At 66.3% G+C, this 115343-nt stretch carries 99 protein-coding genes, 4 tRNA genes and 1 pseudogene (1 of these 104 running past the window's edge); 71 read left to right on the forward strand and 33 right to left on the reverse strand.

The features are described 5' to 3' along the window. Window positions 1–278: 278 nt before the first annotated feature. Together AC5P66_RS06865 and AC5P66_RS06870 are read right to left on the reverse strand one after the other, a co-directional pair. Window positions 279–824 (reverse strand): WG repeat-containing protein, encoded by a 546-nt coding sequence (locus AC5P66_RS06865; RefSeq protein ID WP_495216147.1) that lies wholly within the window; start codon window positions 822–824, stop codon window positions 279–281. Next, on the reverse strand, window positions 821–2527 hold the full coding sequence (locus AC5P66_RS06870; RefSeq protein WP_099496204.1) for an alkaline phosphatase: 1707 nt from the start codon (window positions 2525–2527) through the stop codon (window positions 821–823). The genes AC5P66_RS06865 and AC5P66_RS06870 overlap by 4 nt, the downstream gene beginning before the upstream one ends. Before the next feature lie 154 nt (window positions 2528–2681). Here AC5P66_RS06870 and AC5P66_RS06875 point away from each other — a divergent pair, with 154 nt between their 5' ends. Then, the gene (locus AC5P66_RS06875; RefSeq protein ID WP_049417108.1) at window positions 2682–4016 is read left to right on the forward strand and encodes a dicarboxylate/amino acid:cation symporter; all 1335 of its coding nucleotides are present in this window, start codon (window positions 2682–2684) and stop codon (window positions 4014–4016) included. 227 nt (window positions 4017–4243) lie between these two features. On the opposite strand, the gene AC5P66_RS06880 is transcribed toward AC5P66_RS06875, so the two are convergent. After that, entirely contained in the window at window positions 4244–5017 is a 774-nt protein-coding gene (locus tag AC5P66_RS06880; RefSeq protein ID WP_053090844.1) for a C40 family peptidase, read from the reverse strand. Window positions 5018–5148: 131 nt separating this feature from the next. Continuing rightward, window positions 5149–5688 carry a C40 family peptidase gene (locus AC5P66_RS06885; protein WP_005418044.1) on the reverse strand — a complete coding sequence of 180 codons (540 nt, stop codon included), beginning with the start codon at window positions 5686–5688 and terminating at the stop codon, window positions 5149–5151. A 111-nt stretch (window positions 5689–5799) separates the two neighbouring features. Between AC5P66_RS06885 and AC5P66_RS06890 the strand changes: the two genes are divergently transcribed. The 7 genes and pseudogenes from AC5P66_RS06890 (at window position 5800) to AC5P66_RS06920 (ending at window position 11352) form a co-directional block, all read left to right on the forward strand. Then, window positions 5800–6282 carry an FKBP-type peptidyl-prolyl cis-trans isomerase gene (locus AC5P66_RS06890; protein WP_005418041.1) on the forward strand — a complete coding sequence of 161 codons (483 nt, stop codon included), beginning with the start codon at window positions 5800–5802 and terminating at the stop codon, window positions 6280–6282. Between the two features lie 99 nt (window positions 6283–6381). Next, complete coding sequence (locus tag AC5P66_RS06895) at window positions 6382–7626, forward strand: DUF418 domain-containing protein (protein ID WP_099496205.1); 1245 nt, start codon at window positions 6382–6384, stop codon at window positions 7624–7626. A gap of 29 nt (window positions 7627–7655) precedes the next feature. Next, window positions 7656–7814 (forward strand): annotated as a pseudogene (locus AC5P66_RS06900) (amino acid dehydrogenase); the annotation flags it as partial. Continuing rightward, window positions 7811–9169, forward strand: coding sequence for a glutathione-disulfide reductase (gene gorA / locus AC5P66_RS06905; protein WP_099496206.1), 1359 nt, complete (start codon window positions 7811–7813; stop codon window positions 9167–9169). The pseudogene AC5P66_RS06900 and the gene gorA, both read left to right, overlap by 4 nt. A gap of 159 nt (window positions 9170–9328) precedes the next feature. Continuing rightward, a complete protein-coding gene (locus tag AC5P66_RS06910; protein ID WP_049417111.1) occupies window positions 9329–10249 on the forward strand; it encodes a DMT family transporter in 921 nt (306 codons plus the stop codon). Beyond that, complete coding sequence (locus AC5P66_RS06915) at window positions 10156–10584, forward strand: MGMT family protein (protein WP_414485251.1); 429 nt, start codon at window positions 10156–10158, stop codon at window positions 10582–10584. Before AC5P66_RS06910 ends, AC5P66_RS06915 begins: the two co-directional genes overlap by 94 nt. 93 nt (window positions 10585–10677) lie before the next feature. Then, window positions 10678–11352 (forward strand): rhomboid family intramembrane serine protease, encoded by a 675-nt coding sequence (locus tag AC5P66_RS06920; RefSeq protein ID WP_005410509.1) that lies wholly within the window; start codon window positions 10678–10680, stop codon window positions 11350–11352. 105 nt (window positions 11353–11457) lie between these two features. On the opposite strand, the gene AC5P66_RS06925 is transcribed toward AC5P66_RS06920, so the two are convergent. Further along, entirely contained in the window at window positions 11458–13041 is a 1584-nt protein-coding gene (locus AC5P66_RS06925) for a phytoene desaturase family protein (RefSeq protein WP_099496213.1), read from the reverse strand. Window positions 13042–13117: 76 nt separating this feature from the next. After that, entirely contained in the window at window positions 13118–13612 is a 495-nt protein-coding gene (locus AC5P66_RS06930) for a VOC family protein (RefSeq protein ID WP_099496207.1), read from the reverse strand. 842 nt (window positions 13613–14454) lie between these two features. Here AC5P66_RS06930 and AC5P66_RS06935 point away from each other — a divergent pair. Continuing rightward, a complete protein-coding gene (locus AC5P66_RS06935) occupies window positions 14455–17484 on the forward strand; it encodes a TonB-dependent receptor (protein ID WP_495216148.1) in 3030 nt (1009 codons plus the stop codon). Between the two features lie 131 nt (window positions 17485–17615). On the opposite strand, the gene AC5P66_RS06940 is transcribed toward AC5P66_RS06935, so the two are convergent. After that, on the reverse strand, window positions 17616–19625 hold the full coding sequence (locus AC5P66_RS06940) for a M13 family metallopeptidase (protein WP_049417116.1): 2010 nt from the start codon (window positions 19623–19625) through the stop codon (window positions 17616–17618). A gap of 216 nt (window positions 19626–19841) precedes the next feature. Next, the gene (locus tag AC5P66_RS06945; RefSeq protein WP_099496214.1) at window positions 19842–21944 is read right to left on the reverse strand and encodes a M13 family metallopeptidase; all 2103 of its coding nucleotides are present in this window, start codon (window positions 21942–21944) and stop codon (window positions 19842–19844) included. 560 nt (window positions 21945–22504) lie between these two features. Between AC5P66_RS06945 and AC5P66_RS06950 the strand changes: the two genes are divergently transcribed. Further along, window positions 22505–25621: a TonB-dependent receptor domain-containing protein gene (locus AC5P66_RS06950; protein WP_099496209.1), complete on the forward strand. Its 3117-nt coding sequence runs from the start codon at window positions 22505–22507 to the stop codon at window positions 25619–25621. A 117-nt stretch (window positions 25622–25738) separates the two neighbouring features. Here AC5P66_RS06950 and AC5P66_RS06955 read toward each other — a convergent pair whose 3' ends face one another. Beyond that, complete coding sequence (locus AC5P66_RS06955; protein WP_049459580.1) at window positions 25739–28546, reverse strand: TonB-dependent receptor domain-containing protein; 2808 nt, start codon at window positions 28544–28546, stop codon at window positions 25739–25741. A 416-nt stretch (window positions 28547–28962) separates the two neighbouring features. Next, window positions 28963–31752 (reverse strand): TonB-dependent receptor plug domain-containing protein, encoded by a 2790-nt coding sequence (locus AC5P66_RS06960; RefSeq protein WP_049436234.1) that lies wholly within the window; start codon window positions 31750–31752, stop codon window positions 28963–28965. A gap of 214 nt (window positions 31753–31966) precedes the next feature. Here AC5P66_RS06960 and apbC point away from each other — a divergent pair, with 214 nt between their 5' ends. Continuing rightward, window positions 31967–32821, forward strand: a complete 855-nt coding sequence (apbC, locus tag AC5P66_RS06965; RefSeq protein WP_049414747.1) for an iron-sulfur cluster carrier protein ApbC — start codon at window positions 31967–31969, stop codon at window positions 32819–32821. Window positions 32822–32901: 80 nt separating this feature from the next. Beyond that, on the forward strand, window positions 32902–33474 hold the full coding sequence (gene dcd, locus AC5P66_RS06970; RefSeq protein WP_005418012.1) for a dCTP deaminase: 573 nt from the start codon (window positions 32902–32904) through the stop codon (window positions 33472–33474). A gap of 106 nt (window positions 33475–33580) precedes the next feature. On the opposite strand, the gene AC5P66_RS06975 is transcribed toward dcd, so the two are convergent. Genes AC5P66_RS06975 through AC5P66_RS06985 form a run of 3 tightly spaced genes read right to left on the reverse strand, consistent with a single transcriptional unit; the run spans window position 33581 to window position 34854 of the window. Further along, window positions 33581–33748, reverse strand: a complete 168-nt coding sequence (locus AC5P66_RS06975) for a LiaI-LiaF-like domain-containing protein (protein WP_005418011.1) — start codon at window positions 33746–33748, stop codon at window positions 33581–33583. A 15-nt stretch (window positions 33749–33763) separates the two neighbouring features. Then, complete coding sequence (locus AC5P66_RS06980) at window positions 33764–34186, reverse strand: HIT domain-containing protein (RefSeq protein WP_049414742.1); 423 nt, start codon at window positions 34184–34186, stop codon at window positions 33764–33766. After that, entirely contained in the window at window positions 34183–34854 is a 672-nt protein-coding gene (locus tag AC5P66_RS06985) for a dienelactone hydrolase family protein (protein WP_049414745.1), read from the reverse strand. Before AC5P66_RS06985 ends, AC5P66_RS06980 begins: the two co-directional genes overlap by 4 nt. A 206-nt stretch (window positions 34855–35060) precedes the next feature. Here AC5P66_RS06985 and rimO point away from each other — a divergent pair, with 206 nt between their 5' ends. Both rimO and AC5P66_RS06995 read left to right on the forward strand, forming a co-directional pair. Further along, window positions 35061–36422: a 30S ribosomal protein S12 methylthiotransferase RimO gene (gene rimO / locus AC5P66_RS06990; protein WP_049414740.1), complete on the forward strand. Its 1362-nt coding sequence runs from the start codon at window positions 35061–35063 to the stop codon at window positions 36420–36422. After that, entirely contained in the window at window positions 36419–37243 is an 825-nt protein-coding gene (locus tag AC5P66_RS06995; protein WP_262222758.1) for a DUF3025 domain-containing protein, read from the forward strand. The genes rimO and AC5P66_RS06995 overlap by 4 nt, the downstream gene beginning before the upstream one ends. A gap of 86 nt (window positions 37244–37329) precedes the next feature. On the opposite strand, the gene greB is transcribed toward AC5P66_RS06995, so the two are convergent. Together greB and AC5P66_RS07005 are read right to left on the reverse strand one after the other, a co-directional pair. Further along, window positions 37330–37836, reverse strand: a complete 507-nt coding sequence (greB, locus tag AC5P66_RS07000) for a transcription elongation factor GreB (protein ID WP_005418006.1) — start codon at window positions 37834–37836, stop codon at window positions 37330–37332. 126 nt (window positions 37837–37962) lie between these two features. After that, on the reverse strand, window positions 37963–39468 hold the full coding sequence (locus tag AC5P66_RS07005) for a helicase HerA-like domain-containing protein (protein WP_099485963.1): 1506 nt from the start codon (window positions 39466–39468) through the stop codon (window positions 37963–37965). 122 nt (window positions 39469–39590) lie between these two features. Here AC5P66_RS07005 and AC5P66_RS07010 point away from each other — a divergent pair, with 122 nt between their 5' ends. Both AC5P66_RS07010 and AC5P66_RS07015 read left to right on the forward strand, forming a co-directional pair. Then, entirely contained in the window at window positions 39591–41201 is a 1611-nt protein-coding gene (locus AC5P66_RS07010) for a transglycosylase SLT domain-containing protein (RefSeq protein WP_049414734.1), read from the forward strand. Between the two features lie 23 nt (window positions 41202–41224). After that, the gene (locus tag AC5P66_RS07015) at window positions 41225–41572 is read left to right on the forward strand and encodes a ribonuclease E inhibitor RraB (RefSeq protein ID WP_049414732.1); all 348 of its coding nucleotides are present in this window, start codon (window positions 41225–41227) and stop codon (window positions 41570–41572) included. Between the two features lie 109 nt (window positions 41573–41681). Here AC5P66_RS07015 and asd read toward each other — a convergent pair whose 3' ends face one another. Next, window positions 41682–42524: an archaetidylserine decarboxylase gene (gene asd / locus AC5P66_RS07020; protein WP_134709029.1), complete on the reverse strand. Its 843-nt coding sequence runs from the start codon at window positions 42522–42524 to the stop codon at window positions 41682–41684. Beyond that, the gene (locus AC5P66_RS07025) at window positions 42521–43171 is read right to left on the reverse strand and encodes an SCO family protein (protein WP_049440828.1); all 651 of its coding nucleotides are present in this window, start codon (window positions 43169–43171) and stop codon (window positions 42521–42523) included. The genes asd and AC5P66_RS07025 overlap by 4 nt, the downstream gene beginning before the upstream one ends. 122 nt (window positions 43172–43293) lie before the next feature. On the opposite strand from AC5P66_RS07025, the gene prmB reads away from it, so the two are divergent. The 13 genes from prmB to AC5P66_RS07090 all read left to right on the forward strand — a co-directional run bounded on the left by prmB (window position 43294) and on the right by AC5P66_RS07090 (window position 61691). After that, window positions 43294–44223: a 50S ribosomal protein L3 N(5)-glutamine methyltransferase gene (gene prmB, locus AC5P66_RS07030; RefSeq protein ID WP_049414727.1), complete on the forward strand. Its 930-nt coding sequence runs from the start codon at window positions 43294–43296 to the stop codon at window positions 44221–44223. Continuing rightward, on the forward strand, window positions 44220–45323 hold the full coding sequence (gene aroC / locus AC5P66_RS07035; protein WP_262222756.1) for a chorismate synthase: 1104 nt from the start codon (window positions 44220–44222) through the stop codon (window positions 45321–45323). Before prmB ends, aroC begins: the two co-directional genes overlap by 4 nt. Next, the gene (locus tag AC5P66_RS07040; RefSeq protein ID WP_111096889.1) at window positions 45316–46353 is read left to right on the forward strand and encodes a 2-hydroxyacid dehydrogenase; all 1038 of its coding nucleotides are present in this window, start codon (window positions 45316–45318) and stop codon (window positions 46351–46353) included. Before aroC ends, AC5P66_RS07040 begins: the two co-directional genes overlap by 8 nt. A gap of 89 nt (window positions 46354–46442) precedes the next feature. Next, window positions 46443–47471 carry an aspartate-semialdehyde dehydrogenase gene (locus AC5P66_RS07045; RefSeq protein ID WP_049414722.1) on the forward strand — a complete coding sequence of 343 codons (1029 nt, stop codon included), beginning with the start codon at window positions 46443–46445 and terminating at the stop codon, window positions 47469–47471. Window positions 47472–47619: 148 nt separating this feature from the next. Further along, window positions 47620–49653, forward strand: coding sequence for a FimV/HubP family polar landmark protein (locus AC5P66_RS07050; protein ID WP_111096890.1), 2034 nt, complete (start codon window positions 47620–47622; stop codon window positions 49651–49653). Between the two features lie 26 nt (window positions 49654–49679). Continuing rightward, window positions 49680–50042 carry a VOC family protein gene (locus tag AC5P66_RS07055; protein ID WP_049414720.1) on the forward strand — a complete coding sequence of 121 codons (363 nt, stop codon included), beginning with the start codon at window positions 49680–49682 and terminating at the stop codon, window positions 50040–50042. A gap of 33 nt (window positions 50043–50075) precedes the next feature. Beyond that, window positions 50076–50846 (forward strand): tRNA pseudouridine(38-40) synthase TruA, encoded by a 771-nt coding sequence (truA, locus tag AC5P66_RS07060; RefSeq protein ID WP_049414719.1) that lies wholly within the window; start codon window positions 50076–50078, stop codon window positions 50844–50846. Next, window positions 50843–51499, forward strand: coding sequence for a phosphoribosylanthranilate isomerase (locus AC5P66_RS07065; RefSeq protein ID WP_049414718.1), 657 nt, complete (start codon window positions 50843–50845; stop codon window positions 51497–51499). The genes truA and AC5P66_RS07065 overlap by 4 nt, the downstream gene beginning before the upstream one ends. 168 nt (window positions 51500–51667) lie before the next feature. After that, a complete protein-coding gene (locus AC5P66_RS07070) occupies window positions 51668–52342 on the forward strand; it encodes a DUF1449 family protein (protein ID WP_049414716.1) in 675 nt (224 codons plus the stop codon). After that, complete coding sequence (locus AC5P66_RS07075; protein ID WP_049440817.1) at window positions 52342–54360, forward strand: flotillin family protein; 2019 nt, start codon at window positions 52342–52344, stop codon at window positions 54358–54360. Before AC5P66_RS07070 ends, AC5P66_RS07075 begins: the two co-directional genes overlap by 1 nt. An 85-nt stretch (window positions 54361–54445) precedes the next feature. Then, entirely contained in the window at window positions 54446–59833 is a 5388-nt protein-coding gene (locus tag AC5P66_RS07080; RefSeq protein ID WP_111096891.1) for a DNA repair ATPase, read from the forward strand. 8 nt (window positions 59834–59841) lie between these two features. Beyond that, window positions 59842–60537: a hypothetical protein gene (locus AC5P66_RS07085; RefSeq protein ID WP_239666985.1), complete on the forward strand. Its 696-nt coding sequence runs from the start codon at window positions 59842–59844 to the stop codon at window positions 60535–60537. A gap of 44 nt (window positions 60538–60581) precedes the next feature. Next, complete coding sequence (locus AC5P66_RS07090; protein WP_111096892.1) at window positions 60582–61691, forward strand: toxic anion resistance protein; 1110 nt, start codon at window positions 60582–60584, stop codon at window positions 61689–61691. Window positions 61692–61762: 71 nt separating this feature from the next. Here AC5P66_RS07090 and AC5P66_RS07095 read toward each other — a convergent pair whose 3' ends face one another. Further along, window positions 61763–62650, reverse strand: a complete 888-nt coding sequence (locus AC5P66_RS07095) for a LysR family transcriptional regulator (protein ID WP_049438793.1) — start codon at window positions 62648–62650, stop codon at window positions 61763–61765. 98 nt (window positions 62651–62748) lie between these two features. On the opposite strand from AC5P66_RS07095, the gene trpB reads away from it, so the two are divergent. The 5 genes from trpB to glmM all read left to right on the forward strand — a co-directional run bounded on the left by trpB (window position 62749) and on the right by glmM (window position 67960). Further along, complete coding sequence (trpB, locus tag AC5P66_RS07100) at window positions 62749–63966, forward strand: tryptophan synthase subunit beta (RefSeq protein ID WP_049414706.1); 1218 nt, start codon at window positions 62749–62751, stop codon at window positions 63964–63966. Next, entirely contained in the window at window positions 63963–64652 is a 690-nt protein-coding gene (locus AC5P66_RS07105; protein WP_049438795.1) for a hypothetical protein, read from the forward strand. Before trpB ends, AC5P66_RS07105 begins: the two co-directional genes overlap by 4 nt. Before the next feature lies 1 nt (window position 64653). After that, window positions 64654–65463, forward strand: a complete 810-nt coding sequence (gene trpA, locus AC5P66_RS07110; RefSeq protein ID WP_099485943.1) for a tryptophan synthase subunit alpha — start codon at window positions 64654–64656, stop codon at window positions 65461–65463. Window positions 65464–65723: 260 nt separating this feature from the next. Continuing rightward, a complete protein-coding gene (accD, locus tag AC5P66_RS07115) occupies window positions 65724–66599 on the forward strand; it encodes an acetyl-CoA carboxylase, carboxyltransferase subunit beta (RefSeq protein WP_005417947.1) in 876 nt (291 codons plus the stop codon). Continuing rightward, a complete protein-coding gene (gene glmM / locus AC5P66_RS07120; protein WP_049414697.1) occupies window positions 66599–67960 on the forward strand; it encodes a phosphoglucosamine mutase in 1362 nt (453 codons plus the stop codon). The genes accD and glmM overlap by 1 nt, the downstream gene beginning before the upstream one ends. 80 nt (window positions 67961–68040) lie before the next feature. Here glmM and AC5P66_RS07125 read toward each other — a convergent pair whose 3' ends face one another. The 3 genes from AC5P66_RS07125 to AC5P66_RS07135 are packed head-to-tail and all read right to left on the reverse strand — an operon-like array spanning window position 68041 to window position 71933. After that, window positions 68041–68898, reverse strand: a complete 858-nt coding sequence (locus AC5P66_RS07125) for a polysaccharide deacetylase family protein (protein ID WP_111096894.1) — start codon at window positions 68896–68898, stop codon at window positions 68041–68043. After that, window positions 68891–70036, reverse strand: a complete 1146-nt coding sequence (locus tag AC5P66_RS07130) for a glycosyltransferase family 4 protein (RefSeq protein WP_049414700.1) — start codon at window positions 70034–70036, stop codon at window positions 68891–68893. The genes AC5P66_RS07125 and AC5P66_RS07130 overlap by 8 nt, the downstream gene beginning before the upstream one ends. Window positions 70037–70055: 19 nt before the next feature. Continuing rightward, a complete protein-coding gene (locus tag AC5P66_RS07135; protein ID WP_262222746.1) occupies window positions 70056–71933 on the reverse strand; it encodes a DUF3413 domain-containing protein in 1878 nt (625 codons plus the stop codon). A gap of 149 nt (window positions 71934–72082) precedes the next feature. On the opposite strand from AC5P66_RS07135, the gene AC5P66_RS07140 reads away from it, so the two are divergent. The 28 genes from AC5P66_RS07140 (at window position 72083) to AC5P66_RS07275 (ending at window position 101255) form a co-directional block, all read left to right on the forward strand. Further along, complete coding sequence (locus tag AC5P66_RS07140; protein ID WP_049414703.1) at window positions 72083–73060, forward strand: isopenicillin N synthase family dioxygenase; 978 nt, start codon at window positions 72083–72085, stop codon at window positions 73058–73060. 525 nt (window positions 73061–73585) lie between these two features. After that, window positions 73586–74341: a triose-phosphate isomerase gene (gene tpiA, locus AC5P66_RS07145; RefSeq protein WP_049415228.1), complete on the forward strand. Its 756-nt coding sequence runs from the start codon at window positions 73586–73588 to the stop codon at window positions 74339–74341. A 31-nt stretch (window positions 74342–74372) separates the two neighbouring features. Continuing rightward, entirely contained in the window at window positions 74373–74810 is a 438-nt protein-coding gene (gene secG / locus AC5P66_RS07150; RefSeq protein WP_049415231.1) for a preprotein translocase subunit SecG, read from the forward strand. A 51-nt stretch (window positions 74811–74861) separates the two neighbouring features. After that, window positions 74862–74946: transfer RNA gene (locus AC5P66_RS07155), tRNA-Leu, on the forward strand. A 111-nt stretch (window positions 74947–75057) separates the two neighbouring features. Then, window positions 75058–75414 (forward strand): NADH-quinone oxidoreductase subunit A, encoded by a 357-nt coding sequence (locus AC5P66_RS07160; protein ID WP_005417937.1) that lies wholly within the window; start codon window positions 75058–75060, stop codon window positions 75412–75414. Beyond that, on the forward strand, window positions 75405–75959 hold the full coding sequence (locus AC5P66_RS07165) for a NuoB/complex I 20 kDa subunit family protein (RefSeq protein ID WP_005417936.1): 555 nt from the start codon (window positions 75405–75407) through the stop codon (window positions 75957–75959). The genes AC5P66_RS07160 and AC5P66_RS07165 overlap by 10 nt, the downstream gene beginning before the upstream one ends. Window positions 75960–75992: 33 nt before the next feature. Beyond that, window positions 75993–76742, forward strand: coding sequence for an NADH-quinone oxidoreductase subunit C (locus AC5P66_RS07170; protein ID WP_005410462.1), 750 nt, complete (start codon window positions 75993–75995; stop codon window positions 76740–76742). Continuing rightward, the gene (locus tag AC5P66_RS07175) at window positions 76739–78046 is read left to right on the forward strand and encodes an NADH-quinone oxidoreductase subunit D (RefSeq protein ID WP_005417935.1); all 1308 of its coding nucleotides are present in this window, start codon (window positions 76739–76741) and stop codon (window positions 78044–78046) included. The genes AC5P66_RS07170 and AC5P66_RS07175 overlap by 4 nt, the downstream gene beginning before the upstream one ends. Before the next feature lie 97 nt (window positions 78047–78143). Further along, window positions 78144–78671, forward strand: a complete 528-nt coding sequence (nuoE, locus tag AC5P66_RS07180; RefSeq protein ID WP_005410460.1) for an NADH-quinone oxidoreductase subunit NuoE — start codon at window positions 78144–78146, stop codon at window positions 78669–78671. Window positions 78672–78675: 4 nt separating this feature from the next. Next, entirely contained in the window at window positions 78676–80016 is a 1341-nt protein-coding gene (nuoF, locus tag AC5P66_RS07185; RefSeq protein ID WP_005417934.1) for an NADH-quinone oxidoreductase subunit NuoF, read from the forward strand. Then, the gene (nuoG, locus tag AC5P66_RS07190) at window positions 80013–82247 is read left to right on the forward strand and encodes an NADH-quinone oxidoreductase subunit NuoG (protein WP_262222742.1); all 2235 of its coding nucleotides are present in this window, start codon (window positions 80013–80015) and stop codon (window positions 82245–82247) included. Before nuoF ends, nuoG begins: the two co-directional genes overlap by 4 nt. Beyond that, the gene (gene nuoH, locus AC5P66_RS07195) at window positions 82244–83338 is read left to right on the forward strand and encodes an NADH-quinone oxidoreductase subunit NuoH (RefSeq protein ID WP_049415235.1); all 1095 of its coding nucleotides are present in this window, start codon (window positions 82244–82246) and stop codon (window positions 83336–83338) included. Before nuoG ends, nuoH begins: the two co-directional genes overlap by 4 nt. Window positions 83339–83341: 3 nt before the next feature. Beyond that, complete coding sequence (nuoI, locus tag AC5P66_RS07200) at window positions 83342–83830, forward strand: NADH-quinone oxidoreductase subunit NuoI (protein WP_005417924.1); 489 nt, start codon at window positions 83342–83344, stop codon at window positions 83828–83830. A 9-nt stretch (window positions 83831–83839) separates the two neighbouring features. Continuing rightward, window positions 83840–84496 carry an NADH-quinone oxidoreductase subunit J gene (locus tag AC5P66_RS07205; RefSeq protein ID WP_005417923.1) on the forward strand — a complete coding sequence of 219 codons (657 nt, stop codon included), beginning with the start codon at window positions 83840–83842 and terminating at the stop codon, window positions 84494–84496. Beyond that, window positions 84493–84798, forward strand: a complete 306-nt coding sequence (gene nuoK / locus AC5P66_RS07210) for an NADH-quinone oxidoreductase subunit NuoK (RefSeq protein WP_005417921.1) — start codon at window positions 84493–84495, stop codon at window positions 84796–84798. Before AC5P66_RS07205 ends, nuoK begins: the two co-directional genes overlap by 4 nt. Window positions 84799–84805: 7 nt before the next feature. Continuing rightward, entirely contained in the window at window positions 84806–86971 is a 2166-nt protein-coding gene (gene nuoL / locus AC5P66_RS07215) for an NADH-quinone oxidoreductase subunit L (protein ID WP_049415240.1), read from the forward strand. A gap of 23 nt (window positions 86972–86994) precedes the next feature. Next, complete coding sequence (locus AC5P66_RS07220) at window positions 86995–88503, forward strand: NADH-quinone oxidoreductase subunit M (RefSeq protein WP_005410452.1); 1509 nt, start codon at window positions 86995–86997, stop codon at window positions 88501–88503. Window positions 88504–88518: 15 nt separating this feature from the next. Next, the gene (gene nuoN / locus AC5P66_RS07225) at window positions 88519–89979 is read left to right on the forward strand and encodes an NADH-quinone oxidoreductase subunit NuoN (protein ID WP_099495803.1); all 1461 of its coding nucleotides are present in this window, start codon (window positions 88519–88521) and stop codon (window positions 89977–89979) included. A gap of 127 nt (window positions 89980–90106) precedes the next feature. Then, window positions 90107–90183: transfer RNA gene (locus AC5P66_RS07230), tRNA-Met, on the forward strand. A gap of 82 nt (window positions 90184–90265) precedes the next feature. Then, window positions 90266–90342, forward strand: a tRNA-Met gene (locus AC5P66_RS07235). A gap of 368 nt (window positions 90343–90710) precedes the next feature. Then, window positions 90711–91301 (forward strand): ribosome maturation factor RimP, encoded by a 591-nt coding sequence (rimP, locus tag AC5P66_RS07240; RefSeq protein WP_262222739.1) that lies wholly within the window; start codon window positions 90711–90713, stop codon window positions 91299–91301. Window positions 91302–91305: 4 nt separating this feature from the next. Further along, the gene (nusA, locus tag AC5P66_RS07245) at window positions 91306–92817 is read left to right on the forward strand and encodes a transcription termination factor NusA (RefSeq protein ID WP_005417911.1); all 1512 of its coding nucleotides are present in this window, start codon (window positions 91306–91308) and stop codon (window positions 92815–92817) included. 92 nt (window positions 92818–92909) lie between these two features. Next, the gene (infB, locus tag AC5P66_RS07250) at window positions 92910–95558 is read left to right on the forward strand and encodes a translation initiation factor IF-2 (RefSeq protein WP_099596726.1); all 2649 of its coding nucleotides are present in this window, start codon (window positions 92910–92912) and stop codon (window positions 95556–95558) included. Window positions 95559–95690: 132 nt separating this feature from the next. Continuing rightward, window positions 95691–96074, forward strand: a complete 384-nt coding sequence (rbfA, locus tag AC5P66_RS07255) for a 30S ribosome-binding factor RbfA (RefSeq protein WP_005417890.1) — start codon at window positions 95691–95693, stop codon at window positions 96072–96074. 107 nt (window positions 96075–96181) lie between these two features. Next, entirely contained in the window at window positions 96182–97090 is a 909-nt protein-coding gene (truB, locus tag AC5P66_RS07260) for a tRNA pseudouridine(55) synthase TruB (RefSeq protein WP_262222736.1), read from the forward strand. Between the two features lie 173 nt (window positions 97091–97263). Next, window positions 97264–97524, forward strand: a complete 261-nt coding sequence (gene rpsO, locus AC5P66_RS07265) for a 30S ribosomal protein S15 (protein WP_005417886.1) — start codon at window positions 97264–97266, stop codon at window positions 97522–97524. Between the two features lie 151 nt (window positions 97525–97675). Further along, the gene (pnp, locus tag AC5P66_RS07270; RefSeq protein WP_049413671.1) at window positions 97676–99784 is read left to right on the forward strand and encodes a polyribonucleotide nucleotidyltransferase; all 2109 of its coding nucleotides are present in this window, start codon (window positions 97676–97678) and stop codon (window positions 99782–99784) included. Window positions 99785–100064: 280 nt separating this feature from the next. Next, window positions 100065–101255: a glycoside hydrolase family 18 protein gene (locus AC5P66_RS07275; RefSeq protein ID WP_495216149.1), complete on the forward strand. Its 1191-nt coding sequence runs from the start codon at window positions 100065–100067 to the stop codon at window positions 101253–101255. A 36-nt stretch (window positions 101256–101291) separates the two neighbouring features. Here the strand turns inward: AC5P66_RS07275 and AC5P66_RS07280 are convergent, their stop codons facing one another. Genes AC5P66_RS07280 through AC5P66_RS07290 form a run of 3 tightly spaced genes read right to left on the reverse strand, consistent with a single transcriptional unit; the run spans window position 101292 to window position 103421 of the window. After that, complete coding sequence (locus AC5P66_RS07280; RefSeq protein WP_111096535.1) at window positions 101292–102851, reverse strand: PepSY-associated TM helix domain-containing protein; 1560 nt, start codon at window positions 102849–102851, stop codon at window positions 101292–101294. Window positions 102852–102861: 10 nt separating this feature from the next. Then, the gene (locus AC5P66_RS07285) at window positions 102862–103125 is read right to left on the reverse strand and encodes a hypothetical protein (RefSeq protein WP_049413666.1); all 264 of its coding nucleotides are present in this window, start codon (window positions 103123–103125) and stop codon (window positions 102862–102864) included. Continuing rightward, window positions 103125–103421 (reverse strand): hypothetical protein, encoded by a 297-nt coding sequence (locus AC5P66_RS07290; RefSeq protein ID WP_005410439.1) that lies wholly within the window; start codon window positions 103419–103421, stop codon window positions 103125–103127. The genes AC5P66_RS07285 and AC5P66_RS07290 overlap by 1 nt, the downstream gene beginning before the upstream one ends. 428 nt (window positions 103422–103849) lie before the next feature. Between AC5P66_RS07290 and thrS the strand changes: the two genes are divergently transcribed. The 9 genes from thrS (at window position 103850) to AC5P66_RS07335 (ending at window position 111658) form a co-directional block, all read left to right on the forward strand. Further along, on the forward strand, window positions 103850–105751 hold the full coding sequence (thrS, locus tag AC5P66_RS07295; RefSeq protein WP_049413664.1) for a threonine--tRNA ligase: 1902 nt from the start codon (window positions 103850–103852) through the stop codon (window positions 105749–105751). 48 nt (window positions 105752–105799) lie between these two features. Then, window positions 105800–106342, forward strand: coding sequence for a translation initiation factor IF-3 (infC, locus tag AC5P66_RS07300; protein WP_080104334.1), 543 nt, complete (start codon window positions 105800–105802; stop codon window positions 106340–106342). 265 nt (window positions 106343–106607) lie between these two features. Further along, window positions 106608–106805 (forward strand): 50S ribosomal protein L35, encoded by a 198-nt coding sequence (gene rpmI, locus AC5P66_RS07305; protein WP_005410436.1) that lies wholly within the window; start codon window positions 106608–106610, stop codon window positions 106803–106805. Between the two features lie 11 nt (window positions 106806–106816). Further along, window positions 106817–107176 (forward strand): 50S ribosomal protein L20, encoded by a 360-nt coding sequence (rplT, locus tag AC5P66_RS07310; RefSeq protein ID WP_005410435.1) that lies wholly within the window; start codon window positions 106817–106819, stop codon window positions 107174–107176. Between the two features lie 193 nt (window positions 107177–107369). Then, window positions 107370–108365, forward strand: coding sequence for a phenylalanine--tRNA ligase subunit alpha (locus AC5P66_RS07315; protein WP_005417865.1), 996 nt, complete (start codon window positions 107370–107372; stop codon window positions 108363–108365). Window positions 108366–108452: 87 nt separating this feature from the next. Continuing rightward, on the forward strand, window positions 108453–110849 hold the full coding sequence (pheT, locus tag AC5P66_RS07320) for a phenylalanine--tRNA ligase subunit beta (protein WP_447906188.1): 2397 nt from the start codon (window positions 108453–108455) through the stop codon (window positions 110847–110849). 27 nt (window positions 110850–110876) lie between these two features. Continuing rightward, the gene (locus AC5P66_RS07325) at window positions 110877–111176 is read left to right on the forward strand and encodes an integration host factor subunit alpha (RefSeq protein WP_005410432.1); all 300 of its coding nucleotides are present in this window, start codon (window positions 110877–110879) and stop codon (window positions 111174–111176) included. Continuing rightward, on the forward strand, window positions 111157–111513 hold the full coding sequence (locus AC5P66_RS07330; RefSeq protein WP_005410431.1) for a MerR family transcriptional regulator: 357 nt from the start codon (window positions 111157–111159) through the stop codon (window positions 111511–111513). Before AC5P66_RS07325 ends, AC5P66_RS07330 begins: the two co-directional genes overlap by 20 nt. A gap of 68 nt (window positions 111514–111581) precedes the next feature. Then, window positions 111582–111658 (forward strand) — tRNA-Pro (locus AC5P66_RS07335). Window positions 111659–111740: 82 nt separating this feature from the next. Here the strand turns inward: AC5P66_RS07335 and AC5P66_RS07340 are convergent. The 9 genes from AC5P66_RS07340 to AC5P66_RS07380 all read right to left on the reverse strand — a co-directional run. Further along, window positions 111741–112838, reverse strand: a complete 1098-nt coding sequence (locus AC5P66_RS07340) for a tyrosine-type recombinase/integrase (RefSeq protein ID WP_495216150.1) — start codon at window positions 112836–112838, stop codon at window positions 111741–111743. A 6-nt stretch (window positions 112839–112844) separates the two neighbouring features. Continuing rightward, complete coding sequence (locus tag AC5P66_RS07345) at window positions 112845–113045, reverse strand: helix-turn-helix domain-containing protein (RefSeq protein WP_111172936.1); 201 nt, start codon at window positions 113043–113045, stop codon at window positions 112845–112847. 55 nt (window positions 113046–113100) lie between these two features. Next, a complete protein-coding gene (locus tag AC5P66_RS07350; RefSeq protein WP_495216151.1) occupies window positions 113101–113349 on the reverse strand; it encodes a hypothetical protein in 249 nt (82 codons plus the stop codon). Beyond that, on the reverse strand, window positions 113346–113834 hold the full coding sequence (locus AC5P66_RS07355) for a hypothetical protein (protein ID WP_495216152.1): 489 nt from the start codon (window positions 113832–113834) through the stop codon (window positions 113346–113348). The genes AC5P66_RS07350 and AC5P66_RS07355 overlap by 4 nt, the downstream gene beginning before the upstream one ends. Next, window positions 113827–113979 carry a hypothetical protein gene (locus AC5P66_RS07360; RefSeq protein ID WP_495216153.1) on the reverse strand — a complete coding sequence of 51 codons (153 nt, stop codon included), beginning with the start codon at window positions 113977–113979 and terminating at the stop codon, window positions 113827–113829. Before AC5P66_RS07360 ends, AC5P66_RS07355 begins: the two co-directional genes overlap by 8 nt. Beyond that, window positions 113972–114802: a hypothetical protein gene (locus AC5P66_RS07365; RefSeq protein WP_495216154.1), complete on the reverse strand. Its 831-nt coding sequence runs from the start codon at window positions 114800–114802 to the stop codon at window positions 113972–113974. The genes AC5P66_RS07360 and AC5P66_RS07365 overlap by 8 nt, the downstream gene beginning before the upstream one ends. Beyond that, window positions 114799–115008, reverse strand: coding sequence for a hypothetical protein (locus AC5P66_RS07370; protein ID WP_058982056.1), 210 nt, complete (start codon window positions 115006–115008; stop codon window positions 114799–114801). The genes AC5P66_RS07365 and AC5P66_RS07370 overlap by 4 nt, the downstream gene beginning before the upstream one ends. An 87-nt stretch (window positions 115009–115095) precedes the next feature. Further along, the gene (locus tag AC5P66_RS07375) at window positions 115096–115338 is read right to left on the reverse strand and encodes a hypothetical protein (protein ID WP_180832848.1); all 243 of its coding nucleotides are present in this window, start codon (window positions 115336–115338) and stop codon (window positions 115096–115098) included. Next, window positions 115338–115343 carry the end of a hypothetical protein gene (locus tag AC5P66_RS07380; protein ID WP_495216155.1) on the reverse strand. The gene runs 120 nt beyond the window's last position, so only the last 6 of its 126 coding nucleotides appear in the window; its start codon lies off the right edge, out of view — the gene reads right to left on this strand; it ends in the stop codon at window positions 115338–115340. The genes AC5P66_RS07375 and AC5P66_RS07380 overlap by 1 nt, the downstream gene beginning before the upstream one ends.

Consider the following 115343-nt stretch of genomic DNA (forward strand, 5'->3'; position numbering starts at 1 on the left):
CACGGCTTGGTGCTTGAACTCATCGGTGTAGCTACGACGGGTGATACGGGACATAAGGGGCCTCCAAGTGCGATCAAAGTATCGCTTCTTGGCGTCCGCTGACGGGGGGCCAGATCAGTGAGCCGCATGGATGCGGCGACCAAGCCCCCAGGGACGGGTTTACGGCGTCCCCGCAAACCCACAGTGCCCCGCCATCCCACGGAATGCACGCTGTTGCTGTTGCTTTGGCTGTTGCTCTGGCGTGTAGCAGGGTGCAGGGCGCAGCCCTGCCGAAAAACCTACTTCACCCGGCGGCCCGCGCGGTCGATGCGGAACCACTCTCCGCCTTCCATCGGCGTGTGGCCATCGGCGTCCGGCGTGCCGCGGCGGCAGCCGTTGCAGACCTCGGCCACGCCATCCTGGAACGGCCAGGCGAAATCGAAGGTGCCCGGTACCACCTGGCGGAATTCCAGATCGAAGTAGCCCACGCGATTGCCGACGCGGCCGCGCAGCAGGCCTTCCTGCGGCGTTTCCGGGCCATTGTCCCAGGTCAGCACCGGCAGGCTCCGGCCCGTGCGGTCGACGTAATGGAAGCCCTGGTCGGCATACACCACGGCGAGGCCGTGGTCATCAAAGTTCAGTTCTTTCAGCGTGCCCGGCTGGATCTTCGGCCGGTGATCGACCACCTCGCAGTTGGGCAGCGGCCACAATCCGTGTTCGTCGGTCAGCAGCTTGCATGCCGGTGCCTGTGCCAGCGCGCTGGCACTGGCCAGCACGCCGAGCAGGGCCAGCGACCGCGCGAAGCGGCCGCTGGCAGCGGCAGGGCGGGCCTGCCGCACGATCACTTGGCCTCGGCCTTGCGTTCGAACGCCGTCGGTGCCGGCAGCTGCACCGGCACGCCCTTGTCATCGCAGGTACCGGCCTGGCACAGGCGCTCGCGCAGGGCCGGAGTGGCCTGCACGATCATGTGGTAGATCGCATTCTGTTCCAGCGTGCCGCGGATCGCCTTGCTGCCCGGGCCACGTGCCCAGATGCCGACGTCCTCGCCGCCGTGCGACTCGGACTTCATCGGCACCAGCGCCTCCTGCATGTAGTCCGGATGCTCGGTGTCGACCTCGCGCAGGTTCGGGCGGCCGTTGGCCGGTTCGAAGCTGCTCGGGTTGTGCGGGTAGCGCTTCGGGCCGGCCGGCTGCTGGTTGCTGCTGCCGGTATGGCCCGGGCCATTGGCGTAGCTCAGCGTGGTGTACGGCTGGCCGGTGCCATCCAGTGCGTAGTCCAGCTTGCCGGCGCCATCTTCGCCGCCCTTGTCCTTCACCTTGCCCAGGATCGGGTTGCCGCGCGCCGGGTAGCCGACGAAGTTCAGCGTGTGCGAGTGGTCGGCGGTAACGATGATCAGGGTGTCGTCGGCCGAGGTCAGCTCGTTGGCCACGCGCACCGCGTCGGACAGCGCCACGGTCTCGGTCAGTGCACGGTAGGCGTTGCCGCTGTGATTGGCGTGGTCGATGCGCGCCCCTTCGATCATCAGCACGTAGCCTTCCGGGTGCTTCGACAGATTCCTGATCGCTGCCGCCGTCAGTTCAGCCAGGCTCGGCTCGCCGCCCGGATCCTGCGGGCGCTCGTATTCGTAGCGCATGTGGTCCGGCTCGAACAGGCCGAGGATGGCCGGTGCATTGGCAGCGGCGGCCAGCTGCCTGCTGTTCCACACGTAGGCGCCCTGCGGGTGCGCCTGCTGCCATTCCTGCACCAGGCTGCGACCATCCAGGCGCTGGCCGACCTTGTCGTCGTATTCCGGATCGCGCTCTTCGACGGTGGTGAATTCACCGCGACCGCCACCCAGGGCGACCAGCGGGCCCCGGCCGTAGCGCGAGGTCGACAGCAGCTGCTGGGCGATGTCCTTGCAGCCCGCGGCCTTGGCCGCCTCGGTCAGGTCGGTGTCGTTTTCCCAGTTGCGCTCGGGCGAGTGCGCATAGGTGGCAGCAGGGGTGGCATGGGTCAGGCGCGCGGTGGACACCACACCGGTAGCCAGGCCGGCGCTGTCGGCCAGCTGCAGCCAGGTCAGCAGGCCCTTGGACAGGCTGTCGGCGCAGTCGGTGCGGCTGCCGGCGCTGACACCGATCGCGCCCATGTGGGTCTTCACGCCGGTCGTGATGGCGGTCATGGTGCCGGCCGAATCCGGGGTCTGCGAATCGGTGTTGTAGGTCTTGCTGAACGCCGTGGCCGGGAAGCGTTCCCACGACAGCAGGTTCTCTTCGCCGGAGCCGCCCTTGCGCTGGCCCTCGTAGATGCGCGAGGCGGCCACGGTGGTCAGGCTCATGCCGTCACCGAGGAACAGGATGACGTTCTTGGCCTTGCCGGACATCGCACCGTTGGCCGCAGCCTGGGCGGCGCCGCTGCGGTACCACCACTGCGGGGTTTCGCCGGCCGGGTGGGCGACCGGGTCGACGGCGATCTTCAGGCCGGCCGGGGTGGAGGCAGGGGAGGTGCTGGCGCAGGCGCCGAGCAGCAGGGTGGTGGCGCAGGCGGCCAACAGGGAGACAGAACGGCGCATGGACGCAGGGATCTCACAAACTGTAACGGGACATTCATTATGCCCGCCCTCGCAAGGCACGCCGATGACACACTGATTTGCCGGCCGGGCGGTCGTTCTGCGGGCTGCCTTGGGCTATCGTGCCAGCATCCCTTCCTTCCCCTCTGGATTGCCTATGAAGCTGGTCTCTGCCTGGCTGCGGATTCCATTCTGGCAGCGCGTGGTCGGTGGCTTCGTGCTCGGTGCGCTGGCCGGCTGGGCGCTCGGCCCCGCCGCGGAAACGTGGTTCGGCCCGCTCGGCGAGCTGTACGTCACCCTGATCAAGATGATCGCCGTGCCACTGGTGTTCTTCGCGGTCATCAACGCGATCTCGTCGCTGCACGGGCAGAAGTCGGTGGCCGCGCTCAGTGGCCGTACCTTCCTATGGTTCGTGATCACCGCTGCATTGGCGGTGTGCGTCGGGCTGGGCGTGGGCACCGTGCTGCAGCCCGGCGCGGGTGGCCTGCAGCTGACGATGGCCAGCAACTACGTGCCGCGTGAAGTGCCCAGCGTGGTGCAGGTGCTGCTGGACGTGGTGCCGGCCAATGTCTTCTATGCGCTGTCCGGCATCGGCACCAAGGTCAACGCGGCCGGTGAGACCGTGCTGGCCGCGGGCCGCGGCTCGATCCTGCCGGTGATCTTCTTCGCCGGCCTGGTGGGCTTTGCCATCGTCAAGCTGGGCGAGAAGGTGACCGAGGCGCGCAAGCTGGTCGGCCAGATGAGCGACATCATGATCCAGGTGACCCGCTTCGTGCTGGAAGTCACCCCGATCGGCACCTTCGGCCTGATCGCAGGCCTGGTCGGCAGCTATGGGTTCGAGAAGCTGCTGCCGCTGGGCCATTTCGTGCTGGCGTTGTACGTGGCCTGTGCGCTGCACATCGTGGTGGTCTACAGCGCGCTGCTGCTGGCGCACGGCCTGAACCCGCTGAAGTTCTTCCGGGGCGCGGCACCGGGCATGCAGGTTGCGTTCGTCAGCTCGTCCAGCTTCGCTGCGATGCCGGTGGCGCTGCGTTCGATCACCCACAACCTGGGTGTGAACAAGGACTACGGTTCGTTCGCGGTGCCGCTGGGCGCGAGCATCAAGATGGACGGCTGCGGCGCGATCTATCCGGCGCTGTGCGCGGTGTTCATCGCGCAGTACAGCGGTGTGCCGCTGACCCCGGAGCAGTACGTGGTGGTGCTGATCGCTTCGGTGCTGGGCAGCTTCGGTACCGCCGGCGTGCCGGGTACTGCGGTGATCATGGCCACGGTGGTGCTGAGCGCGGCGAACCTGCCGCTGGAGACCATCGGTTACCTGTATGCCATCGACCGCATCCTGGACATGATGCGCACGATGACGAATGTGACGGGCCAGATGCTGGTGCCGGTGCTCGTGGCCAAGGAAACCGGGCTGCTCGACCAGGCGGTGTATGACAATCCGTCCAGCAATGTGGGCGTGGACGATCCTGACCCGACTCCGCCACGCGGCTGAGGTTGCTTGGAGATGAAAGGCCCGCCTGACCGGCGGGCCTTTTGCTTGGGAGAGGTGGCTTGCGCGGTACCGACCGAGGCGGGCACCTGGTAGATCCACGCCATGCGTGGATGGAGAGTGCCGACCAAGGTCGGCAGCTACCCACCCATAACGGGCCCAACAAAAAAAGCCGCTGCAGGGCAGCGGCTTTTTCGTGTCAGGCGGCGCGGTAGCGCCAACTGGTCGGATCAGAGGTCGACCCGGCGGGCCTGCATGAACTTGTTGCCCCAGTAGCCACTGAGCAGGGTGTCCACGCGCACGTCCTTGCCTGAGCTCGGTGCGTGCAGGAAGCGGCCGTCGCCGACATAGATGCCGACGTGGTCAACACGGCCCTTGCGACCGAAGAACACCAGGTCACCGGCGGCCAGTGCGGTGCGGTCGTTGATCAGTTCGGCGTTGTCATCGTGGGCCATCTCGCGCGAGACGCGCGGCAGCTCGATGCCCAGGGCCGAACGGAACACATAACCGACCAGGCCGCTGCAGTCGAAACCGCTGTCCGGGTTGCTGCCACCCCAACGATACGGGGTGCCCAGCAGGGTCATCGCGCGCCGCAGCAGCGACTGCACCTTGCCGTTGTCGGCGGCGGTACCGACAACGCTGCCATTGGTGGCGCTGCTGGTGTCGTAGTTGGCGAGCAGGCGGCTGAGGTCGCCGGCCACCACGGCCGAGCGGTCCATCAGCGGAATGGTGTCGTTGGCGGCCAGGTGCGGCAGCAGGGCGGCCAGCGTGGCACTGGCGGCGGCATCGACTCGGCTGCGCTGCGGAGCGGCAGCCTCGGCCTTGGCGGCCGGTCGGGCGGTGTTCTCGGCCATCGGGGCCGGGGGTACATCGGAACGGTTCGGAGCAGTCTGCGACCAGGCCGGAAGGCTGGTCAGGCACAGTGCCAGGCCAAGCAACAACGGGCGGGCACTGCGTGAAGATACGGAAGTCTGGCCTTCGCTTTTCAGGTCGTCAGTCGTCACGCGTCGGTCACAGGAAAAAAACGATGGGGCATCATGCCCTGTAAAAGCGCCGATAAGTTAAAAATTCCGTTAGTAAAACGTTATATCGACAGTGATTTCCGTCACAGTTTTGAACATATCGCCTGTTCATTTTAGCGAAGGACGCGTTTCGCCCCTGTGTAGTGGTCTTTCCAGTAGGGACCGCTGAGCGAGTCGAGGCGTACCGTCCCGCCGGTACTCGGCGCGTGCACGAAGCGCCCCTCACCTACATAGATGCCGACATGGGTGACGCTGCCGCGGCTGCCGAAGAACACCAGATCGCCGGTGGCCAGGCGCTGCGGATCGATCTTCGGGCCCTGTACCGCGGCCAGGTCGCGCGAGGTGCGCGGCAGTCGCAGGTCCAGCATCTCGCGATAGACATAGGCGACCAGGCCGCTGCAGTCGAAGCCCGAATCCGGGGTGTTGCCGCCATAGCGGTAGGGCGTGCCGACCAGGCTGATGGCCCGCATCAGCACCGAGTTGGCGGCCTCGGGGTTGTCCGGCACGGTCTTCGGCCAGTTCGCCGTCGGCGGGGGCGGCGCCGGGCGGGTGGCCTTGCCACCTCCACAGGCCGTCATCAACACGGGCAGGGCCAGCAGCAGGGCCGGGGCGAGAAACCGGCGCGGGCCGGACGAAACTGGCGTGATGTGCATGATCTCCGGATAATGCGCCACCTTGGATTGGCCGTCATGATGGCGGCGTCCCCGCCGGGCGACAACCCGCCCCAACCCGCCTGCCTCCGGCAGATCCAGACAGAGTTGCGCATGAAGATCGAAAAAGACCGCGTTGTCCGCTTCCACTACACCGTTTCCGAAGTCGGCCAGGAGCCGATTGAGTCGTCCAAGGACCGCGGCGAGCCGCTGGCGATCCTGATCGGCCACGGCAACATCATCCCGGGCCTGGAAAACGCCATGATGGACAAGGAAGCCGGCGCGACCTTCAACGTCGACGTCAAGGCGGCTGATGCCTACGGCGAGCGTCGTGAAGGCCTGTCCCAGCGCGTGCCGAAGAAGCACTTCGGCAACACCAAGCTGGCCCCGGGCCAGCAGGTCGTGCTGCAGACCAACTTCGGCCCGCGTGCGGTGACCGTGCAGAAGGTCGGCATGAGCGTCGTCGACGTCGACCTGAACCACCCGATGGCCGGCAAGGACCTGCACTTCGACGTCGAGATCGTCGACGTGCGCGAAGCCGGCAAGGAAGAGATCGACCACGGCCACGTCCACGGCGACGGTGGTCACCAGCACTGATCGCAGCGCGATCGTGATGGATGCAGCGGCCCGCTTCGGCGGGCCGTTGCGTTTCTGGAACACGGCGCGGCCATCCATGGCGTGCGGGCCGGCGGCATAATGGCGGACCTGCCTGACGGACGCCCCGTGAACGCCGCTTCTCCTTCCCTGCAGCCGGTGGCTTCCGGCGAACGCATCGCCGTGCTGGACGTGCTGCGCGGTGCCGCGCTGCTGGGCATCCTGCTGATGAACATCGAGGCCTTCAGCGGACCGCTGGATCTGGCCTTCACCGGCATCGACGTGCGTTGGCAGGGCATCGACTACTGGGCCGATGCCTTTGTGTACGTGTTCGTGCAGGGCAAGTTCTTCACCCTGTTCTCGCTGCTGTTCGGCGCCGGCTTCGCGGTGATGGCGCAGCGCGCTGAGGCCGCCGGGCGCGACTTCACCCCGTTCTACCTGCGCCGCAGCGCTGGCTTGCTGCTGATCGGCCTGTGCCACGCGCTGCTGGTCTGGTCCGGCGACATCCTCGTGATGTACGCGTTGGTCTCGTTGCCGTTGCTGGCCTGCCGCGAGGCCCCGCGCAGCTGGCTGCCGTGGATGGGCGTGATCGTCTATCTGGGCGGCGTTGCGCTGATGCTGCTGGTCGGCGCGATGGTGTCGATGGCTTCGGCCGAAGAGGTGCGGGGCATGCTTGCCGAGGCGCAGCAGAGCATCGATCTGCAGCGGCAGGTGTACGGGCAGGGCAGCTGGGCGCAGGCCACTGTGCAGCGCCTGAGCGAGTTCGGCACTTCGATGGGCGCGCTGCTGATCACCGGCCCGGAAGTGCTGGGCATGTTCCTGATCGGCAGCTGGTTCGCCGGCAGCGGCGCGTTGGCGACGCCGGAGCGCTTTCCGCGGCTGTACGCGGTGCTGCGTTGGGGGGCACTGCCGCTGGGCCTTGTGGTCACACTGCTGGGTGTTGCCTGGAAACCCTACCTTGCACCCGGCGCCTACAACCTGCCGGTGACGGCGGCGATGGCGCTGGTGACGATCGGTGGCCTGCCGATGTGCCTGGGTTACCTCGCGTGGATCGTGCATTGGCGTGCGCGGTTGGCCTGGCTGGCACCGGTCGGGCGCATGGCGCTGACCCACTATCTTGGCCAGTCGCTGCTGTGTACCTGGACCTTCTACCACTATGGCCTGGGCAGGTTCGAGACGATGCCGCGCAGCGTGCAGCTGTTGTTCGCGCTGCTGCTGTTTGCCGCGCAGGTGGTCTTCTCGCACCTGTGGCTGCGCCATTTCCGCTTCGGCCCGATCGAGTGGGTGTGGCGTGCGATGACCTATCGGCAGTGGCCATCGATGCGGCGCAGGACGGAGCAGGGGTGAGCGATGGGCGCGCATGCGCTGTGCTGACCGGCCGCGCGCCCGCGCATCCTCACGTCTGGCTTGCAGCGGGGCGTGGCATGCTCGGCATCAGCATGAGCGCCGGCACCGGCCAGCTGATCGCCGATCTCGTCTGCGGCCGCACGCCAGCGATCGATCCTGCCCCTTACCGACCCGAGCGATTCCGATGAGCACTGCACCTTATGATTACGACCTGATCGTCCTTGGCGGCGGCTCCGCCGGCCTGGCCGGTGCCATCCGCGCAGCGCAGCATGGCAAGCGCGTGGCGATGCTGGAACCCGGCGAACTGGGCGGTACCTGTGTCAATGTTGGCTGCGTGCCGAAGAAGGCGATGTGGCTGGCAGCCGACCTGCACGAGCGCATCGGCCTGGCCAATGCGATGGGCTTCGATGTCGAGGCACGCCCGGCGCTGTCGTGGAAGGAGCTGGTGATCCATCGCCAGGCCTACATCACCAACATCCACACCAGCTACCACAAGCGCCTTGATGAAACCGGCGTGGTGCGCATCCCTGCGCGCGGCCGTCTGCTCGATGCGCATACCGTGGCCTGCAGTGACGGCGTGCATTACAGCGCCGAGCACATCCTGATCGCCACCGGTGCGCATCCGCTGCGTCCGGATATTCCCGGCGCGGAACTGGGCCTGGTTTCCGATGACTTCTTCGATCTGCGTGCGGCACCGGCCGAGGTGGCGATCATTGGTGGTGGCTACATAGCGGTGGAACTGGCCGGGTTGCTGCAGGCACTGGGCAGCAAGGTAAGCCTGCTGGTGCGGGGCAAGCGGTTGCTGGAGCGCTTCGACTACGAGTTGACCGACCAGCTGGCCGAGAACCTGAAGCAGCAGGGCGTGCGGATCCATTTCGGCTACCGGCTGCGCGAACTGCAGCGCGACGGTGAGCGTGTGCGTGCGTTCGGCCATGACGGCCCACTCGACAGTGTGTTCGATGCGGTGTTCTTCGCTGCCGGCCGCCGGGGCAACAGCCGGGGCCTGGGCCTGGAAGCGCTCGGCATCGGCATCGGAGAGCACGAGCAGGTGCAGGTGGACGAATGGCAGACCACCTCTGTGCCGAGCGTGCACGCGGTCGGTGACATCGCCGGAAAGGTTGGCCTGACCCCGGTCGCGGTGGCCGCTTCACGGCGGCTGATGGACCGCCTGTTTGGTGGTCGTCCGCAATCGAAGATGGATTACGAGAACGTGGCCAGCGTGGTGTTCTCGCACCCGCCGCTGGGTGCAGTGGGCATGAGCGAAGAGGAAGCGCGCGCGCGTTTCGACCAGGTGAGCGTTTACCACAGCCGTTTCCGCCCGATGCTGCAGGCGCTGGCCAACGGCACCCAGCGCAGCCTGTTCAAGATGGTGTGCGCGGGCCCGGAGGAGCGCGTGGTGGGTATCCACCTGCTGGGCGAAGCGGCCGACGAGATCCTGCAGGGCTTTGCCGTGGCAGTGAAGATGGGCGCGACCAAGGCCCAGTTCGACGATACCGTGGCGATCCACCCGACCTCGGCTGAGGAAGTGGTGCTGATGCGCTGACGTGCCCGTTGTAGCGCCGAGCCCACGCTCGGCTGCTTTTCGCCCCGGCTTGGCGGAGTCGAGCGCGGGCTCGACGCTACAGGACAGCAGGCGCCCCCATGCGACAATGGGCGCCCCCACGCCTTACCGGGCCGCTCTGCGCGGCCCGCCGTCGTCCTGATGTCCACTCCCGCTTCCCGCATCGCTACGGCTTCCCCCCGCATCGCGCTGGGGGGGATCGGCCTGGCTGCGATCGGCGCCATTGCTGCTTCCGGCAAGGCCATCATCGTCAAGCTCGGCCTGCGCCATGGCGTGGATGCCACCACGCTGCTCGCCCTGCGCATGCTGATGGCGCTGCCCTTGTTCGCGTTGATGGCCTTGTGGGCCGCGCGCCGGGCCACGCCGCTGTCCTGGGCCGACCGTGCCCGCGTGCTGTGGCTGGGCTTCACCGGCTATTACCTGTCCAGCCTGCTCGATTTCCAGGGCCTGCAGTACATCAGCGTGACGCTGGAACGGCTGATCCTGTACTTGAACCCGACCCTGGTGCTGCTGATCAACGTGCTGCTGGCGCGGCAGCGGCCGGGACGCTGGCAGATCGGCGCGCTGGTGCTGAGCTATCTGGGCGTGCTGCTGGCGTTCGGCCACGATCTGCAGCGCGAGGGCGGCCAGATCATCGTCGGCAGCCTGCTGGTGCTCGGCAGTGCGCTCAGCTACGCGCTGTACCTGTTCGGCAGTGGGCAGGTGGTGGCGCGCATCGGCGCGGTGCGGCTGACCGCCTATGCCAGCTGCGTGGCGGGCGTGCTGGTGCTGCTGCATTTCGCGGTGACCCATCCGCTGCCACTGCTGTGGCAGGCACCGGCACCGGTACAGTGGTTGTCGCTGGTCAACGCCACCGTGTGCACGGTGCTGCCGGTGCTGGCGATCATGTTGGCGGTGCAGCGCGTGGGTTCGTCGCTGGCCGCGCAGGTCGGTATGCTGGGCCCTGTTTCCACCATCGTGATGAGCCTATGGCTGCTCGACGAACCGATGGGGCCGGCACAGATCGCCGGCACCGTGCTGGTGCTGATCGGCGTTCTGCTGGTGACCCGCCTGCGGCGCTGACGCCGGAGCAGGCGCGTGCGCGCATCCTGGCGGTGATCCGCGCGATCCCGGCGGGGCAGGTGATGGGGTACGGGCAGGTGGCGATGCGCGCGGGCCTGCCCGGGCGTGCACGCCTGACCGCGCGCATCCTGGGCCAGAACGACGACCCGGAGCTGCCCTGGCACCGCGTGCTGCGCTCGGATGGGCGCATCGCCATGGAAGAAGGGTCGGCGGGCTGGCGCGAGCAGTCGCAGCGGCTGCGTGCCGAGGGCGTGGTGGTTGAGAACGGCCGGGTGCGGATGCCCACGACCGATCCGGCGGTAGCGCTGGATGCTGCCGTGTGGGGGCCGGGCTGAGCGCTCCTGGCGACTGAACAGGCCGGACCTGCGGGTCGCCAACAAGGCGCGGTGCTGCGGCTATGATGGAGGTCGTTCCATGCCGGTGCTCCCATGTTCCCGCGACTGCCAACCGTCACCAAGGCCCTGCTGATCGCCAACGCGATCCTGTTCCTGCTGCAGCAGCCGTTCCTGCTCGGCATGCAGACCTTCGAACCGTTCATGCTGCAACCGCTGCAGCAGGGCTTCGATGCGTTCTCGCCGGGCGGCAACTTCCAGCCGTGGCAGCTGCTGACCTATGGCTTCCTGCATGGCAGCTTCGGCCACCTGTTCTTCAACATGCTGGCGGTCTTCATGTTCGGTGCGCCACTGGAGCAGACCTGGGGCGAGAAGCGCTTCCTGCTGTATTACCTGGTCTGCGTTGCCGGTGCCGGTGTCTGCCAGCTGCTGGTGGGTACGCTGCTGGAGAACCCGGCCACGGTGCTGGGTGCCTCCGGCGGCGTGTTCGGCCTGCTGCTGGCCTACGGCATGCTGTTCCCGAACCAGCGGGTGATGCTGCTGTTCCCACCGATCCCGATGAAGGCGCGTACCTTCGTGATCCTGTTCGGCGTGGGCGAACTGGTGCTGGGCATGACCGGCTGGCAGCCGGGCGTGGCCCACTTCGCGCACCTGGGCGGCATGTTGTTCGGCTGGTTGCTGATCCGCTACTGGCGCGGGCAGCCGCCGTTCAACAAGCGCCGCCCGCCGGGCCCACCGAAGCGCCCGAACCATCTGCGCAGCGTGAAGTGAGACGCGATGCGCCTCGCTTCACGCGGGGCAGGAGCCAACCTTGGTTGGCACACCTTGGCCAGGATCATTTGACGCGGTAGGTGCCGACCGTTGGTCGGCATGCCTCTACAGATCCTGCAACACCACCTGCGCCGCATTGTGACCTGGCGCGCCGGTCACGCCACCCCCGGGATGTGTTCCCGACCCACACAGATACAGGCCGGGCAGGGCACCACGATAGCCAGCCTGGCCAACCATCGGCCGTGCCGAGAACAACTGGTTGGCACTGAGCGCTCCGTGGAAGATATCGCCGCCGATCAGGCCGAAGGTGCGCTCCAGATCCAGCGGTGACAGCACCTGGCGGCCCAGTACGCTGCCAGCGAAACCCGGCGCATATCGTTCAACGGTGGCGATCATCAGATCGGCCACCGTTTCACGATGATCATCCCAGTGACGCCCACCGGGCAGCACCGGCGCCACGTGCTGGCAGAACAGGCTGGCGACGTGCTTCCCCGGCGGCGCCAGCGAATCGTCCAGCGTGCTGGGAATGAGCATTTCCACGATCGGTTCGCGTGACCAGCCATTGCGACGCGCATCCAGCCAGGCACGGTCCATGTAATCCAGGCTTGGGGCCATGATGATGCCGGCGCTGAGGTGATCGCCGGGACCGGGCAGGGCGCGGAAGTCCGGCAGCTGCGACAGCGCGACATTCATCCGGAACGTGCCGGAACCGCAGCGCCAGTTCGCCATGCGTTCTCGCGTTGCGTCCGGTACCTGCTCCGGTGCCAGCATCTGCTCGTACAGCAGCTTTGGATTGACGTTGGCGATCATCGCGCGTGCGCGCAGGATTTCGCCATTGGCCAGCACCACGCCCACGACACGACCCTGCTCGATCAGCAGGCGTTGCACACCGGCATCCACGCGCAGCTCAGCCCCGGCCTCCCGCGCGGCAGTGGCGATGGCCTGGCTGATCGCGCCCATGCCGCCGATCGCATGGCCCCACGCACCTTTCATGCCATTGCACTGGCCGAATACGTGGTGCAGCAGCACGTAGGCACTGCCCGGTGTATACGGGCTTGCGTAGTTGCCGACGATGCCATCGAAGCCGAACAGCGCCTTGATCGGCTCGCTTTCGAACCAGCGGTCCAGGTACTCGGCCGCCGACAGCGTAAAAAGGTCCAGCAGCTCCTGCCGCAGCGAGGCATCCAGCGTGGCCAGTTCACGACCGAGGCGGCCCATCTGCCACAGGGCGGGCAGCGCACGCCAACCGCCTGCTGCACCCAGGTCCGGCGGCGCGCGCAGGGCCCAGGCGCGCAGCACATCAGCGAAGATCTCCAGGCGCGCTTCGTATTCGGGTAGCCGCTGTGCATCCCGTTCGGAAAACTTCGCGACCTCGGCCTGGGTGTGGCCCGGTGCCGACAGCAGGTAACGGCCATCCTGCAGCGGCAGGAAGTTGTTGGCCGGGCGATTGATGATGCGCAGCCCATGCGCGTGCAGCTGCAGGTCGTCGATCACCTTCGGCTGCAGCAATGACACCGTGTATGACGCCACCGAGTTGCGGAACCCGGGGTGGAATTCCTCGGTGACCGCAGCACCGCCCAGAACGCCACGACGTTCCAGCACCAGCACCTTCTTGCCAGCGCGCGCGAGATAGGCCGCGCAGACCAGGCCGTTGTGGCCGCCACCGATGATGATCGCATCCCAGGACATCAACACCTCGGAAAAAGGGGACGGAGGGAATTAAGTCGCAAGTCGCATGGGGTCCTCGGCAATGGGGAATAACGACTTAATCCCCTCCGTCCCCTTTTTTGATTGCCGCTTCGATGGTGGCAATGTCGATCTTCTTCATCGGCATCATCGCGTTGAAGGCGCGCTTGGCCAGTGCCTTGTCCTGGCTGGTCACCGCTTCGATCAGCAGGCGTGGGCTGATCTGCCAGGAAACGCCCCATCGGTCCTTGCACCAACCGCACTGGCTCTCCTGTCCGCCGTTGCTGACGATGGCGTCCCACAAGCGGTCAGTCTCGGCCTGGTCCTCGGTCTGGATCTGGAAGGAGAAGGCTTCGCTGTGCTTGAACGCGGTGCCGCCGTTGAGGCCGACGCAGGGGATGCCGCAGACCGTGAATTCGACCGTCAGTACGTTGCCTTCCTTGCCGTCGGGGTAGTCGCCGGGTGCGTGATGGACTGCAGTCACAGCGCTGTCGGGCAGGAGGCTGGCATAGAAGGTGGCGGCCTCGAGCGCTTCCTTGTCGTACCACACGCAGATGGTGTTCTTGTGGGCCATGGTCGGGCTCCGCAGCGGACGAAGGCGCAGCGATAGCACGCCTGGTGTTAATGCGGCATCGTGCTGCAGCGCAGGGGAAAGCAGTTCCCGGCATTGGCACCACGAAGGACGAAGCGTGCAGCTCCTGATCCTAAATGGATCGGGGTGCTTGGTGGGCGGCTGATCCACCTGCTGACGGACCTGCCGGAGCTGGAGCTGTTGGTGGCCTGTCGTACTCTGGCGCCGGCGCTGCAGGCCGAGCGGCCCGACCCTGCAGACCAAGGGCCGTGGTGGTGATGACGCGCCGGTGGTCAAGCGTTTCGGCGCGGTCTCGGTCGGCCTTGCGCCGGTGGCGGGTGGGGCGCCGGCAGTTGATGCCACGACGCTGGCCGCTGCGGGGGCATTCCGCTGCCACGCGCACTGCTGCCTGGCGACATCAGCTTCGAGTACGACGTGGACGGGCAGTTCGTGTTCGATGTAGAAAATCGGCGCGCCGCTGGTCAGGTGCATCGTGCATTACCGGGGCACGCTGCAGCCTGCGTGACGGGTGACGCAGGCGAACATGTCTGCGCCGGGTGTGTCGGAATCGGAACGACATGCTGTCGCTTTGGGCGCTGCATGTTGTGCGTCAGCACTGTGGCGTGACGTATGTTGTCTGTCGTGGCGTGCTTCGTGCCTCCGTACCTGTCGTTGCTTGATCCACTGAATATCCAGGCTTTTCAAGTGCATGGATTGAACCCTGGGCTGCGCCGAGGCTTGCATCGTGGCGTCTTCCACCCGATTCATCGCCGGTTGCAGCACTGCCTTGCGCGGCAGACCCGTGCCTATAACTCCCCGGCAGTTCCATCAACGGAGAGGGATTCATGGCAGTTGCATCCATACATCGCGTGCTCAAGCGCAGCGCACTTTCGGCAATATTGTTTTCCATCGTTGGCAGCGTTGCCGCGCAGAGCACGACCGGCACGCTGTACGGCAATGCTAGCGGCTCCGAAGGCGCGACCGTCGTTGCGCAGAGCGACAGTGGCCTCAAGCGCACGGCCATCATCGACGCCCAGGGGCGCTACAGCTTCGGTGCGTTGCCGGTGGGGCGCTACAGCATCAGCCTGCAGCGCGACGGGCGCATCATCGAACAACGCGATGATGTGCGGCTGCGCGTGGGCAGCGGTACCGAAGTGAGCTTCGCCGCACAAGGCCCGGCGACCACGCTTGATGCGGTCAATGTCACGGTCGCCCACATGCCGAAGATCGATGTGACCCACACCGTCTCTAAGTCGGTCATCACCTCCGAGCAGCTGGACGTGTTGCCGCTGGGGCGAAGCGCTGAATCCATCGCGCTGCTGGCGCCGGGCGTGGTCGCTGGAAGTGGCTCCTTCAGCAATGGCTCGCGCTCGGTGCTGTCGTTCGGCGGCGCCAGCGTCACCGAGAATGCTTACTACCTCAACGGCTTCAACGTCACCAACCCGCTCAACTATCTGGGCGGCATCAGCCTGCCGTACGGCTCCATCGACCAGCAGGAAACTTTCACCGGCGGCTACGGCGCGGCGTATGGCCGTTCCACCGGCGGTGTCATCAATCAGGTAGGCAAGCGTGGCACCAACGCGTGGCGGTTCGGTGCGCAGGTCACCTGGTCGCCGGCCGGGCTGGCCGAGTCTCCGGCATCGGTGAACTACCCGGACATGACCCTTCCGGAAGGATATGCCTTCGAGAATCCGTCCAAGCCGGGCACGCTGTACCGCTACCGGCGCGGTGACAAGGCAACCACGACGACCTACAGCGGTTACGTCAGTGGCCCGTTGATCGAAGACAGGCTGTTCATCCACCTTGCTGCCGAATCGAACCGTCGCGAGGGCGTTGCAACAGCCAACGAGGCCGCCGCGCAGCAGGTGCGCAACCACTACCGCGTTGACACGCCGAAGTTCTACGGCAAAATCGATTGGAACATCAACGACAGCAATACGCTGGAGTACACCCGCTTCCAGGACACAGATCGTACTGCTGGCTACTACCGGGAGTTTGACTACAAGACGCTGTCCGAGCGGGATCGCACCGGTACGTTCCCCAACCTGGTCAAGTCCAGTACCGACGTCGATATCTTCAAGTACACCGGTTACCTCAACGATGCATTGACCTTCAGTGCCGTGTGGGGGCGCGCGCGTACCAGCAACCTCGAATTCAATCCGCTGGGCTCGGGCACCCCCTATATCAGTGGTGCCGGCAACCAGGATCCCTCGTTGAACGGCGGCACGCCGATCCGCAACGACCAGCCCGATCTCTACAGCAAGGCACCTGATGCGGGCAGCACGACCCACGGGCTGCGCATGGACCTGCAATACCGCATCGGCAACCACGAGTTGATTGCTGGCGTCGACAACATGACCTACCGGGCCAACAACGAAGGGCAGTCCATGACGGGCCCCGGTCATGCCTGGATCTATTCGCGTGGCAATCCGGGCGCATCGCCCAGCCCGGGCTTCGGCATCGCCCCGCCGGGGGGCGAGGGCTATTTCGTGCAGAAGTACATTTTCTCCACTACCACCAGCATGTCGGTGAAGCAGCGGGCCTACTACCTGGAAGACCGCTGGCAGCTGACACCCGATTGGCTGCTGACGCTTGGCCTTCGCAACGACCGCTTCACCAACTTCAACAGCGACGGCCGCGCCTACGTGGAGAGCGGCGACCAGTGGGCGCCACGCCTGGGCGCCAGCTGGGATGTATTCGGCGATGCTTCGTTGAAGCTGTTTGCCAACCTGGGCCGCTACTACCTGGCGCTGCCCAACAGCGTGGCTATCCGCGGCGCCTCCGCATCGACCTACACGCGCGAATACTTCGCCTATACCGGCATCGACGCCAACGGCAACCCGACCGGCCTCACATCACTGGGGCCGGGTCCGGTGTCGGCCAATGGCGAGTACGGGCAGGCGCCCGATCCGCTGGCCGTCGCGCCGACCGACCTGAAGTCGCAGTACCAGGACGAGCTGATCCTGGGCTTCGAGAAAACTTTGGGCAGCCGTTGGAACAGCGGTGCCAAGGTCACCTACCGCAAGCTGCAGTCGGCCATTGACGATACCTGCGATTCAGACCGCTTCGTCGACAGACTTGCGGGCATGGGTCTGGATGCCGACACCTTCGATCTGCCCGGCTGCGTGATCTTCAATCCGGGTGCCACCAACACCTTCCAGCTGCGGCACCGTGATGGCTCCGGCTACACACCGGTCAGCATGAGTTCGAAAGACTGGGGCTACGACGGCAAGAAGGCGAAGCGCCAGTACGTGGCACTGGATCTGTTCATCGAACGTCCGATGTCCGACGGCTGGTCCGGCCGCCTGGACTATACCTGGTCGCGTAGCTTCGGCAACACCGAAGGGCAGGTGAGATCGGATATCGGCCAGAGCGATGTGTCCAAGACCCAAGACTGGGATGCGGCGGCGTTGATGGAGTACGCCGGCGGCTACCTCGCCAATGATCGCCGGCACCAGTTCAAGGCGTTCGGTGCCTACCAGATCGATGACGAATGGACAGCCTCTGCCACGGTTCGGGTGATGTCAGGCATGCCGAAAAGCTGTCTGGGCTACTACGGCAGTGATCAGACCGATCCACTCAATGGCTACGGCTCGGCCTACCACTACTGCAATGGCAAGCCTTCGCGTCCCGGCGACGCGGGCCGGCAGCCGTGGACGGCGCAGCTGGACATGGGCGTGATGTATCGCCCCGGGTTTGCTGACAACCGGCTTGGATTGGGACTGAACATCTTCAACGTGCTCAACCAGCGGCGCCAGCTGCAGTCCACTGCCAAGTACCAGACCGGGCCGGACACGGTCTCCAACATCTACGGTATGGGCAGCTACTTCACACCACCGCGGACAGTGCGACTGAGCGCCTCATACGACTTCTGACCTGCGCGAACAGCGGTTCTCTCTCTCCGCAAAGGTTGGTTTGGCCCCGATCCGTCAGGGCCTTTTCTCTCCGTTTCCGCAAAAGAAAGGGCGCCGGAGGCGCCCTTTCATCAATAACAAACCATCAGACCTCAGCGCCAGACCTTGATCTGGTCGGCTTCGCTGCGCTGCATCGGCTGCCCGGCCTTGCAACTGAAGGTGGCACCGAACGCCGGCAGGTTGGCCAGCGTGCCGTTGCTGCGCCACAGGCCCGGTGCGCGGATGTCGGCGGTCAGGCGGCGCGCGGCCTCGTTCGGCGACAGCTGCTGTGCCCACAGCGTCGACCAGGCGCGGAAGAAGCCCTGCTGCTGTGCCTGCTTGGCCTTGGGCTCCTGCGCGGCATACGCCGCCCATGCCAGCTCCAGGCCGGCGATGTCGGCCAGGTTTTCTTCCTGGGTGAGCGTGCCGTTGACCTTGGCACCCTTTACGCCCGGGAAGTCGTAGGCGCTGTACTGCGCGGCCACGCGATTGCCGAGCAGGGTCCAGGCGGTCTTGTCGGCCGGGGTCCACCAGCTGCGCAGCTCGCCCTTGGCATCGACCAGCGCGCCCTTGGCATCGATCGCACGGGTCAGCTCATGGCCGACCAGGCCACCGAAGCTGCCGAATTTGTCGGCGGTGTCGGCCTTGGCGTTGAACACCGGGCCCTGCAGGATCGCGGCGGTGACGATCAGGCGGTTCTGCGCCAGGTCGTAGGCCAGCGACGGCTGCTGCGGCAGCACGTCCCAGCGGCGGTCGGCATTGCCCTTGCCGATGCGCTTCATTTCCTCGCGGTGGCGCCAGGTCGAAGCAATCAGCATGTTGCCACCAAACGAGCCGCGCCCCATCGGCTGCACGCTGTAGTCCAGGTCGCGCAGTGGCGTGCCGATCTCGATCTTCAGCGCAGCCAGCTTGGCTTGCGCTTCAGCCTTGGCTTCGGCGCTCATCCAGCTGTTGTTCTTGACCGCTTCGATCTGTACTTCGCGCAGCTTGTCGACGATCCACGCCGCCTGGCGACGATCTTCGGCCGACAGGTAGCGCGCGGCATATTCGCGGCCGACCATCGGGCCGGCGGCCACGTTGATCGCATCGAGCACGCTTTCCCAGCGCTGCGGTGGCAGGGTTTCGCCGCGCAGCACGCGGCCGCGGAATTCGAACTCGGCGTCGCGGTAGGCCTTGGACAGGTACGGCGCCATCGAATCGCCCACGCGCCAGCGCAGGTAGGCTTTCCACTGGTCCGGCTTGAGCTTGGTGACCATGCCATCGAGCTGCTTGAACAGGCCCGGATCGGCCAGCGACACCAGGTCGTCATCCACGCCCTGTGCCTTCAGGAACGCGTCCAGCTGCAGGTTGCGGTAGCGGCTGTTGAGCTCCTTGGTGGAGATCGGCGCGTAGTTGTTGAACGGGTTGTTGATGCCGGCCAGCGACTGCGCGTTGCGCGCCAGCTCGGTCTCCAGTGCGATCACCGCCTGCGATTCGGCATCCAGCTTGGCCGCCGGGGTGCCGGTCAGCGCCAGGATCTGCTTGACGTAGTTGCGGTAGCGGCCCATCAGCGCCACGGTATCGGCGTCGGTGCGGGTATAGAACGCCGGATCCGGCAGGCCCATGCCGCCCTGCATGAAGTAACCGATGTGGCGGTCCAGTGCCTTCAGGTCGACGTCAGGGCCGAAGTTGAAGGCGACCGGGATGCCCACCTGGTGCAGCGCGGCGATCGAGGCCGGCACATCCTTGGCCTTCTTGATGGCGTTGATGCGGGTCAGCAGCGGGGCGATTGGATTGGAACCGTCCGCTTCCACGGCGGCTTCGTCAAGGCCGCTGGCCCAGAAGTCACCCAGCAGCTTCTGCACGTTGCCCTGCGGCGACTTCATCGCGGCGTCGAGCAGGTCGCGCTGCTGCTGGCGGCTGCGGTCGACCAGCTGGCCGAGCGCGGTAGTGGCACCGGTCTGCGGCACCGGGTTGGCCTTCAGCCAGCCTGCATTGGTGGCGTCGTAGAAGTCGCTGCACTGGGCGCTGACGGCCGGGGCGCGTGCGGCCTTCTTCTTGGCGGCGGCAAACGCATCGTGGGTCGGGACCAGAGTCGCCAGGCTGATGCCCAGGGCGATAGCAAGCGGACGGAAGTTGGGCATGTGGAACGAATCCGTGATGGATTGAGGGCGCGCGCACTATAGCAAGCCGGGCATGGGCGCGGCATGCACGCATCACGGTGGCTCCGCCAAGCCGTGCGCCGACCAAGGTCGGCGTCTACCAACGGCGTGGGCCATGCGTGGATGACGGGCGCTGTGAAAAACAAAGGCCCGGGAATTCCCGGGCCCTTGCAGGTACGCCGCAACGTCAGCCGCGACTTACCAGATCACCACCTGCTGCTCGCCGGTGCGGGCCATCGGCGAACCGGCCTTGCACTGGAACGCGGCGGCGAAGGTCGGCAGGTTCGACGGCGCACCCATGGCGCGGAACTGCGCCGGGGCGTGCGGGTCGGTGGCCAGGCGGACCTTGGCGTTTTCCGGGGTGTACTTGGTACGCCACACCGTGGCCCAGTTGAAGAAGAAGCGCTGGTCGCGGGTGAAGCCATCGACCTTCGCATCTTCCTTGCCGGCGGTGGCCTTCTGCAGCGCGTCGTAGGCGGTGGCCAGGCCACCCAGGTCGGCGATGTTCTCGCCCAGGGTCAGGTGGCCGTTCACCGCCTGGCCGTCGACCTTGTACTGGTCGAACTGCTTGACCAGCTTGCCGGTGAGGCCTTCGAAGTTCTTCTTGTCGGCCGGGGTCCACCAGTCTTCCATGTTGCCGGTCGGCCCGAAGCGTGCACCCTGGTCGTCGTAACCGTGGGTCATTTCATGGCCGATCACCGCACCGATGCCGCCGTAGTTCAGCGCGTCGTCGGCCTTCGGATCGAAGAACGGCGGCTGCAGGATGGCGGCCGGGAACACGATCTCGTTCTGCAGCGGGTTGTAGTAGGCGTTGACGGTCTGCGGGGTCATGCCCCACTCGGTCTTGTCCACCGGCTTGCCGATCTTGGACAGGTTGAACTTGTAGTTGAACTCGTTGGCCGCGCGCACGTTGCCCAGGAAGCTGTCGCGCTGGGTCTGCAGGCCCGACCAGTCGCGCCACTTGTCCGGGTAACCGATCTTCGGGGTGAAGGTCTCCCACTTGGCGATGGCCTTGGCCTTGGTTTCCTCGCTCATCCAGCTCAGGCCCTGGATGCGGTCTTTCAGCGCGGCGGCCAGGTTCTTCACCAGTTCTTCCATCTTCGCCTTGGCTTCCGGCGAGAAGGCGACCTTCACGTACAGCTGGCCGAAGGCTTCACCGGCATCGTTCTCGATGGTGCCCAGCACGCGCTTCCAGCGCGGCTTCTGTTCCTTCTGGCCGTTGAGGGTCTTGCCGTAGAACTCGTAGTTCTCCTGCACGAAGGCGTCAGCCAGGTACGGCGAGGCGCTGTCCACGGTGTGGAAGCGCAGGTAGGCGCGCCACACCGACGGGTCGGTATCGCCCAGCGCCTTGCTCACTTCTTCATGGAAGGCCGGCATGGCCAGCGAGAACTTCTCCGGCGCGGCCACGCCCTGCGACTTGAAGAACTCGGTCCAGCTGAAGTTCGGAGTCAGCTTGTCGGCGTCGGCCAGGGTGACCGGGTTGTAGTACAGCTCGACGTTGCGCGACAGCTCGACGCGCGACTTGGAGGCCTTGGCCAGGCGGGTTTCGAACTTGACCACGTCTTCGGCCTGCTTGGCCGCGTCGGCCGCGGCGACGCCGGACAGCTCCAGCACCTTGGCGACGTGCGCCTGGTAGGCCTTCAGCTTGTCGGCGTTCTTGGCATCGGTGTAATAGGTGGTATCCGGCAGGCCCAGGCCGCCCTGGCTGGCGTAGGCCATGTTCATGGCCGAGTTCTTGAAGTCGGCTTCGGCACCGAAGCCGAACAGGACGTTGTCACCCTTGGCGGCGCTGCTGCGCAGGTAGTTGGCGATCGCCGCCTTGTCCTGCAGGCCGTCGATGGCCGCCAGGTCGGGCTTCAGCGGCTCGATGCCCTGCGCGTTGATCTTGGCTTCGTCCATGCCGGTGGCCCACAGGTCGCCGACGATCTTCTCGATGTGGTTCGGATTCTTGACCTGCGCAACCTGTTCGGCCAGCTGGTGCTGCACGGCCACCGAACGCTCGTCGAGGATGGTGAACGCGCCCCAGCTGGTGCGGTCGCCCGGGATTTCGTTGGCGGCCAGCCACTTGCTGTTGACGTAGTCGCCGAAGGCGGTGCAGGCGTCCTTGGTGGTGTCCAGGTCGCTCGGCTGGAAGGCGTTGTAGGCGGGCAGCTTGCTGTCGTCCAGCTTATAGGTCGTGGCTTCGGCGGTGGCCGGGGCGGAGGCGGCGGCATCCTTGGCCGGGGTTTCAGTCTTGCCGCAGCCAACCAGCGCGGCCGAAACGGCCAGGGTCAGCAGCACGATCTTGGGAGTACGGGTCACTTGAATGGCCTCCAGGCCGAGTGAGTCAGGGAGTGGCCGCAGGTGCGACCGTGGGCCGAACGATACGCCGCCGGCCAGACCTGCAAGGGTGTCGAAGGTCATGTCCCTGCGCAAGGGGCGTGCACGCGCCAGGAGGCGTTGCAGGAAGGCACATCAGGCGTCGCCGCAGCGCGGAGCGAAGGCCGCCCGTGTGCTGTCCAGCGGGTGAATTGATGATGAACGCGTACTCGCGTTTGTACGCAGGCAGGTGTTGCGCGCCTGGCGGGACACGACGTGTCCAGGCCGCTGTCCACAAGCGCCATGGCCGCGACAGGCGGGGCGTGATGTCGGCGCAAGTCTTTGATTGGAAGCGATTATTTTAATCAGCGCCCGCGCAGATTCACATGCTCATGCTTCATTTCCCTACGTGTCATATCAAATTGAACTTTTGCTGAATGTTGCCGTTTCGTGTCGTTATGTGTATGAATTCCGTTATCGGCACGTGAACAGTTGCTGACTACATTTCCTCTGCTTTGCCGATGCAGAGCTTTTTGTGCCCTCACTTTTTCAGAGAGAGAGACATGCAGAAGACTCGCCCACTACCCCGTAATCCGTTGAGCCTCGCGCTCTCCTCGGCCATTCTGCTTGCCGTCGCCCTGCCTGCCTTCGCGCAGGAGGGAGAAACTGCAAAGGAAACCGCTGAGAGCGCGAAGAAGGCTTCCAATGAAGCCGCGGCCACCCAGCTGGACCGCATCACGGTAACGGGCTCGCACATCTACCGTGCCGGCTATGACACCCTGGAACCAGCCGCTGTGGTGTCCCGCCAGGATATCGATGCGTACGGACACACCAACCTGATCGATGCGTTGACCAAGATTCCCGGTGTGTCCGCCGGCGTGTCCTCACGCGGTGACCAGGCCGGCTTCGGCGCGGGCGTGAACTTCGCCAGTCGCTTCGGCCTGGGCAGCAACCGCCTGCTGACCCTGGTCAACGGTCGCCGCTTCGTGACCTCGGCCCCGCCAACCGTGTTCGGCGCCGGCGGCGGCTCGGGCATCCAGGTCGACATGAACGCGATTCCGACCGTGATGGTCGAGCGCGTGGAAAGCCTGAGCATCGGTGGTGCGCCCACGTATGGTTCCGACGCCATCTCAGGCGTGAACAACATCATCCTGCGTGACAAGTTCGAGGGCGCCGAGGTCGAGCTGGGTTTTGGCAGGACCACCAAGAACGACAACGACCGCTACTCCTGGTCTGCCATCTTCGGCAGCGGTTTCGCCGACGGACGTGGCCACTTCACCATTGCTGCCGAACTGGACAACAGCGAAGGCGTGAACGCGCTCCAGCGCGACTTCTACCGCAACGGCTACAGCCTGCAGACCAATCCGACGGCAGCCAACGTGGCGCGCTTCCAGCCGTGGCGCACGCCGGGCAACGACGGTCGCATCGACCCCAGCATCCCGTTCAACACCGGGCCGGCCGACGGCATCGCCGACCAGGTCTGGATCCGCAACCGGCGTATCTCCAGCATGACCTTCGGTGGCCTGATCATGCCGTCGGACATCCAGGTGCGGCGCAGCTACCAGCGCAATGCCACGGGTGAACTGAACGGCTTTGGCCCGAACAACAAGCTCTGGCACTTCAACGACAAGGGCGATCTGGTTGCCTACGATCCGGGCATCTCCTATCCCAGCGGCAACGCGTCCGGTGGCGATGGCCTCAACCTCAACGAGACCGTCCCACTGATCGCCGACCTCGAACGCCGTACGGTCTATTCGACCGGCAGCTTCGACTTCAACGACAACGTGCGTGGCTTCTTCGAACTGTCGCACTACAGCGCCACCGCGCGCGAGACACTGGACCAGAACGTCTACAACGCTGCCGGCTTCGGCGCCGCAAACCCCGATGGCAGTGGCGACCAGAGCGGCGCGATGCTGTTCAGTGCGAACAATCCGTTCCTCAGCGCGGAGTCCCGTCGCATCCTGGCCGAGAATGGCATCACCTCGTTCCGCCTGTCGCGCTCTTCGCGTGACCTGAGCATGAACAACGCCAGTACCGATACGCGCCTGAGCCGTATCGTGCTCGGCCTGGACGGCTTCTTCGATATCGGCGAGCGCCGCTTCAACTGGGAAACCAGTCTGACCCACGGTCGAGGCGACTTCGACTACAAGGGCACCGGCCTGATCCAGCAGAACTTCATCAATGCACTCAACGTGAAGCGCGATGCCAGCGGCAACATCGTCTGTGATGCATCCGCCCGCGGCACCACTGCGGATCCCAACTGCCGTCCGCTGAATCTGTTTGGCGAGAACCAGGCATCGCCTGAAGCACTGGCCTATGTATCGACGCCGACCCTGGCCAAGGCGCGGACGCGCCAGACCGTGTTCAACGCGTCGGTGACCGGTGGCCTGTTCGACCTGCCGGGCGGCGAGTTCTCCTTCGCCGCAGGCGTGGAACATCGGCGCGAAGAAGGCTCGTTCACCCCGAGCGAGTACCAGCGGCTGGGGCAGGGCCGTTCGGTGCCGATCCAGGGCGCCAAGGGCGACTATCACACCAATGAAATCTTCGCCGAGTTCCTGGCACCGCTGTTCAACCCCGACTGGGATCTGCCTGGCCTGCATCGCCTGGACGTGACCCTGAAGGGCCGCCGCGTGGTCAACTCGGTGGCTGGTGGCTTCAACGCGTACACCTATGGCATCCAGTACGAGCCGTTCGCGGGAATCCAGCTGCGTGGCAGCAAGACCCAGTCGCTGCGTGCCCCGTCGATTGCCGAGCTCTATACCTCGCTGCAGCCGGCGTACTACAACATCCCGGAAGTCTGCTCGGTGTCGGCCATCAACGGCGGCACCAATCCCGCGATTCGCCGCCGCAACTGCGAGGCCTTCTTCCAGGCCTACCCGGGTGCGGACCCGGCGACCTTCCAGGCGTCGCCGACCAACACCCTCGGCTCGGTCAACGGCTATACCGGCCTGAAGAACGAGAAGGCCAAATCCTGGACAGCGGGCATCGTGTTCGCACCGGACTGGGCGAAGGGCCTGCGCGTCGCCGCCGACTGGTATGACATCAAGATCACCGATGTGATCACCAGCCTGAGCCCGACCGACATCATCACTGGCTGCTTCGACAACCCGGATTTCAATGCGTCCAACGTGCCCAACGCCAACCGCTTCTGCAGCCTGGTCACGCGCAATCCGTTGACGGGTGCGGCCACCGATATCCGCACCGAATACGGCAATGGCCCGGTGCTGATGTTCCGCGGCTGGACGGCCGAGGTGGACTACAACTGGGACATGGGCCGGTTCGGCCAGGTGGCACTGGGCTTCTACGGCTACATGCCGAAGAACCGTGGCCAGGCCGCCAATGCGGATGTGCCGTTCGTGGAGCGCGTGGGTACGTTCGAAGAGCCCAAGCGCCAGTTCCGCTGGACGGCGCAGCATGCCATCGGCAAGTGGAGCTATGGCGTGACGTCCAACTACACGAGCGGCTCGCAGTTCAGCCTGACCGCAACCCCGGAAAGCCGGCAGTACTTCAAGCGCGACAGCTGGACGACCTGGGATGCCAATGTCAGCTACCACCTGACCGACAATGCGCGCCTGAACCTGTCGGTGCTGAACCTGTCCGACGACATCGGCCCGTTCCCGTACGTACTGGACGCGCTGGGTCGCCGCTACATGGCCAGCCTCCGCTACAGCTTCCGCTGAGCGGCGGGCCGGACGAGGGCAGGCCCTGTTCCACCAGGGCCTGTTCTTCCATCCGCTCAGGCCGGACACGAAAAAGCCCCGCCATGGCGGGGCTTTTCCGTTGCTGCGGTTGCGGGATTACTTCACGCCGAACGCGTACTTGGCCTGCACGTAGATCGCGCGCCCGTAGGCGTTGTACAGGTAGTTGTTGTACGGCTGGCCGCTGGTGCCGGCGAAGCTGTAGCGCTGGTTGTCCGGCATCTTGTTGAACACGTTGTTGACCATCAGCGACAGGGTCAGGTTCTCCATCGCGCGGTAGTTCACGCTCAGGTTGTAGGTCGTGTAGGAACCCCACTTGCCTGCCTTGTAGCCGGAGCTGTGGACGTAGTCATAGCCGTTGCCCACGTAAGCCATGTAATTCGGCGTCTTGCCGATGTAGTTGGCATACAGGGTGGTGGTCCAGTTGTCCTTGGCCCAGCCGATCGAACCGTCCGCGCGTACCTTGGCGTACGAGTCATACACCCACATCGCATACGGGTCGTGCAGCAGGTCCAGGAACTCGTCACCCGGCTGCGGCTGCAGCTTGCGCTTGAGCATGTCGGTGTAGTTGGCCGAGAACTGCAGCGAACCGAAGCGGCCGATGTCCTGCACGTACTTGAAGCTGGCGGTCAGTGCTTCCAGGTTCTGGCGGGCGACATTCATCTTCGGCGTGTAGATCTCGTCGAGCACGCCCGATGCATCACGGGTGATCCAGTCATCGACGTTCTGGCAGCTGGCCGAAGTGTTGTTGGACTGGCCGTTGCGGCAGTAGTACTCGGCCAGCAGCAGCTGGTCGGAGCTGAGCGTATCGACCTCGTTCTTGATCTTCCAGTTGTAGTAGTCGACCGACAGCGACAGGTTGTTGATCGGTGCCCACACGACGCCTGCATTCCAGACGTCGGCGGTGATCGGCTCCAGGTCGGGGTTGCCCGAGCGGGTGCCGAACACCGAGACGCTGTCGTACGGGCAGCCGGTGGTGTTGGCCGGGTCGTAGCCCAGCTGGCCGCAGCGGTAGTAGTCGGTGGAGCCGTTGGCGTAGTAACCGCTGCGACCCTGGAAGGCATCGGACAGGGTCGGTGCGCGGAACGCCGTGCCGTACTTGCCACGGAACAACAGGCTTTCGATCGGGCGGAACTCGATGCCGACGCTGTAGGTGGCCTTGTCCACGGTGTTGCTGCCGATCTTGAAGGCGTCATAGCGGCCGGAGCCGGTGACGGTCAGCGTTTCCAGCAGCGGCATGCGCAGTTCGGTGGTCACCGCGTAGTTGCTGCGATGGCCGGCACCGGATACGGCAGTGGTCCCCCACACGCTGCCGTCCATCAGGCCCGGGTCGGGCGTGTAATCCCAGCCTTCACTGCCGCCTTCCAGAACCACGGCGAAGCCGGCATCGCCACCCGGCAGCTTGAACAGCGAGCCATTGGTGACCTGGGCGCGGGCCAGGTTCTGCCAGGTGCGGCTTTCGCTGTAGCTGTAGCCGGTGAAGCTCTGGAAGTCACCGGCGGGCAGCGGTGCGTAGAACGCTTCCCAGTTCGGGCTGTAGATGTTGTAGCCGGTGCTGGTGGTACCCAGCACCGGGCCCAGCACGCGCTGCTCGAAGTAGTCGTTGATCGGGTCGTTCCAGCGCACGAAATTGCGCTCGGTCAGCTTGTACTCGCCACGGGTGAAGCTGAGGCTGTAGTCCCAGTTGCCTGCGGTGCCGCGGCCGCCGAGGGTGACCTGGTAGGCCTTGTTGCGGTCGGTGTTCATGATGTCGCGGTAACCGCCGCCGCCGATGTCCTCCGGCGCGAACACGCGCTGCAGGTTCATGTACTGGCCGCTGGCCTGGTCGTAGAAGCGGCCCCAGCCCGAGGAGGTGCCCCACCAGGTGTAACCGGAACCGGTGGCGTACTTGACCTCCTCCAGGCTGTACAGCGCGTCGCCGAACAGCTGGAAATTGTCGTTCACGTCGAAGGTGGCCGAGCTGTAGATCTGCCCGCTTTCCTTGCCGTTCTTGATGGTCTTGTAACCGGTGCCGTAGACCGAGCCGCAGGCCTGGCCGGTCGGGCGGGTACCGAGCACGGTGGTGCCGTCGAACTGGCCCGCCACGTTGGCGCACCGGTTCGGGTCCATCATCGCGTAGCGGTTGTTGGCGGCCGGCAGCAGCACCAGGAAATCGTTGGAGACGTACTGCGGGCTGTAACCGTCGGGGTTGTTGACCTTGGTCAGGTCGCGCTGGTAACCCCAGATCGGGCTGGTCTTCTCATACTGCACGTTGACCAGTGCATTGAAGCGGTCATCCTTGGAGTTGAAACCGCGTGCGCCGCTGAAGCGGAAGCTGTTGCCGCCACCTTCGCTGTAGGCACCGCCGCGCACGTTGAGCACGCCGCCATCCATGCGCTCCTTGAGGATGATGTTGACCACGCCGGCGATCGCGTCCGAGCCGTACAGCGACGACTGGCCACCCGGCAGGATCTCGATGCGCTCGACGATGTCGATCGGGATGCCGCTGATGTTGTTGAAGGTATCGCCGCCGTTGTACAGCGCCGGATACGAGAGCATCGGGCGGCCGTTGATCAGGTACTTGGTATAGCCCGGGCTGAGGCCGAACATGCCCGCCGCTTCGGCGCCCTGGGTGAAGGATGCGGAGGTCTGGCCACCCTGCAGGCCGCCCGTGGACAGCGAGGACTGCTGCAGGACATCGGCGACGCTGGTGAAACCGCGGGTCTGGATATCCTCGGCGGTGACGGTCAGGACGGGCGTGTGGTTCTCGATCTCGGTCTGCGGAATCAGCGACCCGGTGACGGTCACACGATCAAGCTGGGTCGGCGCATTGCCGTCCTGGGCCAGGGCGGTGCCGGAGGCCAGGAGGGTGCCGAGCAGGGCGAGGGTCAGAGGGTGGCGCGAGAGCGTGGAACGTTGGCGAGACATGGTGGATCCCCGTAGTGAGCAATGTCTTGGCGGCGCATTCCCTGCGCATTAACAATTCGTTCAGTGTGACTCCATTCAGGTCGACCGTAACACGTCGTTAACGCTGCCAACACGGGCCTGTCACATCAAGGTGCCGTTGGGAGATGAAAAAACGCTTCAGAATCAATGAATAAGGCGATTTGTTTTGGCATGTTTCAAAAGATGGCGACGTGCAAGGGAGCATGTCAGCATGACCGATATGCCTTGTAGATCAATGCGTTGTCCCGGATCAGCGTTCCCGGTAACCCGGACGTTTGTGCGTTGTGGATCACACTTTCTGCTATAGGCCGGACAGGGGCGGGGCGCAGTGGTGCCCAAAAAAAAGGCCCCGCCGAAGCGGGGCCTGGTCCAGACACGGCGTCCGGAATACGACGGGATCAGAAGTCGTACTTGACCTGGGCCGAGATCTGACGGCCGTAGACGCTGTAGAAGCCGTCGTTGAACGGGGTCGATTCGTTGCCCGGGTAGTTGTAGCGCTGGCCTTCCGGCAGCTTGTTGAACACGTTGTTGACCATCAGCGACAGGGTCAGATCGTCCTGTGCCTGGTAGTTCAGGCTCATGTTGTACGTGGTGTACGAGCCCCACTTGCCGGCCTTGGCGCCGGAGGCGTGGACGTAGTCATAGCTGCGGCCGGTGTAGGCCAGGTAGTTCGGGGTGCTGCCGACGTAGTTGGCGTACACGGTGGTGGTGAACTTGGAGATGGCCCAGCCCACCGACACGTCGCCGCGTACCTTGGCGAAGTTGTCGTAGTACCACATGTTGTACGGATCGCTCAGCAGGTCCAGCTTCTGCGCACCCGGCAGGGCCACCACTTCACGCTTCAGCATGTTGGTGTAGTTGCCGGAGAACATCAGCGAGCCGAAGCGGCCCAGGTCCTGCTGGTACTTGGCACCGACGGTCACCGCTTCCAGGTTCTGGCTGGCCACGTTGAGCTTCGGAGTGTAAACGCGGGTCAGGTTGCCACCGGCGTCGCGGGTCACCCAGTCGGTCACGTTCTGGCAGCTGGCCGAGGTGTTGTTCGGCAGGCCGTTGTGGCACTGGTACTCGGCCAGCAGCAGCTGGTCGGTGCTCAGGGTCTTGACCTCGTTCTTGATCTTCCAGTTGTAGTAGTCGACCGACAGCGAGAAGTTGCTCACCGGGGCCCACACCACGCCTGCGCTCCACACGTCGGCGGTGATCGGCTTCAGGTCCGGGTTGCCGGACTTTTCGCTGTACACCGAGGTGGTCTTGTAGAACGAGCAGGCTTCGTCACGCAGCGCGTAACCCATCTGGCTGCAGCGGTAGTAGTCGTTCTGGCCGGAGGCGAACGAGCCGCTCATGCCCTGGAAGGCATCGGACAGGGTCGGCGCGCGGAACGCGGTGCCGTACTTGCCGCGCAGCAGCAGGCTTTCCACCGGACGGTATTCCAGGCCGATGCTGTAGGTGGCCTTGTCGACGGTCTTGTCGGCGATCTTGAAGGCGTCATAGCGGCCCGAGGCGCTGACGGTCAGCGACTCGAACACCGGCATGCGCAGTTCGCTGGTCACCGCGTAGTTGCTGCGGTGGCCGGCACCGGCCACGGCGCTGGCGCCCCACGCGTTGCCATCGACGAAGGCCTGGTCGGGCGAGTAGTCCCAGCCCTCGCTGCCACCTTCCAGCACGACGGCTAGGCCGGCGTCGCCGCCCGGCAGGGAGAACAGCGAGCCGTTGGTCACCTGCACGCGACCCAGGTTCTGCCAGGTCTTGCTGCGGTGGGTGCCATAGCCGGTGAAGCTGGCGAACTGGTCCGGCGTGATCGGCGAGTAGAAGGCGGTGTAGTTCGGGTTGTAGATGCCGAAGCCATCAGCAGTGGTGCCCAGGCGCGGGCCCAGCACGGTGTCGCCGAAGAAGCCTTCGATCTTGTCCTTCCAGCGCGCGAAGCGGTTCTGGTCCAGGCGGTATTCGCCGCGGGTGAAGCTGGCGCTGTAGTCCCAGTCGCCGACCATGCCCTTGCCGCCCAGGGTGACCTGGTAGGAACGGCTCTCATCGGAGTTCAGGATGTTGTTGTAGTGGCCCGGGCCGATTTCTTCCGGCGCGAAGGCGCGCTGCAGGTTCACGACCTTGCCCAGGCCCTGGTCGTAGAAGCCGCCCATCACCGACTTGGTACCCCACCACAGGGCGCTGGAGCCGGAGGTGAACTCGGTCTTTTCCTTGCTGTACAGCACGTCGGCGAACAGCTGGAAGTTGTCGTTCACGTCGAAGGTCATCGACGAGTAGAACTGGCCGCTGTTCTTGCCGTTCTTCAGGGTCTTGTAGCCGGCGCTGTACACCGAGCCGCAGGATTCGCCCGATGCACGCTTGCCGACGGTGGTGGTGCCGTCGTACAGGCCTGCCACGTTGGCGCAGCGGGTCGGGTCCATCATGTACAGCTTGTTGTCGGCGTTGCCGATGACGGCAAAGTCGTTCGACGGCAGCTGCGCGGTGTAACCGACCGGGTTGTTCTGCTTGGTGATGTCACGCTGGTAGCCCCAGATCGGGCTGCCGTTCTCGATCTGCACGTTGACCAGCGCGTGGAAGCGGTCGTCGAACGCGTTGAAGCCCTTGGCGGCGCTGAAGCGGATGTTGCTGCCACCACCTTCGGTGTAGGTACCGCCACGGATCGACATCGTGCCGCCGTCCATGCGTTCCTTCAGGATGATGTTGACCACGCCGGCGATCGCGTCCGAGCCGTACAGCGACGACTGGCCGCCCGGCAGGACTTCGATGCGCTCGACGATGTCGATCGGAATGCCGCTGATGTTGTTGAACGACTCGCTGCCGTTGTACAGCGCCGGATACGAGAGCATCGGGCGGCCGTTGATCAGGTACTTGGTGTAGCCCGGATTCAGGCCGAACATGCCGGCGGCTTCGGCGCCCTGGGTGAACGCACCCGAGGTCTGGCCACCCTGCAGGCCGCCGGTGGTCAGCGATGACTGCTGCAGCACTTCAGCAACACTGCTGAAGCCGCGGGTCTGGATGTCTTCGGCGGTGATGGACATCACCGGGGTCTGGGTTTCGACCTGGGTCTGCGGGATCAGCGAACCGGTGACGGTGATCTTGTCCAGGTTGGTCGCCTTGTCCTGGGCCATTGCCGGGGCGGCGGCCATCAGAGCGGAAATCAGGGCGACGGCGAGCGTGTTGCGACGTGCGGTATTGCTGACGTGTTTCATGTAGTTCCAATGGAGAGCAAAAAACAAAAACGGCACTGCGCATGCGCCATCGCGCGGGCCGGAACAGCGGGCTCCGCAGCTCAAAACAGTGCTGATCGAACGTAACATGAACTTAACAATCTGTGCACGAATCCGTCGCAATCCTGAATTTCAGTCAGGTTACGTCCAGCTTGTATGATGTTGGGTTATCCCCCTGACTCCGCCGGTGCTCGTTGTGAACAGTTCTCCCCGCCGTCCCCATGCCAGCCAGGTCCAGAAGGGACTTGCGCCGCATGCCCGCATCCGCAATGTCATCGCGGTCGGTTCGGGCAAGGGCGGCGTCGGCAAGTCCACCACCTCGGTGAACCTGGCCGTGGCGCTGCAACAGCTCGGTGCGCGGGTGGGCGTGCTCGACGCCGACATCTACGGCCCCAGCGTGCCGGCCATGCTGGGGCTGTCCGGCCGCCCGGAAAGCCCGGACAACAAGAGCATCGAGCCTCTGCGTGCGTTCGGCGTGGACACCATGTCGATCGGCTACCTGATCGAAGAAGACACCCCGATGATCTGGCGCGGCCCGATGGCCACCTCGGCGATGACCCAGCTGTTCAACGATACCCTGTGGGACGACCTGGATTTCCTGCTGATCGACCTGCCGCCGGGCACGGGTGACATCCAGCTGACCCTGACCCAGAAGATTCCGCTGGCCGGTGCGGTGATCGTCACCACGCCGCAGGACATCGCCACGCTGGATGCGAAGAAGGCGCTGAAGATGTTCGAGAAGGTCGAGGTGCCGGTGCTGGGCATCGTCGAGAACATGGCGGTGCACACGTGCAGCAGCTGCGGGCACATCGAGCACCTGTTCGGCGAGGGCGGCGGCGAGCGCATGGCCGCGCAGTACGGCGTGCCGCTGCTGGGGTCGCTGCCGCTGCAGATCGGCATCCGCGAGCAGGGCGATGCGGGCACGCCGATCACCGTGGCCCAGCCGGATTCGGCACCGGCCCAGGCCTACCGCCATGCCGCGCAGCGCCTGATCGAGGAAGTCGGCAAGCGCCCGCGGGCCTCGATCCCGATCCTGTCCTCGCTGCTGTAAGTGCAGGTGCAGGGGCCGCCGGGGCAGGCCGGCCCCCTGCTAGAATCCTCGCGCCCCCTCGTATCCCCTCAGGACAAAGCATGAGCATCAAGAGTGACCGTTGGATCCGCCGCATGTCCGAGCAGCACGGCATGATCGAGCCGTTCGAGGCCGGGCAGGTCAAGCAGGCCAACGGCCAGCGCATCGTCAGCTACGGCACGTCCAGCTATGGTTATGACGTGCGCTGCTCGCGCGAGTTCAAGGTGTTCACCAACATCAACTCGACGATCGTCGATCCCAAGCACTTCGATCCGGGCAGCTTCGTGGATATCGTCGGCGATGAGTGCATCATCCCGCCGAACAGTTTCGCGCTGGCGCGTACCGTGGAGTACTTCCGCATTCCGCGCGATACCCTGGTGGTGTGCCTGGGCAAGAGCACCTACGCGCGCTGCGGCATCATCGTCAACGTGACGCCGCTGGAGCCGGAATGGGAAGGCCACGTCACCCTGGAATTCAGCAACACCACGCCGCTGCCGGCGCGCATCTACGCCAACGAAGGCGTGGCGCAGATGCTGTTCTTCCAGGCGGCTGCCGATGACATCTGCGAGACGTCGTACCGCGACCGTGGCGGCAAGTACCAGGGCCAGACCGGCGTGACCCTGCCGCGGACCTGAAGATCGCAGGCGATTTGTGGAGCCGAGCCATGCTCGGCTTCAATGCCGGGCCGCCGGGCATGGCTCGGCTCTACATGAAGTAAGGCGGCGCAATGCGCCGCCTTCCTTATTTGCCGCGACCGAACAGCATCGCGATGCCGACACCCACCAGGGCCACCGGCCACCAGGTCAGCAGCAGCTTGGACAGGTTCAGGTGCGTCCAGCCGAGATTGCTGGCGAGCATGAACAGGCCGATCAGGATCAGCAGGACGGCGGCAACGAGGTTGAATCGCATCGGGTCGGCGGAGGCTCAGGACAGGGCCGGATATCCTAGCCGTTCCTTCCAGTAGGCGACATGCTGGTCCAGCGCCGCCGGCTCGTAGCGGTGCGCCGGGCCGCTGCCCCAGACCGGGCCCGGCCAGGCCGGATCACCGTCATGGCGGCCGATCACATGGAAGTGCAGCTGGCGCACGATATTGCCCAGCGCCCCGATGTTGATCTTTTCCACTCCGTCGGAGCCCTTCAGGGCCTTGCAGGCGCGGTTGAGCTCGGTGCGCAGCTTGTCCTGCTGCTCGCCGTCCAGCTCGATCCACTCGGTGACCCCGGCCAGGCGCGGTACCAGCACCAGCCAGGGGAATCGTTCGTCGTTCATCAGCCGCACTTGCGACAACGGTCCTTCCGCCACCAGCACGCTATCGGTGGCCAGGCGTGAATCGAGTTCGAATTCGCTCATCCAAGATGCTCCGAGAAGAAGTCCAGGGTGCGTTGCAGCGCCAGGGCGGCGCTGTCTGGATCATACGCATGTCCGACCTCCCGGTTGAAGGCATGATCGGCCGGATAGACGTAGGTGGCCATCTGCGGCAGCTTCTCGCGGTGGGCCTGCACTGCTTCCGGCGGGATGCTGCGGTCCTGGGCGCCGAAGTGGAAGATCACCGGCGCCTTGGGTGTCTCATCAAGGAACTGGACGTTGCGTGCGCCGTAGTAGCTGACCGACGGCAGCCCCAGGCGCACTGCGGACAGCATCGCCACCGTACCGCCCCAGCAGTAGCCGACGGTGCCGACCTTGCCGTAGGGGGCCAGCCGGGTGGCCGCGGCGCGGACCACTTCCAGCGCCCGCTCCATGCCCAGCGCGCCGACCCGTTCCAGGCCCTGCTTCACGCCTTCGGCGTCGTAGGGCAGCGCGTCCGGATCGGCGTCGGGGCCATCGAGCAGGTCAAAGAACGAGGGCGCCAGCACCGCATAACCTTCCGCCGCGAAGCGCTCGGCCACGCTGCGGATATGCGGATTGGCGCCGAAGATTTCCTGCACCACCACCAGGCCGCCGCGCGCGGTGCCTTCCGGCAGGGCCTGCCACGCCCGTACCGGGCCGTGATGCGTATCCAGGGTGATCCATTCGGCCATCGTCATCTACTCTCGTTGCAGGGGACAGGGCTGCATTGTCGTTGCTGCGCGGGTTAGCGCGGTGTCAGTGGCTGTGCGCGATCGGGCGGCTGGCCGTTCAGAGCGACGCCGCCAACCCCGGTATACTGGCGCCCTTTCAGGCCCCGGCCCCCAGGAACCCCTGCCATGCCGGCAGGGGCCCAGGCCCCCAGAGTCCCGCGATTTCCATGTCCCAGCTGAACCCCAAAGTCGGCTTCGTCAGCCTTGGCTGCCCGAAGGCCCTCGTCGATTCCGAGCGCATCCTCACCCAGCTCCGCTCGGAAGGCTACGACATCGTCCCGTCCTACGATTCGGCCGACGTGGTGGTGGTCAACACCTGTGGCTTCATCGATTCGGCGGTGACCGAGTCGCTGGACGCGATCGGCGAGGCGATGAACCAGAACGGCAAGGTCATCGTCACCGGCTGCCTGGGCAAGCGCCCGGAGCAGATCCGCGAGGCGTACCCCAACGTGCTGGCGGTGTCCGGCCCGCAGGATTACCAGAGCGTGATGGAAGCGGTGCATGAAGCACTGCCGCCCAAGCACGATCCGTTCGTGGACCTGGTGCCCGACTACGGTATCAAGCTGACTCCGCGGCACTACGCGTACCTGAAGATTTCCGAGGGCTGCAACCACAAATGCAGCTTCTGCATCATTCCGTCGATGCGCGGCAAGCTGGTTTCGCGCCCGGTCGACGAGGTGCTGCGTGAAGCCGAGCGCCTGGTGCGTGGCGGCGTGCGCGAGCTGCTGGTGGTTTCGCAGGACACCTCGGCCTACGGCGTGGACGTGAAGTACGCCGAAAGGATGTGGCGCGACAAGGCCTACCAGACCCGTTTGAAGGCGCTGTGCGAAGGCCTGTCGGAGCTGGATGCATGGGTGCGCATGCACTACGTCTACCCGTATCCGCACGTGGACGAAGTGGTGCCGCTGATGGCCGAGAACCGCATCCTGCCGTACCTGGACATCCCGTTCCAGCATGCCAGCCCGCGCATCCTGCGCCTGATGAAGCGCCCCGGCGCGGTGGAGAAGACCCTGGAGCGCGTGCAGAACTGGCGCCGTATCGCGCCGGACATCACTGTGCGTTCGACCTTCATCGTCGGCTTCCCGGGCGAGACCGAAGCCGAGTTCGAGGAACTGCTGTCGTTCCTCGACGAGGCGCAGCTGGATCGCGTCGGTGCGTTCGCCTACTCGCCGGTCGAGGGTGCCACCGCCAACGAGTTGCCTGACGCCGTGCCGGAAGAGGTGAAGCAGGAGCGTCTGGCCCGCTTCATGGAGAAGCAGGCGCAGATTTCCGCCGCACGCCTGGAAGCCAAGATCGGCACCGTGCAGCAGTGCCTGGTCGACGCCATCGAAGGCGATATCGCCGTGGCCCGCTCCAAGGCCGATGCCCCGGAGATCGACGGCCTGGTGCACATCCAGAATGCCGACCAGGTGCCGCTGCGCGTGGGCGAATTCGTCGACGTGGAGATCACCGAGAGCGACGAGCACGACCTGTACGGTGACGCGCTGGCGGCCGCCCCCCGTCCGGCGTTCGACCTCAAGGTGCTGTGACCGCAGCGACGGCCGCCACCGGCAACGGCGGCAGTTCACGGCGCTTCGTACCGCCGCCACGTGCGGCGGTGCCTGCACGGCGGTTCGAGCATCCGCTGTTTGCCGGACTTGATGACTTCCGTGACCTTCTGGACGGCACCGCGTGGCCGTCCATCGCGGCGCTAGATGCACGCCTGGCCGTGCCGGGCAAGCGCCTGGTTGAACAGGACGCCGCGCTGCTGGCCGATGGCCTGCACTACGAAGTGCGTATCGCGCAGGGACGCATCGCCACCCGTGCCGGCAACTGGCACGACCTGTTCAATGCGCTGGTGTGGGCCTCACAGCCGCAGCTGAAGCGAGCGCTCAACGTGCGGCAGTGCCTGCATATCAAGGCGATGCCACCCGGCCAGCGCAACCGCGCGCAGGCCGCCTTGACCCAGTTCGACGAAGCCGGCGTGATCGTGCGTGTGCGCGATGGCACTGTGCTGCGCGCATGGGATGAGCATGACTGGCCTGCAGTGTTCGAGCCGACGCGCTGGCACAGCGGCGACATCGCCATCGTGGCGATGTTCGGGCATGCGCTGATGGAGCAGGCGCTGCTGCCGGGGCGATTGCTGGTGGGCAAGTGCGTGGTGGTGCAAAGCGATGCCGATGCGGCCTGTGTTGACGCGGTGACCGCGGCCATCGCCGAGGGCAGGGCAGTGACCGATCCGCTGCAGCTGCGGCCGTTGCCATTGGCCGGTATTCCCGGCTGGCATGGCGTGCAGGATTCCGCCTTCTATCGCAATGCCGATTATTTCCGCCCGTTGCGTGCGGGGCGCACATACCCACCGCCGTTGTAGAGCCGAGCCCATGCTCGGCTGCGCGGCGCATCAGCCGAACATGGGCTCGGCTCCGCATGGACAGCGAGGTCGAGCATGGCTCGACGCTACACAGGCTCGTACTCCACCCCGATCACCGCAAAGGTGAACTGCCCGCCAGGCAGCTCCACCGAGAACTCATCATCCAGCCGCTTCTTCAGCAGCGCACGCGCCAGGGGGGAATCGATGCTGATCCAGCCCAGGCCCGCATCGGTCTCATCCGGACCGACAATGCGATAGCGGCTGGTGTCGCCGCTGTCCACATTCTCCAGTTCCACCCACGCGCCGAAGAACACTGCCAGCGGATCGGTTGGCGTGGTATCGACCACGCGCAGCGATTCCAGCCGCTTGGTCAGGTAGCGCACGCGGCGGTCGATCTCGCCCAGTTGCTTCTTGCGGTAGGTGTACTCGGCGTTCTCGGAACGGTCGCCTTCTGCGGCAGCGGCGGCGAGCGCTTTCACCACCTCCGGGCGACGCACGCGCCATAGCTCATCCAGTTCGGCCTTCAGTCGCGCATGCCCGGAGGCGGTGATCAGGGCGGTGCTTTTTTCTGCGGGGGGACGCCAACGGGACATGCAATACGGCTTCTTTTCTGGATGACGAACGGGGAGCGGGGTCGGAGCCCTCCCTGGCGGGAGGGATCCGACCCTGGGGTCAGATCCCTTTCCAGCGGAAAGGGCTCTGACCCCGGCCGTGGCAGATCAGCGCTTGCCGCCGAAGATGCCACCGAGGATGCCGCGCACGATCTGGTTGCCCAGCTTGGTGCCGACAGTGCGCGTGGTCTGCTTGGCCATGGTTTCGATCATGCCCTGGCGGCGCTTGGTGCCGAAGATCGCGTCCTTGATGGCCTGGCCGAACCCGCCTTCCTGTGCGTCGTCCTGCTCGCGGCTGCGCGCGGCCGGCGCCTGGGCCTGTTCGACGGTCTTCTGTGCACGCTGGGCCAGCAGCTCGGCGGCCGATTCGCGGTTGACCGCGGTGTCGTAGCGGCTGCCGACCGGGCTGCCGGCGCGTACCTGTGCACGCTCGGCCTCGGTGATCGGTCCCATCCGGCAGCGCGGCGGCGCGATCAACGTCTGCTGCACGGGCATCGGCACGCCCTTGTCCTGCAGCGTGGATACCAGCGCCTCGCCGGTGCCGAGCTGGCTCAGTACCTTGGCCACGTCCAGCTTCGGATTCGGCACGAACGTCTCGGCCGCGGTTTTCACCGCCTTCTGGTCGCGCGGGGTGAACGCACGCAGTGCGTGCTGCACGCGATTGCCCAGCTGGCCGAGAATGTTGCCCGGCACGTCGTCGGGGAACTGCGAGCAGAAGTACACGCCCACGCCCTTGGAACGGATCAGGCGCACCACCTGCTCGATGCGCTGCACCAGCGACGGCGGTGCATCATCGAACAGCAGGTGCGCCTCGTCGAAGATGAAGACCAGCTTCGGCTTGTCCAGGTCGCCCACTTCCGGCAGCTGCTCGAACAGTTCCGACAGCAGCCACAGCAGGAAGGTGGAATAAAGCCTGGGCTTGAGCACCAGCTGGTCGGCGGCGAGGATGCCGATCATGCCGCGGCCGTCGTGGTTGACCCGCATGATGTCGGCCAGTTCAAGCGCCGGTTCGCCGAAGAAATTCTCGCCACCGTCCTGCGCCAGGCGCAGCACCGAACGCTGGATGGCCGCGATCGACTGCGCACTGACCAGGCCGTACTCGGTGGAAATGTCCTTGCGCTCCTCGGCGACCAGGCCGAGCAGGGCGCGCAGGTCGTCCATGTCCAGCAGCAGCAGGCCGCGGTCGTCGGCCAACTTGAATACGATGTCGAGTACCCCGGCCTGGGTGTCGTTCAATTCGAGGATGCGCGCCAGCAGGGTCGGGCCCATCTCGCTGACCGTGGTGCGCACCGGGTGGCCCAGCTTGCCGTACAGATCCCAGAAAAGGGTCGGGCTGGCGGCCGGCGCATAGTCGGCCACGCCGATCTCGGCGGCACGCTGGAGCAGGTTCTCGGCGCCGCTGCCGGGCACGGCCAGGCCGGAGACATCGCCCTTCACATCGGCCAGGAACACCGGCACGCCCCGTCGCGAGAAGCCCTCGGCCAGGGTCATCAGGGTCACGGTCTTGCCGGTACCGGTGGCGCCGGCCACCAGACCGTGGCGGTTGCCGAGTTTCGGCAGCAGGGTGACGGCAATATCGTCGGTAATGCCTTTGCCGAGCAGAATCGGATCCATGGTCCAGCCCTTGTGATGAATAGTCCAATGTTAACCGCCGGCAGTGACGGTCCGAAGGTCGGCTTGCCCGGACCTTGGCGGCGCCGCTACTCTGCCTGCCTGTTTCGCACACAGTGCCATCAATGCCCGTTCCTGTCCTGATTTCCCGCGGTTGGCCGCTGCTGGCCCTGGCCGGCCTGGTTTCCCTGGCGCCCGACGCCTACGCACAGCGGGTTTCGGCCCGGGACAAGGTGAAGGTGGATGCGCTGCAGCAGCGCATGACCGCCGCCGAAAAGCGCTACGGCGATGCCCTGCTGCTGGTCGCCAACGCCGATCCCAAGGGCAGCAACGAGGCCGATGCCGCGCTGGAGGACATGGAAGATGTCCTCAACGACTGCGTCAAGCAGAAGGGCTGCCAGATGGGGACCCTGCTGGCCAGCTACAAGCGGCTGCTCAAGCACGACGCCGATGCCGCCGCCAGCGATGACGTGGCCGACGAGGGCGGTGACCGCCTGGAAGCCGACCCGGACCACATCGGCCCGCTCACCGCCGACGTGCCCGAGGCCGCGCGCGCTGCCGCGCTGCTGAACGACAAGCGGCACGCCTTCGACACGATGGTCGAGTACAACCCGGCGGTGCAGGCCGGCATCCGCCGCTGGCTGACCGACATGCGCCCGGCGCTGCTGACCAGCTACGAGAATTACCAGAACCTGCGCGCGGTGATGTGGCCGGAGTGGGAGAAGCGTGGCCTGCCCGAGGCGCTGCTGTTCGGGATCATGGCCAAGGAATCCAATGGCCGTGTGCATGCTTCCTCGCGCGCCGGCGCCGCCGGCCTGATGCAGTTCATGCCAGCCACCGGCCGCCGTTTCGGCCTGGGCCCGGACGGCACCGGCTTCGATACCCGCTTCGACGCGCGCAGCGCCGCCGAGGCCAGCGCCAGCTACCTCAACGAGCGTCTGCGTGAACTGAACAACAACGTGGAAATGTCGGTGGCCGCCTATAACGGTGGCGAAGGCCGTGCTGCGCGCGTGTTCAAGCAGAGCGGTGGGCAGAGCTTCTGGACCGACAGCGTCTACAACCAGTTCCCGGGCGAGACCAAGGACTACGTGCCGATGGTGATCGCCGCGGCCTGGATCTTCCTGCACCCGCAGCAGTACGGCGTGGAGTTCCCGAAGATCAGCGCGCAGCCGGCCACGCTGCGGCTGGCCAAGTCCACCACCATCTACGAACTGACCATCTGCCTGGGCAGCCACGGCACCCGTGATGGTTACATGCGCGCGCTGCGCAACCTCAACCCGCGTTATGAAGCCGATGGCTGGATTCCGGCCGGTACGCTGATCAACGCCACCACCCGCATCGCCGGCCTGTACCAGCGAAATTGTGTCAGTGGTCCGCGTGCCGACCTCGCCCGCACGCTGATCACCGCTGATCTCAACGCGGCGATCAAGCGCCCGACCGCGGCCAGCTACACCGGCAGCGTCGCCGTGGGCGGCGTGGTGCCGGTTGCCGACGCGGCTGCATCCACCAGCGTGCCGACCGCACCGGTGGCTGCAGTGGCGGCACCGCGCCCGGCGCCGGCCGCCCGGCCGAAGCCGGCGCGCAGCCACAAGGTGGGCCGGGGGGAGACCCTGGGCGCCATCGCCGCGAAGTTCCAGTGCGACCTGCCGACCCTGGCCCGCGCCAACGGCCTGAAGGCTCCGGCCTACAGCCTGCGCCAGGGCCAGACGCTGAAGCTGCAGGGCTGCGACAAGTAATTCCCAAGACCACTGGAATCCGTATGGACCTCGAAGCCACCCGCAACCTGTTCGCCAACCTCCGCGAGAACACCGACTGGGACATCAACGGCCCGTTGCTGTGGGGGTATTTCTTCGTCCACGCCAGTGCCGAGCCGCTGCAGGCGCTGGCCCAGCACCTGCAGGCGCAGGGCTACACGTTCGTGGAACTCTTCGAGCAGGAGCCGGAAGAGGGCGACGCGCCGTTCCACGTGCTGCACGTGGAGCGCGTGGAAATCCACGACGAAGCCTCGCTGGACCGCCGCAACCAGGAATTCGCGGCGCTGGCCGCGGAGCACGGCGTGGAAGACTACGACGGCATGGACGTCGGCCCGGCACCGGTCCTGCAGTAATCGTCTTGCGTCTGTAGAGCCGAGCCCATGCTCGGCTCTACAGACCCGGTAGTGCCGGCCGCTGGCCGGCATCCCGTTGAATTCATCCACGCATCGCGTGGATCTACGGTCAGCGCAGTTTTGCCAGCGCCTGGCCCAGCTGCACCGGATGCTCGGCATCCAGATGCGGTGCGAACTCGGCCACGCCCGGCGGCAGCAGCACCACCACGGTCGAGCCGTAATTGAAGCGTGCCATCTCGGCGAAACGCTCCAGCTTGATGCCCTGGCCGCGGTAGTCCTTGCGGGTGATGCGGTCGCCGTAGGCCGGGATCTCCTCGCCGCTCCACACGGTTTCCACGCCGGACACCAGCAGCGCGCCGACCATCACGCTGGCCATCGGGCCGAAGCTGGTGTCGAAGTGGCAAACCAGACGCTCGTTGCGTGCGAACAGGCGCGGTACGCCGTTGACGGCTGCGGGACCGACACTGAACAGGCGTCCTGGCACGTGCACGGTTTCACGCAGGGTGCCGGTCCACGGCATGTGCACGCGATGGTAGTCGCGCGGCGACAGGTACACGGTGGCGTACAGGCCATCGTTGTAAGGCTTGGCATCCTCGGCGCTGCCCAGCAGTTCGGCGGCAGTGAACGACTGGCCCTTGGCCTGGAAGATGCGGCCGGCCTCGATCCTGCCGAGCTGGCTGATCCTGCCGTCGGCCGGCATCACCAGGCTGCGCGGATCGGCGTCGGCCACGCGGGCGCCCGGCTTCAACGCGCGGGTGAAGAACTGGTTGAAGGTCGCATAGCTGCGCGGGTCCGGGTTGGCCGCTTCGTCCAGGTTGACGTTGAACTTGCGGGTGACGGTGTCGATCAGCCAGCGCGACACGCGCGGATCGTCCGAGTACGCCAGCGAGCGTGCCATCGAGGACAGCAGGCGATGGGGCAGGGCGTACGTCAGGGCGGTGGTGAGGCTCATGGGGCGGTTTTCTCGGTCAGCTTGTGCAGGTCGCGGGCGATCGCCGGCGCGTTGAACGGAGGGCGCACCAGGCCGGCAAGGCGGCCCTGCGGGTCGAGCACGGCCAGGCTGGCCGAATGCTCGACGGTGTAATCCTCGGCGTTCTCGTCGAAATGCTTGCCCGGCACTTTCTGGAACACGAAGCCCAGCGAGGTGGCGAAGCGCTCGAGCGAGGGGATATCGGCGGTGGCAGCCAGGGTGTCCTTGTGGAAGCCGTGCACGTACTCGCCGAGGCGGGTGGCGCTGTCGCGGTCCGGGTCGACCGAGATGAACAGCACGCGTGGGCGCAGGCTGTCGGGCAGGGCTTCCCACTGGTTCTGCGCGCCGGCCAGCTCGGCCAGGGTGGTCGGGCAGACGTCCGGGCAGAAGGTGAAGCCCAGGAACACCAGGGTCCAGTGGCCCTTCAGCTCGCCCGGGATCAGGCGGGTGCCGTCGGACTGGGCCAGGTTGAAGTCGGGCAGTTCACGCGGCTGCGGGTACAGGGTGATCGCTTCGGTGGCCGGGGCGTTGGCCGGCGGCTTCGGCGCGAACACCTGCTGGGCGGCGAGCAGGCCGAGCCCCGCGGCCAGGGCGATCAGCAGGATGATGCCGGCGTTGCGATTGAACATGGGGGCTCCCGCGCGAAATGGGCTCCATCATACCGGCTGCGGCCCGATCGTTTCCGCCGCAACGGATGCCGCCGCGGGCGCCAGCCCCTATAATCGGGGGCCACTTTGCCCGCAGTACCGCCATGACCGCTGAAACGGCCGCCGAACTCCATACGATCATCGATCTGATCCGCTACGGCACCAGCCGTTTCAACGAAGCCGGGCTGACCTTCGGGCACAGCTACGACAATGCGCTGGACGAGGCCACCCAGCTGGTGCTGCACAGCCTGCACCTGCCGCACGACCTCGGTCCGGCCTACGGCCAGGCACGCCTGCTGCAGGCCGAAAAGTTGCGCGTGCTGGAGCTGTTCCAGCGTCGCATCGATGAACGCATCCCGGCCGCCTACCTGACCGGTGAGGCCTGGTTCGCCGGCCTGAGCTTCAAGAGCGACGCGCGCGCGCTGGTGCCGCGCTCGCCGATCGCCGAACTGATCGAATGCGGCTTCGAGCCGTGGCTGGCCGGCCGCGATGTCAGCCGTGCGCTGGACCTTTGCACCGGTTCGGGCTGCATCGCCATCGCCATGGGCCACTACTACCCGAACTGGGAAGTGGACGGCGTCGACCTGAGTGACGACGCACTGTCGCTGGCCGAGGAGAACAAGGAGCGCCTGCAGGCGCACAACGTCACCCTGATCAAGTCGGACCTGTTCAATGGCCTGACCGGCCGCCACTACGACCTGATCGTCACCAACCCGCCGTACGTCACCAACGACGAGACTGATGCCCTGCCGCAGGAATATTCCTACGAGCCGGAAATGGGCCTGCGTGCCGGTGATGATGGCCTGGACCTGGTGTTGAAGATCCTGCGCGACGCCCCGCTGCACCTGAGCGAAGACGGTCTGCTGATCTGTGAAGTGGGTGAGTCCGAACAGCATCTGGTCAAGCTGCTGCCGGAAGTCGATTTTTCCTGGATCGAATTCAAGGTCGGCCAGATGGGCATCTTCGCGGTCGAATGCCGCGAGCTGATCGCCCACAGCGCACGCATCACCGAACTGGCGGCGCAGCGCCCGTGAGCTCCAATTCGTTCGGCAAGCTGTTCACCGTCACCACGTTCGGCGAGTCGCACGGGCCGGCCATCGGCTGCGTGATCGATGGCTGCCCTCCGGGGCTGGCGCTGGACGCGGCCGAATTCGCCCACGACCTGCAGCGCCGTGCGACCGGCAAGAGCCGGCACACTTCCGCGCGTCGCGAGGCCGACGAGGTCGAGATCCTGTCCGGCGTATACGAGGGCCTGACCACCGGCACCCCGATCGCGCTGCTGATCCGCAACACCGACCAGCGCAGCAAGGACTACGCCAACATCGGCCAGCAGTTCCGCCCGGGCCATGCCGACTACAGTTACTGGCACAAGTACGGCATCCGCGATCCGCGCGGTGGTGGCCGTTCCTCGGCACGCGAGACCACCATGCGCGTGGCCGCTGGCGTGGTCGCCAAGAAGTGGCTGGCCGAGCGTTTCGGCGTCACCGTGCGTGGCTACCTGTCGCAGCTGGGCGACATCACCCCGGCCGGTTTCGACTGGTCGGCGGTGGAAGACAATCCGTTCTTCTGGCCGCACGCCGCACAGGTGCCGGAACTCGAGGCGTACATGGATGCGCTGCGCAAGTCCGGTGATTCGGTCGGTGCGCGCGTGGACGTGGTCGCCGACAGCGTGCCGCCGGGCTGGGGTGAGCCGATCTACGGCAAGCTTGATGGCGAACTGGCCGCTGCGCTGATGAGCATCAATGCGGTGAAGGGCGTGGAGATCGGCGACGGTTTCGCCAGCGCCGCGCAGAAGGGCACTGAACACCGCGACCTGCTGACCCCGCAGGGCTTCGCCAGCAACCATGCCGGCGGCATCCTCGGTGGCATCTCCACCGGCCAGCCGGTCGTTGCGTCGATCGCCCTGAAGCCGACTTCCAGCCTGCGCCTGCCGGGCCCGTCGCTGGATACGGCCGGCAACGTGGTCGAGGTGATCACCACCGGACGCCACGATCCCTGCGTCGGCATCCGCGCCACGCCCATCGCCGAGGCGATGGTGGCGCTGGTGCTGATGGACCAGGCGCTGCGCCATCGCGCGCAGTGCGGCGATGTCGGCACGATCACCCCGCGCATTCCCGGGCAGATCGATGGCTGACACGCGGCCGACCGTGTGGGTGAGCCAGCCGCTGATCGAGGCGGCCATCGCGCCGCTGCGCGATCGCGTGCAGTTGCGCAGCACCGACACCGTCACCGCCTGGTCGCCGGACCAGATCGCCGCACAGCTGGCCAGCGCCGACGGCGCGATCATCACCCTCAACGAGCGCATCGGTGCGGCCCAGGTGGCGGCGGCCACGCAGCTGCAGGTGATCGCCAACGTCGGCGTCGGCTACAACAACCTGGATGTCGACGCGCTCAGCGCGGCCGGCATCCTGGCCAGCAACACGCCGGACGTGCTGAGCGAAACCACCGCCGATTTCGGTTTTGCCCTGATGATGGCAACCGCGCGCCGGATCACCGAGTCCGAGCGCTGGCTGCGTGAAGGGCAGTGGCAGCAGTGGTCGTTCCAGACCATGCTGGGCGCGGATGTCCATGGCAGCACGCTGGGCATCCTTGGCATGGGCCGCATCGGCCAGGGCATCGCCCGCCGCGGCGCGCACGGTTTCGGCATGAAGGTGCTGTACCACAACCGTTCACGGTTGTCGGCCGATACCGAGGCGTCGCTCAGCGCGACCTACGTGGACCTGGATACACTGCTGGCACAGTCCGACCATCTGGTCACGGTGCTGCCCTACACGCCGGCCTCGCATCACATCATCGATGCGGCTGCGCTGGCGAAGATGAAGCCGACGGCAACCCTGGTGAACATCGCCCGCGGCGGCGTCGTCGACGAACTGGCGCTGGCCGACGCACTGGCCAACGGCCACCTGGCGGCCGCCGGCCTGGATGTGTACGAGGGCGAGCCGACGGTGCGCCCGGAGCTGCTGGCGCTGCGCAACGTGGTGCTCACTCCGCATATCGGCAGCGCCTCGCTGGCCACGCGCACGGCGATGGTACAGCTGGCCGTGGATAATCTGGCTGCCGGGCTCGGCCTGGACAGCGGCCCGTCGCGGATGCCGAGCGCGATCAACGCTGACGCGGCGATGGCCGCGCGCGTGACGCTGGGCAAAAAAACCGGGAAACGATAGGGAACCTCCGCGCGCCCCGCTTGAGGAGGTTCCCCGAACCCAGCTGTCGTGCGTGATTTCCCCCATTCCCGTTTTCGTGAGAGTTCCCCATGAGCAATGCACAGCGCAGTTTCCACGTCGCCGTCGTCGGTGCCACCGGCGCCGTTGGCGAGACCATGTTGTCGATCCTGGCCGAGCGTGATTTCCCGGTCGGCACCCTGAGCGTCCTCGCCTCCGAGCGTTCGGCCGGCGGCGAGATCGAATTCAACGGCCAGAAGATCAAGGTCCAGGACCTGGCCACCTTCGATCCGACCGGTGTCGAGATCGCGCTGTTCTCGGCTGGCGGCAGCGTGTCCAAGGAATACGCACCGAAGTTCGCCGCCGCCGGTGCGGTGGTGATCGACAACTCCTCGGCCTTCCGTTACGACGATGACGTGCCGCTGGTGGTGTCCGAGGTCAACCCGGAGCAGGTCGCCAACCGTCCGCGCGGCATCATCGCCAACCCGAACTGCTCGACCATGCAGATGCTGGTGGCGCTGGCGCCGCTGCACCGCAAGTACGGTATCGAACGCATCAATGTGTCCACCTACCAGTCGGTGTCCGGCGGTGGCCGCTCGGCGATGGAGGAACTGGGCAAGCAGACCGGCCAGCTGCTCAGCTTCCAGGAGATCGATCCGCAGCGCTTCCCGGTGCAGATCGCCTTCAACCTGATCCCGCACATCGATGACTTCCAGGACAATGGCTTCACCAAGGAAGAGATGAAGCTGATCTGGGAAACCCGCAAGATCCTGGGTGACGACAGCATCCTGGTGAACCCGACCGCGGTGCGCGTGCCGGTGTTCTACGGCCACTCCGAGTCGGTGGCGATCGAGACGCGCGACAAGGTCACCGTCGCTGAAGCGCGCGCGCTGCTGGAGCAGTCGCCGGGCATCGAAGTGGTGGATCGTCACGAGGCCGGTGGTTATCCGACTCCGGTTACCCATGCTTCGGGGACCGATGCGGTGTATGTCGGCCGTATCCGCGAGGACCTGTCGCACCCGCGTGGCCTGAACCTGTGGATCGTGTCGGACAACGTGCGCAAGGGCGCTGCCCTGAACGCCGTGCAGCTGGCCGAGCTGGTCGCCGCCGAACAGCGCTGATCACAGCGGTTGCCTCACCGGTAGTGCCGGCCGTTGGCCGGCATTGCCGTGATGGGGGCGTGCGTGTCTGCCGGCCAGTGGCCGGCACTACCGAAGGTCCCCCCTCGGTGGGTGCGGACCCCGGTCCGCACGCTTTATAGTGTCGCCCATGAATAAACGGGCCAGGGGCGCAAAGCGCCCGCTCCTCTATCTTTCCACCGCGCTGCTGGCCCTGGCCAGCAGTTCGGCGCTTGCCCTGGGCTTGGGTGACATCCGTGTCCTGTCCAAGCCGGGCCAGCCCCTGCTGGCCGAAATCCCGGTAGTCTCGGCCGATCCGTCCGAACTGGAGAACCTGCGCGTCGCGCTGGCCTCTGCGGTCACCTTCGAACGCGTCGGCCTGCAGCGGCCGGCCGGGCTGGTCAGCGAGCTGCAGTTCGAACTGACCCGCAATGCGCAGGGCAGGGCGGTGGTGCGGGTGACCTCCCAGACGCCGGTCGAAACCCCGTCGCTGAGCTTCCTGATCGAGGCCGACTGGGGCCAGGGCCGCCTGGTGCGCGAATACTCGGCACTGGTTGATGCGCCCTCCAGCGCACTGGCGGTGGCCGAACCGGAAATCGTCGCGCCGGCTGGTACCCTCTCCAACACCATCGTCCGTGACGCTGCACCGGCACCTGCACCGGCCGCTGCGGAGAGCGCAAGCACACCTGCGCCGTCCGCTGCGGCAGCGCCGGCACCTGCATCGGCTCGCCCGCGTGCAGGGGCTGCACCCGCTGCCGCGCAGGCAGCCGATGGCAGCGTCATCGTCCAGCGTGGGCAGACCCTGTCGCAGATCGCCAGCGCGGTGGCCCGCGGCAACCAGGTCAGCCGCGACCGCGCGATGATCGCCCTGCTGCGGGCCAACCCCGAGGCCTTCATCCGCGGCAACGTCAACCTGCTCAAGCAAGGCGCCGTACTGCGCATGCCCGACAGCGATGCACTGGCGGCGGTCGATGCCGCCGAGGCCGCAGCGCTGGTGCGCGAGCACGCCGCGCAGTGGCGGCAGGCGCGCACCGTGCCGCAACCGGCGGGTACCGTCGCCCCGGCGGCCGCGGCGGCAACCACGAACGCTTCTTCCCCGGCCGCGGCCAATGGGGCACGACTTGAAATCGCCCCGGCACTGGCTTCCGACGCCGCGCGCGCGGGCACAACCACCGGCACTGGAGCCGGCAGCGAGGGTGACATGCTGGGCAATGAACAACTGCGCCAGGCACGCGAGGACATCGCGACCCGCGATGCCGAGATTGGCGAGCTGAAGCAGCGCGTGGCCGACCTGGAAAAACTCAAGGAACAGCAGCAGTCGCTGATCGCGATGAAGGATAACGACCTGGCCGCCGCGCAGCAGCGCCTGGCGCAGGCACCGGATACCCGCGATGCGGCAACGCCGTGGTACTGGCTGGGGCTGCCGGTGCTGCTGCTGGCGGCCGGTGCAGCCTGGCTGCTGCGTCGTCGCAAGCCGTCGCCGCTGCCGCCGCTGCGGGAAGAAGACGATGCCGCCGGCCTGGCCGCTGCGGTACCGGCGGGCGCGGCGCTGGATACGCTGGCCGAGCAGTCCTCGTGGTCGTCGGTGGTGCCCGAAGCGGGCCGCCAGGAGCCGGCGATGCCGGCTTGGGCGAGCGAAACCGGGGGGCAGGATGACGTGGTTGCCGAACCGGTCGCCGACGTCGCCGCCCAGGCTGACTGGCAGGCGCAGACGCTGCGCGATGACGAAGTGGTGGAGCTGCCCGAGGCAGTGACCGACCTGCCGCGCTGGGACGAGCCGGTGACCACGCAGGAGGATCCCGCGCCGGCCGCCGCCGTGCAGGATGAGCCGCTCGCGCAGGCGGCCCCTGGTGAGGTGGCAGTACCGGACTACGCGCTGCACGCCGAACAGCAGCCGCAGTTCCGCGGCGTGTTCGACCTGCCGGCCGAGCACCATGACGGCGAGGCTTCAGGCGCGGCGCCGCACGACGCGCTGGCCGCCGCGGCGCATGAAGACGGTACTGCGGCACCGGCCAGCGATGCCGGCTGGGCGCCGCGCGCCGGGCAGGAGCGCCTTGAGCTGGCCATCGCCTACCTCGACCTGGGCGATGCCCAGACCGCGCGGACGTTGCTGCAGGAAGTGGCCGAGGGCGGGGACCTGCACTGCCAGGCCCAGGCCCGCGAACTGCTGGCCCGCCTGCCGTGATCGACCCTGCCGACAAGGATCCCGCCATGAGCCGCGAGCGCCGCATCGACTACGTTGAATTCGCTTCCACGGATCCTGCAGCCAGCCGCGCCTTCTTCGAGAAGGCGTTCGGCTGGTCGTTCGTCGACTATGGCAGCGACTACACCGCGTTCGACGACGGCCGCCTGCAGGGCGGCTTCTTCCGCGGCCAGCCGCTGCGTGCCAGCGATGCCGGTGCGCCGCTGCTGGTGCTGTACGCTGACCAGCTGGCACCGATCGAAGCGGCGGTGCTTGACGCTGGCGGTGAGATCGTGCGGCCGGTGTTTTCCTTCCCCGGCGGCAGCCGTTTCCAGTTCGTCGAGCCCGGTGGCAACGAACTGGCGGTCTGGTCCGAGCGCGATCCGGCCTGAGCGCCGCCCCTCCCGCAACATCTGAGGTAGCACATGCGTTACGCGCTTGGCGTCGAGTACGACGGCAGCGATTTCAGGGGCTGGCAGAACCTCGGCGAGGGCGGCCCCAGCGTGCAGGCCAGCCTTGAGCAGGCCCTGTCGTCGGTGGCCGATTCGCCGCTGCAGGTGGTCTGTGCCGGCCGCACCGATGCCGGCGTGCACGGCCAGTGCCAGGTCGTGCATTTCGATACCGACGTGGTGCGCGATCCGCGCGCCTGGATGCTGGGCACTACCACCCGCCTGCCGCGCTCGATCGCAGTGCGCTGGTGCGTGCCGGTGGCCGAGGATTTCCACGCGCGTTTCTCCGCGCGCGCACGCCGCTACCGCTACCGCCTGCTCAACCGCGAAGTGCGGCCCGCGCTGGACCGGCAGACCTTGAGCTGGGAGCGCCGCGCACTGGACGAGACCCTGATGCACGCCGCCGGCCAGGCCCTGCTCGGCGAGAACGACTTCAGCGCGTTCCGTTCGGTGCAGTGCCAGGCGCTGCACGCCCGGCGTGAGCTGCAGTCACTGCAGGTCAGCCGCCAGGGCGAGGTGATCGAGGTCGCCGTGCAGGGCAATGCATTCCTTCATCACATGGTCCGCAATATCGTCGGATCGCTGATCCTGGTGGGCAGTGGCGAGAAGCCGGTGGAATGGATCGCCGAACTGCTGGCCGGGCGCGATCGCACCGTAGCCGGTCCCACCGCACCGCCGCAGGGCCTGGTGTTCCTTGGGCCCCTGTACCCCGACAACTGGCACCTGCCCGCCGAGGTCACGCTATGAGCCGCTCCTACTACCGCACACGCATCAAGTTCTGTGGCATGACTCGGGCCGGCGACGTCCGCCTGGCCGGTGAACTGGGCGTGGACGCGGTGGGCTTCATCTTTGCCCGCGAAAGCAGCCGCCGGGTTGCCCCGGCCGAGGCGCGCGCGATGCGCCAGGCGATCGCGCCGATGGTCGACGTAGTGGCGCTGTTCCGCAACAACAGCAAGGAAGAAGTGCGCGAGGTGCTGCGCACGGTACGGCCGACCCTGCTGCAGTTCCACGGGGAGGAAGACGAGAGCTTCTGCCGCAGCTTCAACATGCCCTACCTGAAGGCGATCGCGATGGGGGGGCGTGAAGAAATCAACGCCCGCACCCTGCAGCTGCGCTATCCCAGCGCCGCCGGCTTCCTGTTCGACAGCCATGCCCCGGGCGGCGGCGGCGGTACCGGCGTGGCCTTCGACTGGGGCCGCATTCCGACCGGCCTGCACCGGCCGTTCCTGCTGGCCGGTGGCCTGAATCCGGAAAACGTCTACGACGCCGTGCTGGCCACCCTGCCGTGGGGCGTGGATGTCTCCAGCGGCATCGAACTGGAGCCGGGCATCAAGGATGGCTACAGGATGCGCACCTTTGTCGAAGAAGTGCGTCGTGCCGATTGCGCGGTTCTGGAGTGATTGGCGTCACTATCTGCCGTGATTTGGACCTGGATTTGAGCCTGCACGCATTCTTCACATAGGATGGACCCAAGCGCGCCTGCCATGAGGGCCGGCGCGGGGATCGACGGGGCGCGTCCGGCGCGTCCCGAACGGGCGGCCGCCGCCCACAGCCCAGGAAGGCAAGCGATGCAGGAGTTCCTCACCGTCGTGTTCGGTTTCCCGACCCTGCCGTACAGCATCGTGCTGGCGGTGGCGGTGCTGTATTGGGCACTGGCGGCCTTCGGCCTGGTCGACGACGGGTTTGGCGATGCCGGCGCCGATGGGGCGCTGCATGGCGACCCACATGATCTGCAGGGACTGTCCGCGCTGCTGGCGCGCTGGGGCCTGGGTGGGGTTCCCCTCATGCTTGTGGTGACGCTGCTGGGCTTCTTCGCCTGGATCGTTACCTATTTCGTCCATCTGTTCGTGCTGTTGCCGCTGCCGGACCTGCTGCGCTGGGCGATCGGTGCGGTCGTGGCCCTTCTGGCACCGTTGCCGGCGGTGCCGTTCACCGCACTGCTGCTGCGCCCCGTCCGCAGGTTCCTGCTGCGCCTGCGCCCGGTGGCGCAGGCCTCGCTGCTGGGGCGTACCGGCGTGGTTGCCTCGCCGAAGGTGGATGCCCGCAGCGGTCACGCCACCTTCGACGATGGCGGCGCCGGACTGGTGCTGCAGGTGCGCAGCGAGATCGAACTGCAGCGTGGCGAGCGCATCGTGCTGATCGAACACGTGGCTGATCAACACCATTACCGGGTGGTCCGCGCCGACGCGGTCGCCCTCGACTTCCAGGACAACCTGCTTCCGGGCAACAAGGAGAATCACTGATGACGTTGGCAACCATGGCCCCCTTCCTGATCGGCGTAGCCGTGCTGCTGGTCGCACTGCTCGGCCTGGCCGGCCTGTTCAAGGCCTTCTACCGCAAGGTCGACCAGGGCGTGGCCCTGATCGTCAACGACATGAGCTCCACGCCCAAGGTGCACTTCACCGGTGCGCTGATCATCCCGGTGCTGTACCGCGCCGAGCTGATGCGGATCAGCCTGATCACGCTGCAGATCGACCGCCGCGGCAAGGAAGGCCTGATCTGCCGCGACAACATGCGTGCCGATATCGCAGTGGCGTTCTACCTGCGGGTCAACGAGACCCAGGCCGATGTGCTGCGCGTGGCCAAGGCCATCGGTGCCGACCGTGCATCGGACAAGCATGCCGTCGACGAGCTGTTCAACGCCAAGTTCTCCGAAGCGCTGAAGACGGTCGGCAAGAAGTTCGACTTCACCGAACTGTTCGAGAAGCGCCAGGAGTTCCGCGACGAGATCATCGCGGTGATCGGCAATGATCTGAACGGCTACGTTCTCGAGGACGTGGCGATCGACTATCTGGAGCAGACCCCGAAATCGCTGCTGGACCAGTTCAACATTCTCGATGCGCAGGGCATCCGCAAGATCACCGAATTGACCGCCGCGCAGAACGTGGTGACCAACGAGCTGGAGCAGAACGAGAAGCTCGCCATCACCAAGAAGAACGTGGAAGCGCGCGAGGCGCTGCTGGCCCTGGAACGCCAGCAGGCCGAAGCCGAAGCACGGCAGAAGCGCGAGATCGAGACCATCCGCGCACGCGAGGAGGCCGAGACCGCCAAGGTGCAGGAGGAGCAGCGCCAGTTGTCCGAGAACGCCCGCATCGAAGCGCAGCAGCTGATCGAGATCCGCGACCAGAACCGCCTGCGCGAAGTGGAAGTGGCCGAGCAGAACCGCCAGCGTGCCGTCGCCATCGAGGCCGAGCGCGTGGAGCGCGCACGCCAGCTGGAGCAGGTCACCACCGATCGTGAAGTGCAGCTGCAGGGCGTGGAGCGTGACAAGGTGGTCGAGCAGGGCAAGATGGACGTGGCCAACATCACCCGTGAACGCATCTCCATCGACAAGACCGTGGCGCAGGAAGAGGAGCGCATCAAGGAAGTGCGCGAAGTCTCCGAGGCCGACCGCCAGAAGCAGGTGCTGATCCTGGAAGCCGAGGCCAAGGCGCAGGAAGCGCTGGTGCGCGAAGTCAAGGAAGCGCAAGCGCGCGAAACCGCTTCAAAGCATCGCGCGGTGGAACTGACCACGCTGGCCCAGGCCGAGCACGAAGCGGCCGGCAAGCAGGCCGAAGCCAAGCGCCTGTTGGCCGACGCGCTGCGCGCCGAACAGGCAGCGCCGGGCCTGGCCGAAGCGCAGGTGCGTGAAGCCTCGGCGCTGGCCATCGAGAAGGTCGGCATCGCCGAGGCCCGCGTGATCGAAGCCAAGGCCGAAGCCAGCCTGAAGCAGGGCAGCAACGAAGCCCGCGTGCTGGCCGAGACCCTGCAGGCGCAGGCGCAGGGTGAGGAAAAGATGGGCCTGGCCCGTGCCAGCGCCACCGAGTCGCTGGGCAATGCCGAAGCCGGGGTGGTGCAGAAGAAGCTGCTGGCCGAGGCCGAGGGCCTGGTGCGCAAGTTCGAAGCCATCGCCTCGCTGAGTGACCAGGCACGTGGCCATGAAGAGTTCCGCATGATGCTGGACAACAGCCTGAAGCAGGCGCTGGCCTCGATCGAAGCCGGCAAGGAGGTCTCGCGCGAGAACGCCAATGTCATCGCCAGCGCGCTGCGCAACGCCGATATCGACCTGGTCGGTGGCGACGGCGGCATGTTCGAGAACCTGGTCAAGGCGGTGTCGCTGGGCAAGTCGATCGAAGGCTTCGCCGGCAAGAGCCCGATCGTGCAGGAGCTGATGCAGCGCTACCTGGGCGTGGCCGTGGCCGAACCGGCACCGCGCCAGATCGCCGAGGATGCCGACGCGGTACCGACCGTGTCGGCGACCGTGGTCGACAGCGCCCGTTGATGCATCGGGCGATGGCCGCCGCGGCCATCGCCCGCCCGCGCCGGCCGCAACCGCGGCCGTCCGCCCGTGAGCCGGAAACCTGCTGATGTCTGAAACCCATCCGTCCGCCGAATCCACCGCACCGGAGGCCGGCGGCAGCACCGTCGACCAGGCTGTCGCCCAGGGCGGCGCCTACGAAGTCCTGCGCCGCCGCCTGGCCGAGCAGGGCCAGCGCCTGCAGGGCCTGGCCGAAACGCTCAACCGCCAGCGCCTGGCCGAGTTCGGCGACAGCCGCCTGGAGGTGGTCGGGCGCTTCCGCATCCGCAGCGACAACAACTGCGTCGGCCGTGACATCGTGCAGGTGGGCCCGGACCGCCTGCTGTTCGGCTACAACGTGTTCATCGGGTTGAAGACCCAGACCCGCATCGAGGATGTGTTCGGTCTGTACCGGCTGGTGCAGGGCAGCGACGGCTACGACGTCGCTGCGCTGGAACTGAAGGGCAGCTTCCTCGACCAGCCCGGCTTCGTGCACGATTTCAACGAGCTGTATGCCTACTACAAGCACGCGCGCCTGCTGCAGCTGATCGTGGTCGGCGACAAGCTGCTGGCCTCGTTCCAGATCGGCGAGCGCAGCAGCGACGTGCGCGTGTTCCGCTGGGCGCTGTCGCGCGAGGGCGAGCTGACCTACCTGGATGCGCGCGGTGAGCGCGATATCGCACTGCCGCCGCCGTTCGACTTCGAATGGACCCGGGCGACCCGCGACCTGGCGGTCAACGGCCGCCATTCGCATCTGAACATCCTCGACACCCTGTTCGTTGAGACCACCGGCGGCGACCTCACCATCAAGGTCGAAAACAACACCGAAACCGGACAGGGCATCTACAGCGAACCCGTGGAGGACAGCACGCAGTCGCTGGACGACGCCCAGTTCGAGTTCGCCCGGGTCGGCTCGCTGGTATTGCTGAAGGTGCTGCCGTACCGCGAGACAGAGTGGCGCGGCCTGATCTACAACACGCTGACCGGCGGCATCGTGCGCAATGATGCGATCGTGCAGGCCTGCGTGCAGCTGCCCGAAGACCATGGCGTGATCTTCCCGGGTGGCTATTACCTGCAGGGCGGCGAGCACAAGGCATTTGATGCCTCGATGGCCGGCATGCAGTTCAAGCGCAGCATCCGTTCGCCAAACGGCGAGGACGTGCTGTACATCTTCTACGAGCGCGAAGGCGGGCGCTCGGCGCTGTTCGTCTACAACACCATCCAGCGCGTGCTGCAGAACCCGGTGTTCGGCCATGGCTACGCCTTGATGCAGGACGGGCGCATGGTGCTGTTCCATGCCGAGGGCAGCGAACCGACCCGCATCCATCCGATGCAGGTCTGGCAAACGCCGTTCAGCAGTGACGAGTTCGCCGCCAATCGGCCGCCCGGCAACACGTTCATGGGCCGCATCGGCAACGCCGAGCTGGTGCGCGGCATCTCCAACCTGTTCAACCTGGCGCGCGAGATCGATGGCCAGGACGTGTCGGTACAGCGCTACCAGCGCCTGGTGGCTGATACGCGGCGCCTGTTCGATGCGCACCACTGGCTGGGTGATGCGGCCTGCGATGGCGCCGAGGCGCTGCTGCGGCAGATCAGTGCGACCGGCGAATCGGTGCTGGACGAATACGAGAAGGTGCAGTCGATCCGTCAGCAATCGGCGCAGGCGATGGTGGAGGCCGAGGCCGCGCACAAGGCACTGCTGGGCCGGCTGCAACCGCAGAACTGGAGCGAGGTGCAGGCCTTCGTCGAGGCCCTCAACGCGATCACCGCATTGCGCGGGCGGCTGCTGACCCTCCGCGAGCTGCGCTACGTCGACACCGCGCGCATCGAGGCGATGACCGTCGAACTGGTGGAGGCACAGGACCGTGTTGGCGCCGCCACCGGTGACTTCCTCGCCGGCGAGGAAGCGCTGGCGCCGCTGGCCACGCGCCTGCAGGCGCTGGATGATGCCGCGCAGCAGGCACAGACGGCGCGCCAGCTGGACGAGCAGTTGGAAGGCCTGCGTGGCATGGCGTCCGACCTGGACATGCTGTCCGAGCTGATGGCCGGCCTGAAGGTGGACGATGCCACTGCGCGCACCCGCGTGGTCGAGTCGATCTCGGTGCTGTACGGTCGCCTCAACCAGGCCCGCGCGCGTGCTGACCAGCGCCGCAGGTCACTCGGTTCGGCCGAGGCCGTGGCGCAGTTCGCCGCCCAGTTCGCGCTGTTCTCGCAGTCGATCACCAGCGCGCTGGCGCTGTCCACAGACCCCGAACGTGCCGACGAGCAGTTGTCGCGCCTGCTGGTGCAGCTGGAGGAACTGGAGAGCCAGTTCGGCGAACACGAGCAGTTCCTCGGCGACATCCTGAGCAAGCGCGAAGAGCTGGTCGAGGCCTTCGAAACGCACAAGCAGGCGTTGCTGGATGACCGCCAGCGCAAGGCACGTTCGGTGCTGGACGCGGCCAATCGGATCCTCGACGGCCTGGCCAGGCGCACCGAGCGCTTCGCCACCGCCGATGAGCTCAACGCGTTCTTTGCCGGTGATCCGCTGATCCTCAAGCTGCGTGAGCTGGCCGAGCGCCTGCGCACGCTGCACGACAACGTCAAGGCCGACGACATCGAGGCGCGGCTGAAGGGCGTGCGTGACCAGGCGGTGCGCCAGCTGCGCGACCGCAGTGACCTGTACGAAGCCGGCGGCAACGTGGTGCGGCTCGGCCCGCGCCATCGCTTCAGCGTCAATACGCAGGCACTGGACCTGACCCTGTTGCCGCGTGGCGATGCGTTGGCCATTCATCTGACCGGCACCGACTTCCTGGAGACCTTGCACGATCCGGAGCTGGACGCACTCAAGCCGTTCTGGCCGGTCACCCTCGACTCGGAATCGCCCACGCTGTACCGCGGCGAGTATCTGGCCGGCAGCCTGCTGCTGGCCGCGCAGGAGGGGCGCGATGGCCTCGATCTGGCTGCACTGCAGCACGACGTCGCCAACCCGGAAGCACTGGATCAGCGCGTGCGTGCGTTTGCCGCGCCGCGCTATCGCGAAGGCTATGAGCGTGGCATCCATGACCATGATGCCGCGCTGATCCTGCGTGCGTTGCTGCCCTTGCAGCAAGCCGCTGGCAGCCTGCGCCATGCACCACGGACACGTGCGCTGGCGTTGTTGTTCTGGGCAGGCGAGCAGCGCCGCGAGGCGGTGGCGCAATGGCCGGCGCGGCAGGTGGGCGCCGAGGCGCTGGCACGCCTGCTTGGGTCCGACGAAGGGCGTCTGGCGTTGCGCACAGAAATGGCCGAGGCGCTGCTGGCGTATGCGCAATCCCACGCGTTGCCGTTCGACGCCGATGCCGCGGAGGCTGCAGCCGCCTATCTGGGCGAAGAACTGGCGGCAGGCGATCCGGTGTTCGGCAGCAGCCGCCACGCGGTGGCGCTGCTGGAGGCATTGGCCCAGCAGCTGGAACAGGCGGGGCAGCGTGAGGCGGTCGAGCGTGCCCTGCAACGTGGCCAGGATCCACTGGCTACGCGTTGGTCATTGGCTGGGCAGTGGCTGCGCGCAGTGGCGCGGATGCCGGCGCATGCCCAGCATGCCGGCTATGTCGACGAAGCCGCCGCGTTGCTGCTGGTGCAGCGCCAGTTGCGCACCCGTACCCGCGATGCCGCACTGCAGGCGGAGGTCAGTGGCCTGCTGGGCGAACACGCGCGCATCAGCAATGGCACGTTGGTGGTGTCGCTGGATGACTTCCTCGCGCGCCTGCAGCAGCACCTGCGCCATTTCGTGCCGGCATTCCATGCTTACCAGGCGCTGCGCCAGAGCATCATCGGTCGCGAGCGCGAGACCCTGCGCCTTTCCGAATTCAAGGCGCGGCCGTTGTCGTCTTTCGTGCGCAACAAGCTGATCAACGATGTCTACCTGGGCGTGATCGGTGACAACCTGGCCAAGCAGATGGGCACGGTCGGCGAGAACAAACGCAGCGACCTGATGGGCCTGCTGATGATGATTTCGCCCCCGGGCTATGGCAAGACCACGCTGATGGAATACGTGGCGCACCGCCTGGGCCTGGTCTTCATGAAGATCAACGGCCCGGCGCTGGGTCATGAGGTGCGCTCGCTGGACCCGGCCCAGGCACCGGACGCGACCTCGCGGCAGGAGCTGGAGAAGCTCAACCTGGCGCTGGAAATGGGCAACAACACCATGCTGTATGTGGACGACATCCAGCACACCCATCCCGAGTTCCTGCAGAAGTTCATCTCGCTGTGCGACGGCACCCGCCGTATCGAGGGTGTGTGGCGCGGTCGCACGCGCACCTACGACATGCGCGGCAAGAAGTTCTGCGTGGTGATGGCCGGCAACCCGTACACCGAGTCCGGCGAGGTGTTCAAGATTCCGGACATGCTGGCCAACCGTGCCGACATCTACAACCTCGGTGACGTGCTCGGTGGCATGGAGGCTGCCTTCACCCTCAGCTACATCGAGAACAGCCTGACCTCCAATCCGGTGCTGGCGCCGCTGGCCACTCGCGACATGGCCGACCTGTATGTACTGGTCGACCGCGCGATGGGCAAGGAGGTCTCGACCAACGGCCTCAGCCACGCCTACAGCAGCGCGGAGATCAACGAGATCACCGCCACCCTGCAGCGCATGCTGCGTGTGCGCGACGTGGTCTACCGGGTCAACCAGCAGTACATCGCCAGTGCCGCACAGGACGACCGCTACCGCACCGAGCCGCCGTTCCGCCTGCAGGGCAGCTACCGCAACATGAACAAGCTGGCCGAGAAGATCTCCCCGGTGATGAACGAGGACGAACTGCAGCAGTTGATCTCCGACCACTACCTGGGCGAGGCGCAGCTGTTGACCACCGGCGCCGAAGAGAACCTGTTGAAGCTGGCCGAACTGCGCGGCGTACTGGATGACACGCAGGCGCAGCGCTGGGCACAGATCAAGCGCGACTTCCTGCGCAACAAGGCCATGGGGGCCGACGACAGCGATGTCGGCGGGCGCGTGGTGGCGCAGCTGGCCGATATCGCCACCGCGCTGCAGCTGCCACCGCCCGCGCCGGAAGCGATCGCCGTTGCGGACCCGGCGCCGTGGCCGGCGCTGCTGGAGGCCCTGGATCGCCTTTCAGAGGCGCGTCCCGCCGCTGCGCCGGCGCCGGTCGCGGCAGCCCCCAGCGTGCCGTCCACGGCCCTGGCCGAAGACCTGCAGGCGGGCCTGGCGCCACTGGTGGAGCTGCTGGCGGCATCGCAGGCGCAGCAGGTGCAGGTGTCGCAGACCCTGGCCGCGTTCGCCGGCTGGGCGCGACAGCAGGTCGAACGGGGCACGCCGAGCGCTGTGGTGGCGCAGCGTGCGCGCGCGCGCCGCGCCGCCACGCCGGAGGAGCGGGCGCTGGATGAGGCGCTGATGCGCCACTTCTATGGCGAGTCATTGCCACCGGAAGACGGCGATGGCATGCCGGCATCCACGCCGAAGCCGCCGCCGCTGCCGTGACCACGCGCGTGCCCCTGCCGCCACCGATGCTGCCGGATACGGTCGATGTCGCCGCGCTGGCCGACTACGGTGCGCCGTTGCTGCAGGCGCTGGCGCGGCGCGAGACGCCGTTGCCACCGGGTGCGGGCGAGCGCCTGGTCGCCGCGCTGGCACGCATCGCGCTGGCCCTGCAGGCCGGCAATCCGGCGCAGATCCGGCAACAGGAAGGCTGGTGGGGGCGGCTGCTGGGGCGCGATGTCGCTCGCGAAGCAGAGGGGCACGCGCTGCAGTCGCAGCTGGGCGTACTGGCCCTGCAGGCGCGTGAGCAGGCCCAGCACCTGCAGCAGCACATGCAGCTGCGGGCCTTGGCCATCGTTGAGCATTCCGCGGCGGCCGCGGCGCTGGACGGCTGGGCCGAACTGGCTGCGTCGCGGCTGGCGACGCTGGATATCGCCGGCCAGGCCGCGCTGTCGCATCGGCTGGACCATCTTCGCCGGCTGGCCTCGCTGCGCCGCCTGGAAGCCGGCCAATGGCAGCTGCTGCAGGACCAGGACAACATGCTGCTGCAACGCTTCGCGCGCATCCATGACGTGCTGCTGCCGGCCTGGCGGCAGGCTGCACTGGCGGGCCAGGCCGCTGCGGGCGCTGCGTTGGCTGGCAAGGCTGCCACGTTGCACGCACAGATCGATGACGAGGTGGCCGCGGCTCAGGCTAGACTGCCTTGAGCCGGCCGCCGCTGCCGCTTACCCAACTGCAAGGAGACTGCCCGATGACCCAGGACAGCCAGACCCCCGCTGCCCTCGTACCCGGCACGACCACCGCCACTGCGCTCGATGAAGGTGCGCTTCAGGCGCTGGGACTGGTCCGCGAGGATCTGCCGCGCATCGCCGAGATCCGTCTGGAACTGGACGATCTGCGCCCGGGCAACCTGCAGGTGTTCGGCCGCGAGGCGGCCACGCGCACCGCCGCGTTCTCCAGCCAGTTGCTGGACCAGGTCCGCAATCGTGACCTGGATGCCAGTGGCGAGAAGCTGGGCGAGGTGGTGCGCATCGCGCGCAGCCTGAAGCTGGATGGCTTCGCCCAGCGTTCGAAGGTGCCGGTGATCGGTGGCCTGATCGACCGCATGCGGGCCTCCAAGGGCGAGCTGGTGCAGAAGTTCAGCGACACCAACGCGCAGATCGAACAGCTGCTGGCCGACGTCGGCGTGCAGGAGGCGTTGATGGGCAAGCGCGTGGGCGAGTTCGACCGCATGCACGACATCGTCCGCGAAGAACGTCGTGCGCTCGGCCTGTATGCGGCAGCGGGCAAGCAGCGGCTGGCCGAACTGCAGGCCGAACAGCTGGCCGGGCAGGGCAGCGAGGACCCCCAGCAGCGCATCCGCCAGGGCGAGATCGACAATGCGATCCGGTTGATCGAGAAGCGCGTGTCGGACCTGCAGCTGATGCAGCACGCCGCCGATCAGTCGCTGCCGATGATCCGCCTGATCCAGGCCAACGCGCTGCAGCTGATCGAGAAGTTCAACACCGTCCGCGACATCACCATTCCGTCGTGGAAGCGCCAGTTCGCCATCCAGCTGTCGCTGGGCGAACAGAAGGCTGCGGTCGAACTGTCCACGGCCATCGATGATGCCACCAACGAACTGATGCGCCGCAATGCCGACCTGCTGCGCCAGGCCTCGGTGGATACCGCGCGCAGCAACCAGCGCGGCGTGATCGACGTGGCCACGCTGCGCCATGTGCACGACCAGCTGATCGCCACGGTGGAAGAAGTGCGCAGCATCCATCGCGAAGGGATGCAGCAGCGGCAGCAGGCCGAAGTCGAGCTGTCGCGCCTGCGCGAAGACCTGCAACAGCGCCTGGCCACACCGACCGCCAGCTGAAAAAAGGGGACGGAGGGAATTAAGTCGTTTGTGCCACTTGCGACTTAATTCCCTCCGTCCCCTTTTTGTTGTCAGCGGAGTTGCTGGCCCAGCCAGTCGGCGAGCGCATCCACGCGCGCATCCGTTGGTCCGTCCGGTCGCGCCAGCACCCAGAAACCACCGGTGGCGGCAAACCCCCACGGCGCGACCAGTCGCCCGGCGGCCAGGTCCTCGGCCACCAGTGGCTCGGGTGCGATCGCCGGGCCCAGCCCGGCTACCGCTGCCTCCAGCAGGTAATACAGATGCTCGAAGGCCGTGCCCAGCTGCAGCTTCGCGGGGTCCAGAGCGTGCGCCTGCGCCCACGCCGGCCACGCCTGCGGCCGTGAACTGGTGTGCAGCAGCGTCTCCTGCAGCAGCGCCGAGGGCGGTACATGCCGCAGCCGCTGCGCCGCCGGATGCGAGGGCGCCACCACCACGCCGACCCGTTCCGGCGCCAGCTCACGCACCTGCCAGCCCCGGGGCCACGGCCCCTGCGCCAGCAGCAGCACCGCATCCAGGGCCGCCTGTGCCTCGGTGAAGCTGCCATCCAGCGCTGACCACTGCAGGCGCACGCCGGGCAGGGCGGCCTGCAGCGCAGGCAGGCGCGGAATCATCCAGCGCGCCAGTACGCTGCCGCTGCAGCCCAGCACCAGCGCCGGGGCCGCCGCCGGCCGTCGCAGTTCGCGCACGCAGTCTTCGATGCCGCCGAAGGCCTCGCTGCACGCTGCCTGCAGCCGCGTGCCCGCAGCGGTCAGGCGCAGGCCGCGACCGGCACGCTGGAACAGCGCCAGGCCGAGATGGTCTTCCAGCAGCTTCAGCTGCCGGCTGACCGCACCATGGGTGACATGCAGGTCGTGTGCGGCGCGGCCAACGCCGCCGAGACGGGCGGTGGCCTCGAACGCACGCAGCGCATTGAGCGGTGGCAGCAGGGAGCGGCTCATGTGAGATTTCCTGACGATATGCGCCAGATAATATCCATTTTACGGTCAAGACCCGTGCGCTAGAGTATCCACCTGTCTCGATACCAGCGGTCGCTTCCATGTCTGCCTCCCCCATTGCCGACTACCACGCCTTCCCGGATGCCCAGGGCCATTTCGGCCGCTACGGCGGCAGCTTCGTCGCCGAAACCCTGGTCGGTCCGCTGCAGGAACTGGCCCAGGCCTATGACCAGGCCCGTCAGGATCCGGCATTCCAGGCGGCCTACGACCGCGACCTGGCCCATTACGTGGGCCGGCCGAGCCCGATCTACCACGCCCAGCGCCTGAGCGACCACGTCGGCGGCGCGCAGATCCTGCTCAAGCGCGAAGACCTGAACCACACCGGCGCGCACAAGATCAACAACACCATCGGCCAGGCGCTGCTGGCCGCGCGGATGGGCAAGACGCGCATCATCGCCGAGACCGGTGCCGGCCAGCACGGCGTTGCCAGTGCCACCGTTGCCGCCCGCCTGGGCCTGGAATGCGTGGTGTACATGGGCGCCACCGATATCGAGCGGCAGAAGATCAACGTCTACCGCATGAAGCTGCTTGGCGCGACGGTGGTGCCGGTCACCTCCGGCTCGGCCACCCTGAAGGACGCGCTCAACGAAGCGATGCGCGACTGGGTGACCAACGTGCAGGACACCTTCTACATCATCGGCACCGTGGCCGGCCCGGATCCGTATCCGCGCATGGTCCGTGACTTCAATGCCATCGTTGGCCGCGAGGCGCGCGAGCAGATGCTGGCCGAGTACGGCCGCCTGCCCGATGCGATCACCGCGTGCGTCGGCGGCGGCAGCAACGCCATCGGCCTGTTCCACGCCTTCCTCAACGATCGCCAGGTCGAGATCGTCGGCGCCGAAGCCGCCGGCGACGGCATCGGTACCGGCCGCCACGCCGCATCGATCGCCGCCGGTCGGCCGGGCGTGCTGCACGGCAACCGCACCTATGTGCTGTGCGACGACGACGGCCAGATCATCGAGACCCACTCGGTGTCGGCCGGCCTGGACTATCCGGGCGTCGGCCCGGAGCATGCTTTCCTGGCCGATACCGGCCGTGCGCGCTACCTCGGCATCACCGATGAAGAAGCGCTGCAGGCCTTCCACCTGCTGGCGCATACCGAGGGCATCCTGCCGGCACTGGAGTCCAGCCACGCACTGGCACAGGCGATCAAGCTGGCGCGTGAGCGTCCGCGTGACCAGATCGTGCTGTGCAACCTGTCCGGTCGTGGCGACAAGGACGTGCACACCATCGCCGCGCGCGAAGGGCTTGTGCTGTGAATCACGTGCTGCGCCACGGCGGGGCGCTGGTGCTGGTGATCGGCATGGGCGGCTGCACGCCGCCCGATCCACCGGTGCTTGCCCCGGCCCCTGCCACCCCTGCGGCGATCGCCCCGGCACGCGAACCGGCCAGCAACGACGATGAGGCCGCACATCGCCCGATCGAGGACGCGGCGATGTCCACGGCAGGCGATGGCGGCGAGGACCAGGCGGCCCGGGCGGTGGTGTCGGTGGCCCTGGACCATGCCGGTGAGGTGCTGATCGGCCAGCCCTTCAGCGAACTGCAGGGCGAGGCGCAGTGGCACTCGGCCGGGCTGGGCGAGTCGACCGCTGGGCGTTGTGAGTACTACGAGCGCGGCACGCTGCCCGAGGGCGTGGCGATGATGGTGCAGGACGGCGACGTGGTGCGCTTCGACCTGGCCCCCATTGACGATTCCGGCCAGGTGGTGCTGCAGCCGGGGCCGTTCGGCCTTCATCTGGGCATGCCACGCGCGCAGGCACTCCAGCAGTTGCCCAAGGGCGTTTCCACGCAACCCTATGGCGATGATGCGGAGGCCGGCGAGAGCCTGCTCTGGCAGGACCCCGGTTCCGACCTGGCGATCCGCGTGGAGATCGTCGACGGCACCATCTCCCGAATGTACTGGGGCGCCAGCGGCGCCGTTGACCTGATCGAAGGATGTACCTGACATGTCCGTATCCCGACTCGATGCCTGCTTCCAGCGCCTGCGCGAACAGCAGCGCAAGGCGCTGATTCCCTTCATCACCGCAGGTGATCCCTCGCTGGAGGCCACCGTACCGGTCATGCACGCGCTGGTCGAGGCCGGCGCCGACGTGATCGAACTGGGCGTGCCGTTCTCCGATCCGATGGCCGATGGCCCGACCATCCAGCGCAGTTCCGAACGCGCGCTGGCGCGGGGAGCCGGCAGCCGCTACGTGCTGCAGGCCGTGGCGCAGTTCCGCGAGCGCGATGCGCAGACCCCCGTGGTGCTGATGGGCTACCTCAACCCGGTGGAGATCCATGGCTACGCGGCCTTCGCCAAGGCCGCCGTCGATGCCGGCGTGGACGGCGTGCTGCTGGTCGACCTGCCGCCGGAAGAAGCGGGCGACGCCCAGCAGGCGTTCGACGCAGCCGGCCTTGCGCTGGTCCTGCTGGCGTCGCCGACCACCAGCCAGGCGCGTGCCGACAAGCTGCTGGCCCTGGCCCGTGGCTACCTTTATTACGTCAGCTTTGCCGGTGTCACCGGCGCGTCCGAGCGCCTGGACAGCGATGCCGCCAGTACCCGCCTGCAGGCGTTGCGCGCGCGCGCGTCGGTGCCGGTGGTGGCGGGCTTCGGCATCAAGGATGCTGCCAGTGCCGCGGCCATGGCCCGCCAGGCCGACGGCGTGGTGGTGGGCAGCGCGCTGGTGGCGGCGCTGGCTGAAGCGGGCTCGGCGGAAGAGGCCGCGCAGCACGCCCGGGCCTTCCTCGCCCCGCTGCGGCAGGCGCTGGACGCGTAACGGTAGTGCCGGCCGCTGGCCGGCATCCTCCCGAGGGTTCGCGTGCAAGGGCTGCCGGCCAGCGGCCGGCACTACCCATTGGTCTGCACGCAAGGGCTGCCGGCCGGCGGCCGGCACCGCCCAGCACCTAAACGTACGTCCCAGCATGGTTTTTTCCGGCTGCCCCGCGGCTGGCAAGGGGGTGCACGGGCGGGGAAAGCGGAGCTAGACTGTCCGCCTTTGCGGCCCCCGGGCCGCCCTGAACGGAAGTGTCCTCCCGCATGAGTTGGCTCAGCAAGTTGATGCCGTCCGGCATCCGCACCGACAACACCCCCAGCAAGAAGCGCAGTGTCCCCGAGGGCCTGTGGGAAAAGTGCAGCAACTGCGGCAGCGCGTTGTACCGTCCGGAACTGGAAGAGAACCTGGAAGTCTGCCCGAAGTGCGGCCATCACATGGCGATCCGCGCGCGTGCGCGCCTGGCCGCCCTGTTCGACGCTGACAGCACCACCGAGATCGGTGCGCGCCTGGGGCCGACCGACCTGCTCAAGTTCAAGGACCAGAAGAAGTACAGCGAGCGCATCAAGATCGCGCAGAAGAACACCGGCGAGTACGACGCGCTGATCGCCATGCGCGGCCTGCTCAAGGGCCGTGCGCTGGTGGCATCGTCCTTCGACTTCGCCTTCATGGGCGGCTCGATGGGCTCGGTGGTCGGCGAGCGTTTCGCACTGGCCGCAGAAACCGCGGTCGAGATCGGTGCGCCCTACGTGTGCTTCTCGCAGAGCGGTGGCGCCCGCATGCAGGAAGGCCTGTTCTCGCTGATGCAGATGGCCAAGACCTCGGCCGCGCTGGGCAAGCTGCGTGAAGCCGGGCTGCCGTACATCTCGGTGCTGACCCATCCGACCACCGGTGGTGTCTCGGCCTCCTTTGCGATGCTGGGCGACATCAACATCGCCGAACCGCAGGCGCTGATCGGCTTCGCCGGCCCGCGCGTGATCGAGCAGACCGTGCGCGAGAAACTGCCGGAAGGCTTCCAGCGCTCGGAGTTCCTGCTCGAACATGGTGCCATCGACCAGATCTGCGACCGCCGCGAGCTGCGCGACCGCCTGTCCGACCTGCTGGCGATGCTGGGCCGTCAGCCGGCGCCGGAGGTGGCTTGATGGGAGGCCGCAAGTACTTCGGTACTGATGGCATCCGTGGCCGGGTCGGCCAGGGCGTGATCTCGGCCGACTTCGTGCTGCGCCTGGGCAACGCCCTGGGCCGTGTCCTGGTCGCCCAGCGCGGCCAGGACGGGCGCCGGCCGATCGTGGTGATCGGCAAGGACACCCGCATTTCCGGCTACATGTTCGAGGCGGCACTGGAAGCCGGCCTGGTGGCCGCCGGTGCCGACGTGCAGCTGCTGGGGCCGATGCCGACTCCGGCGGTGGCGTTCCTGACCCGTACGCTGGGCGTGGATGCCGGCATCGTCATCAGTGCCTCGCACAACCCGCACTACGACAACGGCATCAAGTTCTTCTCCGCCCAGGGCGAGAAGCTCGACGATGCCACCGAGCTCGCCCTCGAAGCGGCGCTGGACGTTCCGTTCACCACCGTCGAATCGGAGAAGCTGGGCAAGGCGTCGCGTGGCCGCGAGGCGGTCGGCCGCTACATCGAGTTCTGCAAGGCCAGCGTGCCGCGCGCGTTCGACCTGCGTGGCGTACGCCTGGTGCTGGACTGCGCGCACGGCGCCACCTACCAGATCGCACCGCTGCTGTTCCGCGAGCTGGGTGCCGAGGTGATCGGCATTGGCGCCGAGCCCAACGGCGTCAACATCAACGCCGGCGTGGGCTCCACCCATATCGACAATCTCGCGGCCAAGGTCCGCGAAACCCGCGCCGATCTCGGCATTGCCTTCGACGGCGACGGCGACCGCGTGCTGATGGCCGACGACCAGGGCAACCCGGTCGACGGCGATGATCTGCTGTACATCCTGGCCCGAGCATGGAAAGCCGAAGGCCGCCTGCGCGGCCCGGTGGTCGGCACGCTGATGAGCAACTACGGCGTGGAGAAGGCCTTCGCCGATCTGCAGATTCCTTTCGTGCGCAGCAACGTCGGTGATCGCTATGTGCACCAGGCGTTGATCGAAGGCGGTGGGGTGCTCGGCGGCGAAGCCTCCGGCCACCTGCTGTGCCTGGATCGGGCCACCACCGGTGACGGCATCGTCAGTGCGCTGCAGGTGCTGGTGGCGTTGCGCAACAGCGGGCAGACCCTGCGCCAGGCATTGAAGGGACTGGTGCGGGTGCCGCAGAAGACGGTCAACGTGCGGCTGGGCAATGTCTCGGCCAAGGCAACGGTGCAGGCCGACAGCGTGCAGGCCGCGCTGGCCGTCGCGCAGCAGTCAGTGGCAGGCCGTGGCCGTGCATTCCTGCGCCCGTCCGGTACCGAGCCGGTGGTGCGTGTCACGGTCGAGGCCGATGATGCATCGCTGATGCAGGACACGCTGGACCGCCTGTCCGCGGCGGTACGTGAAGCCGCCGCCTGAGGCAGCTGTGCATGCGCCCAAACAAGAACGCCCCGTAAAGCCGGGGCGTTTTTCGTTCAGGCGGCAGGGCTGCGCGAGGCTCACGGCCCCGGCATCATTTTCTTCTGCCGCGCCTTGAAGCCATTGAACAGCGGCGCGATCAGCGGGTTGTAGCTTTGTGCGATGCGCTTGCGCAACCAGCTGGCCGGGCGGTTGCGGATCGCGAAGCGGTAGATGCGTTCCGGATCGCCGCCGACCACGTTACGGCCGAACGGGTGGGTGGTGTGCAGGTAGCGGAAGCCGTGCTCGCGTGCCACCTCGATGTGGTCCTGGTCGAAATCGCCGTACGGCCAGCACAGCGTATCGGACACCTCGCCGAGCTTGTCCCGCAGGACTTCGCGCGAGACTGCCAGATCGTGGCTCAGGCCGGCACGGCGCTGTGCGCGGTCCAGGTCGTCGCGGCGCAGCCAGCGGGTGTGGGTATGGGTGTGGCAATGCACTTCGAAGGTGCCGGCGGCGATGGCCGCGCGCGCTTCGCTCCAGCGCATCATCACGTCGTCGCTGCGGTTCTGCTCGTAGATCGCCGCTTCGCAGCCGCGGTGGTCCGGCGTGGCAGGCAGCACTGCCCCGGCAAGCCCCGCATGGGGCCGCTCCGGGCCTTCGCCCATCCAGCCGGTGACCACGAACACCACTGCGTGCATGCCGTACTTCTGCAGGATCGGGTGCGCATACACCCAGTTGTCCAGGTAGCCATCGTCGAAGGTGATCACGATCGACTTGCGCGGCACCGGCCTGCCGGCCAGGAAGCCGGCGTACTGGTCCAGTGTCAGCGAAGTCCAGCCGTTGCCGGCCAACCAAGCGATCTGGCTTTCGAAATTCTCCGGTGACACGGTGATCATGCCCGGCGACGGACTGACGTGGTGGTGCATGAGCACCGGTACGGTTCGGGCATCAGCCATGTCCCAGCTCCTTCAGCCACTGGCGGTAGTAGTGTTCGGTGGTCTCACCGTGGCCATCGGGGGTGAACCGGTGCGCGCCGTGCATCCAGTCCCACCCGGCGCGGCCCATCTGCCGTCGCCGTTCCGGATCTTCCACCAGCAGGCGCAGTGCGCCTGTCAGGGCTGCATTGTCGCCCAATCGGGTGAGGATGGCATTGCTGCCATCGACCACCATCTCCGGCACGCCACCCACGCGCGTGGCCACGATCGGCACTCCGACATAGGCGGCCTCCAGGAACACGGTACCGGCCGCTTCCTTGTGCGAAGCCAGCGCGAAGACGTCGAAGCCGGCCATCAGCCGGCAGGCGCCATCGCGGTAGCCCAGCAGATGCACCTGTTGCTGCAGCCCGTGCTCGTCGCGCAGCGCCTGCAGCCGATCCATGACCGGCTGGCCATCGCCGATCACCACCAGGTGCAGGTTCGGATGCGTCCTGCACAGCGGCACCATCGCCTGCAGGAGGTCGGCATGGCCCTTGGGTTCGCGCAGCACCGCCACGCAACCGACCACGATGTCCTGTTCGCCGAAGCCGAGCTCGGCGCGCACTTCCGCGCGCACCTCCTGCAGGCATTGCCAGGGATCGGCCTTGCGGATCTCGCTCCAGCGCGGCGGGACTGCCACTGGCGGCACGATGCCGATGTGCTCGGCCGGAATGCCGCGCTCGGCCAGCAGCTGCTTGACGAAGCTGCTGACGGTCAGCACCCGGTGCGGCAGGCCGGTATAGGTCAGCAGCGAGTTGACCGGGCTCATCAGGTGGCGCGAGCGTATAACCAGCGGTGTTCCGCCCAGGCGTGCGCCGGCGGCGGCGATCAACGCGTCGCGGCGGCTGGTGGTGTTGACCACGTCGTAGCGCTCGCGACGCACCAGGCGCGAGACCGACCAGATGCCGCGCAGCAGGCGCAGCAGGCCCCCCATGCGCAGGGTGTGCACGGTGAAACCGTCGTCGCGGGCCAGCTTGGCCAGTCGTGCTTCGGGCTGGCACAGCAGCGCCACCTCATGGCCACGCGCGCGCATCACCTGCATGTGGCGGAAGATGTAGATCTCCTGTCCGCCCATTCCCTTGGCGGCTTCGGTGTGCAGGATGCGCAGCGGACGGTTCATGCGGGATCGATCCTTGAGGTCAGCGGTTGCGGAAGCGGGTCAACGCTTCCCATGCAGTGCGTACGGCAGCCGCATCAGGGGCCTGCTGGGGCAGCGGGAGGTAGTGCCGGTCCAGCGCCGTGGCGTTGCCGAATTTGTCGAACACGTAGATCGCGTCGCCATGGCGTATCGCGCGCTGCGACCAGCTTTCGACCACCAGGGCACGCGGGCCCTGCGGTTCGGCCAGCAGGTCCTGGCCGGTGCTGAAATCGCTCAGCGCGTTCTCGCAGCCCAGCGCATGGCGCATCAGTGTCGGTACCCAGTCTTCGTGCGAGCTGGTGCGGGCGTCGCGGCCAGCGGCCATGCCTGGCCAATGCAGCACGAACGGGACCTGCAGCTGGTAGTCGGAGAAGTTGCCGTTGTGGCCCCAATAGTTCAGCTTGAGGTCGTTGAACTCTTCGGCATGGTCGCCGGTGACCAGCACGATGGTGTCCTCGGCCAGGCCCTGTGCGCGCAGGTCGTCCAGCAGCGAGCCGATCAGGCTGTCTGCGTAGTGCACGGCGGTGCGGTAGCGGTTGAGTTCCGGCGTCGGGTCATGCTCCGGGCCGAATTTGAGGAAGTCGATGTCCGCGGCCATCGGCGTCGCCACGGGCGGGTAACCGTCGGGCATGTGGTAGGGCGCGTGGGTGGAGTCGAGGAACACGAAGCCGAACCAAGGGCGCTGCGCCGCCTGGCTGGCGCGGATGTCCTGCTGCAACGCGCTGATGATCGCGCGGTCGCGGCCGTCGGACTTCAGTGCCGATGGCCCCTGGTGCAGCTGGTCGCGCACATCGGCGAATGCGGTGCGATCGAATTCCGGGCTGTACAACGGCGCACTGCCGTACAGGTGCAGGTCGTAGCCCTGCTGGCCCAGCACCTGGAACAGCTGCGAGCCACGCTGTTCGTCGAGCATGCTTGGCCAGTAACCACCGGGCAGGCCGTACAGCAGCCCGAACAGGCCGTAGCGGGTGGCATTGCCGGTGCTGAAGTGGTGATCGAACACACGCGCGTCCTGCGCCAGCGTCGACGTGTTGGGCATCAACTGCGGTGTCAGCACGTCCTGGCGCAGCGATTCCAGCACCACCATCAGCACATTGGGGCGATGCGGGTTCTGGCAGCGCAGCGGGTGCAGCGGGTACTGCAGCTGCGCATGGCGCGGGTCGGGCAGGCCGGCCTGCTGCCGGCTGACCACGCCCAGGCGCCGCATGAAGCTCTTGGCGGTGATCGGTTGCGCCCACGGCAGGTAGTTCCACTGCACGATCACATCGCGGTCGCCGCGGGCGTCGTAGTAGGCGGTGGCCAGCTGGCCGCCGGCCATCAGAAGCGCGACCGCTGCCCACGCCTGCAGCACCCGTCGCCGGCGTGGCGCTGCCGGCAGCAGCTTCCAGCACGCCCAGGCCAGCAGGCCTTCGGCGGCGAAGACCGCGGCGACCAGCAGCGCGACCTGCAGCCAGGTCTTCCAGGACAGGGCGACCTGGTCCTGCAGGGCGCCGCCGAACACCATGTTCACGACCATGGCGTTGAGGTGGAAGCGGTACAGGGTGAAGACCTTGGCGTCGACCAGCAGCAGGCACAGCCACAGGCCCTGCAGGAGAACGGCGCTGATGCTCAGCGTACGGGCAGTGCGTGGCCACAGCCCCAGCAGCAACGGCAGCAGGCCGGCCAGCGCGCCGAACGCGAGCAGGTGGCCGGGCAGGGCGATCGCGAGGTAGGCCAGGCCCGCGCTGCCGCCTGGATTGTCCCGTAGCGGCACGTTGCCCAGTGCGATCGCCGCAGCCAGGGCCGCATTGCCGGCGACGAACAGCGACCACCAGGCCAGCCGGCGCCAACGCCGGGTGGAACCTTCAAGGGCGGGTGCGGCAGGGGCGGCTGCGGACATGCGGGGCGGATTCAGGAAGCGGGCAAAGGGTCGGGCCCAACGTGACGGAAGCGTTAATCCGCGCGCGGGTCGCGCATTGTATCGGTTTGTTTCTTCGTATCGAGTGGCGTCCCCCGGGCGATCTGTCACAATGTTCAGGCGGGCCATGAATGCGCTGGCCCCCCAGACCCAATGACAAGCCAGGAACCGCTGTGAGCCAGATCCCCACCCTCGACATCACCCGTTTCGACAGCGACCGCGAGGCCTTCGTGGCCGAGCTGGGCGCGGCCTATCGCCAATGGGGATTCGCGGGCATCCGCAACCACGGCATCCCTCAGGCCGACATCGACGCGGCCTACGATGCCTTCAAGGCCTTCTTCGCCCTGCCGGAAGAGGTCAAGCGCAAGTACCACGTGCCTGGCAGCGGCGGCGCCCGCGGCTATACCCCCTTCGGCGTGGAGACCGCCAAGGGCTCCAAGCACTTCGACCTGAAGGAGTTCTGGCACATCGGCCGCGAGATCGCCGACGACTCCAAGTACCGTGACGTGATGGCGCCGAACCTGTGGCCGACCGAAGTGGAGGGCTTCCGCGAGCGGGGGTACGGCCTGTACCAGGCGCTGGACAACCTGGGGTCGCGCGTGCTGTCGGCGCTCGCCCTGCACATCGGCCTGCCGGAGAATTTCTTCGCCGACAAGACCAACTTCGGCAATTCGATCCTGCGCCCGATCCACTACCCGCCGATCACCACCGACGACATCCCGAACGTGCGTGCCGGTGCTCATGGCGACATCAACTTCATCACCCTGCTGGTGGGTGCGAGTGCCGCGGGCCTGGAAGTGCAGTCGCACGACGGCGAGTGGGTGCCGTTCACCTCGGACGCGGACACCATCGTGGTCAACATCGGCGACATGCTGCAGCGCCTGACGAACCATGTGTATCCGTCGACCATCCACCGCGTGGTCAATCCTCCGGGCGAGCTGGCGCGCCAGCCGCGCTACTCGGTGCCGTTCTTCCTGCACCCGAACCCGGACTTCCTGATCGACGTGCTGCCCTCGTGCATCACCCCGGAGAACCCGAGCCGGTACCCGGAGCCGATCACCGCCCACGGCTTCCTCGAGGAGCGCCTGCGCGAGATCAAGCTGAAATAAAGAGAAGCGAGGCCGCCGAAAGGCGGCCTTTTTCTTTGCAGGGTTGCACCCTGCACCCGCGGTAGTGCCGGCCGCTGGCCGGCAAACCCAAAGCCAAAGCGGCTCTGGGTTTCTGCGTGTTGGGCGGGGCGGCGTGAGTTGGCAGGACACGCCGTGAACCCCCAGACCGGCCCAGCCGCTGGCGGCTGTGCGTTCGGGCGCTTGCGAAGCAGTGCTTCGCAAGCAAAGCGACCTCACCCCTGGGGGCTCGATGGCGCCTTGCTCGTGTGCGCAGGACAGCGCACACGAGCAAGCGGCGATCGAGCTTACATGGACGTACTTGCAGCGCCCCCTGCGCAGTCCCACCCGCCCGGCCAAGCCCCAGATCTAGCCGGGCTCTCCGCGACCAACCAAACCCCGCCCCCCCCCCCCCGCCACGAGGGGCTGCGCCGTTGGCTGAAAATCCATGTAACCGCTTACAAGGAAACGGATTTTTGCCGCAGCGGGTATCATGACCGGCTGACTTCACACAGGAGCCACCCGCTCATGCGCCGCAAGATCGTCGCCGGAAACTGGAAGCTGCATGGCAGCCGTCAATTCGCCAATGAACTGCTGGGGCAGGTGGCCGCCGGTCTGCCGCTGGACGGGGTCGAGGTGGTGATCCTGCCGCCGCTGCCGTACCTGGGCGAGCTGGTCGAGGACTTCGGCGGGACCGGCCTGGCGTTCGGCGCGCAGGACGTGAGCAGCAATGAGAAGGGTGCCTACACCGGCGAGGTCTGTGCAGCCATGCTGGTTGAGGTCGGGGCCCGCTATGGCCTGGTCGGCCACTCCGAGCGCCGCCAGTACCACCATGAAAGCAGCGAGCTGGTCGCGCGCAAGTTCGCCGCCGCCCAGCATGCCGGCCTGGTCCCGGTGTTGTGCGTGGGCGAGACCCTGGAACAGCGGGAGGCCGGGCAGACCGAAACGGTCATCGCCAGCCAGTTGGCGCCGGTGCTGGAACTGGTCGGTGCGGCCGGTTTCGCCAACGCCGTGGTCGCCTACGAGCCGGTCTGGGCCATCGGCACCGGCCGTACCGCCAGCAAGGAGCAGGCACAGCAGGTGCACGCGTTCATCCGTGGCGAAGTCGCCCGTATCGATGCTAGAATCGCTGATTCACTGCCCATTGTTTACGGCGGTAGCGTGAAGCCCGACAATGCCGGGGAACTGTTCGCGCAGCCGGATGTCGATGGTGGGCTGGTCGGCGGCGCCTCCCTGGTGGCCGCGGACTTCCTGGCCATCGCACGGGCGGCGGCCGCGAACTAATCCTAGAAGTATTGTCCGAGGGCGGTTTCCAATGCTGATGTTGATCCTCAATGTCGTCTACGTGCTGGTCGCTGTGGCCATGATCGCGCTGATCCTGATGCAGCGTGGCTCGGGTGCGGCGGCAGGTTCGGGCTTTGGTGCTGGTGCCTCGGGCACGGTGTTCGGTGCGCGTGGCGCTTCGAACTTCCTGTCCAAATCCACCAAGTGGCTGGCTGTCGTGTTCTTTGGCATCAGCCTCTTCATGGCCTGGTATGCCGGTCACGGTACCCGTCCGGCGGCCGACCAGGATCTGGGTCTGATGTCCGCCCCGGCAGCGACCGCTCCGGCGGCTCCGGCGGGCGAGCTGCCGGCCGTCCCGAAGGCCGATGCGGTTCCGGCCGCCCCGGTTCCGGCCGCAAATGTGCCGGCTCAGGCGGAATCTTCGGTTTCTGGTGAAGAAAAGCCTTCGGAAGGCTCCCAGAAAGACTGAAGCCGGTTACAATACGCGGCGCATCGGGAAGATAGTCTGATGTGATCGTTTGCCCAGGTGGCGGAATTGGTAGACGCACTACCTTGAGGTGGTAGCGACGCAAGTCGTAGGGGTTCGAGTCCCCTCTTGGGCACCATTTGTAAGTAAAGCGGGTTCGTCTGGCGCGCAAGGCGCCAGGCAGGTTCCCGTCCACTCCCCCATGCCAAAGCGCCTGCAGGCGCGGCGGCAGAGGCAAGAGAGAATCGCTGTGCTGGCCGAATATTTGCCGTCTCTGCTGTTTCTGATCGTTGCCACCGGTATCGGCGTTACGCTGATGCTGGTTGGTCGATTCCTCGGTCCCCGCCGCCCCGATCTGGAAAAGCTGTCGCCGTATGAGTGCGGCTTCGAAGCCTTCGAAGACGCGCGCATGAAGTTCGACGTGCGCTACTACCTGATCGCGATCCAGTTCATCGTCTTCGACCTGGAAATCATCTTCATCGTGCCGTGGACCCAGGTCTTCATGGAACTGGGCGCCCGTTCGCTGGTCACCATGGGCCTGTTCGTCGGCATGCTGTTCCTCGGTTTCATTTACGTCTGGAAGAAGGGAGCGCTGGAATGGGAGTGATTCAGACTCTCGATGGCCTCATGAACAACCCGTCGCCGGAAGGCCGGGTTGATGACATCCTGCGGCCGGAAGGCGACAACCCGCTGCTGGAAAAGGGCTTCGTCACCACCAGCGTCGACGCACTGCTGAACTGGGCGCGCACCGGCTCGATGTGGCCGATGACCTTCGGCCTGGCCTGCTGTGCGGTCGAGATGATGCACGCCGGCGCCGCGCGCCTGGATCTTGACCGCTACGGCGTGGTGTTCCGCCCGTCGCCGCGTCAATCCGACGTGATGATCGTGGCCGGTACCCTGGTCAACAAGATGGCCCCGGCGCTGCGCAAGGTCTACGACCAGATGCCGGACCCGAAGTGGGTCATCTCGATGGGTAGCTGCGCCAACGGCGGTGGCTATTACCACTACTCATATTCTGTCGTGCGCGGCTGTGATCGCGTGGTGCCGGTGGACGTCTATGTCCCGGGCTGCCCGCCGACCGCCGAGGCGCTGGTGTACGGGATCCTGCAGCTGCAGAAGAAGATCTGGCGTACACAGACCATCGCCCGCTGACCCCTTCACCTGACTAGAGCGCGCCAAGCCCCCATGGCAGAGCAAGCATCCTTCATCGACCGACTCTCCGCACGTTTCGCTGGTGCGAAGGTCATCGTGGTCGAACCCCGCGGCGAAGTGACGCTGGAAGTGCCTGCCGCCGAGTGGCACGCCACCGCCCTGGCGCTGCGTGACGAGTTTGGTTTCGAGCAGGCCGTGGATCTGTGCGGCGTCGACTACCTCGGTTATGGCTCCGACGAATGGGACACCGCCGACGTGTCCTCGCAGGGCTTCAGCCGAGGCGTCGAAGGCAAGGCCCAGGGCCGCTTCGCGTGGGGCGAGTTCCCCACCGAGGAAAACGGTGCCGACGGGGCCCGCCCGCAGCACATGCCGACCCAGCGCTTCGCGGTGGTCGCGCAGCTGCGTTCTTACCAGCACAACCTGATGATGCACCTGCGCTGCTTCGCCCCTGACGAAGCGCTGCCGGTGGTGTCCTCGCTGACCGGCATCTGGCCGGGCCTGAACTGGTTCGAGCGCGAAGCGTTCGACCTGTACGGCGTGATCTTTGAGGGCCACCCGGACCTGCGCCGGATCCTGACCGACTACGGTTTCGTTGGCCATCCGTTCCGCAAGGACTTCCCGCTGATCGGCAATGTCGAAGTCCGCTACGACGAAGAGAAGAAGCGCGTGATCTACGAACCGGTCACCTCGGTGGAGCCGCGTGTCGGCGTGCCGCGCGTGATCCGCGACGACGCCCGTCTGCAGACCGCAGAAGGTGAGCGCGCGCAGGAGGCAGTGAAGTGAGCCACGTACACCAGGCCGGCGAAGCATTCGCCAGCAACGCCGCCGAGAGCCGGCAGGAAATCCGCAACTACACCATGAACTTCGGCCCGCAGCATCCGGCCGCTCACGGTGTGTTGCGCCTGATCCTGGAAATGGACGGTGAAACCATCATGCGCGCCGACCCGCACGTGGGTCTGCTGCACCGTGGTACCGAAAAGCTGGCCGAGTCCAAGCCGTTCAACCAGTCGATCGGCTACATGGATCGCCTGGATTACGTGTCGATGATGTGCAACGAGCACGCCTACGTGCGCGCGATCGAGACCCTGATGGGCATCGAGGCGCCGGAGCGTGCCCAGTACATCCGCACCATGTACGATGAAATCACCCGCATCCTCAACCACCTGATGTGGCTGGGCTCCAACGCGCTCGACCTGGGTGCGATGGCGGTGATGCTGTACGCCTTCCGCGAACGCGAAGAGCTGATGGACTGCTACGAAGCGGTTTCCGGCGCGCGCATGCACGCGGCGTACTACCGTCCGGGCGGTGTCTACCGCGACCTGCCGGACCACATGCCGAAGTACAAGGAATCGCGCTGGCACAAGGGCAAGGCGCTGAAGCAGCTCAATGCTTCGCGCGAGGGCTCGCTGCTGGACTTCCTGGAGAACTTCACCGTCGAGTTCCCCAAGCGCATCGACGAATACGAAACCCTGCTGACCGACAACCGTATCTGGAAGCAGCGTACCGTCGGCATCGGCGTGGTCACTCCCGAACTGGCCCACCAGTGGGGCATGACCGGCGTGATGCTGCGCGGCTCGGGCATTGCCTGGGACCTGCGCAAGAAGCGTCCGTACGCCAAGTACGATGCCGTCGATTTCGACATCCCGCTGGGCAAGGAAGGCGACTGCTACGACCGCTATCTGGTCCGCGTTGCCGAAATGCGCGAATCCAACCGCATCATCAAGCAGTGCGTGGCGTGGCTGAAGGCCAACCCGGGCCCGGTGATGGTGAAGAACTTCAAGGTCGCTCCGCCCAGGCGCGAGGACATGAAGGACGACATGGAAGCGTTGATCCACCACTTCAAGCTGTTCAGCGAAGGCTACTGCGTGCCGGCCGGCGAGACCTACTCGGCGGTGGAAGCCCCGAAGGGCGAATTCGGCTGCTACCTGGTCTCCGATGGCGCCAACAAGCCGTTCCGCGTGCACCTGCGTGCGCCGGGCTTCGCCCACCTGTCCTCGATCGATTCGGTCGTGCGCGGCCACATGCTGGCCGACGTGGTGGCGATGATCGGCACCTACGACCTGGTGTTCGGCGAGGTTGACCGGTAATGCCGTCCGCCACGCCAACGCCCGCTGCAGGCAGCCGGCGCAAGCCGGCGCCGCAGTTTCTGGAATTTCACGTTATGCATTTCGCTGAGGTCGGCCGATGAAGGCGACAGGTAATTTCGAGGCGGCGCGCGACGTCGACCCGATGGTGGTGCTGAGCGACAAGACCCGCGCTCACATCGATCACTGGCTGTCCAAGTTCCCGCCGGACCGCAAGCGCTCTGCCGTGCTGCAGGGCCTGCATGCGGCCCAGGAGCAGAACCAGGGCTGGCTGACCGACGAACTGATCGCCGGCGTGGCCAAGTACCTGGACCTGCCGCCGGTGTGGGCCTACGAGGTCGCCAGCTTCTACTCGATGTTCGAGACCGAGAAGGTGGGCCGCAACAACGTGGCCATCTGCACCAACATCAGCTGCTGGCTCAATGGCGCCGAGGACATCGTGCGCCATTGCGAGAAGAAGCTGGGCATCAAGCACGGTGAATCGACCCCTGACGGCCGCGTCTACCTCAAGCGCGAGGAAGAGTGCCTGGCCGGCTGCGGTGGCGCGCCGATGATGGTCATCAACGGTCACTACCATGAGCGTCTGACCCTGGAAAAGGTCGACGAGCTGCTGGACGGGCTGGAGTAAGGGCATGGCACATCACCACGAATCCAAGGGTCCGGTCGGCCCCGCGCCGCTGCCGCACCAGGTGGTCTATACCACCCTGCATTACGACACGCCGTGGTCGTACGAAAGCTACCTGAAGACCGGTGGCTACGCTGCCCTGCGCAAGATCCTCGAAGAGAAGATCCCGCCGGAGCAGGTCATCGAGATGGTCAAGGCCTCGGGCCTGCGCGGCCGCGGTGGCGCCGGCTTCCCGACCGGCCTGAAGTGGTCCTTCATGCCCAAGGGCAACATGCAGAAGTACATCCTCTGCAACTCGGACGAATCCGAGCCGGGCACCTGCAAGGATCGCGACATCCTGCGCTACAACCCGCATTCGGTGGTGGAAGGCATGGCGATCGCCTGCTACGCCACCGGTTCGACCGTGGGTTACAACTACCTGCGCGGTGAGTTCCACCACGAGCCGTTCGAGCACTTCGAGCAGGCCCTGGCCGACGCCTATGCGAACGGCTGGCTGGGCAAGAACATCCTCGGCAGCGGCGTGGACATCGACATCTACGGCGCGCTGGGCGCCGGCGCGTACATCTGCGGCGAAGAAACCGCGCTGATGGAATCGCTGGAAGGCAAGAAGGGCCAGCCGCGCTACAAGCCGCCGTTCCCGGCCAACTTCGGCCTGTACGGCAAGCCGTCGACGATCAACAACACCGAAACCTACGGTTCGGTGCCGGCGATCATCCGCAACGGCCCGGAGTGGTTCAAGGGCCTGAGCCTGACCGCCAATGGCGGCCCGAAGTGCTTCTCGGTGTCCGGCTGCGTGCAGAACGGCGGCAACTTCGAAGTGCCGCTGGGCACCACCTTCGACGACCTGCTGGAAATGGCCGGTGGCCTGCGTCCGGGCCGCAAGCTCAAGGGCGCGATCCCGGGCGGTGTGTCGATGCCGGTGCTGACCGCAGCCGAGCTGAAGGGCCTGCCGATGGACTACGACACCATCCGTGCACTGGGTTCCGGCCTGGGTTCGGGCGCGATCGTCGTGCTCGACGACAGCGTCTGCTGCGTCAAGTTCGCCTGCCGCATCAGCCAGTTCTTCCACAAGGAATCCTGCGGCCAGTGCACCCCGTGCCGTGAAGGCACCGGCTGGATGCACCGCGTGCTGGAGCGCATCGTCGCCGGCAAGGCCACGATGGAAGACCTGCACCAGCTGAAGGCAGTGGCCGGCCAGATCGAAGGCCACACCATCTGTGCGTTCGGCGAAGCGGCTGCATGGCCCATCCAGGGCTTCCTGCGCCAGTTCTGGGACGAGTTCGAGTACTACATCGTCAACGGTCATTCGATGGTTGACGGCAAGAAGGTGGAGGCAGCCGCTGCATGAGCGCGCAACCCGTAAATCCGAGCGTCCCACCCGATCACGTCACCATCGAGATCGATGGCAAGTCGCTGGTCGTGCCCAAGGGCTCGATGATCATCCAGGCCGCCGACAAGGCCGGCATCTCCATTCCGCGCTTCTGCTACCACGAGAAGCTGCCGATCGCCGCCAACTGCCGCATGTGCCTGGTGGACGTGGAGAAGTCGCCGAAGCCGGCGCCGGCCTGCGCCACCCCGGTGATGGACGGCATGAAGGTCGCCACCCGCAGCGAGAAGGCGCTGAAGTTCCAGCGCTCGGTGATGGAGTTCCTGCTCATCAATCACCCGCTGGACTGCCCGATCTGCGATCAGGGCGGCGAGTGCGAGCTGCAGGACGTGTCGCTGGGCTATGGCCGTTCGGTCAGCCGCTTCAACGAGCGCAAGCGCGTGGTGCCGGACGAGGACATGGGCCCGCTGGTCGCCACCGAGATGACCCGCTGCATCCAGTGCACCCGCTGCGTCCGCTTCACCGCCGACGTCGCCGGTACCTACGAACTGGGTGGCATGTACCGCGGTGAGAACCTGCAGATCGGTACCTTCGACGGCAAGCCGCTGACCACCGAGCTGTCCGGCAACGTCGTCGATGTCTGCCCGGTCGGCGCACTGACCAACAAGGTGTTCCAGTTCCGCGCCCGCCCGTGGGAACTGACCGCGCGCGAATCGCTGGGCTACCACGACGCGATGGGTTCGAACCTGTTCCTGCACGTGCGTCGCGGCGAAGTGCTGCGCACCGTGCCGCGCGACAACGAAGCGGTGAACGAGTGCTGGCTGTCCGACCGTGACCGCTACTCGCACCAGGGCCTGTACAGCGAGGACCGTGCGGTCAAGCCGCTGCGCAAGGTCAATGGCGAGTGGAAGGAAGTGAGCTGGGCCGAAGGCCTGGCCGCGGCCGCCGAGATCCTCAAGGCCAACCAGGGCGACAACCTGGGCGTGCTGGTGCACCCGTCGACCTCGAACGAGGAAGGCGCACTGCTGGCCCGCCTGGCCAAGGGCCTGGGTTCGGGCAACATCGACCACCGCATCAACAACCGCGATTTCTCCGACGCCGCAACCGCCGAAGTGTTCGGCCTGCCGCTGGCCGAAATCGAAGGCGCCGACCGCATCGTCGTTCTGGGCAGCAACATCCGCCACGAACTGCCGCTGCTGCACGCCCGCCTGCGCAAGGCGCAGACCACCAAGGGCGCGAAGATCCACGTCATCAATCCGGTGGACTTCGACTTCGCCTTCAGCATTGCCGGCAAGCAGATCGTTGCCCCGTCAAAGTTCGTCGACGCGCTGGCCAACGCCGAGCTGCGTTCGGCCGTGCAGGGCGGCAACAACACCGTGCTGATCGTTGGTGGCATCGCCGAGAACCACCCGCAGGCTGCCGCGATTCGCGCCGCCGCGCGTGACTTCGCCGCCGCCACCGGTGCCAGGCTGTGCCGCATCCCGCAGGGTGCCAATGCCGTCGGCCTCACCCGCGCCGGCGTGCTGCCGGCCGGCAAGGACGTCGCCGCGATGCTGGCGCAGCCGCGCCAGGCCTACGTGGTGTACGGCCTCGAGCCGGGCCTGGACTTCGCCGACGCCCCGGCCGCCCGCAAGGCGCTGGCTGGCGCGCAGGTGGTGGCCTTCAGCCAGTTTGCCTGCGCCTCGACCCGTGACGTTGCCGACGTGATCCTGCCGATCGGTGCGCTGCCGGAAATCGATGCCACCCTGACCAACCTTGATGGTCGCGAGCAGTCGGCCCGTGCCGGCGGCAAGCTGCCCGGCGAGGCCCGTGAAGGCTGGCGCGTGCTGCGCGCACTGGGCGGCGACATGGCGCTGGCCGGTTTCGACTTCACCGACCTGGCCGGCCTGCGTGCCAGCCTGGCCCCGGTGTCGGTCAACGTCGCCGCTTCGGCGCAGCCGGCGGTTGCCGGCGAAGGCCTGGAAGTGGCTTCGACCGCCGCGATCTACCGCACCGATGCGGTGGTCCGTCGCGCGCCGGCGCTGCAGTCGCATCCGCTCAACAGCGCCCCGCGCATCGTGCTGAACGCTGAAGATGCCGCTCGCCTGCAACTGCAGGAAGGGCAGATGGCCAAGGTCGGCACCGATGCCGGCAAGGCCACCCTGCCGGTGGTGGTCGACGCCCGCGTCGCTGCGGGTTCGGTCTGGATTGAATCGGGCCACGGCGCGACCGCGCCGCTGGGTGCCGCTCGCGTATCGGTGGTGGCTGCATGAACGAATTGCTGTTGAACGCGGTCGATCCGCTGCACCAGTGGCTGCTTGGCCTTGGTGACATCGGCGCGCTGATCTGGATCATCCTGAAGATCCTGGTGATCACTGTTCCGGTGATCATCTCGGTGGCCTTCTACGTGGTCTGGGAACGCAAGCTGATCGGCTGGATGCACGTCCGCCACGGCCCGATGTACGTGGGCATGGGCATCTTCCAGGCCTTCGCCGACGTCTTCAAGCTGCTGTTCAAGGAAGTGGTCCAGCCGAGCAGCGCCAACAAGGCGATCTACCTGCTGGCGCCGCTGATCACCCTGGCGCCGGCCTTCGCGGCCTGGTCGGTGGTGCCCTTCGATTCGCAGATCGTGCTGTCCAACGCCAACGCCGGCCTGCTGTATCTGCTGGCGATGACCTCGCTGGGCATCTACGGCATCATCCTGGCCGGTTGGGCGTCCAACTCGAAGTACGCGTTCCTGGGCGCCATGCGCGCCTCGGCGCAGATGATCAGCTACGAAATCGCCATGGGCTTCGCCCTGGTCGGCGTGATGATCGCCTCGGGCAGCCTGAACCTGAGCAACATCGTCGCTGCGCAGGCCGGCAGCTCCGGTTTCTTCGACTGGTTCCTGCTGCCGCTGTTCCCGCTGTTCGTCATCTACTGGGTGTCGGGCGTGGCTGAAACCAACCGCGCGCCGTTCGACGTGGTGGAAGGCGAGTCGGAAATCGTTGCCGGCCACATGGTCGAGTACTCCGGCGGCGCGTTCGCCCTGTTCTTCCTGGCCGAATACGCGAACATGATCCTGATCAGCTTCCTGATCTCGATCTTCTTCCTCGGCGGCTGGCTGAGCCCGGTCCAGGGCTGGGTTGATTTCGGCAATGTCTCGCCGCTGGTCGACTGGATCTGGAAGGGCGGTGCACCGTGGTTGTTCGTCAAGGTGTTCTTCTTCGCCAGTGCCTACATCTGGTTCCGTGCCAGCTTCCCGCGCTTCCGCTATGACCAGATCATGCGCCTGGGCTGGAAGGTCTTCATCCCGCTGGCCATTCTGTGGATCGCGGTTACCGCCGTCATGGTGTTCTTCGGCGTGATTCAAAAGGGCGTCTAAGTGATGAACAGGATTACCCATTACTTCAAGAGCCTGCTGCTGCTCGAACTGCTGGCCGGCCTCTGGCTGACGCTGAAGTACAGCTTCAAGCCGAAGTACACGATGATGTACCCGATGGAGAAGTTCCCGCAGTCGCCGCGCTTCCGTGGCCTGCACGCCCTGCGCCGTTATCCCAACGGCGAAGAGCGCTGCATTGCCTGCAAGCTGTGTGAAGCGGTGTGCCCGGCGCTGGCCATCACCATCGACTCGGCCAAGCGCGAGGACGGCACCCGCCGCACCACCCGCTACGACATCGACCTGTTCAAGTGCATCTTCTGCGGCTTCTGCGAAGAAAGCTGCCCGGTGGACTCGATCGTCGAAACCCACATCCTCGAGTACCACTTCGAGAACCGTGGCGAAAACATCGTTACCAAGCCGCAGCTGCTGGCCCTGGGCGACCGTCTCGAGTCCGAGATCGCCGAGCGTCGTGCCGCCGATGCCGCTTACCGCTGAGGTCGAGAGATGGATTGGGTAAATATCGCTTTCTGGGTGTTCGCCATCGCGGCAACGGTTTCGGCCGGTGCGGTGATCAGCGTGCGCAACCCGGTTCACGCCGTGCTCTGCCTGGTGCTGACCTTCTTCTCCATTGCCTGCGTGTGGCTGCTGGTGGGTGCCGAGTTCCTCGGCGTGGCCCTGGTGCTGGTCTACGTCGGCGCGGTGATGGTGCTGTTCCTGTTCGTGGTGATGATGCTGGACATCGACCCCACCAAGCTGCGTGAGGGCTGGGTGCGCTACCTGCCGGTCGGGCTCATTGTCGCGGTGGCGATGCTGGCGCAGATGCTGATCCTGATCGGCGTCAAGGCACGCTCGGTCACGCCGTTCCCGGCCGACAACGCCGCTGCGGTCGCCGCCGACAGTTCCAACATCACCTGGCTGGCACGCACGCTGTTCACCGAGTACCTGCTGCCGTTCGAGTTCGCCGCCGTCATCCTGACCGTGGCCGTGGTTGCCGCCGTCATGCTGACCCTGCGCCGCCGTACCGGCGTCAAGAGCCAGAACCCGGGCGAGCAGACCATGGTCAAGGCCGGCCAGCGCCTGCGCATGGTCAAGATGGGTGCCGAAGCACCGGTCGTGCACAGCAACAGCAAGCCGGCCACCGGCGAGGAGACCCAGCCGTGATTACCCTTGGCCACATCCTTGCGCTTGGCGCGGTGCTGTTCGCCATCAGCTTGGCCGGCATCTTCCTCAACCGGAAGAACGTCATCGTCCTGCTGATGTCGATCGAACTGATGCTGCTGTCGGTGAACATCAACTTCGTCGGCTTCTCGCGCCAGCTGGGCGATCCGTCCGGCCAGCTGTTCGTGTTCTTCATCCTGACCGTCGCCGCCGCGGAAGCCGCCATCGGCCTGGCGATCCTGGTGACCCTGTTCCGTACCCGCCGCACGATCAATGTCGGCGAAGTCGATTCGTTGAAGGGCTGATCCACAGATGGAAATCACTCTCTCCAAGAGTCTGTTGATCGCAGTGGTGCTTGCACCGCTGTTCGGCAGCATCATCGCCGGCCTGTTCGGTCGCCAGGTCAAGCGCTTCGGCGCGCAGACCATCACCATCCTCGGCGTCGCGGTGGCCTGCGGCCTGTCGATGTACACGCTCTACCAGCTGCTGTGGGGCGGCGCGCAGCCGTTCAACCAGAACATCTATACGTTCTTCGAAGTCGGCCAGTACTCGGCCCACGTCGGCTTCATGGTCGACAAGCTGACCGCGATGATGATGGTGGTGGTGACCTTCGTGTCGCTGCTGGTCCACATCTACACGATCGGCTACATGCAGGACGATCCGGGTTACCAGCGGTTCTTCAGCTATATCTCGCTGTTCACCTTCTCGATGCTCACCCTGGTGATGAGCAACAACTTCCTGCAGCTGTTCTTCGGCTGGGAAGCGGTGGGCCTGGTGTCGTACCTGCTGATCGGCTTCTGGTTCAAGCGCCCGACCGCGATCTTCGCCAACATGAAGGCCTTCCTGGTCAACCGCGTCGGTGACTTCGGCTTCCTGCTCGGCATCGCCGGCGTGCTGTGGGTGTTCGGCACCCTGGACTACTCGCAGGTGTTCTCGCAGGCCGGCATGCTGGCCGACCCGCGCGCTCAGCTGCAGATCTGGGACGGCACCATCCTGGGCATGCAGCTGCTGAACGAGCCGGTGATCTGGTCGATCGCCACGGTCATCTGCATCTGCCTGTTCATCGGTGCCATGGGCAAGTCGGCCCAGGTCCCGCTGCACGTGTGGCTGCCCGACTCGATGGAAGGCCCGACCCCGATCTCGGCACTGATCCACGCCGCGACGATGGTGACCGCCGGTATCTTCATGGTCACCCGCATGTCGCCGCTGTTCGAGCTGTCGCAGACCGCGCTGAACTTCGTGCTGTTCATCGGTGCCACCACCGCCTTCTTCACCGGCCTGATCGGCATCGTGCAGAACGACATCAAGCGCGTCGTCGCGTACTCCACGCTGTCGCAGCTGGGCTACATGACGGTTGCACTGGGCGTGTCGGCCTACTCGGCAGCCGTGTTCCACCTGATGACCCACGCCTTCTTCAAGGCGCTGCTGTTCCTGGGTGCCGGCTCGGTCATCATTGCCATGCACCACGAGCAGGACATGCGCAAGATGGGCGGCCTGCGCAAGTACATGCCGATCACCTTCATCACCATGTGGATCGGTACGCTGGCACTGGTGGGTACGCCGTTCTTCTCCGGCTTCTACTCGAAGGACACCATCATCGAGGCCGCCGAGCTGCACGCGCACCTGTCCAACAACTGGGTAGCCACCTACGGCTACTGGGCGGTGCTGGGTGGCGTGATCGTCACCAGCTTCTACAGCTTCCGCCTGCTGTTCCTGACCTTCCACGGCAAGGAGCGTTTCCGCGACGTGCATCATGACGATCATGGTCACGGCCATGACGATCACCACGCCGCCGACGCCCACCACGGCGATGCGCATCACGATGACCACGGCCATGGCCACGGTCCGCATGAGCCGCACGAAACGCCGTGGGTGGTGACCCTGCCGCTGATCCTGCTGGCCATCCCGTCGATCGCCATCGGTTTCTTCAGCATCGGTCCGATGCTGTACGGCACCGACTGGGCCGGCCACCACGCGCACGAAGCCATCAAGGGCCAGGCGCATACGTTCTTCACCGGCGTGGTCGACTTCTACGATCCGGCCAAGAACACCATCGGCTTCCTGGGCGAGGAGTTCCACGGCCCGGTCGCCTTCGCGCTGCACGGCATGATGGCTCCGGCGTTCATGCTGACCGTTGCGGGCTTCCTGCTGGCCGCACTGTTCTACCTGTGGAAGCCGGACCTGTCGGGCAAGGCCCGCAAGACCTTCGCTCCGCTGGTGTCGGTACTGGAAAACAAGTACGGCTTCGACAAGCTGTGGATCGATGGCTTTGCCGGTGGCAGCGTCAAGCTGGGCAAGGTCTCGCGCTGGATCGACAGCAACATCGTCGACGGCGTGGTCAATCTCTCGGCACGTGTTGTGGACGTCGCAGCCGGCGTGCTGCGTCGTACCCAATCCGGTTTCCTCTATCACTACGCCTTCGCGATGATCATCGGCCTGATTGCCCTGCTGGGCGTGCTGATGCATTACCTGCGTTGATGACCTGTACGGAATAAGAAGACGTGTCGAACTGGCCTCTACTCAGTGTCCTCATCTGGCTGCCGATCATCGGTGGCGCCCTGATCCTTGCGATCCGTGATGCGCAGACCGCCCGCTGGGCGTCGCTGGGCGTAGCGGTGCTGACGTTCGTGGCGAGCCTCTCGCTGCTGAGCGGCTACAACGCGGGCATCGACGGTCTGCAGTTCGTCGAGACCCATGCCTGGATCCCGGCGTACAAGATCGGCTACAACCTGGGCGTGGACGGCATTGCCGTGGCGCTGATCCTGCTGACCACCCTGGTCAGCGTGCTCGCCCTGATCGGCGCCTGGAGCGCCATCGACAAGCGCGTGAACCAGTACGTGGCAGCCTTCCTGATCCTGGAAGGCGTCACGGTCGGTATCTTCGCGGCGACGGATGCGATGCTGTTCTACGTGTTCTTCGAGGCGATGCTGATCCCGATGTTCCTGATCATCGGTGTCTGGGGCGGCCCGCGCCGCATCTACGCTGCGCTGAAGTTCTTCCTGTACACCTTCCTCGGCTCGGTGCTGATGCTGGTGGCACTGATCTACCTGTACATGAAGGGCGGCAGCTTCCAGCTGGCCGACCTGTACGCGCTGCCGCTGTCGGCCAAGGAACAGACCTGGATCTTCTTCGCGTTCCTGATCGCCTTCGCGGTCAAGGTGCCGATGTTCCCGGTCCATACCTGGCTGCCCGACGCCCACGTGGAAGCGCCGACCGCCGGTTCGGTGATCCTGGCCGCCATCGCCCTGAAGATCGGTGGCTATGGCTTCCTGCGCTTCAACCTGCCGATCGTCCCGGACGCGTCGCAGGAATGGGCCTGGCTGGTGATCGCGCTGTCGTTGATCGCAGTGATCTACGTCGGTCTGGTCGCCCTGGTGCAGGACGACATGAAGAAGCTGATCGCCTATTCGTCGATCGCGCACATGGGCTTCGTCACCCTGGGCACCTTCATCGCCCTGTGGCTGGTGCGTGAAGCCGGCAACGCCGATGCCGCCCGCCTGGGCCTGCAGGGCGCCATGGTGCAGATGATCTCGCACGGCTTCGTGTCCGGCGCGATGTTCTCCTGCGTCGGCGTGCTGTACGACCGCATGCACAGCCGCCGCATCGCCGATTACGGCGGCGTGGTCAACGTGATGCCGTGGTTCGCCACTTTCGCCATGCTGTTCTTCATGGCCAACGCGGGCCTGCCGGGTACCAGCGGTTTCGTCGGCGAGTTCATGGTCATCCTGTCGGCCTTCCAGCGTAATCCGTGGATCGCGCTGGGCGCGGCCACCACCCTGATCATCGGCGCCGCCTACACCCTGTGGCTGTACAAGCGCATCTTCTTCGGTGAAGTGGCCAACAGCCATGTTGCCGAACTGAAGGACATCAACGGCCGCGAATGGCTGGTGCTGGGCGTGTTCGCCATCGGCGTGCTGGCCCTGGGCATCTATCCCAAGCCGCTGACCGACCTGATGGAGCCCTCGATCGCGAAGCTGGCGATGCAGATCGCATCCAGCAAGCTGCTGTAATTCCAGGATTTGATGATGACCACCTCGCCGCTGCTGCCATTGACCGCCGCTGACCTGCCACCGCTCGCTCCCGAGCTGGTGCTGATCGGCAGCGCCTTCGCCCTGATGATCCTCGACCTGTTCGTCAGCAACCGGAACAAGATCGTCACCCACCTGTTCTCGCTCGCTGCGCTGGCCGTGGTGCTGTTCATGCTGGCCACCGGCGTGGGCGGGCAGGGCGAGGTCTTCCATGGCATGTTCGTGCGCGATACCGCCGCGGACGTGATGAAGACCGGGATCGTGCTGCTCAGCGGCCTGACCCTGGTCTATGGCTGGCGTTACCTGCGTGACCGCAACCTGTTCCAGGGCGAGATCCCGGTGCTGATCCTGTTCGGCACCGCCGGCATGATGATCCTGGTGTCGGCCGGCAGCCTGCTGATGGTCTACCTGGGCCTGGAACTGCTGGCGCTGTGCTCCTACGCCCTGGTCGCCAGCAACCGCGAAAACGGCCTGGCCTCGGAAGCGGCGATGAAGTACATCGTGCTTGGCTCGCTGGCCTCTGGCCTGCTGCTGTACGGCATGTCGCTGATCTACGGCGCTACCGGCAGCCTGCACCTGGACGTCATCCGTGACGCCATCCCGCACTCGGAAGAGCGCGTGCTGCTGATCACCGGTGCGGTGTTCATGATCGCCGGCGTCGCCTTCAAGCTGGGTGCCGCACCGTTCCACATGTGGCTGCCGGACGTGTACCAGGGTGCCCCGGCACCGATCGCACTGTTCATCAGCTCGGCGCCGAAGCTGGCCGCCTTCGGCATGGCCTACCGCCTGCTGGAAATGGGCGTGGGTCCGCTGTCGACCGAACTGCAGCTGCTGATCGCCGGCCTGGCCGCAGTTTCGCTGGTCATCGGCAACCTGATGGCCATCGCGCAGAGCAATCTCAAGCGCATGCTGGCGTTCTCCACCGTCTCGCACATCGGCTTCCTGCTGATGGGCATCGCCGGTGGTGGCGCGCAGGGCTATGCCGCTGCGCTGTTCTACGCACTGGCCTACGCCATCATGTCGACCGCCGCCTTCGGCGCGATCATCGCGCTGTCGCGTACCGGCTTTGAAGCCGAGAACATCGAGGACTTCAAGGGCCTCAATGCCCGCAACCCGTGGATGGCCGGCCTGGTGCTGTGCATCATGGCGTCGCTGGCCGGCATCCCGCCGTTCCTGGGCTTCTGGACCAAGCTGGCGGTGCTGGGCGCGGCCGTCAACGGCGGCCTGCTGTGGCTGGCCATCCTGGGCGTGCTGTGCGCCGTGGTCGGCTGCTTCTACTACCTGCGCGTCATCAAGGTCATGTACTTCGATGAGCCGGTGGGCGAGGCCATGCCGCGCAACAACGACCGCGTGCTGGGTGTGGTGCTGGGCGTCAATGCCCTGGCGCTGCTGGCCCTGGGCCTGGCCTGGAACCCGATCATGGTCTGGTGCCAGCAGGCATTTGCGCATCTTGCATAAAAGTTGACACAAAGCTGCGCGATTCGTGTAATATGCGCAGCCTGAGTTGTCACTGCAGCGGTTCAGCCAGAACATCGTTGCGGTAGCCCTCCTCGAAAGAGCAGGGCAGCAGTTCAAACACTTCCGGTGCGGGGTGGAGCAGTCTGGCAGCTCGTCGGGCTCATAACCCGAAGGTCGCAGGTTCAAATCCTGCCCCCGCTACCAACGTCCGATCGGCGCCAACCGGTTTGATGAATGAGGGAAGGCTTGCAGTTTTTGGAGCCATCGCTCATAATTCCGCTTCTGATGCGGGGTGGAGCAGTCTGGCAGCTCGTCGGGCTCATAACCCGAAGGTCGCAGGTTCAAATCCTGCCCCCGCTACCAAGTAAGGAGATCGCCTTCGAAGTCCTGCTTCGAGGGCGTTTTTCTTTGGGCGGGTTCCGTTTTTGTAGGGTCGAGCCGTGCTCGACTGCCGGTATGGAAAAGGGATCTGAGCCCTGGCCCCGCACCTTGCACCAGCGCGGTGCAGCCGCTATCATCAGCGGCCTAGCAGTACCCCTGAAGGCGGCCTCCCAGCGGGAGTCCGGACCCGGAAGGAGGGCCGCAACCAGCAGGCAATGCAGGTTGCAACCGGAATCCAGTCACCGGAGTCTTTCCGGAAAAGGGGCCCAACGGGCCCTTTGTCGTTTCCGGGGCGTCATGTTTCCACGCCGGCCAAGGCCGGCACCCAACCATAGAGATCAAGGCAGGCTGTGAGCGACAAGGCAACCGACATCGCGAATCTGCTCGCCCCGACCGTTGTGTCGCTGGGCCTGGAGCTGCTGGGCGTTGAGTATCTGCCGGCCCCCGGCGGTGCGACCCTGCGCCTTTACATCGACGTGCCGCTGGCTGAACAGCCCGAGCGCATCATCAATGTCGACGACTGCGAGCGGGTCAGCCGCGAAGTCTCGGCGCAGCTGGACGTCGAAGACCCGATCACCGGCAATTACACGCTGGAAGTGTCCTCGCCGGGCGTGGACCGCCCGCTGTTCAACCTGGAGCAGTTCGGCCGCCACCAGGGTGAATCGGCCAAGGTCACGCTGAAGCTGCCGCAGGACAACCGTCGTCGCCTGCAGGGCCGCATCGAAGCGATCGACGAGGCCGCGGGCACCGTCACCTTCATCGTCGACAAGGCTGAAGTGGTCGTGTCGGCCGACAACATCGACAAGGCACGGATCATGCCCGACTGGGTGGCGCTGGGGCTGGCCCCGAGCAAGCCGACCGGTCCGGCGCCGAAGCGTCCGAAGCCGAACACGAATTCTTCTTCCAACGAGCCGGCGGCAAAGAAGCCGCGCGCGGAGTGAGCCAATGAGCAAGGAACTGTTGCTGGTAGTCGACGCAGTCGCCAACGAGAAGGGCGTGCCGCGTGAAGTGATCTTCGATGCCATCGAGGCCGCCCTGGCCTCGGCAGCGAAGAAGCGCTATCCCGAGGAGGAAGTGCTGACCCGCGTGGTCATCGACCACAAGGATGGCAGCTACGAAACCTTCCGCCGCTGGGAAGTGGTGGCCGATGACGTGGTCATGGAATCGCCGGATCGCCAGATCCGCCTGATGGACGCCGTCGACGAGGCCGAAGGCGTCGAGGTCGGCGACTACATCGAAGAGCAGATCGAGAACCCGGACTTCGGCCGCATCGCTGCCCAGGCCGCCAAGCAGGTCATCGTCCAGCGCGTGCGCGAAGCCGAGCGCCAGCAGGTCGTGGATGCATGGAAGGATCGCGTGGGTGAGCTGATCACCGGTGTGGTCAAGCGCGCCGAGCGCGGCAACATCTACGTCGACCTCGGTGGCAATGCCGAAGGCTTCATTCCGAAGGACAAGGGCATTCCGCGCGACGTGCTGCGCGCCGGCGACCGCGTGCGCGGCTACCTGGCCGAAGTGCGCTCGGAGCCGCGTGGCCCGCAGCTGTTCATCAGCCGTGCCGCCCCGGAATTCATGATCGAGCTGTTCAAGCTGGAAGTGCCGGAAGTCGGCCAGGGCCTGGTGGAAATCAAGGCCTGCGCCCGCGATCCGGGCGACCGCGCCAAGATCGCCGTGCTGGCCCACGACCAGCGCACCGATCCGATCGGTGCCTGCATCGGCATGCGCGGTTCGCGCGTGCAGGCCGTGTCCAACGAGCTCAATGGCGAGCGCGTCGACATCGTGCTGTGGAACGACAACCCGGCCAACTTCGTCATCAACGCGATGGCGCCGGCCGAAGTGCAGTCGATCATCGTCGATGAGGACAAGCACTCGATGGACCTGGCCGTTGCCGAAGACCGCCTGGCCCAGGCGATCGGCAAGGGCGGCCAGAACGTGCGCCTGGCCAGCCGCCTGACCGGCTGGCAGCTCAACGTGATGACCCAGGACCAGGTCACCGCCAAGTCGGAGGCCGAGCAGGCTGCCGCCCGCCAGCTGTTCATGGACAAGCTGGAAGTGGACGAGGAAATCGCCGGCATCCTGGTCAGCGAAGGCTTCGGCACCGTCGAGGAAATCGCATATGTCCCGGTCGGCGAACTGCTGGCCGTGGAAGGTTTCGACGAGGACATCGTCGAAGAGCTGCGCGCTCGTGCCCGCGATGCGCTGCTCAATGAGGCCCTGGCAGTCGAAGAAGGCCTTGAAGACGGCCAGCCGGCGCAGGACCTGCTGTCCCTGAAGGGCATGGACGAAGCCACCGCATACGCGCTGGCCGGCCACGGCGTGCGTACCAGCGAGGATCTGTCCGACCTGGCCGCCGACGAGGTCATGGACTTCGGCATCGAAGGACTGGATCAGGCGCGCGCCGCTGCGCTGATCCTGGCCGCCCGTGCCGAGGAGATCGCCCGACTGGAACGCGGCGAATGAGCCGGCAATGAACAGGGCCCTGAGCCGCTCAGGGCGTAGAATCCGCGCCACCTCCAGATGCGGGGGGGCGCCCACAAGATCATAGGATCCGAATGTCGCAGCAAACCACCATCCGCAAGCTTGCCGAACTGGTCAACACGCCGGTCGAAAAACTGCTGGAACAGCTGGCCGGTGCCGGCATGAAGTTCAGCGGTCCCGACCAGGTCGTGACCAGCTCCGAGAAGGTAAAGCTCCTGGGCTTCCTTCGTCGTTCGCACGGCAAGCCCGAGCAGGCCCCGGAAGAGTCCGATCAGTCTGCGAAGAAGATCACGCTCAACCGCCGGAAGCAGCAGGAAGTGACGGTCAATTCCGGTCGCAGCAAGACGACCGTGAATGTCGAGGTGCGCCAGAAGCGTACCTACGTCAAGGATGGTGCTCGCGCCATGACGCCGGACGAAGAGCGCGCCGACATCCTGCGCAAGCTGGAAGAGTCGCGTGCGCGCAACCTCGCCGAACAGCAGGCCCTGGCCGAGAAGGATCGTCTGCGCGACGAGGCCATCGTCCGTGCCCGTGAGGAAGAGGCCGCCGCCAAGGAACGCGCCGAGGCCGAGAAGAAGGCCGCCGAGGAAGCTGCGGCTGCGGCCAAGGCGGCCGAGGCACTGGCCGCCAGCAAGCCCAAGCGTGCTCCGATCGACGAAACCGCGCCGCGCCCGCCGCGCGCCCCGGCCGCCGCCCCGGCTGCGCCGCGTGGTGCTCCGCCGCCGCCGCCGCGCAACGACGACCGCAACAACCGCAGCGCGCCGCGCAACGAGCGTGGCCCGGGCGACCGCTTCGCCGGCCAGATGCACCTGTCGGCCGCCGACCGTGCGCGTCGTGGCAACAGCAACAACAGCAATTCGCGTGGACGTCCGGGTGGCCGCAACCAGTCCGGTGGCCGTCGCGACATGTCGCGTGGTGGCAACAATGCCGGTCCGCACGCGTTCGAGCGCCCGACCGCCCCGGTCGTGCGTGAAGTCGCGATCGGCGAGACCATCACCGTGGCCGACCTGGCGCAGAAGCTCGCGCTGAAGGGCGGCGAGGTGGTGAAGGCGCTGTTCAAGATGGGCGTGATGGCGACCATCACCCAGTCCATCGACCACGACACCGCTGCGCTGGTGACCGAAGAACTCGGCCACAAGGCGATCCGTGCCAACGACAATGATGCCGAAGACGCGCTGCTGGCTTCGACCGGTGAAAACCAGGGCGAAGCCGTGCAGCGCCCGCCGGTGGTCACCATCATGGGTCACGTCGACCACGGCAAGACCTCGCTGCTGGACTACATCCGCCGCACCAAGGTTGCCCACGGCGAAGCCGGCGGCATCACCCAGCATATCGGTGCCTATCACGTCGAGACGCCCAAGGGCGTCATCAGCTTCCTGGATACCCCGGGCCACGCCGCGTTCACCTCGATGCGTGCCCGCGGTGCCAAGCTGACCGACATCGTGGTGCTGGTGGTTGCTGCCGACGACGGCGTCATGCCGCAGACCAAGGAAGCGATCCAGCACGCCCGTTCGGCGGGTGTGCCGCTGATCGTGGCGATCAACAAGATCGACAAGTCCGGTGCCGACCCGATGCGGGTCAAGAACGAGCTGCTCTCCGAGCAGGTCGTGGCCGAAGAGTTCGGTGGTGACATCCAGATGGTGGAGATCTCGGCCAAGACTGGCCTGGGCATCGACGACCTGCTGGACGCGGTGTCGGTGCAGGCCGAACTGCTGGAACTGAAGGCCGTCGACGAAGGCCGCGCCTCGGGCGTGGTGATCGAATCGTCGCTGGACAAGGGCCGCGGCCCGGTCGCTACGGTGCTGGTGCAGCAGGGCCGCCTGAAGAAGGGCGACTACCTGGTGTGCGGTATCCAGTACGGCCGCGTGCGTGCGCTGTTCGACGAAACCGGCAAGCAGCCGGAGTTCGCCGGCCCGTCGATCCCGGTGCAGGTCCTGGGCCTGTCCGGTGTGCCGGAAGCCGGAGACGACTTCGTGGTGGTCGAGGACGAGCGCCTGGCCAAGGATGTTGCCCAGCAGCGTGAGACCAAGCGCCGTGAGTCGCGCCTGGTCGCCACCGCTGGCAGCCGTATGGAAGACATCATGGCGACCCTGGGCAAGGGCGAGGGCCAGCAGGTCCTCAACCTGGTCATCAAGGCCGACGTGCAGGGTTCGGTGCAGGCCCTGAGCCAGGCACTGGTCGCGCTGTCCAACGAGGACATCCGCATCAACGTGATCCACTCCGGCGTGGGCGGCATCACCGAATCGGACGCCAACTCGGCGGCTGCTTCGAAGGCCACCGTCATCGGCTTCAACGTGCGTGCGGATGCTTCGGCCCGTCGCATCATCGAATCCAACGGCGTCGACCTGCGTTACTTCTCGATCATCTATGACGTGATCGATCAGGTGAAGCAGGTGGCATCCGGTCTGCTGGGCGTGGAGATCCGCGAAGAGATCATCGGTATCGCCGAGGTCCGCGACGTCTTCCGCAGCTCCAAGCTGGGCGCCGTTGCCGGCTCGATGGTCATCGAGGGCGTGGTCAAGCGCAACAAGCCGATCCGCGTGCTGCGCGACAGCGTGGTGATCTTCGAGGGCGAGCTGGAATCGCTGCGTCGCTTCAAGGAGAACGTCGAGGAAGTCCGCAACGGTACCGAATGCGGTATCGCGGTGAAGGCCTACAACGACGTCAAGCCGGGCGACCAGATCGAGTGCTTCGAGCGTATCGAAGTGCCGCGCACCCTGTAATGCTGCAAGGTGGCCCGACCAACGGTCGGGCCCTACCATGTACCTGTAGCGCCCGGCCGTTGGTCGGGCGACAATCGAATCAAAGGTAGTGCCCGACCGTTGGTCGGGCGACAACTGAACCAAGAGCTCCTCGTGCCCAAGACTTTCCATCGAACCGACCGTGTCTCCGCCCAGCTGCGCCGTGAACTCGGCACCCTGGTGCACAACGCCGTGCGCGAGCACGGGTTGCCCTCGGTGAGCGTGTCCGACGTGGAAATCACCCGCGACATGGCCCATGCCAAGGTGTTCGTCACCGCGCTGATGCCGGAACGCTCGGCTGAAGCCGTGGCCGGCCTGAAGGAGCTGGGCTACCGCCTGCGCATGGATCTGGCCCGCGCGATGAAGCTGCGCCACGTGCCGGAGCTGCATTTCCACTACGACGACTCGGTCGACCGTGGTGAGCACATCGACAACATCCTGCGCGACCTGCCCGATACGCTGGCCGCGGAGAAGCGTCGCGGGAGCGACGAAGAATAACCGCGCGACGCCGGGCATGCCCGGCGTCGTTGCATTCCGGCTGTGCGACGTCTGACGCAGACCGCGCTGCGGCAGCCGAGCATGGCTCGGCCCTACACATTCCTGCCATGACCCGAATTCAGTTCCGCCGCCTGGATGGCATCCTGCTGCTCGACAAGTCGACCGGCATGAGCTCCAACGCCGCCCTGCAGGTGGCGCGCCGCCTGTTCCGTGCCGAGAAGGGCGGCCACACCGGCAGCCTCGACCCGTTGGCCACCGGCCTGCTGCCGCTATGCTTCGGCGAGGCAACCAAGATCGCCGGCCTGCTGCTGGGTTCGGCCAAGGCGTACGATGCCGAGATCGTCCTCGGCCAGACCACGGACACCGATGATGCCGAGGGCCAGGTACTGCTGCAGCGCCCGGTGCCGGCGATCAGCGCCGAGGCCCTGCAGGCTGCGCTGGCGCCACTGACGGGGAACATCCGCCAGCGGGCTCCGATCTATTCGGCGCTGAAGCAGGGCGGTGAACCGTTGTATGTGAAGGCCCGCCGCGGCGAGGCCATCGAGGCCCCGGAGCGCGAGGTCCAGGTGCACGCCATCGAGGTGCTCGAGCAGCAGCCGGAACGGCTGCGGCTGCGCGTGACCTGTGGCTCCGGCACCTACATCCGCAGCCTGGCACGCGACCTGGGCGAGGCGCTGGGCTGTGGTGCCCACATCAGCGCACTGCGTCGGCTCTGGGTCGAGCCGTTCCGTGAGCCGGTGATGGTCACCCTGGACCAGCTGCGGGCGATGGTCGAGGCGGGTGACGAGGCGGGCATGGACGCGCTGCTGCTGCCGCTGGCGGCCGGCCTGGCCGAGTACCCCCGGGTCGACCTGGATGCCGACCAGGCCCACCGCTTCTGCGTCGGCCAGCGCCAGCGCGATCTGTCCTGGCCGCGTGGCCTGGTGGCCGTGTTCGGTCCGGACGATGCTGTCCAGGGCCTGGGCCAGGTCGACGACAGTGGCCTGCTGGCCCCGCAGCGCCGTTTCAACCTCTGACCGGGGCAGGGTGGTTCAGCCCCGGTCCTTGTCCCGGAAGCCCCCGGCCGTTACAATTTCGCGGCCGTTTTCCGGCAACCTGCCTCGCGCAGGTTTCATCCTCGTAGTCCACGGCGAGCCTGGCGGTGCGCGAAGCGCGTTCCTGCCGGCCACGCATCACAGAGAAAAAAGAAATGTCGATCGACACCCAGAAGGTCATTGAAGACAACAAGCGCAGCGCCGCTGACACCGGCTCCCCGGAAGTCCAGGTTGCCCTGCTGACCGCCCGCATCGAACTGCTGACCGGCCACTTCAAGACCCACAAGAAGGATCACCACAGCCGCCGCGGCCTGCTGCAGATGGTCAACCGCCGTCGCAGCCTGCTCGACTACCTGAAGAAGAAGGACGTCGAGCGTTACAAGGCCCTGATCGAAAAGCTTGGCCTGCGTCGCTAAGCAACGAATCCCCCGCGGCGCAGCGATGCGCCGCGGTTTTGTTTTGTAGCACCGCAATCCCCGATTCAGGCCGGAACGATCCGGCCACCCGCTGGCGGCAAGGGTCGCCGACGGTCCAAATTCGCAGACAGCATCCCCAAGGACACCCTCCGTGGCAAAAATCACCAAAACCTTCCAGTACGGCAAGCACACCGTCACGCTTGAGACCGGCGAAGTCGCCCGCCAGGCCAGCGGTGCGGTCATCGTCAAGATGGACGACACCGTACTGCTGGTCACCGCCGTCGCCGCCAAGAGCGCGCGCGAAGGCCAGGACTTCTTCCCGCTGACCGTCGATTATCAGGAAAAGTTCTACGCCGGCGGCCGCATCCCGGGTGGTTTCTTCAAGCGTGAAGGCCGTGCGACCGAGAAGGAAACGCTGATCTCGCGTCTGATCGACCGTCCGATCCGTCCGCTGTTCCCGGAAGACTACAAGAACGAAGTGCAGATCATCGCCACGGTCATGTCGCTGAACCCGGACGTCGACGGCGACATCCCGGCCCTGATCGGCGCCTCGGCTGCCCTGGCCCTGGCCGGCACCCCGTTCATGGGCCCGATCGGCGCTGCCAAGGTCGGCTACAAGAACGGCGAGTACATCCTGAACCCGACCGTCAGTGAACTGGCTGACTCGCAGCTGGAACTGGTCGTTGCTGGTACCTCCAACGCCGTGCTGATGGTCGAATCCGAAGCCGCGCTGCTGTCCGAGGAAGTGATGCTGGGCGCCGTGACCTTCGGTCACCGCGAAATGCAGAAGGTCATCAACGCGATCAACGAGCTGACCGTCGAAGCCGGCACCAAGCCGTCGACCTGGGAAGCCCCGGCCAAGAACGACGCGCTGATCTCCGCGCTGAAGGAAGCCATCGGCCCGCGCCTGGGCGAAGCCTTCCAGGTGCGCGACAAGCTGCAGCGCCGTGACGCCATCTCGGCGATCAAGAAGGACGTGTTCGAAGCCCTGGCGGGCCGCGTGGCCGCCGAAGGCTGGAACCCGGCCGAGCTGTCGAAGGAATTCGGCGAGCTGGAATACCGCACCATGCGTGACTCGGTGCTGGACACCAAGGTCCGCATCGACGGCCGTGCGCTGGACACCGTCCGCCCGATCGCCGTGAAGACCGGCGTGCTGCCGCGTACCCATGGTTCCTCGCTGTTCACCCGCGGCGAAACCCAGGCCATCGTGACCATCACCCTGGGCACCGCCCGTGATGGCCAGGTCATCGATGCCGTTGCCGGTGAGTACAAGGAAAACTTCCTGTTCCACTACAACTTCCCTCCGTTCTCGGTGGGCGAGTGCGGCCGCATGATGGGCCCGAAGCGCCGCGAAATCGGCCACGGTCGTCTGGCCAAGCGCGGCGTGCTGGCTGTCATGCCGTCGCTGGAAGCCTTCCCGTACACCATCCGCGTCGTTTCGGAAATCACCGAGTCGAACGGTTCCTCGTCGATGGCCTCGGTCTGCGGCTCGTCGCTGGCGTTGATGGACGCCGGCGTGCCGGTGAAGGCCCCGGTGGCCGGTATCGCCATGGGCCTGGTCAAGGAAGGCGACCGTTTCGTGGTCCTGTCCGACATCCTGGGTGACGAAGATCACCTGGGCGACATGGACTTCAAGGTGGCCGGTACCGCTGAGGGCATTTCCGCCCTGCAGATGGACATCAAGATCGAAGGCATCACCGAAGAGATCATGAAGCAGGCCCTGCAGCAGGCCAAGGCTGGCCGTCTGCACATCCTGGGTGAAATGGCCCACGGCCTGACCGCTCCGCGTGAGGAGCTGTCGGACTACGCGCCGCGCCTGCTGACCATCAAGATCCACCCGGACAAGATCCGCGAAGTGATCGGCAAGGGTGGCTCGACCATCCAGGCCATCACCAAGGAAACCGGCACCCAGATCGACATCCAGGACGACGGCACCATCGTCATCGCGTCGGTCAACGCCATTGCTGCCCAGGCTGCCAAGGCCCGCATCGAGCAGATCACCTCGGACGTCGAGCCGGGCCGCATCTACGAAGGCAAGGTCGCCAAGATCATGGACTTCGGTGCGTTCGTCACCATCCTGCCGGGCAAGGACGGCCTGGTCCACGTGTCGCAGATCTCCAGCGAGCGCGTCGAGAAGGTCGGCGACAAGCTGAAGGAAGGCGATGTGGTCAAGGTCAAGGTGCTGGAAGTCGACAAGCAGGGCCGTATCCGCCTGTCGATGAAGGCCGTCGAAGAAGGCGAAGGCGCCAGCGCCGAATAGTCGGTACTGCTGATCGTGCGGTGGGTGAGGATCGTTGGTCCTCACGCTTTCGCAAATGAAAAAGCGGGCTTCGGCCCGCTTTTTCTTTGCCTCGATGTTGTGGAGAGACGCTCATCCAGGTCGCTGCATGTCCTGCCGCAGTGCATGAGACCCGCCACGCGGCCATCGTTCTGTCACGATTGCACGGATCGCGCCTGTCCATGGGACGACATGCCGCGACATCCGTACCGCAGCCCCATCGGTTTGCTAACGTGGCGGCGCCTTCGAACCGGGAGATCCCATGTTCCGCCAGACCGTGGCCGTCCTTGCCGTGCTGATTGCCGGTGCCTTGCCCGATGCCGCGCACGCAGCGCCCGCGCAGCCGCCGATCTTCGGCGCCTATTACCCGGGTGGATCGGCCGAGCGCTATCCGGTGTCGAGCATTCCGGCCGAGCGCCTGACCCACCTGTTCTACGCGTTCTCCACCATCGAGGACGGGCGCTGCACGATCGGTGCGGAAGCGCCGAAGAATTTCGCCGCACTGGCCGAACTCAAGAAGGCGCACCCGCACCTGCGCACGCTGATCTCGATCGGTGGCTGGGGCGCAGGCGGCTTCTCCGATGCAGCGCTGACCGAGGCCAGCCGCAAGCGCCTGGTCGACTCTTGCATGGCGCTGTTCTTCGAACGCCACGCCGGCAGCTTCGATGGCGTGGACATCGACTGGGAGTTCCCGGTCAGTGGCGGACCGAAGGAGCTGGCGCATCGCCCGCAGGATCGCGCCAACCTGACCCGGCTTGCCCAGGCCTTCCGCGCAGCACTGGATGCGCGGGGGCGCAAGGCGGGGCAGCCGATGCTGCTGACCGCCGCGCTGGCCGCCGGTCGCCTGCAGACCAATGGCCCCTATGATCCGGTGGCGAGCTACGACCTGCCGGCGCTGGCGAAGGTGTTCGATTTCATCAACCTGATGAGCTACGACATGGGCACCGGCTTCTCGTCGGTGTCGACCTTCAATGCGCCGTTGCATGAAGTGCCGGCCGATCCGCTGGCGCCGGAGCTGCGCCGCTGGAACAACGTGGCCGGGGCGGTGCAGTACTACCGTGAACATGGCGTGCCGGCCGACAAACTGGTGCTGGGCGTGCCGTTCTACGGGCGCGGCTTCAAGGTCACTGGCGATGCGCCGGATGGCCTGTATCAGCCTTACAGCGCACCGGCCGACGCCGGCGATTGGCGGGTGATCAAGGCGCGCTATCTCGACCAGCCGGGTTGGACCAGGCACTGGCAGCCGCAGGCGCAGAGCCCGTGGCTGTACAACGCCGGGCAGAAGATCTTCATCAGCTATGAAGACCCGCGCTCGATCGGCCTGCGTGCCCGGTTCGCCCGCGAGCAGGGCCTGGCCGGGGTGTTCATGTGGGAGCTGACCGGTGACGACGAGCAGGCCAGCCTGCTCAACGCCATGCTCGCCCCGTGGCAGAAGGCGCGCATCGGTGATTGAGTCGCCTGCTGGCGCCGGGCCATGCCCGGCGACGCTTCAGTTCGCCCAGACGCTGTTGGGATCGCCGTTGCGGGCGCGGCGCTGGCTGGCGACGGCCAGGCGGGCGAAGCCGAAGGCCATGGCCAGCGCGATGGCATCGACCCAGAACAGCGGCCACTGGCCACGCCCGGCGGCGCGCCACAGCCAGTCACCATTGAGTGCACCGTGCAGGACCGGCACCAGTGCAGTGCTGATCGCTGCGGCCCACAGCAGTTCGCGCGCGGCCTGCGCGGGGCGGCGCAGTGCAGCCCACAGCGCACAGGCTGCCCAGCTGCCGAAGCAGGCCCAGCGGATGCCGTGGTCGACCGCCGACGGTGCCAGCCGCTCCAGCACCAGTGCGGTGACGAACGCGACCGAGATCGCCACGCACAGGCCGATGCACACGCCGACCGTGGCCCGCGCCATGTTCACACCGGCACGCGGCTGTTGCGGCTGGCGACGCTTGCGCCGCGACTCGATCCACAGCAGGTTGCCGGAGTAGAACAGGAACGCACCGCCGAGGCCGAGCAGGAAGTACAGCCAGACCACCACGCCGTTGCCGAACTCACCGAAGTGCAGCGCGTAGGCGGCGCTGAGCGTGGCGTGGTTGGCGTCGCGCTGCCCCGGCAGCTGGGAGGCCAGCAGGTCGCCGCTGGCCACGTCCAATGCCACGGCACCAAGCGGACCGAGGGTGCCACTGGCCTCGCCGGTGATCTCGATCGTGGCGTTGGCGTCGCTGCCATTGGTCAGCTTCAGGTACGCCGGCTCGAAGTTGGCCACGCCTTGCGCGCGGGCCACTTCAAGTGCGCGCGCATGCAGCACGCGCAGGCTGCCCGGTGGCGCCGGAATCCCGCTGGCCTCGCGCACCGGCGCAGTGTCCATCGCCGTCGGTACCGCCTGCAGCACCTTGCCGTCGTAGATCAGTGGGTTGAGCAGGGCCATCTGCACGAACACCAGGCACAGCAGGGCGCCCGTGACCGCGAACATCAGGTGGAAGGGCAGGCTGAGCACGCCGATCACGTTGTGCGCGTCCTGCCACAACTGCTTCAGGTTGCGGCCCGGGCGCAGCGCGAACAGGTCGCCGAACAGCTTCGGCAGATGGATCACCAGCCCGCTCAGCAGCGCCATGCCATACAGCAGGCTGACGATGCCCATCACGTAGACGCCGGCCGCCGGCAGGCCGAGGCTGTAGTGCAGTTCGTTGACCAGTTCGGCCAGTCCGGTCTGCGGCGGCGCGGGGCTGCCGGCGATCTGGCCCGGCCAGGCGTAGCGCCAGCTGCCGTCATCGGCCTGCCAGTACGCCAGGGGCTGCGGGTGTTCGGTACCGGGGAAGGTCATGCCCACGTGGCGGCGCGCTTCCGGGTGTGTCGCCAGCACGTCTTCCAGCAGGTACTGCGCATCGTCCAGGCCCGCCGGCAAGGCGGTGGCGGCGCCCGGGGTCTGCCACAGCGGCAGGTCATGATGGAACAGGGTCAGCGCACCCGCATAGAAGGCCACGAAAAGGCCGAAGCCGGCGACCAGGCCGACCCAGGTGTGCAGGGTGGTGAACGTGCGCAGCGTCTGCGAACTGAACTTCATGGCGGGGATCTCATTGCACCGCGCCGGTCAGGCGCAGCAGCCCGAGCACGGCGAAGCCGGCCGCGGCGCTGCCACCCAGAACCAGCCAGGCGCGCAGTGCGCTGCGGAAGCTGAACGCCCACAGGGCGGCCAGCATCCATAACGGGATGAAGGCGATCAGGGTCGGCACCAGCGCACGCTGCCACGGGCCGGGCGGCAGCCAGGCCAGCAGGCCGGTAGCGGCGGCCGCAAGCAGGAAGCCAGCGATGATGCCGGCGAAGGCGCGCGGCCACATCAGGGCGACTCCGTGCCCGGGCGATGCCAGGCGGCCAGCGCCGGCAGCAGCATCGCAGCGAGCATCCAGGTGCACAGCATCGCCACCAGACCGGCAGCGAAGCCGAGTTCGGCCATCCACAGCCACAATGCGGCAGCTGCGGCGACCAGGCCGATCTGGCGGCCGAGACGACCGGCACGGCGCAGGCGGGGCCAACGGCAGTGCGGCGAGGCGGCATAGAAGGCCAGTGCCGAAAACATCGCTGCCAGCATGCCCAGGCTGCAGAAGCCCAGGGTGGAAAGGCCGACGGTGATCATTGTGGGCGGGCGCCGCGGCAGTGGGCCGGCGAACGCGGGGCACGGGCGGGGCCGGCGGGAGCCGGTCGGAGCGGGTGGCGCATCACGAGGTCCTGGGGGAAGCGGGCAGGCTGGCACGGGGCGGGCTGCGCGGACATGGTAATCATTGCGTTTTCACGCCGCCAGCGCAGGCCATTCAGCGGACCGTACGGCAGCCCTTGGGCTTTCCGGTGCGCTGGTTTAAGATCGTCGCAGACTCCTGACTGGAACAAGGTGGCCCGCGCCCGGCGCCGGCCGAGCGTGCGACATGAGCACTACCACCGCCCACTGTTGACCTGCCCCCGAAGGCCCTGTGTTCCAGGCGCCCTCGCGGCGCTTTTTTATTGCCCGGGCCGCGGCCCGGGAACGCTTTCCAGCCCGCCCCGCGGGCCCCGCACGAAGCCAATGCGATGATCAACATTACCCTTCCCGACGGCAGCCGCCGCGAGTTCGAAAATCCCGTCAGCGTCATGGACGTCGCCCAGTCGATTGGTGCCGGCCTGGCCAAGGCCACCATCGCCGGTTCGGTCGATGGCGTGCTGGTCGATGCCAGTGACGTCATCGACCACGATGCCAGCCTGCGCATCATCACCGCCAAGGACGAGGAGGGCGTGGAGATCATCCGCCACTCCTGCGCCCACCTGGTCGGCCACGCCGTCAAGCAGCTGTACCCGGACGTGAAGATGGTGATCGGCCCGGTGATCGCCGAGGGCTTCTACTACGACATCTATTCCGAGCGCCCGTTCACGCCGGACGACATGGCCGCAATCGAGAAGCGCATGGGTGAACTGATCGCCCAGGACTACGACGTCATCAAGAAGATGACGCCGCGCGCCGAGGTGATCGAGATCTTCAAGGCCCGTGGCGAGGACTACAAGCTGCGCCTGATCGAAGACATGTCCGACGACATCCAGGCGATGGGCATGTACTACCACCAGGAATACGTGGACATGTGCCGCGGCCCGCACGTGCCCAACACGCGCTTCCTGAAGGCCTTCAAGCTGACCCGCATCTCCGGCGCCTACTGGCGCGGCGATGCGCAGAACGAACAGCTGCAGCGCATCTACGGCACCGCCTGGGCCGACAAGAAGCAGCTCGAGGCGTACATCAAGCGCATCGAGGAAGCCGAGATGCGCGACCACCGCCGCATCGGCAAGCAGCAGGACCTGTTCCACCTGCAGGAAGAAGCCCCGGGCCTGGTGTTCTGGCATCCGAAGGGCTGGGCACTGTGGCAGGTGGTCGAGCAGTACATGCGCAAGGTCTACCGCAACAGCGGCTACGGCGAAGTGCGCTGCCCGCAGATCCTGGACGTGAGCCTGTGGAAGAAGTCCGGCCACTGGGACAACTACCAGGACAACATGTTCTTCACCGAATCGGAGAAGCGCACGTACGCGGTCAAGCCGATGAACTGCCCGGGCCACATCCAGGTGTTCAACCAGGGCCTGCACAGCTACCGCGACCTGCCGATCCGCTACGGTGAGTTCGGTTCCTGCCACCGCAACGAGCCGTCCGGCGCGCTGCACGGCATCCTGCGCGTGCGTGGTTTCACCCAGGACGACGGCCACGTGTTCTGCACGGAAAACCAGATCGAGTCGGAAGTGACGGCCTTCCACCAGCAGGCGCTGGCGGTTTACCGGCACTTCGGCTTCGACGAGATCCAGATCAAGATCGCGCTGCGTCCGGAATCGCGCCTGGGTGACGACGCCACCTGGGACAAGGCCGAAGGCGCGCTGCGCTCGGCACTGACCGCCTGTGGCGTGGAATGGCAGGAGCTGCCGGGCGAGGGGGCCTTCTACGGCCCGAAGATCGAGTACCACCTGAAGGACGCGATCGGCCGTACCTGGCAGCTGGGCACCATGCAGGTCGACTTCATGATGCCCGGCCGCCTGGGCGCCGAGTACGTGGACGAGAACAGCCAGAAGAAGCACCCGGTCATGCTGCACCGGGCCATCGTCGGCTCGATGGAGCGCTTCCTGGGCATCCTGATCGAGCACCATGCCGGCCAGTTCCCGGCCTGGCTGGCGCCGACCCAGGTGGTGGTGGCCAACATCACCGACGCCCAGGCCGACTATGTCGCGGGCGTGACCAAAACCCTTGCGGAGCAAGGCTTCCGCGTCAGCTCGGATTTGCGTAACGAGAAGATCGGCTATAAAATCCGCGAGCATACGTTGCAGCGCGTGCCCTACCTGCTGGTCATCGGTGACCGCGAGAAGGAAAATGGGGCTGTGGCGGTGCGTACGCGTTCTGGCGAAGACCTGGGCAGCATGAGCCTGCAGGCCTTCATCGAGCGGCTCCACGCCGAGGGCGCGTAAGCAAAGGTCCGGTCCGGGGGCACAGGCACCCGGGCCGGTTCGATACCCTTGGGAGAACGTAATATCAGCACCCCTGACAACAAACAGAACCGCAAGAATCAGGAAATCCGTGTGCCGCGCGTCCGCGTGATCGGCAGTGACGGAGAAATGATCGGCGTGTTGTCGCGCGACGAAGCGCTGTCCATGGCCGAAGATGAAGGCCTGGATCTGGTCGAGATCCAGCCGCAGGCCGATCCGCCGGTCTGCAAGATCATGGACTTCGGCAAGTTCAAGTTCGAAGCGCAGAAGAAGGCCAGCGAGGCCAAGAAGAAGACCAAGCAGGTCGAGATCAAGGAAGTGAAGTTCCGTCCGGTCACGGACGAGGGCGACTACCAGATCAAGCTGCGCAAGATGCGCGGGTTCCTTGAAGAGGGCGACAAGATCAAGGTCAACATCCGCTTCCGTGGCCGTGAAATGAGCCACCAGGAACTGGGTCGTGAAATGGCCAACCGGATCGAGGCCGATCTGGGCGAGGACATCGTCATTGAATCCCGTCCGCGCCTGGAAGGGCGTCAGATGGTCATGATGATCGCGCCGAAGAAGAAGACCTGAGGCCTGACGGGCCGCCTTCCGGGGCGCCTGGCTGAATGGTTCAGGGTAAGGGGACGCCGCTGGCGTCCCTTTGCTTTTGCAGGATGCCGGTGAAGTGCCGGCGAAAGGGTTGTAGGGGCTGGTGGCAGGGCGGTTTTGCCTGTATCATGCCCGGCTCGACCCACCCAGGACGGGTCGTACGCCGATCATGGCAGGACGGAAAGAGCGGCCCAGGCCGCCGCCAGATCAGTCAGAAACCAGGGTCACCCCCATCAAGGACATTGCAATGCCCAAGATCAAGACCAACCGGGCAGCGGCCAAGCGTTTCCGCAAGACCGCCTCGGGCAAGTACAAGTGCGGCCACGCCAACCGTAGCCACATCCTCACGAAGAAAGCGACCAAGCGTAAGCGTAATCTGCGTCAGACGGGCCATGTCCGTGCAGAAGACGCAGGCCGTCTGGACCGCATGCTCCCTTACCTCTGAGGAACTGAAAAATGGCACGAGTTAAGCGTGGCGTACAGGCGCGTCGCCGCCACAAGAAGATTCTGGATCTCGCCAAGGGCTATTACAACGCCCGTCGCAAGGTCTTCCGCGTTGCCAAGCAGGCAGTCATCAAGGCACAGCAGTACGCCTACATCGGCCGTAAGCAGAAGAAGCGCAACTTCCGTTCGCTGTGGATCACCCGTATCAATGCGGCTGCCCGCATCAACGGCCTGAGCTACAGCCGCTTCATGAACGGCCTGCTGAAGGCTGGCATCACCCTGGATCGCAAGGTCCTGGCTGACATCGCCGTGCACGACGCAGCCGGTTTTGCTGCGCTGGCCGAAAAGGCCAAGGGCGCGCTGGCGGCATAAGTCCTTCCCGATGCCGTAACCGTTCACTCGGAACGGTGTCAGGTCAAGGCAATGCATGGGGAAGGGCGCAAGTCCTTCCCCATTCTTTTTTGGGTTCCGGCGAGGCCATGGCGGCAGCGCGGGGACGGCGGTGGCGACAGGGGTCGGCCCTTCGCGCATCGCGATGGCAGATCGACTGGAGTTCCGGCCCCTCATGAGCGACATCCAATCCCTCACCACCCAGGCGCTGGCCGATGTGGCCGCCGCACAGAGTCCCGACGTGCTGGAACAGCTGCGCGTTGCCCTGCTTGGCAAGAGTGGCAGCATCACCTCGCAGCTCAAGCAGCTCGGCGCCCTGCCGGCGGACGAGCGCAAGGCCGCTGGTGAAGCGATCAACCAGGCCCGCGACGCGCTGACCCGCGCGCTGGGCGAGCGCAAGGCGCTGCTGGAAGACGCGGCGCTGGATGCGCGCCTGGCCGCCGAAGCCATCGATATCACCCTGCCGGGCCGCAACGGCGACCGCGCCGGCCTGCATCCGATCACCCGCACCCTGGAGCGCATCACCGGCATCTTCGGCCGGCTGGGCTACGAGCTGTCGGAAGGGCCGGAGATCGAGGACGACTGGCACAATTTCGAGGCGCTGAACTTCCCGCCGCACCATCCGGCGCGCGCCATGCACGACACCTTCTACTTCGGCGACGGCCGCCTGCTGCGCACGCACACCTCCGGTGTGCAGGTGCGCTACATGGGCGACCACGCGCCGCCACTGCGCATGATCGCCGCCGGCAAGGTGTACCGCAGCGACAGCGACCAGACCCATTCGCCGATGTTCCACCAGGTGGAAGGCCTGCTGGTGGACGAGCATTCGACCTTCGCCGACCTGAAGGGCACGCTGGCCGAGTTCGTGCGCGCGTTCTTCGAGCGCGACTTCGAGATGCGCTTCCGTCCCAGCTACTTCCCGTTCGTGGAGCCTGGCGCGGAAGTGGACATCGCCTGGCAGCAGCCCGACGGCAGCACCCGCTGGCTGGAAGTGCTGGGCTGCGGCATGGTCCATCCGAACGTGCTGCGCAACGTCGGCATCGATCCGGAGCGCTACACCGGCTTCGCGTTCGGCATGGGCGTGGAGCGTTTCGCGATGCTTCGTTACGGCGTCAACGATCTGCGTGCGTTCTTCGAGAACGACGTGCGATTCCTGAAACAGTTCGCGTAAGCCGCAACCATGTAGAGCCGAGCCATGCTCGGCTGCTCCTAAATTCGCAGGCCCAGGCGCATGCGCCGGGCCCACCAGGGTGACACCATGAAATTCTCCGAAAACTGGCTGCGCAGCCATGTCCCGACCGGCGCCTCGCGCGATGAACTGAGTGCAGTGCTGACCGCCATCGGCCTGGAAGTGGAAGAAGTGACCGCGCTGGGCGAAGGCCTCGATCACGTGGTCGTGGCGCGCATCGTCGAGGCCGTGCGCCATCCCGAAGCCGATCGCCTGCAGGTGTGCAAGGTCGATGCCGGGCAGGGCGAACTGCTGCAGATCGTCTGCGGCGCACCGAACGCGCGCCCGGGCCTGGTCGCGCCGCTGGCCATGGTGGGTGCGCAGATCGGCGAACTGAAGATCAAGCCGGCCAAGCTGCGCGGCGTGGAGTCCAACGGCATGCTGTGCTCGGCCAAGGAGCTGGGCCTGGACAACGATGCCTCCGGCCTGCTGGAACTGCCCGATGATGCCCCGGTCGGCCAGGCGCTGGTCGAGTACCTCGGCCTGCCGGACGCCAGTATCGAGATCAAGCTGACCCCGAACCGCGCCGACTGCTTCAGCCTGCGCGGCATCGCCTACGACGTCGCCGCCGCCACCCGCAGTGAAGTGCTGGATTTCGCCGCCGACGCCATTCCGGCGGCCGGCAGCCGCGAGCTGGCCATCCAGCTCGACGCCGGGGCTGAAGCGCCGCGTTACCTGGGCCGTGTCATCGAAGGCGTCAACGCCGCCGCCAGGACTCCGCTGTGGATGGCCGAGCGCCTGCGCCGCAGTGGCGTGCGTCCGGTTTCGCTGCTGGTCGACATCACCCAGTATGTGATGCTGGAGCTGGGCCAGCCGATGCACGCCTACGACCTCGGCACCCTGCAGGGCAGCATTGCCGTGCGCCGTTCGCGCGCGGGCGAGAGCCTGAAGCTGCTGGACGGCCGCGATGCTGCGCTGGACGACAGCTTCCTGGTAGTCACTGACGCCGATCGTGCGATCGGCCTGGCTGGCCTGATGGGCGGCTTCGACACCCGTGTCACCGACGCGACCACTGCCGTGTTCCTGGAGGCGGCGCACTTTGCGCCCGCTGCGATCATGGGGCGTGGCCGCAAGCTGGGCCTGCACACCGATGCCGGCCATCGCTTCGAGCGCGGCGTCGATCCGGCGCTGCCGCGCATCGCGATCGAGTACGCCACCCGCCTGGTGCTGGACCTGGCCGGCGGCACCCCGGCGCCGGTGACCGAGGCCGTGCGTGACGCCGATCTGCCGCAGCCGACAACCATCGTGCTGCGCCGCGCCCGCATCGCCCGCGTGCTCGGCATCACCATCGACGATGCCGAAATCGAGCGCATCCTGCGCGCGCTGGGCATGGACGTGGCCGCCACTGCCGACGGTTGGCAGGTGGTCGCGCCGAGCCGCCGCTTCGACATCGCCATCGAAGAAGACCTGATCGAAGAGCTGGCCCGCATCCACGGTTACGAGCAGATCCCGACCACGCTGCCGGGCGGTGCTTCGCGCGTGGCGATGCCGAGCGAGACCCAGCTGGACGCGCTGAGCGTGCGCCGCCAGCTGATCGCCCGTGACCAGCAGGAAACCGTCAATTTCGCCTTCGTCGACGATGCGCTGCTGACCCAGTGGCAGCTGCGCGACGGCCTGGTGCCACTGGCCAACCCGCTGTCGGCCGAACTGGCGGTGATGCGCCCGTCGCTGCTGCCGGGCCTAGTCGCCACCCTGGGCCGCAACGCCGCCCGCCAGCTCGGTCGCGTGCGCCTGTTCGAACTGGGCCGCGTGTTCGCCCAGCAGGCCGGCGGGGCGTCGACTGGCGAAAGCCGGCCGGCACCGCTGGAAACCCTGCGCGTGGCCGCTGCGGTCTGCGGCGAGGCGCAGGCGGTGCAGTGGGGCCTGCCGACTCGCAAGGTCGACTTCCATGACCTGAAGGGCGACCTGGAATCGCTGGCGGCTGCCAGTGGTGCGGTACTGGAGTTCCGCCCGTCGGCCCGTGCCTACGGCCACCCGGCGCGGTCGGCCGAGGTGTTCCGCGATGGCGTGGCGATCGGCTGGATCGGCCAGATCCACCCGCGCCTGGCCAAGGCGATGGATATCGAGGCCGATGTCTACGCCTTCGAGCTGGATCTGGAACCGCTGAGCGCCCGGCGCCTGCCACGTGCCGGCGAGCTGTCGCGCTTCCCGGCGGTGCGTCGCGACCTGGCGTTCCTGGTGCCTGAACAGGTGGCCTGGACCGATCTGGCGGCGACCGTCCGCCAGGCCGCCGGCCCGCTGCTGCGCGACCTGAACCTGTTCGACCGTTACGTCGGCCAGGGCGTCGAGCCGGGATTCAAGAGTCTCGCTATGGGCTTGATTTTGCAGGACAAGTCGCGCACTCTGACGGACCGCGACGTGGATGCGGTGGTGGCCGAGGCGGTCACTGCCATCGAGCGTGAACACCACGCCCGGATCCGCGGCTGAGCGGGCAGCACTCGGGGGTAGCAGGCAATGGCATTGACCAAGGCGGAGATGGCGGAAAAGCTGTTCGACGAAGTCGGTCTGAACAAGCGGGAAGCCAAGGAATTCGTCGACGCGTTTTTCGATGTGCTGCGTGAAGCATTGGAACAGGGACGTCAGGTGAAGCTGTCGGGCTTCGGTAATTTCGATCTGCGGCGCAAGAACCAGCGCCCGGGTCGCAATCCCAAGACCGGCGAGGAAATTCCGATTTCCGCCCGTACGGTGGTGACCTTCCGGCCGGGCCAGAAGCTCAAGGAGAGGGTGGAAGCTTATGCTGGATCCGGGCAGTAATCGCGAACTACCGCCGATCCCGGCCAAGCGCTACTTCACCATCGGTGAAGTCAGCGAGCTGTGCGACGTCAAGCCGCACGTCCTGCGCTACTGGGAAACCGAGTTTCCCAGCCTTGAGCCGGCCAAGCGCCGAGGCAACCGCCGCTACTACCAGCGCCATGACGTGTTGATGGTGCGGCAGATCCGCAGCCTGCTGTACGAACAGGGCTACACCATCGGTGGTGCACGCCTGCGCCTGGACGGTCCCGATGCCCGCGAGGAATCGGCGCTGAGCAACCAGATCATCAAGCAGGTGCGCATGGAGCTGGAAGAAGTGCTGCAGTTGCTGCGCCGCTGATCCCATTTCCATCGTAATCCGCTATACTTCACGGCCCGCCGCACTGGCGGGCACATCGCAGCATCAGTCGGGGCGTAGCGCAGCCTGGTAGCGCATCTGCCTGGGGGGCAGAGGGTCGTCGGTTCGAATCCGGCCGTCCCGACCAAAAGCAGCGATAGAACAAGGGCTTGCGCCATACGGTGCAGGCCCTTTTTCGTTGTGGTCACTACGTGTCCACTATTCCACCACTATCGCGGCAGCGCGATACCCGTGGTAACCGACTGCCACGGCGCTTCGTGGCCACCCAGGTAATGCTCGGTCATCGATGCGTTGCCGTGCCCCATCAGCGCTTGAATCTGTTCCGTGGTCCAGCCCGCATCGCGCAGCAGCGCGCCACCCAGGCTGCGGATCTCATGGAAAGTTGGCGGCGCTTCGCCGCCCACGCCGGCAGCATCGCGCGCCTTTGCGAACGCACGCGACAGCTGCTCGGGCAACACCTGCGTGTGGTGCGCTCGGTCCTTTGCGCGCTTGTCGCTGGGCCTGGCTTTCTCCGGCAGCCGGTGGATGACGAACGGCGAAACCACGTCATCGCGGCACCGGGCCAGCAGGTCGAGCAGGGGCCCGGCCACGGCGATCTGTAGCCGAACGTTCGTCGAGCCCTCGGTTTTCGAAGGCACCACCCACAGGTGGCCGTCGCGCACGTCGGCGAACTTCACCGTCACCACGTCCTCGCGGCGCAGCAGCGTCACCAACGACAGGTCCATCGCGTTGCGCAGCCACGGCGCGGCCTGGTCCCATATGGCCCGGTACACGTCCAAGGTCAGGCGCACGCGCTTCCGCTCGTGCTGGAACCGGCGAGTCGCCAGCGCGGGGTTGGTATCTATCCAGCCTTCCTCCACGGCGCAGGCCAGGATCCAGCCCAGCACCAGCCGGAACTGCTGCCGCGCACGGTCGGATTCGGTCACCTCGCGGATGAAGGTGGCGCACACCTTCACCGTCACGTCGGCTACTGGCTTCGAGCCCAACCCGGCCTCAATGCGGCGGATCACGCTTTCGTAGACCTCGGCCGTCTTCGGTGCCCACTTCCGCCCGGGCACGTCATCGCGGCGGAACACAACGATCGCATCGGCAACCGTCTCGCCGGGCGTCAGCACCTTCGATACCAGGTCGTTGCTGGGCATCAGCATGGCGTTGAGCTTCTTGGCCGCGGCGAAGGCCTTGGCCTTGTCCTTGCCCATCGAATGCTCTTTGCGCGTGATCGGGTGCCGGTATTTGAAACCGTCCCGGTGGGCATACAGGTTCTGCGGCCAGTCACGGCGGCCGGGCTTGCGGACACGTCCCATCATGGCAGGTTACGCCGCACCGGCCAGGACGCGCGCGATCAGGTCGTCACCGCCGGCCAGCCACTCGTGTTCGTCGATGTACCAGGCGCCGCCGACCTTGCGGCCGGGCAGCTTGCCCTCGCGCATCAGCCGCTGCAGTACCTGCATGGATGGGCGGCTGCCTTCCTCGAAGTAGCGGTCCAGCCACCGCTCGGGGGTCATCAGTTGCATGCTGGTCTCCTTCAGTTCGTGGCCAGCGCAGCGCGCAGCTGCTCGGTGGCGGTGTTCATGCGAATAGGTCCAGTTGCGCCGGCAGCGCCGGAGATGGGGCGGACACTGCTGATCGTTCAACGGCGATCAGATGCAGCAGGCGCGCGCGATTCGCGGCGGCCAGGTCCATGCAGTGCCAGAACGGCGGATCCATCAGGCCGCCATTGCCTGGGCCATGCAAGCGCACGCGCCGCGCGAGTGCCAGTTGCTGCCGCATGAAGATCAGCAACCTGTGCCGGGCGAGCGGGAAGCCTGCGGCGATCATCGGAACATCTCCAACTGCTGCGGGGCCGCCGGACGACGGATTGCGTAAGGGCTGGGATCTCGCTCGTTGAGCAGGTCCTGGGCGATATGGAAGTGGTAGCCGCGACCGTTCATGTCGGTGATGCAGACCATCGGGAAGTAGCAGACCGCGATAGCCCCGGAGCAGAACAGGTAGTAGCCGCGACCACACGGCGCGCGGCCGGCCTCGGTGCTGCTGTCCAGCATGTCGCGCGTCCAGCCGGCAGCAATGCGGACGGCTACCGCGTTCGATGCGATTTCCCATGCTTCGTCTCGGACCATGATCCGCGAGGACACCATGCCCATGGTTCGCAGCGCGGCGTCCATGTCGCCGGCAGCGAGCGCCTGCAGCGCGTGGCCGCGAGCCTCCCACAGACGAGCATCCTGGGGTGCGATTAAGTCGAGCTCGACCCCGGACATGCTGGCCAGCTGCCGGCCGACCTCGCGGTGGTCGATTGCCTCAGCCATGAGCGCACCTCCGCCAGCACCAGCGCAGCCCTGCGCGCGCGGCGCGGTAGCCCTGCAGCGCGATCCAGAGTGCGCCCAGCACCAGCAGCAGCCCAACCAAGGCGAGCAGGTGGACCATTGCAGCGGTGAGCAGCTGGTCAGCCATTGCCCACCGCCTGGCTGTCGACCTTGGCAAGTGCGTCGGCAAACTGCTGCTTCATCGCGCGGCCACTGGCGGCCACTTCCTCTCGGGAATAGCCATCAACTGAGGCGCAGACGGTCGCCAGCCCCTCAGCGGCCTGCAGCGCCTCGCGCACCGCACCCAGGTCCACGGCCTGCGCGGGCTTGAACTCCTCGGCCGCCTCGATGGCGTTCTGCCAAGGGCAGTTGGCGCTGCTGTGCTCGCCGATATCCACGCCAGTGATGGATGCGATGTGGGCGGCCAGCTCATCCGCCACTTCGTGGTAGCGGTCGCGCTGGTCGATGACACCTCCCAGGGCGCGATCCAAACTCTCCAGATATTCCTGATCGGCCTGCGCGGTCGGGGCGGCGTAGAGCGGGACCGTGAAGAAGTCCCTGATGCCCAAATGCTTGCCTGTATGCATCGCTACAAGGCCAGGTGCCGTCCCGTGCTCCATTTCCCATCGATTCACGAAGAATGCAGGCTCCTGCCCCACCGGCTGGCGGGCGGCGAGGGCTGCGCGGATCACGGCGACGTGGCGGTCCACCGTTGCTGCGTCGTCGCTACAGAACGCAGCCAGATCATCCAGCGCCTTCAACGCATCCCCCTGACCCCCAGGGGAGGGCTGGGCGGAGAGGGCGGCGAGCGCGTATTCCCGCATCTGCTCGGGGGTGAAGGCGTTGTGCGCCTCGTGACCGAAGTCCCCACCGGTGACGTAGCCAGCCTTCGGCAGCGGCGGCAGGCCATCCCCCAGCCTCACCCTCCCACCGGGCTGCACGTCTGCCAGGGTCTTCTTGTAGTTGCTCATGCCTGCATGTCCTTGCTGTTGGTGGAGCGCGCGCTGTGCGCGGCGAGGTGTTCCCAGCGTTCGGCCTCGCCCACGTAGAACGCGTGGCGTTCCTGCCGGACGGTGGGGGTGAACTGCACGTCGTGCAGTGCACGCTCTGCTGCGGCGCGGTTCGCCGCTGCCATGCGGGCTGGGTCGTGATCGAAGATGTCGAGCTGGTTACGCACGCTGGACTCCTGGGATGGGTTGCCGGCTGCTGGAACCCGATCGGCGCGGGTTCCCTGCGCTACAGGGGGAGAGCGCAGGGCAGGGGGTCAGTGGGTGTCGTCGGCGGCGAGCGGCGCGCGCTGTCGTTCATCGCTGCGGCGCTGCATTTCGGCCTTGAAGGCTGGCCAGCTGGTGTGGAGGTCTTCCCAGCAGCGCCATGCGAAGAACACGGCGCCGATGGCGCAGGCGAGGGCGACGGCGTCGAGCTGGTTGCGCAGGGCCCAAGCGAGCAGGGCGAGGAGCAGGCCGACGGCGACGGCGCAGAAGAAGGGCAGGGCCAGGTGGCGCATTACTC

The organism is Stenotrophomonas sp. YJH_SMC_122, assembly GCF_059369535.1.

What these genes read in the sequence shown, in the direction of transcription:
- AC5P66_RS06870 (WP_099496204.1), bottom strand. Translation starts at nt 2,527, where the DNA reads ATGCGCCGTTCTGTCTCCCTGTTGGCCGCCTGCGCCACCACCCTGCTG.
- AC5P66_RS06875 (WP_049417108.1), top strand. Translation starts at nt 2,682, where the DNA reads ATGAAGCTGGTCTCTGCCTGGCTGCGGATTCCATTCTGGCAGCGCGTG.
- AC5P66_RS06885 (WP_005418044.1), bottom strand. Translation starts at nt 5,688, where the DNA reads ATGCACATCACGCCAGTTTCGTCCGGCCCGCGCCGGTTTCTCGCCCCG.
- AC5P66_RS06890 (WP_005418041.1), top strand. Translation starts at nt 5,800, where the DNA reads ATGAAGATCGAAAAAGACCGCGTTGTCCGCTTCCACTACACCGTTTCC.
- AC5P66_RS06895 (WP_099496205.1), top strand. Translation starts at nt 6,382, where the DNA reads ATGGCGGACCTGCCTGACGGACGCCCCGTGAACGCCGCTTCTCCTTCC.
- gorA (WP_099496206.1), top strand. Translation starts at nt 7,811, where the DNA reads ATGAGCACTGCACCTTATGATTACGACCTGATCGTCCTTGGCGGCGGC.
- AC5P66_RS06910 (WP_049417111.1), top strand. Translation starts at nt 9,329, where the DNA reads ATGTCCACTCCCGCTTCCCGCATCGCTACGGCTTCCCCCCGCATCGCG.
- AC5P66_RS06915 (WP_414485251.1), top strand. Translation starts at nt 10,156, where the DNA reads ATGGCTGCTCGACGAACCGATGGGGCCGGCACAGATCGCCGGCACCGT.
- AC5P66_RS06920 (WP_005410509.1), top strand. Translation starts at nt 10,678, where the DNA reads ATGTTCCCGCGACTGCCAACCGTCACCAAGGCCCTGCTGATCGCCAAC.
- AC5P66_RS06925 (WP_099496213.1), bottom strand. Translation starts at nt 13,041, where the DNA reads ATGTCCTGGGATGCGATCATCATCGGTGGCGGCCACAACGGCCTGGTC.
- AC5P66_RS06930 (WP_099496207.1), bottom strand. Translation starts at nt 13,612, where the DNA reads ATGGCCCACAAGAACACCATCTGCGTGTGGTACGACAAGGAAGCGCTC.
- AC5P66_RS06935 (WP_495216148.1), top strand. Translation starts at nt 14,455, where the DNA reads ATGGCAGTTGCATCCATACATCGCGTGCTCAAGCGCAGCGCACTTTCG.
- AC5P66_RS06940 (WP_049417116.1), bottom strand. Translation starts at nt 19,625, where the DNA reads ATGCCCAACTTCCGTCCGCTTGCTATCGCCCTGGGCATCAGCCTGGCG.
- AC5P66_RS06950 (WP_099496209.1), top strand. Translation starts at nt 22,505, where the DNA reads ATGCAGAAGACTCGCCCACTACCCCGTAATCCGTTGAGCCTCGCGCTC.
- AC5P66_RS06955 (WP_049459580.1), bottom strand. Translation starts at nt 28,546, where the DNA reads ATGTCTCGCCAACGTTCCACGCTCTCGCGCCACCCTCTGACCCTCGCC.
- AC5P66_RS06960 (WP_049436234.1), bottom strand. Translation starts at nt 31,752, where the DNA reads ATGAAACACGTCAGCAATACCGCACGTCGCAACACGCTCGCCGTCGCC.
- dcd (WP_005418012.1), top strand. Translation starts at nt 32,902, where the DNA reads ATGAGCATCAAGAGTGACCGTTGGATCCGCCGCATGTCCGAGCAGCAC.
- AC5P66_RS06975 (WP_005418011.1), bottom strand. Translation starts at nt 33,748, where the DNA reads ATGCGATTCAACCTCGTTGCCGCCGTCCTGCTGATCCTGATCGGCCTG.
- AC5P66_RS06980 (WP_049414742.1), bottom strand. Translation starts at nt 34,186, where the DNA reads ATGAGCGAATTCGAACTCGATTCACGCCTGGCCACCGATAGCGTGCTG.
- AC5P66_RS06985 (WP_049414745.1), bottom strand. Translation starts at nt 34,854, where the DNA reads ATGGCCGAATGGATCACCCTGGATACGCATCACGGCCCGGTACGGGCG.
- rimO (WP_049414740.1), top strand. Translation starts at nt 35,061, where the DNA reads ATGTCCCAGCTGAACCCCAAAGTCGGCTTCGTCAGCCTTGGCTGCCCG.
- greB (WP_005418006.1), bottom strand. Translation starts at nt 37,836, where the DNA reads ATGTCCCGTTGGCGTCCCCCCGCAGAAAAAAGCACCGCCCTGATCACC.
- AC5P66_RS07005 (WP_099485963.1), bottom strand. Translation starts at nt 39,468, where the DNA reads ATGGATCCGATTCTGCTCGGCAAAGGCATTACCGACGATATTGCCGTC.
- AC5P66_RS07010 (WP_049414734.1), top strand. Translation starts at nt 39,591, where the DNA reads ATGCCCGTTCCTGTCCTGATTTCCCGCGGTTGGCCGCTGCTGGCCCTG.
- AC5P66_RS07015 (WP_049414732.1), top strand. Translation starts at nt 41,225, where the DNA reads ATGGACCTCGAAGCCACCCGCAACCTGTTCGCCAACCTCCGCGAGAAC.
- asd (WP_134709029.1), bottom strand. Translation starts at nt 42,524, where the DNA reads ATGAGCCTCACCACCGCCCTGACGTACGCCCTGCCCCATCGCCTGCTG.
- AC5P66_RS07025 (WP_049440828.1), bottom strand. Translation starts at nt 43,171, where the DNA reads ATGTTCAATCGCAACGCCGGCATCATCCTGCTGATCGCCCTGGCCGCG.
- prmB (WP_049414727.1), top strand. Translation starts at nt 43,294, where the DNA reads ATGACCGCTGAAACGGCCGCCGAACTCCATACGATCATCGATCTGATC.
- AC5P66_RS07040 (WP_111096889.1), top strand. Translation starts at nt 45,316, where the DNA reads ATGGCTGACACGCGGCCGACCGTGTGGGTGAGCCAGCCGCTGATCGAG.
- AC5P66_RS07045 (WP_049414722.1), top strand. Translation starts at nt 46,443, where the DNA reads ATGAGCAATGCACAGCGCAGTTTCCACGTCGCCGTCGTCGGTGCCACC.
- AC5P66_RS07050 (WP_111096890.1), top strand. Translation starts at nt 47,620, where the DNA reads ATGAATAAACGGGCCAGGGGCGCAAAGCGCCCGCTCCTCTATCTTTCC.
- AC5P66_RS07055 (WP_049414720.1), top strand. Translation starts at nt 49,680, where the DNA reads ATGAGCCGCGAGCGCCGCATCGACTACGTTGAATTCGCTTCCACGGAT.
- truA (WP_049414719.1), top strand. Translation starts at nt 50,076, where the DNA reads ATGCGTTACGCGCTTGGCGTCGAGTACGACGGCAGCGATTTCAGGGGC.
- AC5P66_RS07065 (WP_049414718.1), top strand. Translation starts at nt 50,843, where the DNA reads ATGAGCCGCTCCTACTACCGCACACGCATCAAGTTCTGTGGCATGACT.
- AC5P66_RS07070 (WP_049414716.1), top strand. Translation starts at nt 51,668, where the DNA reads ATGCAGGAGTTCCTCACCGTCGTGTTCGGTTTCCCGACCCTGCCGTAC.
- AC5P66_RS07075 (WP_049440817.1), top strand. Translation starts at nt 52,342, where the DNA reads ATGACGTTGGCAACCATGGCCCCCTTCCTGATCGGCGTAGCCGTGCTG.
- AC5P66_RS07080 (WP_111096891.1), top strand. Translation starts at nt 54,446, where the DNA reads ATGTCTGAAACCCATCCGTCCGCCGAATCCACCGCACCGGAGGCCGGC.
- AC5P66_RS07090 (WP_111096892.1), top strand. Translation starts at nt 60,582, where the DNA reads ATGACCCAGGACAGCCAGACCCCCGCTGCCCTCGTACCCGGCACGACC.
- AC5P66_RS07095 (WP_049438793.1), bottom strand. Translation starts at nt 62,650, where the DNA reads ATGAGCCGCTCCCTGCTGCCACCGCTCAATGCGCTGCGTGCGTTCGAG.
- trpB (WP_049414706.1), top strand. Translation starts at nt 62,749, where the DNA reads ATGTCTGCCTCCCCCATTGCCGACTACCACGCCTTCCCGGATGCCCAG.
- trpA (WP_099485943.1), top strand. Translation starts at nt 64,654, where the DNA reads ATGTCCGTATCCCGACTCGATGCCTGCTTCCAGCGCCTGCGCGAACAG.
- accD (WP_005417947.1), top strand. Translation starts at nt 65,724, where the DNA reads ATGAGTTGGCTCAGCAAGTTGATGCCGTCCGGCATCCGCACCGACAAC.
- glmM (WP_049414697.1), top strand. Translation starts at nt 66,599, where the DNA reads ATGGGAGGCCGCAAGTACTTCGGTACTGATGGCATCCGTGGCCGGGTC.
- AC5P66_RS07125 (WP_111096894.1), bottom strand. Translation starts at nt 68,898, where the DNA reads ATGGCTGATGCCCGAACCGTACCGGTGCTCATGCACCACCACGTCAGT.
- AC5P66_RS07130 (WP_049414700.1), bottom strand. Translation starts at nt 70,036, where the DNA reads ATGAACCGTCCGCTGCGCATCCTGCACACCGAAGCCGCCAAGGGAATG.
- AC5P66_RS07135 (WP_262222746.1), bottom strand. Translation starts at nt 71,933, where the DNA reads ATGTCCGCAGCCGCCCCTGCCGCACCCGCCCTTGAAGGTTCCACCCGG.
- AC5P66_RS07140 (WP_049414703.1), top strand. Translation starts at nt 72,083, where the DNA reads ATGCGCTGGCCCCCCAGACCCAATGACAAGCCAGGAACCGCTGTGAGC.
- tpiA (WP_049415228.1), top strand. Translation starts at nt 73,586, where the DNA reads ATGCGCCGCAAGATCGTCGCCGGAAACTGGAAGCTGCATGGCAGCCGT.
- secG (WP_049415231.1), top strand. Translation starts at nt 74,373, where the DNA reads ATGCTGATGTTGATCCTCAATGTCGTCTACGTGCTGGTCGCTGTGGCC.
- AC5P66_RS07165 (WP_005417936.1), top strand. Translation starts at nt 75,405, where the DNA reads ATGGGAGTGATTCAGACTCTCGATGGCCTCATGAACAACCCGTCGCCG.
- AC5P66_RS07170 (WP_005410462.1), top strand. Translation starts at nt 75,993, where the DNA reads ATGGCAGAGCAAGCATCCTTCATCGACCGACTCTCCGCACGTTTCGCT.
- nuoE (WP_005410460.1), top strand. Translation starts at nt 78,144, where the DNA reads ATGAAGGCGACAGGTAATTTCGAGGCGGCGCGCGACGTCGACCCGATG.
- nuoF (WP_005417934.1), top strand. Translation starts at nt 78,676, where the DNA reads ATGGCACATCACCACGAATCCAAGGGTCCGGTCGGCCCCGCGCCGCTG.
- nuoG (WP_262222742.1), top strand. Translation starts at nt 80,013, where the DNA reads ATGAGCGCGCAACCCGTAAATCCGAGCGTCCCACCCGATCACGTCACC.
- nuoH (WP_049415235.1), top strand. Translation starts at nt 82,244, where the DNA reads ATGAACGAATTGCTGTTGAACGCGGTCGATCCGCTGCACCAGTGGCTG.
- nuoI (WP_005417924.1), top strand. Translation starts at nt 83,342, where the DNA reads ATGAACAGGATTACCCATTACTTCAAGAGCCTGCTGCTGCTCGAACTG.
- AC5P66_RS07205 (WP_005417923.1), top strand. Translation starts at nt 83,840, where the DNA reads ATGGATTGGGTAAATATCGCTTTCTGGGTGTTCGCCATCGCGGCAACG.
- nuoL (WP_049415240.1), top strand. Translation starts at nt 84,806, where the DNA reads ATGGAAATCACTCTCTCCAAGAGTCTGTTGATCGCAGTGGTGCTTGCA.
- nuoN (WP_099495803.1), top strand. Translation starts at nt 88,519, where the DNA reads ATGACCACCTCGCCGCTGCTGCCATTGACCGCCGCTGACCTGCCACCG.
- nusA (WP_005417911.1), top strand. Translation starts at nt 91,306, where the DNA reads ATGAGCAAGGAACTGTTGCTGGTAGTCGACGCAGTCGCCAACGAGAAG.
- infB (WP_099596726.1), top strand. Translation starts at nt 92,910, where the DNA reads ATGTCGCAGCAAACCACCATCCGCAAGCTTGCCGAACTGGTCAACACG.
- truB (WP_262222736.1), top strand. Translation starts at nt 96,182, where the DNA reads ATGACCCGAATTCAGTTCCGCCGCCTGGATGGCATCCTGCTGCTCGAC.
- rpsO (WP_005417886.1), top strand. Translation starts at nt 97,264, where the DNA reads ATGTCGATCGACACCCAGAAGGTCATTGAAGACAACAAGCGCAGCGCC.
- AC5P66_RS07275 (WP_495216149.1), top strand. Translation starts at nt 100,065, where the DNA reads ATGTTCCGCCAGACCGTGGCCGTCCTTGCCGTGCTGATTGCCGGTGCC.
- AC5P66_RS07280 (WP_111096535.1), bottom strand. Translation starts at nt 102,851, where the DNA reads ATGAAGTTCAGTTCGCAGACGCTGCGCACGTTCACCACCCTGCACACC.
- AC5P66_RS07285 (WP_049413666.1), bottom strand. Translation starts at nt 103,125, where the DNA reads ATGTGGCCGCGCGCCTTCGCCGGCATCATCGCTGGCTTCCTGCTTGCG.
- AC5P66_RS07290 (WP_005410439.1), bottom strand. Translation starts at nt 103,421, where the DNA reads ATGATCACCGTCGGCCTTTCCACCCTGGGCTTCTGCAGCCTGGGCATG.
- thrS (WP_049413664.1), top strand. Translation starts at nt 103,850, where the DNA reads ATGATCAACATTACCCTTCCCGACGGCAGCCGCCGCGAGTTCGAAAAT.
- rpmI (WP_005410436.1), top strand. Translation starts at nt 106,608, where the DNA reads ATGCCCAAGATCAAGACCAACCGGGCAGCGGCCAAGCGTTTCCGCAAG.
- rplT (WP_005410435.1), top strand. Translation starts at nt 106,817, where the DNA reads ATGGCACGAGTTAAGCGTGGCGTACAGGCGCGTCGCCGCCACAAGAAG.
- AC5P66_RS07315 (WP_005417865.1), top strand. Translation starts at nt 107,370, where the DNA reads ATGAGCGACATCCAATCCCTCACCACCCAGGCGCTGGCCGATGTGGCC.
- pheT (WP_447906188.1), top strand. Translation starts at nt 108,453, where the DNA reads ATGAAATTCTCCGAAAACTGGCTGCGCAGCCATGTCCCGACCGGCGCC.
- AC5P66_RS07325 (WP_005410432.1), top strand. Translation starts at nt 110,877, where the DNA reads ATGGCATTGACCAAGGCGGAGATGGCGGAAAAGCTGTTCGACGAAGTC.
- AC5P66_RS07330 (WP_005410431.1), top strand. Translation starts at nt 111,157, where the DNA reads ATGCTGGATCCGGGCAGTAATCGCGAACTACCGCCGATCCCGGCCAAG.
- AC5P66_RS07340 (WP_495216150.1), bottom strand. Translation starts at nt 112,838, where the DNA reads ATGATGGGACGTGTCCGCAAGCCCGGCCGCCGTGACTGGCCGCAGAAC.
- AC5P66_RS07345 (WP_111172936.1), bottom strand. Translation starts at nt 113,045, where the DNA reads ATGCAACTGATGACCCCCGAGCGGTGGCTGGACCGCTACTTCGAGGAA.
- AC5P66_RS07350 (WP_495216151.1), bottom strand. Translation starts at nt 113,349, where the DNA reads ATGATCGCCGCAGGCTTCCCGCTCGCCCGGCACAGGTTGCTGATCTTC.
- AC5P66_RS07355 (WP_495216152.1), bottom strand. Translation starts at nt 113,834, where the DNA reads ATGGCTGAGGCAATCGACCACCGCGAGGTCGGCCGGCAGCTGGCCAGC.
- AC5P66_RS07360 (WP_495216153.1), bottom strand. Translation starts at nt 113,979, where the DNA reads ATGGCTGACCAGCTGCTCACCGCTGCAATGGTCCACCTGCTCGCCTTG.
- AC5P66_RS07365 (WP_495216154.1), bottom strand. Translation starts at nt 114,802, where the DNA reads ATGAGCAACTACAAGAAGACCCTGGCAGACGTGCAGCCCGGTGGGAGG.
- AC5P66_RS07375 (WP_180832848.1), bottom strand. Translation starts at nt 115,338, where the DNA reads ATGCGCCACCTGGCCCTGCCCTTCTTCTGCGCCGTCGCCGTCGGCCTG.